Origin of the sequence: Actinacidiphila cocklensis, assembly GCF_907177275.1 — a bacterium.
Classification (GTDB): domain Bacteria; phylum Actinomycetota; class Actinomycetes; order Streptomycetales; family Streptomycetaceae; genus Actinacidiphila; species Actinacidiphila cocklensis.
Window position 1 is genome coordinate 171,311 of record NZ_CAJSLV010000114.1, and the last position, 94,086, is coordinate 265,396.

Genomic DNA, 94,086 nt, shown 5'->3' on the forward strand with positions numbered 1-94,086 from the left:
ACCTCGCCCATCCGGCGGACCGGGTGCCGTGCGGCCTGGGTGCCGCCGGGATCGTCGGGGTGCATCGGGGTCCGGATGACGCCCAGGGAGACGGCGTTGACCCGGATGCCGCGCGTGGCGTACTCGATCGCCAGCGACCTGGTCACCGCGTTCAGGCCGCCCTTGGTCAGAGCCGTGAGCCCGCTGGCGACGTTCGCGTCCGCGTTGTCGACCAGGCTGGTGGAGATGCTCACGACGTGCCCGCCACCGCCGCGGGAGAGCATCGCGGCGATCGCGCCGCGTGCGACCCCGAAGAACCCGCGCACGTTCACCCCGACCACCGCCTCGAAATCCTCGTCGGTGTACTCGGTGAAGGGCTTGGCCACGAAGATGCCCGCACTGTTGACCAGCGTGTCGATCCGGCCGAAACGGTCCATGGCCGCCTCGACCACCCGGGCTCCGGCGCCGGGCTCCGCGACGTCGGCGGAGACGGCGAGCACCTCGGGGTCGTCGGACGCCTCGATCGAGCGGGCCGTGGCCACAACCGCGTAGCCGAGCCCCCGGTAGGCCGTGACCAGGGCCGTTCCGATGCCTCCCGAGGCGCCGGTGACGACGGCGACTTTCCGAGCGCTTTCCATGAGCGGATCTTCTCCCGCCTGGGCCGCCCGGGCCGAGCACCGGGCGGTGTGTCGGCAGTCCCTGTCGAGCGGTGATCGGCTCCGGCCGGACGAAAACCTTTACCCGGTCCGGTCACGTCCTCAGCTCACATGGCGTCAGAACGTCTGTTCGGCCCGTGTGCGCAGCCCTGGGAAAGGCAGGCCGCCCGGCCGGCGCATCTCACAGCCAGCCGCGGCGCATCGCCTGGGTGCCGGCCTGGAAGCGGCTGGTCGCGCCGAGCCGCTGGGTCAGGTCGGCGATCCTGCGGCGGAACGTGCGCTGGCTCAGGTCCAGCTGGCGGGCGATCGCCTCGTCCTTCAGGCCCGCGTTCAGCAGTTGCAGCAGGGCGCGGTCCTCGTCGGAGACCTCGGGGTGGGGCGAGGACTGGACGCCGGCGGCAGCGTAGATCGGGGTCGCCTGCGCCCAGTGGGCCTCGAACAGTTCGGTCAGCGCGTCGCTCAGCCCCGACCGGCGGACGAACGCGGCGGTCGTCCGCAGGCCCTCCGCGCTCCCGGTCAGCGGCAGGATCGCCTCGCGCCGGTCGACGACGATCATCTTCATCGGCACCCGGGGCAGCACCCTGGCCTGCTCGCCCAGGGCGACCAGGCGGCGCAGCGCCTCGGCGCGCTCGGGGATGGCCAGCGCCTCGACGGCGTAGGCGGCCCGCACGCTCACCCCGCGGGCCAGCAGGTCGATCTCGGCGTCGGACGCGGTACCGGTCGAGGTGACGTAAGGGGGCGTGTCGAAGGCGAGGACCTCGTGTTCCGCGCTCGCCAGGAGTTCCTCCACCCGGCGGGTGATCTCGGCCGGCCCCTCGATCACCTCGACCAGCAGCCGCGGGTCGGCCCGCAGGCTCCGCTCGTGGTACTCGGCCGCGTAGGCGTCCAACGAGGTGGCGACGCGCTCCAGCTCGGCCTGCCGGGAGCGGATCAGCGACGCCAGGCCCGACCTCGGGTCGACGGGCGCGTACCGCGCGGGCCGCCCAGGGCGGGAGCTGGCCAGTCCCGCCGCGACCAGCACGTCGAGCGCCTGCCGGGCGCGGGACGGCTGGACGTCGAGGATCCCGGCCAGGGCTCCCGCCGTCAGCGCCTCCTGGCGCAGCAGGACCTGGTACGCCCGCTCCGTGGACTCGTCCAGGCCGATCGCCTCCAGCACCTTCGGTTCTCCTTCGTCATGGTGTGGGCGGATTTGCCGAGCGCTCGGGGTGGCCGCCTGCGGCCAGCGGCCGCAGGCGGCCACCCCTGGCACTCCCCCCTCCCTCGGTGAACTGAAACAGTACGACCTCCCCCCTTAGTGGTGACAAGGAGTAACGGTCTCTCGATGAAGCCCAGAGCCAAGGTCCTCAGGGGCAGCGCGCTCGCCGCTGTCCTGGCCACAGCGGCCGCGCTGCTCGCAGCGCCCGCCGTGCACGCCGAACCCGCCCCGCACGTCCTGCGCCTGAACGCCCGGCAGTTGGCCGAACTCAGCGCCCGCTACATTCCGCGATCGGACGGCACCCCCGGCCTCGTCGCGGCGGCCGCTGCCGCAGGCACCGACAGCACCGGCGACACCAGCGCACCGAGCACGCCTGCCGCCTCGGCGGCGTCCGGCATCGACGAGCAGACCACCTGGCAGACCGCCCGCGGCGCGGCCTCCACGCTGGCCCTGAACGGCACCGGCGACTGGGTCGCCCTGTTCAGCGGCGGCTCGGTCACCCGCTACGACGCCCACGGCGACCCGGTGTGGCAGCGCACCACCCACTCGCTGTACACGGACTGGCAGGTCACGGCCAAACTCCCGTACCAGACGGAGGAGTTCACCCCGACCCTCTACGAGGGCTACGACCCCTACCAGCCGTCCTCGATCGGCACCCACCCCTACGCGCAGGCCGACTTCAACCAGGACGGCGTCGCGGACGTGGCCGTGGCGTACTCGGTGGGCGACGCACCGGCCCGTTCCTTCACCACTCCCGGTTCCACCCTGCAGTCCGGCACCTTCGTCAGCGTCCTCGACGGCCGCACGGGCCGGATGCTGTGGCACAAGCTGGTGCCCGGAAGCGTCGGTTCGCTGCTTGCGGAGGACGGGAAGCTGATCGTCGCCGACCGCACGGGGCCGAACTGGTACGCGAACCCGGTCGCCGAACAGGGCGACAGCCGCAGCTCGCTGACCGCCTACTCCTTCGCCCCCGGCAGCGGCGCAGGCCTCACCGCCCGGGCCGCCTGGAGCTACAGCACCCACGCTCCCTGGGCAGCGTGGACCGACGTCGAGCCCCTCACCGGCGGGCGGATCACCGCCGGCTGGACCGACACCCCGATGGGCCTGGGCAGCCCGCGCCCGCCGGCCGGCCACGTGGTCGTCCTCGACGCCGCCGGCGGCCACGTCAGCGTGGACGTCAAGACGCCCGGCTACCCGCGCATCCTGCACCAGGACCCGGGGTCCGACCGCGTCCTGGTCGCCGAGCAGAACGACCCCTTCGACGCGGTCCGCTGGGACCTCACGTCCTTCGACGCCCGCACCGGCGCCCGCAAGGTGCTCGCCTCGCGCGACGGCACCATACCCGAGGCCTTCCTCGTCAACGGCCAGGCCCACGGCAAGCAGGCCCGCTACGCCGTCGCCGAACTCGGCATCGACCCTGTGACGCTGGCCGACGGCCAGAGCACCGTCTCCGGCTGGGACGAGAACGGGAAGACCGTCTGGGCGCACCGGACCGCCAGCACCGTCGGCGGCGCCAACGCCCCCGCGCTCTCGCTGGAGTTCGACCCGCACGGCCACGGCCAGGTCGTCGCCGCGGTCGCCGACGGCACCCCGCTGTCGGCCGCCAGCCCCGAGGGCATCTACCACACCCAGCTGCTCGCCTTCGACGCCCGCGACGGCGGCATCATGTGGCGGCGCGAGGGCGACGTGGTCGGCGACCAGGTGACGCCCTACCAGGGCCGGCTGCTCACCGTCGGCTACGACCTCACGGCGTGGTCGGTCGATCCCGCGCACGGTGACGCCACCGCGCTGCCGCTGCTCGGCGACACCTACGCGGCGGCCGCCGCGGACGTGAACGGCGACGGCGTCGAGGACCTGGTCGTCGGCGGTCAGAGCCACGGCGTCTTCGCCCTCGACGGCCGCGACCTGAAGAGCGCGACTCCTCGTGTCCTGTGGCACTCCGCGGTCGGCGGCGCCGTCCACCAGATCCAGCTCGCCCAGGTGGCCGACCGCAAGGGGAACACAGCCCCGCGCGTGGTCGCCGCCACCTCCCGCGGCTTCGCCGTGCTCGACCCGCACACCGGCCGGGTCGGCGCCGACGTCGGCACCGGAGCCTTCCAGCACGGCGTGACCGTGGCCGGCGGCGAGATCGTCGCCACCGGCGCAACGTCGGTCGGTGCCTACACCGCGGACGGGACGGTCCGCTGGACCTACCGGCCGGCCGGCACCGGCGGGAAGCAGGTCGTCTACTCGACGCCCGCCACCGATGGGCAGGGCCGCCTCTTCCTCGAATTCGGCGGCATGCGCTCCGCCTTCGGCACCGGTGCGAGCGACCCCGCCCCGACCGCCGTCGCACTGGACGCCACCGCGGGCACCCCGCTGTGGAGCGAGCAGCCCACCGGCGCCGGCGCCGCCTGGATCGAGCAGCAGGCCGGCGTCTTCGCGGCCGCCGCCATCCCCGCGGCCGACGGCCACGGCGTCGCCTTCGCCTGGGGCGGCGACAAGCCCGGCAGCCCCCATCTGGTCCAGATCACCGACGGCCGCACCGGCCGGGTCCTGACGCAGCGCAACTCGACCGGCGCGAGCACCTTCCAGGGCTTCGCCGCCTCCCAGCGGTACGGCCTGGTCGAGCTGCACGCGTACGACATGACGGTCTACCCGGCCGACGGCGGCGCCACATACGACATCCGCACCCTCCCCAACTCCCAGCAGGCGGTGTTCGCCACCACCACCGGCGGCACGGAGACCTTCGTCGCCGGCGTCGGCGGCCTGGAGCAGTACGACCAGCCCTTCCCGCACACCGACGAGTACCTCGACCCCAGCAGCGAGGCCTTCTCGCAGTTCGCCGGGACGGTCACCCCGGTGGTCCTGAACGGTGGGACGGGTACGGAACTGGTGGGCCTTCCGCGGGACTGGGCGGCGTACGACCTCAACCAGGAGGTCGGCGCGTACGGCGACGAGGTGGTCGCGCCCGACAGCTTCCCGCACGGCGTGACGGTCCAGCAGGTCAACGACGCTCCGAAGGCGGCCGCGAAGGCGGCCCCCAGGGCCGCCCCGCTGTCAGCCGCCGCCAGCGCGGCGGCCACCCCGGTCAAGGACCCGCAGCTGCCCGGGGGCGTCGCCACGCCGTCGCTGAAGGTCCGGTCCTCGCTGAAGGCCGGCCCTGACGGCACGACGGAGACCACCCGCGGCTACACCCCGCAGCAGATCCGCGCGCGGCTCGGCGTCACCGGCGACGGCAGCGGCCAGACCGTCGCCATCGTCGACGCCTACGACTACCCGGCCGCGGCGTCCGACCTGAACCACTTCGCCGGCCACTTCGGCCTGCCGCAGACCTGCGACAGCGTCCCGGCCGGCACCGACTGCTTCGACTTCGAGCAGGTCTACGCGGACGGCACCCGGCCGCCGGCGGACGCCAACTGGGAGGAAGAGGAGGCGCTCGACATCGAGTGGGCGCACTCGGTCGCCCCGCACGCGAAGATCGTGCTGGTCGAGGCCGCGGACGCCTCGGCGGCCGGCCTCTACCGGGCCGTCGACAAGGCGGCCGCGCTGCACCCGGCGGTTGTCAGCAACAGCTGGGGCATGTCGGAGTTCTCCGAGGAGTCGTTCTACGACGGCCACTGCAAGCTCGCCGACGCCGTGTGCACCCAGTCCACCGGCGACGCCGGCTACCCGGCCGGGTACTCCAGCACCAACCCCGACGCCCTGGCCGTCGGCGGCACCAACCTCCGGCTCGACGCCTCCGGCGCCACCCTCGGCGAGACCGCCTGGCGCGCGACCGGCGGCGGCCTGAGCTACTTCGAGAAGCGGCCGGCCTACCAGGACGGCGTCCAGGCCTCGGCCTTCCGCGCCACCCCGGACGTCAGCTTCGTCGCCGACCCGGCCACCGGCGTCGCCGTCTACACCACAGCCACCGGGTCGGCGCTGTGGCTGGAGGTCGGCGGCACCAGCCTGTCCGCTCCGGTCTGGGGCGCGCTGCTCACCGACGCCGACCAGTTGCGCGCCACCGCGGGCAAGCCGCGTCTGGCGGTGGCCGGCCCGGACGGCGACACCGCACACGGCGACGTCTACGCCCTCGGCGGCAGCCTCTACGACGTCACCTCCGGCTCCAACGGGGCCTGCGGCGCCGAGTGCACCGCGGGACCGGGCTACGACACCGTCACCGGGCTCGGCTCCCCGCTGGCCGGCGTCGACGCGGCCCTGGCCGCCATGCGGTGACCTCCCGGCGGGACCCGGTTCCTGACGGGTCCCGCCAGGGGCGGGTCGGACGACGCGTGTCGCGGCGTCCGACCCGCCCAAATGCTGGTAAATCCGGCAATTATGCTAGACATGGCTGCGCAGGCGGCCTCCTGGCCCGCCGTGCCGACACCCGCGTCCAGGAGGTTCTCCATGCCCCAGGAAGGCATGCACGGCGACGAGGGCACGGGACGCGCCGCGCCCGCGGCGGCGCAGGGCGGTCCCGGCGAGCGGCTGCGGCTGCTGGAACGGGCCGCGACGGAGGTCGGCACCACCGTCGATCTCTTCCGCACCGCGGCCGAGTTGGCCGGCCTCGCGGTGGACGGCTTCGCGGACGTGGCCGTCGTCGACCTGCTCGACGCGGTGCTGCGCGGCGACGCGCCCGCGCCGGGGCCGCCCGACGAGCAGGCCGCGGTGCGGCGTGCCGCGGTCGCCGCAGCCGGCCACGTTCCCGGCCTGCTCGGGGTCGGGGACGCCTGGGTCCTGCGGTTCGGATCGCCGCACGCGCAGGCGCTCGGCGACCTCCGGCCGCGCCTCGTACGCCGCCTCGACCCGGACGACGCCTGGCTGTCCCGCGAACCCGAGCAGGCCGGCCTGGTGCACGCCGAGGGGGCGCACTCGCTGATCGCGGTACCGCTCTCCGTCCGCGGGGTGCCGCTGGGCCTGGCGTCCTTCTACCGGCTCGGCGCGAGCCCCGGGTTCGACGACGAGGACCTGGCCGAGGCGGTGGGCGTCGCGGCCTTCGCCGCGGTGTGCGTCGACAACGCGCGCCGCCACGCCCGGGAGAAGGCGCTCGCCCGGCTCGTCCAGCGCACGCTGGTGCCCGGGCGGCTCCCCGAGCACGTCGCCGCCGAGACCGCGTGGACCTACCTGCCGGTCGCGGCGGGCGGTTCCTGGTTCGACGTGGTGCCGCTCTCCGGCGCCCGGATCGCCTGCGTCGTCGGCGAGGTCGCCGGGCACGGCATGCCGGCGGTCAGCCTCATGGGCCAGGTCAGCACGGCCGTCGCGACGCTCGCCGCGGTCGGCCTGCGGGCGGACGAGATCCTCGCCCGCGTCCACGGCCAGGTCGTCACCTCGGCGACGGGGCGTTCGACGCTCACCTCCGACGGGCCCAGGGCCGACGGGCTCACCGTCGCGTGCGTGCTGGCCTTCTACGATCCGGTGACCGGGACCTGCACCGTCGCCTGCGCCGGGCATGTCGCGCCGACCGTCGTCCATCCCGACGGGCACACCGAAGTGATCGACGCGACCGCGGGTCCCGCCCTGGGCGGCCAGGGGCATCCGGCGTACCCGCTCACCCGCGTCACCCTTTCCGCAGGAAGCGTGCTGGCCCTGCACACCGAGAGCCTGTCCGAGCCGGGACCCGCCCTGTCGCGCGCTCTCGCATCGGGAGACGACGACCTCCACAAGGTGACCCAGAACGTCCTCACCGAGGCCTTCCCCGACGGGCCGGGGGACGACACCATCCTCTTCCTGGCGCGCACCCGGGTCCTGGGTCCCGACCGCACCTACTCCTGGGACCTGCCCAACCGCTCCGAGAGCGCCGCCCATGCCCGCCGGATGGCGGCGATCAAACTCGCCGACTGGGGGCTGGAGGAATTGGTGCCCAGCACCGAGCTGCTGGTCAGCGAACTGGTCACCAACGGACTGCGGTACTCAGAAGGCGCCGTCGAGCTGCGCCTGATCATGCGCGAGAACACGCTGGCCTGCGAGGTGAGCGACTCCAGCGGCTCCGCCCCGACGCTGCGGCGGGCGCACGACGACGACGAAGGCGGCCGGGGGCTCTTCCTCGTCGCCCAGTTCACCCTGGACTGGGGCGTACGCCCGACGGCGCGCGGCAAGACGATCTGGGCCGAGCAGCTCCTGCCCGGACGCAGCCAGGCGGACCCCGACTCCTGACGCCCGGCGCCCCGCTCGGGCGGGGTCACGCCTCGCCGGGTCTCCGTCCCCAGGCGGTGAGCATGCCGGCGGACAGCGCGGCGCACTCGTCGGAGTCCAGGTAGCGGACGGCCGCGTCGACGCCCGCGCTGTCGACGAGCCCGGTGGCGAGCATCGCGGCCCTGCTGCGCTCCCAGGTGTCCGCCCAGAAGCGGCTGATCGGGCTGCCGGGAAGCAGCGCAGGCACGTGGATCTCGGCCCCGACGGACACCAGCCCCGCCTCCCGCAGCAGCCGCGGGTACGACGGCACCCAGGAGACATCGGTGCCGATGGTCGTCCGCAGCCCCTGCCACATCGCCCGCATCGCCGCGGTGTACGGCGTGCCGGGCGTACGGTCGCTCGTCAGGTCGACCGCGTCGCTGAGCACCAGCACCCCGCCGGGCGCGACATGCTCCGCCAGCGTCGCGATCAGGCGCTCGCGCTCGGGCAGGTGCATCAGCACGAAGCGCGCGTGGACGAGCCGGAAGCGGCCCGGGACGGCGCCCGGGGCGGTGATGTCGGCCTCCAGCACGTCGAGCCCCGGTGCGGGCCGCTCGGCCAGGAAGCGCACGTCGCGGTCCACGGCGAGCACGCTCGCCACCCCGGCCTCGGCCAGCAGCCGGCGGGAGACCGTGCCGGTACCGGCGCCCACGTCGAGGCAGTGCCACCCGGGGCCGGCCCCCAGCGCCCGCAGCCGCGCCATGGTGACGTCGTCGTAGGCGAGGGCGCCGTAGTCGATGCGCTCGTCCTCGCCCGCCTGGCCGGGAGGGAAGACGGCCTCGCCGTAGCGGCCGCCGCCCGGCGCGTCGCCGCGGAGGCCGTCGTCGAACGCCTTCATCGGGACCTCTTCACGCCGGGGGGCGGCGCGGAAGCGCACCGCCGCCCCACCGATCCTCCACCGGCGCCCGCCGGGACGGGCGAGGCACGCCGTGGCCGGGCGCCGATCGGCCCAAGGAGCCGAGGGGCCGGGGCCTCAGCGCACGTCGCCCATGAGGGCGGCCACCTTGCGCCGGTAGGTCCAGATCGCGTAGCCCGCGATACAGGCGAGGACGCCCTCGAACGCCACCACGTTCGTGCCGTTCAGATCGACGCCCGCCAGGGACAGCAGGCTCGTCGTGCAGTCGCCCGCGGTGACGGCCAGGAACCAGACGCCCATCATCTGGCTGCCGTACTTGGCCGGCGCCATCTTCGTGGTCACCGACAGGCCGACCGGGGACAGGGCCAGCTCGCCGACGGTCTGGATCATGTAGATCGACACCAGCCACATCGGGCTGACCTTCGTGCCGTCCGACGCCATCGCCATCGGCACGATGAAGACGAGGAACGACGCGCCGATCAGGAACAGGCCGATCGCGAACTTCGCCGTGGTGCCGGGCTCCCGGTTCCTGCGCGCCAGCCACACCCACACCCATGCGATGACCGGCGCCAGCGCCATGATCCACAGCGGGTTCACCGACTGGTACCAGGACGAGGGGAAGCCGAAGCCGAACAGGGTGTCGCGGCTCTTGCTGTCGCCGAAGATCGACATCGTCGACCCGCCCTGGTCGTAGATCATCCAGAACACGGCGGCGGCCACGAAGAACCAGATGTAGCCGCTCATCTTGGACCGCTCGGTCTTCGTCAGCTCCTTGTCGCGGCTGATGCGCGCCAGGACGGCGACCGGGATGACCAGGCCGATCAGGGTGATCGGCACCAACGCCCAGTTCAGGGTGTAGACGCCGGTGCCGGCCAGCACGCCGTAGAAGACCGCCGCTACGAGCAGCCACAGCATGCTCTTGCGCAGGGTCGCGTTGCGCTCGGCGCGGCTCAGCGGCTTGGGGACGACGCTGCTGCGCTCGCTGAGGTGCCGGGTGCCCAGCAGGAACTGGAACAGGCCCAGCGCCATGCCCACCGCGGCCAGCGCGAAGCCCAGGTGCCAGCTGTAGTTCTGGCCGACGGTGCCGATGACCAGCGGCGCGGCGAAGGCGCCGACGTTGATGCCCATGTAGAAGACGGTGAAGCCGCCGTCCCTGCGGGGGTCGTCGGGGCCGTCGTAGAGGTGCCCGACCATCGTCGAGATGTTGGCCTTGAGCAGCCCGGAGCCGATCGCCACCAGGGCCAGGCCGCCGAAGAACGGCCCCTCGCCGGGGAGCGCCAGCGTCAGGTGGCCGGCCATGATGATCGCCGAGGAGACCACGACGGTCTTGCGCGGACCCCAGACCCGGTCGCCGAACCAGCCGCCCGGCATGGCGAGCAGGTAGACCATCGCCAGGTAGATCGAGTAGATGGCGGTGGCCGTGGCGGCCGTCATGGCCAGCCCGCCGCCCTGCGAGCCCTTGTCGGCGGCCGGCCCGCCGGCGATCAGGTAGAGCGGCAGCAGCGCGCGCATGCCGTAGAAGCTGAAGCGCTCCCACATCTCGGTCATGAAGAGCGTGGCCAGGCCACGGGGGTGGCCGAAGAAGCTCTTCGCACCGCCCGGAGGAGTCGGACTGCTCTGCCGGGCGGCGTCCTTCGTCAGGCTGGACGCCATGGTCGTTCCTCGTTCGCTCGGGACGCCGCCCGTGGGGAGGCACGCCCGGGTGGGGGGATCAGATCGTGCTGGTCTGTCCAGCTCTGTACCCGAACAGGCCTTCGCCGTATCCGTCCGGAAAAGGACCAGGAATTCCAGTAGGGGTGATTGATAACTTTATGACATCGCCCGATGTGGTATATGGCGTCTTGAGACCCACCTCACAGGCGTCCACGCGATCGTGGTGAAGCCGTACGGCGGCATCAGCGTTCGTCGGGCCTGCGCACCCCGGGCCAGTCCAGCAGGAGTTGCCGGGCGCGCGGGAGCTTGGCGACGATCAGGTCGTAGGAGTCCTCGACCATCTCGACGACCAGGCCGTCGGGCAGCGACCCGTCGAGGTGCACCGTGTTCCAGTGGCGCTTGTTGAGATGCCAGCCGGCGGTGATCTCCTGATGCATCTCGCGCAGCCGCACGGCGATCTCGGGCTCGCACTTCAGGCTCACGCTCAGCGGTCCCGAGTCCAGGGCGCTGATCGCGAAGATCTTCCCGTCGACCTTGAAGACGGAGGTCTCCGCGTTGAAGGGGAAGGTCTCGACCGCCCCGTTCAGTCCCAGGCAGACGGCTTTGAGTGCGTCGGGTGTCATGCGGACCAGTGTGCCGTGCGCCGGCGGCGGCGCTCTGTCGCGTCCCGGAAATGCGGTGTGCGGAATTCCGCATGGGTGTTCGGAGTGGGGGCAGGCGGCTCGTTGGAGGTTGATAATCATGGGACCGGTGCTCGTCGTTCTTCTGCTCGCACTGCTTCTTTTCGGTGCGGGATTCGCACTCCACCTTCTGTGGTGGATCGCGGTCGTGGTGCTCGTGTTGTGGCTGCTGGGATTCGTCATGCGTGGTACCCACAGCAGCGGTGGCCGAGGCCGGTGGTATCGCTGGTAGCGGCACCAAGCAGACCTGGACCACCGGGCGTTGCCCGCCCCCTCGCGAGGGGGCGGGCAACGCCCGCTGCTGTGCCGGAAATTCGTGGCGCCCGATGCTTGCCGGAGAATGCCGGGCTGCGGCAGGAGAAGCAGACCACCTTTGCCGGGAGGGCAATTGGGCCGCAATTCGGGAGAGCGCTGTGCGGCCGCCGGATTCACCGTCCGGCGGCCGCGGCGTTCACGAACCGTTCAGAGCCTGCGCCAGCGGGCGTTGGCCCAGGAGAATGCGCCGAAGGCGATCAGCCCGGCCGCGACGAGGACCAGCAGCCACGGCCCGGCGGGCGTGTCGACGAACGAGCGCAGGGTGTCGTCCATGCCCTTGGACTTGCCAGGGGTGTGCTCGACCGCGGCGGCCACGGCGAAGCCGCCCGCGGTGGCGAGCACGACTCCGCGCGCCGTGCCGCCGAACACCCCGACGGCGTCCACCGCGCGGCGTTGCCACCGGGACATCTCCGCCGTCTTCAGGTGCTTGCGGAACTTGCGCAGCACGGCGCGGCCGGCGATCCACAGGCCCGCGCACCCCACGCCGACGCCCGCGACCGCGACGATCCACTGACCGCCGGGCCAGTCCAGGGCCTTGGCCGTCACGTCGTTGGTCTGCCGGTCGGTCGATCCGCTGCCGCTGCCCTTGTCGCCGGCCGCGTAGGCGAGCACGGAGTACGACACGAAGCCGTAGAAGACGCAGCGTGCCGCGCTGGTCGCGCGCTTGCCCGGCTTGTCGCCGTCGGGGCCGCCCTGCCCGAAGGCGGCCTGGGACAGCCGCCACAGGGCCATGCCGGCCAGCCCTGTGCCGAGCAGCCACAGCAGGACGCCGCCGAGCGGCTTGTGCGCGATCTCCGCGAGCGCGCCGCCCCGGTCGGCCTGCTGCTGCCCGCCGCTGTCGGCGGTGGCGATGCGTACCGCCAGGACACCGATGAGGACGTAGATGACCCCGCGGGCCACGAAGCCCGCACGGGCTCCGGCCGCGACGGCCTCGCCGCTGGTCAGGTGCCGCGAACGGGGCCGCACCGCTTGTCTCGCTGCTTGGGTTCTCACATGCCCTCGCGTGCCCGCCCGCGCCGTACTGACACCCCTCAGGCCGCGGTCAGAGCCAGCCGTTGCGGCGGAAGCCCCGATGGATCAGCAGGCAGGCGGTGACCATGACGGCCACGACGATCGGATAGCCGTACAGCCAGTGCAGTTCCGGCATGTGGTCGAAGTTCATGCCGTAGATGCCGCTGATCAGCGTGGGCACCGCGATGATCGCGGCCCAGGCGGTGATCTTGCGCATGTCCTCGTTCTGGGCGACGGTGACCTGGGCGATGTTCGCCTGGAGGATCGAGTTGAGCAGTTCGTCGAAGGCGTTGATCTGCTCGTTGGCCTTGGACAGGTGGTCGCCCACGTCGCGGAAGTATCGGCGGATCTCCGGGTCGACCGGCTCGTACGCCCGCTCGACGAGCAGTTGCAGGGGACGGACCAGCGGGGACACCGCCCGTTTGAGTTCCAGGAGTTCGCGCTTGAGCTGGTAGATGCGCCCGGCGTCCGTGCCGCGCGTGCCGGTCGGGGAGAAGACCTCGATCTCGACCGCGTCGACGTCGTCCTGCACCGAGTCCGTCACGTCCAGGTACTGGTCGACGACATGGTCGACGATGGCGTGCAGCACGGCCATGGGGCCCAGCGCCAGATGGTCGGGCCTGCCCTCCAGTTCCTCGCGCATCGGGCCGAGCGAGCTGTGCCCGCCGTGCCGGACGGTGATGACGAAGTCGGGGCCGGTGAACACCATGATCTCCCCGGTGCTCACGATCTCGCTCGTCGTGGTCAGGCGCTCGTGGGTGACGTAGGCGACGGTCTTCAGGACGGTGAAGAGCGTGCCGTCGTAGCGTTCGACCTTGGGCCGCTGGTGCGCGTGGACGGAGTCCTCCACGGCCAGCGGGTGGAGCCCGAACAGCTCGGTGATGCCGGCGAACTCCTCCTGGGTGGGTTCGTACAGGCCCATCCACACGAAGCCGCCGGAGCGGCGGATCTTGCGTACGGCCTCGTCCGGCGTGCAGTCACCCAGCTGGCGCACGCCGTCGCGGTAGACGACGCAGTTCACCACGGCGCTGCCCAGCGGGGAGCGGGCCGGGTGGCTGAGGTCCACCCGGCGCGGCCGCCGCTGGACACGGCGGGCTGCGGAGCGGAGGCTGCGGATCAGCGGCACGACGGACTCCTCCTCGGGGTGGCGTCGCCGCCAGTATGCCGAGCCGCGGCGTCCTTCACGCGGCCGCGCGCGGCCGCAGGGCGCGGTCCAGGTCGCGCATCAGCTCCGACGGCGGGACGGCGAGGACGTCGCAGTGCGCGTGCGCCAGGCAGTACCGGCTCACCCCGCCGTGGAAGAGCCGGGTCAGTCCGCCCTGCCGTCCGGTGCTGATCACCAGCAGGTCGTCCGGCCGGTCGGCGAGTTGCGTCAGCGCCGTACCCGCCTCGCCGCGCGCGGTGACCAGACTCAGGGGGACGCCGTTCGGGCGACCGCCGAAGGCGTCCCGGAAGGCCTGCTCCAAACGGGCCGCGGCGGCTTTCTCCCAGGCCGCGAGCGTCGGCGTGCAGGGCGTCCTGCGGGCGGTCCCCTCACCGCCCACCGGCGTCCAGGCCAGGACCGCCACGAGTCCGCCGCCGCGGTGCCGGGCCTCGTCCACCGCCCGGTGCAGGGCGCCCAGGCTCCGCAGCGATCCGCTGACGCCGACGACGACCCGCCCGCTGTGTGCCATGGCGCTTCGCCTCCTTCCGTGTCCAGGTGCCGTACGCGAACGGGGGTGCCCGGTCCGCCGGCCGGGCCGTCGCGGCCCGTGGCGCGTTCAGATGCCGATGTCGCGCAGGCGCAGGTCGGCCGGGGACTCCCGGCGTATCAGCACCCGGGCCTGGCCGTTGGCGACGGCGATCAGCGGGGGGCGGCCGACCATGTTGTAGCTGCCCGCCATCGAGAGCTGGTACGCCCCGGCGACCGGCACCGCCAGCAGGTCGCCGGGACGTACGTCCTCGGGGAGCGCCACGTCCTCGGCGAGGATGTCGCCGGCCTCGCAGTACCGGCCGACGACCGTGACCGGCGTGCGGCCCGGTGCCGCGGCGCGGCCGACGAGGGTCGGCGCGTAGCGGACCCCGTACAGCGCGGGCCTCGGGTTGTCGCTCATGCCGCCGTCCACCGCGACCAGGGTGCGGCCGCCGGTGTGCTTGACGGCCAGGACGCGGTAGAGGGCGACGGCGGCGGGGCCGACGATGGCCCTGCCCGGCTCGATGGTCAGCCGCGGGACGGGCAGGCCGTTGCGGCGGCAGCCGTCGGCGAGTTCTGCCCTGGTACGGGCGGCCAGCGCGGTGATGTCCAGGGCGGTGTCGCCCGGGCGGTAGGCCACCGCGTGGCCGCCGCCGAGGTCGAGCTGCGGCAGGACGATGCCGTGCTGGTCGCGGATGCGGGCCAGTAGGCCGATGAGCCGGCGCAGCGCCGCCAGGTACGGCTTGACCTCGGTGACCTGGGAGCCGATGTGGCAGTGCAGGCCGACCAGTTCCAGGCGCGGCTGGCCGAGGATGCGCTCCACGGTGTGCAGGGCGGAGCCGTCGGCGATGGACACCCCGAACTTCTGGTCGTCGGTGCCGGTGCGGACCGCCTTGTGCCCGCCGGCGACCACGCCGGGGACGACCCGCAGCAGCACCTTCTGCCGGTCGTGCGGTGCGACGAGGGTGGCCAGCCGGGCGATCTCGGTGGCGTTGTCGATGACGATCCGGCCGACGCCGAGCCGCACCGCGCTCCGCAGGTCCTGCGGGGACTTGGCGTTGCCGTGCAGCACGATGCGGTCGGCGGGGAAGCCGGTGGCGGCGGCCAGTTCCAGCTCGCCGGCCGAGCACACGTCCAGGCCGAGGCCCTCGCCGCGTACCCAGGTGGCGACCGCCCGGCACAGGAACGCCTTGGCCGCGTAGATCACGTCGGCCTCGGGGAAGGCGGCGGTGTAGGTGCGGCAGCGGCTCCGCAGTTCGGCCTCGTCCAGGACGTACAGCGGGGTGCCGAAGCGGTCGGCGGCCTCGGCGAGCGAGACCCCGGCGACGGTCAGGTCACCGTGCGGAGCGCGCCTGGCCGACGCCGGCCACACCGACAGCGGGTCCGGTTCCGAGGTGGGCACGGGGATCGGAGTCAGGGATACGGACACGGGTTGCCTCCTAGAACCTGTCCTGGCCGACGAGCGCGTGGTGCGGGGCCTGCGGGAGGGCTGGTCCCGGCCCCGGCGCCGGCGCGGACAGCCGGGGGTCGATGCGCACCTCGGTGATCCCGAGGGGGCCGGCCAGCGCGCGCAGGGCCGGCTCCGACAGGCGCATCCAGCGCTGGTCGGGTCCGAGCGCCCGGATCAGCGCGGGTTCGCTGGTGAAGGCGACCGCGGTACGCCCGCCGAGGGCGTTGCGGAAGAAGCGGGTGGTGCACCCCGCGGGTCCCGGCCGGACGGGAACGAACAGCGCGTGTCCGGCCGGGCCCCGTTCAAGGGGCTCTGCTTCCTCCGGGGTGGTGGGTGCCGACATGGCGTACTCCTTGTGACGTCGGTTGCCGCGGGCCTTCGAGGACCCGCGGCACTTCACGACGCTAAGCCCGGCACCGGGGTGGACCCCGTACGCCCTGACGCACGCTTGACGCCGGGAGCCCGGCCTTGACGCCCCCCTGACGCACTGGGCCGAACGGGTGGTCTCGGCGACGGCCACGGACCTGCGGGCGCGCAGGCGGCGGGGGAGGGCACCCACGCTGCCTAGGCTCGAACCGAAGGGTTCCGTTTCCGTCGGGAGAGGCGCCATCGCCATGCAGCACAGGACACTCGGCAGCCAGGGCCTGGAGGTCTCCGCCCTCGGCTACGGCGCGATGGGCATCTCGATCGCCTACGGCCCCAGCGACGAGCAGGAGGGCGTCGCCGCCATCCGCCGCGCCTACGACCTGGGGATCACCCACTTCGACACCGCCGAGGTCTACGGCTGGGGCGAGAACGAGAAGATCGTCGGCCGCGCGCTGGCCGGCTTCCGCGACCAGGTGGTCATCGCCACCAAGTTCGGCTTCACCCGCGACCTTGAGACCGACAGCCGTCCCGGGCACATCCGCGAGGTCGTCGACAGCAGCCTGGGCAACCTCGGCGTCGACCACCTCGACGTCCTCTACCAGCACCGCGTCGACCCCGACGTCCCCATCGAGGACGTCGCGGGGGCCGTCAAGGAACTGATCGACGCCGGCAAGGTGAAGTACTTCGGGCTCAGCGAGGCAGGACCGCAGACCGTCCGCCGCGCCCACGCCGTGCAGCCGGTCTCCGTCCTGCAGACCGAGTACTCGCTCTTCGAGCGCGACGTCGAGCAGCTCTTCCCCACCCTGGAGGAGCTGGGCATCGGCTTCGTCGCCTACTCCCCGCTCGGCCGGGGCTTCCTCACCGGCACCGCCAGGCCCGCCGCGCAGTACGACGCGACCGACATGCGCGGCACCGATCCCCGCTGGCAGCCCGGCAACTACGAGAAGAACCTCGACGCCGTCCGGCGCCTCGGCGAACTCGCCGCCGGCCGGGGGATCACCGTCTCCCAGCTCGCGCTGGCCTGGCTGCTCGGCCGCGGCGAGCACATCGTCCCCATCCCCGGCACCCGCAGCCCGTCCCGGGTCGAGGAGAACGCGGCCGCCGCCGAGGTCGTCCTCACCGCGACCGACCTCGCGGCCGTCGACGAGATCCTCCCCGACGGCGGCTTCGGCGCCCGCTACGCCGCCCGCCTGCCCACCTGGACCTGACCCGGCGACGACCCTGCGGCGGACCCTAGAGCGGAAGCTTGAACCCGTCGTGGCTGCGCGCGAATCCCAGCCCCGCATAGAAGCGGTGCGCGTCCTCGCGCCGCTTGTTGCTCGTCAGCTGGACGAGTGTGCAGCCGCGCGCCCGCGCCCGCTCGATCGTGCCCTCCATCAGGATCCTGCCGAGCCCGCCGCCGCGGCGGTCCGCGCGGACGCGCACCGCCTCGATCAGCGCACGCTCGGCTCCGCCCTTGCCGAGCCCGGGGATGTACGTCGCCTGCAGGCAGCCCACCACCTCCCCGCCGGCCCCCTGGTCCTCGAACGCCTCGACCAGGACCAGCAGTTCGTTGCGCGGATCGGCGTCGATGGCGGCGAAGGCGCGCTCGTAGGGCTCGGTGACGGCGACGGCCGCCGGGTCCACCACCTCCTCCTCGCCGGCCAGCAGGGCCAGTACGACGGGCAGGTCGGCGCGGGTTGCGGGACGCAGGACGAGAGGGGGCGCGGCGGCGGGTTCACGGGCGGCAGACATGCCCCCGACCCTAGAGGGCCGGTACGACTGCACCCGCCTCACCCCTGCCCCGACGCCTGCCCCGACGCCTGCCCCGACGCCTGCCTCAGGACGTCGTACCCGACGAAGGTGAACAGGCTCGTCCCGGGCACCAGCGGCTGCGGTTCGCCGGTGAAGCGGTGCGCGCCGACACCGAAGCCGGCATCCGGCTCCGACAGCCATCGCAGGTCGAACCCGCGCGCGGCGAACCGCTCGCAGACCAGCGGTACGCGGTCGGGCGCGCCGCGGTGGCGGGTCCAGACGACGGTGCCGCCGCTCCTGCACAACTGGGAGCACGAGTCGATCGTGCGCTCGATGTCCGCGTCGCTGATGTTGCCGAACACCCCGCAGACCAGCACGAGGTCGGCCGGGACCATGCCGAGGTACTGATCGGTGAGCGAGGCGTCCCCCGTCACCACCTCCACCTGCTCCAGGCCGGCCGCCCGGGCCGACTCCTCGGCGAACGCGGTGTTCCGCGGGTCCAGTTCGACCAGACGCGCGCGCACGTCGTCACGCCGGGGATGGCCGGCCAGCGCCTCCAGCAGATCGCGCCCCTGGCCGGCGCACAGGCTGACGACCCGCAGGGCGCCGGGCGGGCCGGCGTGCAGTGCGACCCGGATCTGCTCCTGCACCACCTCAAGCCGCCGGGCCGGCCAGGAGCCGGGCTGGTCGTAAGCGTCGTGCCAGGTTCGCCAGTCCATGGGTCGGAACCCTAGGGCGGCCGGCCTTCGCGGGGCGAGTCATTTGGGGTCGGGAGGGGGCTCCTGGCGGGGGCTGGTGTGCAGGACCTCGCGGGCCTGTTCCGCGGCGCGGGTGATGCTCTCGCTGATGAAGTCGAGGAAGCGGGCGATGTTCTCCAGGCGGGCGGCCGCGGGGGTGTGGGGGCCGAGGACGGCGACGCCCTGGCGGGCGGTCTCGACGAGCTGGTCGTTGGCCCGGGCGCTGGCGATCGTCGCCTGGTAGAAGAGCTCGTCGTCGACGACATAGCGGTCGCGGCGGTGCTCGTCGCGTTCCCGGCGGACCAGGCTCTGGCTCTCCAGGAAGGCGATGGCCTTGGAGACCGACGCAGGGCTGACCTGGAGGCGCTGGGCGAGCTGGGACGCGGTGAGGCTGCCGGCGTCGGTGGTGAAGAGGCAGGTCAGCACCCGGGACGCCATCTTGGTCAGCCCCGAGCCCATGAGGACGGTGGTGAACGTCTCCTCGTACTCGGCCACGGCCCCGGCGTCGCGTCCGTGCGGCTGGGGTGCCGACTCCGGCCCCGGTGCGGCGGCGGGCCTGCGCTGGTGGGCGCGGCGTTCGGTGGCGCGGTGGGCCAGGTCGGCGCGGTAGGCGGTGGGACCGCCGTTGCGCATCACCTCGCGGGTGACCGTCGAGGTCGGGCGGTCGAGGCGGCGGGCGATCTCGGCGTAGGGGAGGCTGTCGGCCAGCCCCAGCGCGATCTGGCGTCGTTCGGCCTGGGTGAGCCTGCCTCCCGGCATCGCGGTCTCCTCGGTGATCCCTCGCGGTGGTCCCTGAGTGCACCAGCATAGCGTTCACGTTCCACTCATTGCAACGGCTGGATAGCCGTCGTTGCGTTGCGTTCATGGCCGTTGCAACGGTTTGATTGCTCTGACCATGGTAAATGAAGATCCAGTGCAATGAAGGCGTTGCCTGGATCTGGAAAGCAACGTAGCGTTTCCCATGTCAGAAACCGAGAACGAGCACCGGAGAGCACCATGCAGAAGTTCGACACCCCCGCCCCGATCTCCGCCGTCCTGGACATCCCCGCCGGGCGCGTCCAGTTCATAGCCGCCGACCGCGCCGACACCACCGTCGAGGTGCTGGCGGCCGACCCCGCCAAGAGCCGCGACACCAAGGCCGCCGAGCAGGCCACCGTCAGCTACGCCGACGGCGTCCTGCGGATCGCCGCGGGAGCTTCCGGCAACCGGCTCGTCGGATCCTCCGGCGCCCTGGAGGTCACCGTCCAGCTGCCCGCCGGCTCGCGGGTCGAGGTCAAGGCCGCCGGCACCGAACTGCGCGGCGTCGGACGCCTCGGCGACGTCGTCTTCGAGGGCGCGTACCGCCGGATCAAGGTCGACGAGGCCGCGAGCCTCCGGCTCACCGCGACGGACGGCGACGTCGAGGTCGGCCGGCTCGCCGGCCCCGCGGACATCAGCACCGCAAGGGGCGACATCCGCATCGCCGAGGCCGTGCGCGGCGAGGTCGTGCTCCGCACCCGGTCCGGCAGCATCTCGGTCGCCGCCGCGGCGGGCGTCTCGGCCTCCCTGGACGCCGGCACCGACCACGGCCGCGTCAGCAACTCCCTCAAGAACGACGGCACCACGGAACTCGACATCCGCGCCACCACCTCCAACGGCGACATCACCGCCCGCAGCCTGTGAGGACGTACGGCCAGGACGGCGGGCGCCCCGTCGTGGACCGGCCCGCCGCCGGTCGACGGCGGGCCTGCCGCCGTTGCGGCGCAACGTCGGAGAACCGGCCCGATATCCCGTCCCGCTCCGCACGCCTCACGGCGGCAGGCCTACCGGGCCGGTGGGCGCGGCGGGGGGTGTGCGCCGGGGCTGCTGCCCGAAGGCCGCGGCGAACGCGCGCGCGATCAGGCCGGGCAGGCTCGTCCGCCCGTCGTCCTCGGCCCAGCGCGTCAGCGCGGTGTGCGTCACGGCCAGGCAGGCGCTGATCGCCGCCTGGGCGGGGAAGGCGGCGCCGGGATCGGACGGGGCGTCACCGAGCGCGTCGGCGATGGTCCGTTCCAGTGCGTGCTGGCTGTCCAGGTGCCGGGCTCGTAGCGCGGGTGTGGCGATCATGAGCCGGAGGCAGTCCAGCAGGAACCGCTGGTTCACGGCCGGTTCGCCCCCGTCGCCGCCGGTCAGTGCTTCCGCCGCGGCGACCAGCGCGCCGCCGACGCGTTGCACCAGGGGCTCCGTCGCGGGTGACGCGGCGACCCGCTCGGCGATGAGCAGGGCGGGCTGGTCTATGAGGACGAGGTCTTCCTTGGTCGGGAAGTGCCGGTAGACGGTTGTAGGGTCTCGCGGCCCGTGTCATACGGCATCGCCGTGACCTGCGGGTTCTCAGGCTGTCTCACGCCGTGTCCCTGCGCTCGTGTCTCACGGACGGTGGCACTTCCTCACGGGCCGACTCAGCGCCGTCTTCCCTGACGGACACTCGCTCTCTGCACCACTCCCTGCCCAAGCGTTCATCCCCAGCTTCTCCGTTGCCTCGCATGCTGAGGAAGCACACGGCCGGGCAGGCGAGCGGGCGACGGGAGTGCTGCGGTGAAGGCCACTCCGGAGAAGTCCCCCGACAGCGACCGACCGCATCAGTCCCCACAGGACGCATCGCCGGAGCAGAGTTCTCCGGCTCCTGACCGTGCGCCCGCGCCGGTTCCGCAGGCCCGGGCACTGAGCCGACAGACCGTCCAACTCCTTCAGGGCACGGCAGGGAATGCCGCGGTTGCCCGGTTAGTCGCACAGCGGTACGTGGCTCCGGTGTCGCCGCCGCCCTCCCAGGCACCGGGGATGCGGCGGGTGAATGCTGATGTGGCGGCGAAGAAGGTGGCGTTGGCGCATCACCAGCCCGCTGCTTCGGAGTCGAAGTCGGCGCAGGATGCAGCGGTGGCTCCGCCGGATGACCGGGAGGCGCAGGGGAAGGTCGCGAACTCCGCGAGGATGGATGTCGCGAAGCCGGGTGCGTTCGACAAGGCGGCGTTCATCAAGGCGGTCAACGACGCGATCGCCGCGCAGGCGCCCAAGAACCTGGACGAGGCCGACAAGTTCTCGAAGTCCGGTAAGGCCGAGGCGATCAAGGGTGCGGTGGACGGGAAGGTCACCGCGGGCAAGGACGCCTCCGCGCACGCCATTTCGAGTACGACGAACGCCCCGCCGGACACGTCGGCCGCGAAGGCCAAGCAGGTCACGCCGATGCAGGCGGACCACCCGCCGGGCAACCCTGGTGCCCCGAACGCGGCTGATGCCGCTCCGCAATCGCAGCCTGCCGCGGTCACGGACTTCTCCGGCGGTCCGAAGCAGACCGACCAGCAGATGGCCGCCGCCGACGTCACCGACCACCAGCTGGCCACCAGCAACGAACCCGAGTTCACGGGGGCGTTGAAGGACAAGAAGACCGCCGACGCGCATTCGGCGGCCGCGCCGGGCAAGGCTCGGGCAGGGGAGAAGCAGCACATCGCCGAGGCCAAGTCCGGGGCCGCTGCCTCGGGTGCCCAGGCAATGGCGCACCTGACCGCCACCCGGGCGGCCGCCGGCAAGGCGGTGGATGCGGGCAAGGGCGGGGCGAAGTCCAAGGACGAGTCCCGGCGGGCGGAGGCCACCGCCGCGTTGCAGAAGGTCTTCGACGCCACGAAGAAGGACGTCGAGGGCATCCTGTCCGGGCTGGACAAGCTGGTCGACCAGCAGTTCACCGCCGGGGAGGCGAAGGCCCGGGCTGCGTTCGAGGCCGACCAGAAGCAGCGGATGAACGCGTACAAGTCCAAGAGGTACGGCGGCTGGACCGGCAAGCTGAAGTGGGGCAAGGACAAACTGCTGGGGATGCCGAAAGAGGCGAACGACCTCTTCCAGCTCTCCCGCCAGCTCTACGTCACCCAGATGCAAGGGGTCATCTCGTCCATCGCCGACACCATCGGCCGTGAGCTGGGGAAAGCCAAGTTCCGCATCGCCACCGGGCGCAAGCAGCTCACCTCCGAGGTGAACAAGCTGCCTGCGGACCTGCGTGGCTACGGGCAGGAGGCCGCCAAGGACTTCGCGGGCAAGTTCGACGGCCTGGAGTCGGAGGTCAACGACAAGTCCAAGCAGCTGGTGCAGGACCTGGCCACCAAATACACCAAGGCCCTCAAGAGCGTCGATGACGAGATCAAGAAGCTCCAGGACGCCAACAAGGGCCTGGTCGCCAAAGCCGTCGGAGCCATCGCCGGCGTCATCAAGACCATCATCGAGCTCAAAAACATGCTCATGGGCGTCCTTGCCAAGGCCGCCACCGCCATCGGCAAAATCATCAAGGACCCCATCGGGTTCCTCAACAACCTCGTCCACGCCGTCGGCGCCGGCCTCAAACTCTTCCTCGCCAACATCGCCGACCACTTGAAGAAGGGCCTGGTCTCCTGGCTCCTTGGCACCGCCGTCAAAGCCGGCCTCACTCTCCCGGCATCCTTCGACCTCAAAGGCATCATCCAGCTCATCACCTCCCTCCTCGGCCTGACCTGGGCCAACATCCGTGCCCGCATCACCAGCAAAGGCGTCCCCGACCAGGCCGTCACCGCCGCCGAGAAAACCGTCCCCATCGCGGAGAAGCTCTCCAAGGAGGGCCCAGCCGGCGCCGAGAAGGAGATCGTCGCCGAGGTGGGCGACCTCAAAGCCACCATCCTCGGCAAGCTGACGTCCTACCTGATCCCCACCGTCATCATCGCCGGCATCACCTGGATCCTCTCCCTCCTCAACCCGGCGTCGGCGTTCGTCCGCGCGGTCAAAGCCATCATCGACATCGTCACCTTCGTCGTCACCCAGGGCGCCCAGGTCCTCGAATTCGTCAACTCCGTCCTCGACGCGGTGATCGCCATCGCGAACGGCGGTGAGGCTGGCGTCCCCAAGTTGGTCGAGGGCGCGTTAGCGGCCTCCATCCCCACCCTCCTCGGACTGCTCGCTTCCCTCCTTGGCATCGAAAGCCTCGCCAGCAAAGTCAAATCCGTCTTCCACGCCGTAGCCCGCCCCGTCAACAAAGTCATCGACAAAATCATCACCTTCATCGCAAAGAAAGGCAAGGCTCTCTGGAAAAAATTGAAGGGGAAGGACCCCGATTCGGGCAAGAAATCTTCCGCCCGCAAGCCTGCCGATGGGAAGAATGGGAAGAATTCGCCGTCGGAACTGAAAGCGAACTTTCCCATGGAAGGCCACGGGCACAGCCTTCGGCTAGGGTCCGACGGTCTGATGATGGCCAGCGCGCTGGAACGGCGAGTGGAGGATAAATGCAGGGCCAGACGAGCGCAATTGCAGCAGCAAGGCGCCGGGTCGGGGCCGGAATACCTCGCGCTGGGACGCATTATCAGCCGCAACACGCGAGCGATGAATCTGTATGAGCAGATGAATCGCGACGGGACCAACGAAAAAGTGAAGGCAGCATTCGCAGTGGTGCAGCAAGCTATCACTGAATATGCTTCACAGTTCGGAAAGATTGACATCGGCGCGGCCGCGAAATGGACTCCGGAAGTCGAAGCGGCGCTCCGCGGTCACGCTTCCAGCGCTGAATCCGACTTCAGCTCTACAGGCCTGAGCCCCGCGCAGATCGGAGACGTGGAGAGGGGTCGAGCAGAGGCCGGGGACGGTGTCGAATCGGATTCTGACAAGGCTCCATGGTACGTTCGCTTCTATCAGCATCAAGGTACTGTCATCGACGAGAATTTCAAGGTGCTCGCAAGGGCGGACACCCTCTTGGCGAAGAACGATGTCGCCATATCTCCGCGCGGGCTTCCAAAGGGCACAAAGATTCCAGATTTTTACGAGAAGAGTAAGAGCTGGTGGGGTGATGTGACGACAGAGAATGCTTGGCAGAAGCACCTCAATGACTACTCTCCCAATTTTGGTTCCGAGGCATTGGCGATCATCTACCAACCGATGACGTACAACGACTACGCGAGGAAGTTCCCAGAACAGATCGGAAAGGCTGACGATGAGTGACCGGCACCCTGGGCCCGGCGGAGTGGAAGCACTGTCGGTAGAGGTACTCGAGGCGCTGCGGCGAGGCACTGACCTGCATGGCCTGTCATCGCTCAACATTGCTGGGCGCCTCGACCTGAGAAATATTCGACTCGGGGGCGAAGAGAACGATCAAGGGGCGGGTATCGATGTGCTTCCTGGTGCGATCGTTTCGGACGTGGACTTTTCCGGAGCTGAAGCTCCGGGAGTCCGGCTAGTGGGAACCCGGGTGGTCAACTGCGTGTTCGAGAAGGCGAATCTCGATGGCCTGGAGGCTCGGGCGACCAATTTTGTCGGCTGCTCGTTCGCCGGGGCAAGCCTCCGTGGTGCACAGCTGAGCATTCCGCTGAATGATCGCTACAGCTTATATGAAGATGTCGACTTTTCGCGCGCCATGCTCTACGGTGCGAGTTGTGTCGATGCTTCGTTTAAGCGATGTGTATTTTCCGGGGTCAAAATGGGGGCAATGAGTTTCCGAGGGTCCGACTTTTTGGACTGTTCATTCTCCGGGGCTCTGCGTAGGGTTGTATTCTCGGACGATTCTCTTACCGGGAGGGTGCTACCGGGCCCCGTCATGCAGAACGTCGACTTTTCCGATGCAGTGCTGCGCGACGTCGAGTTCCGCGGTATTGATCTCAACGGTGTCTCCTTGCCCGAGGGCGATCCGCATATTGTAGTGAAGCATTATCGATGCGTCCTAGGAAGGATCTTGGACAGGCTTCCCGTATCTGGGCAGCCCTTCACTTACGGGTTGAGAGCGTACCTGGCTGCGGAGCTCGGTCACTCGCATCCTGCGAGAGGGCTAGGGATTTGGCACCGGGCTTCCCTAGGGAAGACTCCCGAGGAGCAGGAGTACGCCATTCGGCTGCTGCGCGCATGTGAGAGGGAATGCGAGGGTGATGGATAGTCGGTGCCGAGTGGTGAACGAATGGAGATTGCCGACCCAGATGGCAGATCTGATTAAAGCTCCGGTAATCATGTGGTGTTACTGGTCAGGGCGGGCCGATCAGGTCCAGTGGTGGGTGAAGGGTGTGTAGGAAACCTCTCGCGGGCTAGCAGCGATGCTGCGGTGCCCGGTGGCGGGAAGGGTGCTGATCGCGAAGTTGCGCAGCGTGGCCATGTTCTCAGGTCCGCGGCCGGTTCGGATCTTTGAAGCGTCCTCGCCGAACGTGGTGGCTCAGACGTGGTGCACGGCATCGATGCCTCAAGTGTGAGCGAGCGAGTTAGCCGATAGCCTGCGGTGATGCAGCCCGGACTGGCAGGTCGGTGATGATGTAGGCGGTCTTGAAGGTGAACTTGCTGGTCTTGAGGTTGGTGTGCGGTGCCGGAGGATCTTCGCAGCCTGTGCCACGTGCGGGAAGTCCAGGTCAGGGTCGGTGACAGTGAGGGTGCGAACCGAGCGGGTCTCGCGCCGTCCGTGCCCGACCTGTCGTTCGCAGCACCGCGCGATCGCCTCCTTCCAGGGCGAGCAACGCGGTGCATCGTGCAGCGACGACTGGTTCCGCTTGACCACGAGCACATAGTGCGCCTCCTTAACGTCCACCAGCCACCTCGCGTGGCCGCACGCTATGAGGTCCGACGTCCGCCAACACACCGCACCGGTACGGGTCTGAGGTTCCCCCGAGATGCGGGGAGAGGTGACAGCAGGTCAGATGGGACTCATGAGAGGAGCCCATACGATGCCTGCCCCGAGGAAATACCCGTTGGAGTTGCGCGAACGTGCGGTACGCATGTATCGCGCCTCCGAGCCGAAGCCCGTGATCCGCCGGATGGCTGAAGAACTCGGCGTGCATCATGAGGCCCTGCGCAACTGGATCCGCCAGGCCGAGGCCGACGCCGGCGAGCGGGACGACCTGCTCACCACCGAGGAGAAGGAGGAGCTTGCCCAGCTGCGGCGCGAGGTGCGCGAGCTGCGGCGGGCGAACGAGGTCCTCCGAACGGCCTCGGCTTTTTTCGCGGCGCAGCTCGACCCGACCCGGCCCAGGTGACGGCGCTCGTCGACGAGCATCCGCACCTGGGGGTCGAGCCCGTACTCCGGGAGCTGAACATCCCCTCGTCCACCTACTACCGATGGCGCCAGGCCGAGAAGGAGCCTTGTGAACGGCGCCGTCAGGACGCCGAGCTGACCGGGCGGATCCGGCAGGTCCACGAGGAATCCGGCGGCATCTACGGCTCGCCCCGAGTCCATGCCGTCCTCACCCGCAGTGGAGTGCACGTCGGCCGCAAACGGGTCGAACGGCTCATGCGCGAGGCCGGTCTCGTCGGTATCAACCCCCGCCGGAGCAAAAGCTTCACCCGCCGCGATCCGGCTGCCGACCTTGCCCCGCGGCCGCATCTTCGCGACCAGGGCCGAGGCCAACCTGGCGCTCTTCGAGTACATCGACGGCTTCTACAACAGCCGACGCATCCAGAAACGCCTCGGCTACCTCAGCCCCATCGAGTTCGAGGAGAAGCACTACGCTGACCAGGCAGCGGCCGAACCGGTGAACCTGAAACCACGTCAACCCGCCCTGACCAGCTAGTCAGCCACTCCCGCACAGCGGGGGAGCCTCATTGCTGGGCTTTCAGCGCAGGATGCCTGGCGGGCAACTGGAGGGTTCGGGTCTGGGTGAGGTCGAAGCCGCAGCCTCCCGTCGGCGGTCCGTCGGGGTGTGCGCGGAGGTTGCCGCAGATGCTGGGCGGGGGCACGGCTTTCCCGGAGCGGGGCCGCTCGCGCTGGACCTGGTCGCAGTTGGGGCAGTTGTCGGCGAGCAGGCGGTGGTGGAGGGTGCAGGCGAAGGCCCATCCCAGCCGCCAGGCCAGCTGCCACCTTCCTCCGCTGGTGGTGAGGCAGTCGGGGCAGAACCGTGATCCGCGGCCTCTGCCCCACAGCACACGGCGGTTGACGTGCCGGCGTTCCAGGTCGATGCTCAGGGCACGCTGGTCGTAGAAGGCCAGGGTCATCGCGGTGATCACTGCTGGGGCGACGCCGGTGGCGTGTGCGATGGCGGCGGTCTCGTGGTCGCGCAGTGCGATCGTCCAGTCCGGCGGGATGTCCCGCAGGTGGTTCCCGGACCGGCCTCTGCTCGGAAAGCCGAAGTGGGACAGGACACCGCCGAGTGGGGTGTTCATGCGCCGTGCAAGGGCCTCCAGCCAGGAGTCCAGTGCCTCGCCGGGTATGGGGGTCAGCCGGAGCGGGAGCGTTCGTGGTACGGCTGTCATGCCATCCGCTTGCGAGGCTTGCTGGTCAACCGTCGCCGTTCCAGGGCGGCTTCGAGTTCTTTGCGGGCTTGCTCGGAGGCTTCGTCGTTCTTCACGCCGTCCAGCAGGTCTCGGCTGAGGACTTCCTCGCCGCTGCGTACGGCCCGCTGGCTGCCGCGGTTGATCAGGGTCATCAGTGAGCCGATGTGGCCGGTGCTGCGGGCGAAGAGGTAGTCCGACAGGTCTTCGGCGAGCATGCCGGGGTATTTGTCGGCCAGGACCACGCGCTGTTCGAGGGCCAGCAGCATCTGCCGCCATTCCTGGCGGCCTTTTTCCTTCTCGATCGTAAAGGGACGCATGCCCAGCCGAGTCGTGCGGCGCCTGGTCTGGGCCAGGACCGCGTCGCCCTTGCTACCGCCCTCGCTGAACAGCCCCTTGCCAGCGAGTCCCACGCCGATCATCAGCAGCGTCACCGGGAACTCGTTGGCAATCCACTTCAGATGGTTGCTCACCTCGACGCCGTTCTTGTTGCGCCACCGGAGAAAGTGCAGATCATCAAGAGCAAGCAGCCGGACTTCGCAGGACAGGACACAGTCCAAGGCGCGTTGGCCGAGTTGGGCGGTGGTCCCGCGGTGGCGACCGGGGTGGCCGAAGAACTCCAGCATGGCCCGGTTCAGGTCCTTCATGCCGGTGTTGCCGGTCAACCCAACCCGGCAGACCGGTAACCGCTCGTGACCCTGATCGGTGAACTCGCCTTTCTCGGCGATCTCTCTGCGGTGGAACTCCCGAGCCAACGCCAGTACCGACGTGGTTTTGCCCAGGCCAGGGAAGGCATCGACCGCGACTGCGCCCTTGGCCTTGTCGCCGTCCTGCAGGTTGCTGTCGACGATGTCCCACAAGTCCTCATGCAACTCGGACAACTGCGGGGTCTTAAGCGGACCGAGATTGGCGTGCCACTCCCGCCGTAGCCGGTCGTGCTCAGCCCTCGCACCCCCGCCGAGGGCGGCCAGTTGGGCCCGAGTCATCGGTTCGGGCTGGATGCGGCGCGGTCCATCCGCGAACGCCTTGAAGTCCTCCTTCCGCGACAGCGCCAGATTCGCGGGCTGCGGCGGACTGGCCATGGTGGTCACACGTCCTCCAGAGCATCCGCGTAGAAGTCGTCCTCGTCCGCGAGGTCTTCCAGGTCGGCGTCGTCGTCATCACCGGTCTCCAGCGCCCCGGGCAGTTCAGGCTCCTCGGGCTCGGGGTTCGGCTGCTGTGTGCCGAGAGCCTTGCGGACCGAGGGAAGGGACACGACCACTTCTTCGTCAGTCTCGGGCAGTTCGATGGCCGCCTGCTCGCGGGAAAGCCGCAAGGCCATGCGCCGCTCGGCCAGTGTCGTGCCCAACCCGAGATTCCAGCGCTCCAGCAGGTCGGCAACCGCGAGTCGGTCGTCGGGATAGCGGTACTTCGAGGAGGCCAGCTTCCTCGCAAAGGCCAGGGCGTCCTCGCTCAGCGGCATACGGACCGATGGTGCGTGCTCCCACACCAGGGAGTGCCAGCGCCGGCTGTCAGGGTCCCGGAAGTAGATACGGGTGATGTCATCGGGGTCGGTCTGGAACGGCCAGCCGTTCTTCACCGGGGCGTCGTAGGGGCTCTTGGTGGTGCGGTAGGCGTTGAGGGCGGGCCCGTTGTATCGGCGGCGGTCGATCTCGACACCGTAGTGCTGGATCGTGCGCCACTTCGTCCGCAGGAACTCGAAGGCAAGGTCGGGGTCCCGCGGTGCTTCGATGTAGCCGGACCTGGCCACACCGTGCTCGAACATCTTCGCCGGAGACATCCGCAGACCCGGCAGACCCGGATCGACCAGACCCGCGTGCGGCCTGTGGTGATACACCACCGCCGTCCACTCCTGGATGATCGCCTCCAGCTCATCCAGGAAGAAGAAGGCGTCGTCCTCCGGCCGCTCACCCCGCGAGTGGATGTCAGGGCCCTTGTAACCGGGCAGGGCCTGCAGCAGGTCCTCGCGCAGGGTGCGGAAGAAGCGCTCGACCGGGCCCTTGTCACGGCCTGTCCGCAGCCGCGCGGGCTGGATCGGTATGCCCATCCGGCGGCAGACGCTGGTCAGATGCTCCGAGACGTAGACCTTGCCGTGATCGACCACCAGCGTCTCCGGCACCAAAGGCGGGGACGCCAGCCCCGGCCCTTCGGCCGCATCCACGTCTACCAGCACCGTCCGCGGGATGCCGTGCTCGGGCCAGACCGCGTGCCGCGGCCAGTCCCGCCCCGCCGGGCGAGGCCGGAAGGACTGGTAGAGCACCGCACTGACATCGGCCGCCTTCGTCGACACCGGCGTGACCCGGATCCCGGTAATGCAGCGGGTGTACCAGTCCATCCCGACCGAAAGCTCGGCCTGCACCCACTTGAGCGTCAGCGGATCGAACGCGAAGACATCCAGGCGGGTGGAGTCCATCACCAAGTACTCGCCCGGCCTCGTCGGCCGCAGCTTGCCGTATGGACCCTCCGGCCGACCCGCGATATCCCGGTTGCGCTTCGTACTCAGGCGGAACAGCGGATGGCGTCGCTCTAGTTCCTCCAGCAGCCGAAACGCCGTCGCCCGACTCGGCTGCGGCACCACACCCTCGCCAAACCGCGCGATCACCCGGGCCCGGGTCCGTTCGATCACCAACGTCCGCGAGGGTCTCGACTGGTCGGCGTGCTCGACCATCACCTCCACCGCAGTCTCCACCCAGCGCTCATCCACCGCGGACGCCGACTTCCCCCGAGTCTCCTTCGCGGGAACAAGCGCGGCCTCACCACCCGAACGGAACTGCGCGGCCCATCGGCTCACAGAACGGTGGCCGACGCCCAACTCCGCAGCTTTCGCCGCATAGCGTGCTTCCAGAGGCCGCGCCGGAGAGTACTCGGGGCGCGGCTCCCCCTCTTGAGCAAGCTCCGCAGTCCCGGAACGAAAACCCGTCAGGACCTCTCGAACATGAGCAGCCCGCTCCAGGAGCGTTGCCCGTTCAGCTTCCGTGAGCTGCCCCAGGACCACCGACGCAATCTCCTCGGCATCATCCCCAGCTGGACCCGCCTCACCTGGAACGATGACTGCGCGGTCCGAGAACAGCAGTTCTCTCAAGGACAGCCGCAACAGCTGCCCCCGGGCATCCTTCAGGACCACTTCGTTGCCAGCGGTGGTCGACGCCATCTCAACAACTTCGACGGTCTCCCCGTCGTAGCGGAAACGGGCACCGACTCCGACGCGTGCACCGGCCCCGCTCATGCCGCGATCCTCAGCACGCTCGACGAGCTGAGCGGACGCTTCAGATCCACAGCCAAATGGCACTTCCAGAGCAGGTGACAAACGGCTGCCCGGACTTCCGGCTCCAGACGATCCGGAATGCACGCAGAGAGCTCACCCAGTGGAACCCCGTCGAGGCCAGCGCAGCTGACCTCCTCCAGAAGCTCAGCGTCGAAGAGCCAGCCCCGGCGATAGCCCGCCAGGAAACGGATGTTCTCCAGTTCCACCGGGGGCGGCTCGCTCCAGATCTCGAACCTCCACCCCCGCGACTCCACCGCCTGCCGCACCCAGTCGAAAGTGAAAGCCACCTCAGCCTTGGTCACCCGGCGCAGCGGCTTGACATCGACCACCACCGGCCCCTGGTCCGTGACCAGCAGGAAGTCGGGGACGTGCTTGCGAACCTTCCCATCCACCGTGGCCTTCATCAAAAACGGCTGAGCCACAATATGCCGCACAGAAGAGTCGAAATCCGCGAAGAGCAACCGAGCCAGCTCAAGCCTCGACTCATAGATCACGTGGTCATGCGTCGTCGCCGACCAGTACGTGCCCGAGTAGTGCGGCTGTCCCTTGTACCAGCGGAACGTCCGCCACGGGACCGCTGTCCGCAACAGATCGGCCGACGCGTCAGTCCATGCCCGCTCATCAGCGACATCACTGTTCCGTCGACGGAAACTGACCGTCACCATTACGCACCCCAGACCCCACAGGTAACCGCTGTGGAACCAAGGTGCCAGTCACCCGCCCTGGGTGACCCGGACTACCGCCCGAGCCGCCCAAACGAGTGAAGTCCCTGAGCTGCGAGTCTCACGGCAGTGGCATTTCTGCCATCCATCTGCCAACTGCCGTGAGATTCCGCCAAGGCTTTTGAGACCCTACAAGGGTTGGCTGCCGCTCAGTCATATGGTAGACACTACCGAAGAGTTAGTCACTAACGCCAAGGAGGGTGTCCTGCCGAATTCGTGGCCCTGGCGTGCCCACCGGAGGGGGATGGGCAATGCCGAGCGCCACGGATCCCCCGATCCAGGATGACGGCTCCTTCACCCTGCGGGTGAGCGAGGCTGGTGCGTGCCCGCGGTAGGCCGCCGCCGGAACGGGGCGAGCGTGTCGCGTACGAGGTCGGCGGCGCCCCAGTCGGGGTCGAACTGGGCGATCACGGCCAGGTGCTGGCGCAGCTGCAGGATCGGCATGCGGTCGCGCCAGCCCCGGTCGAGCCCGGTCAGCTCGGCGTACCGCTCGAAGAACACGTGCGCCTCGGGTGGCGGCGCCGTCGTCCACAGGTGGGCCAGGTCGACCTCGGCCCACGTGTACGACACGGCCGGGTCGATCAGCGCGGGCCGCCCGTCGGCGGTGGCCATGACGTTCATCGCCCACAGGTCGCCGTGCGTCAGGCACGCGGGCCTGACCGGCAGCAGCTCGGGCAGCCGGTCGCACAGCCGCTCCAGCGCCGCCCGGTCCGCGGCGTCCACCGCCTGCTGGACGCGGGGCTCGTCGAGCCAGCGCAGCAGGCGGTGCTGGGCGAAGAACTCGAACCCGTCGTCGTTCCAGGTGTTGACCTGCCGGCGACGGCCCAGCCAGTTGTCCTGGTGCCAGCCGAACCGGGCGCTGCGCGTGGTGGTGTGCAGGCGGGCGAGCACCTGCGCGACCTGCTCCCAGAAGACCTCGGTGGCCGGCCGGGGTCGCAGCACGGACAGCACGAGCAGGTCGCGGTCCGCGAGGACGACCTCGGGCGTGGCGACGCCGCCCGCCTCGCGCAGCACGGTGAGCCCTTCGGCCTCCGCGGCGAAGGCACCCTCCGACGGCGGCTCGCCGAACGCCTTGACGAACACCGACGTCCCGTCACCGCGCCGTGCGAGCCCCGCGGTCGCGGCGAGACCCCCCACGGCCGGCTCGACCCCGACGACATCCCCCAGCCCGGCGGCATGCAGCTGCCCGAGCAGAAACGCTGCCCCATCCGTCACGGCCGACCTCCCCTTCGGGTCCCCTACTGTCTCGCGTCATGACAGTACTGATCATCGGCGGCAGCGGGTTCCTGGGTACCGAGCTGGCGCACCAGGCCGTGGCAGCCGGGCACACGACGGCCGCCACCTTCGCGACCAGGCCGGGAAAGACTCCGGGCGTCACGTGGCACGCCCTCGACCTGCGGGACCCGGAGCGCATCGAGGCAGTCCTGGCCGAGGCAGGGCACCCGCGCATCGTCGTCAACGCGTCCAGCGGGGACGCCGACTGGGCGGTCACCGCCGAAGGCCCTGTCCGCCTGGCGATGGCCACGGCGACGTACGGCTGCCGCCTGGTCCATGTCTCCAGCGACGCGGTGTTCTCCGGCGCCCGTGTCCACTACGACGAAACCTGCCTCCCCGACCCCGTCACCCCTTACGGCGCGGCGAAAGCAGCAGGGGAGACCGGGGTCCGCCTCGTGCGCCCGGATGCCGTCGTCGCCCGTACCTCGCTGATCATCGGTGACCGGCGGTCCGCGCACGTGCGCATGGTCCACGACCTCGCAGCCGGTACCCGGGACGGCCTCCTGTTCACCGACGACATCCGCTGTCCCGTCCACGTCGCCGACCTGGCCGCCGCCCTGCTGGAACTGGCGGCCTGCGGGGCGTACGGCGTTCACCATCTGGCCGGGGCCGACGCCGTGAGCCGTCACGAACTCGGCACCCTCATCGCGCGGCGTGACGGCCTCGACGCCTCCCTGCTGACCGCCGGCCTGCGGGCTGCGAGCGCACGTCCCGGAGCGCTCGACGTCCGCCTCGACAGCCGCACCACCCAGAGCAGGCTGCGCACCGCACTGCGCGGGGCGCGCCGGTTCCTCGCGCCGGAACCCGCGGCACATTCCCTGCCGCCGGGCAGGTGATCTCCGGCTGAATCCCGATTCCGGAGAACCCTTAGCGCAGTTGCGTCGTGTTGCTCGTGCGTACGGTCACCGCGTCGCCCAGCCGGACGGTGCCGGGCTCCAGCACGTCCAGGTAGACGCCGACGCAGGACAGCCGGCCCAGGCCCGGGACCGGAATCCGGTGCTCGCGGGCGACCGCTCGCATGATGCCCGGGTCGGCGGGCAGTTCGCCGTGCGCCAGGGTCGGGACCACGCAGCGGGGCGTGGGCACCGTGACCCGGAGAAGGGCCTCGCCGATCCGCAGCGTCGAGCCCGCCCAGGAGTCCTCGGGGAAGCCGGGTCCGCCGGGGAGGTCGACCACCAGGTTCGGCCGGAAGCGGCGCGGGTCGAAGTCCCCCGCGGGGTGGGCCTGGCGGAGGCGGTGCAGGCTCGCCGTGGTGACGAGGTGGACGGTGCCGTAGTCGAAGAAGGTGCCGGGGGCGACCCGCCCCGAGGTGATGGCGTCGCCGGTCTCGTCCACGCGGGCTTCGGCGCGCTGGGCGTCGGGGACGCCGCCGTCGTACTCGGGAACCGCCCGCTCAAGGGTCCCGGTCTCCGGCGGGCTGCCCGACACGGAGACCCGGCGGCCCAGCAGACCGGACAGCCGCGCGTCCAGCTCCGCCGACCCGGCGGCCAGGGCGGCGCCGTCGGGCAGCTCCACCAGGGCCGCGCCGGGGCCGGACAGCCGGCTCCGGCAGCGCAGCAGCGGCTCCCACTTGCGCGGGTGCTTGGCGCTGCCGACCGCCCCCGCGCCGTCGAGCACCCCGAACACCCGGTCGCCCGACAGCCCCGCCGCCGTGATCCGCACGTCCGTCAGCGCCTCGCCGAGCATGGATTTCACCGGATACCGGTGCAACGCCACCACTGTTCCCATCGGCCGATTATCCGATCGTGCGCAATTGGTGATCCACCGTATTTCCCGAAGGCGGCGGCAACGGCAGGTGCGTAACGGAACCCCGGGGACACTTCCCCGCGGCCCTGACGTGACGGCTGAGGTGAAGTTAGGCTGCCGGGACCGTCGTTGAGTGGAGGCTCCGTCATGGGACGCAACCGTCGCGGGTATGCAGGCGCGCATCCGACCAGGCACGGCGTACGGCGCAGGGCGGGGCAGGCGGTGGCGGCGCTCGCCGTCACCGCGGTCGTCGGGGCGGTCACCGCCGCCGCGCCCGCGCACCACGACCCCGGGTCGCCGCCCGCCAAGGCCCCGCTCGCCGTCGGGTACGGCGGGGCCGTCGCCAGCGTGGACGCCGACGCCACCGCGGCCGGCGTCGAGGTGCTGCGGCAGGGCGGGAACGCGGTGGACGCCGCTGTGGCCACCGCCGCGGCGCTCGGCGTCACCGAGCCGTACTCCTCGGGCATCGGCGGCGGCGGCTACTTCGTGTACTACAGCGCCCGCGCGCACCAGGTGTTCAGCATCGACGGCCGGGAGACCGCACCGCACAGCGCCACCGACCAGCTCTTCGTCGAGAACGGCCAGCCGCTGGCCTTCGCCGACGCGGTCACCAGCGGCCGCAGCGTCGGCGTACCCGGCACCGCCGCGACCTGGCAGACCGCACTGGACGCCTGGGGCTCGCGGTCGCTGGGCCAGGTGCTGCGGCCCGCCGAGAGGATCGCCCGCCAGGGCTTCACGGTCGACCCGACCTTCAACTCCCAGACCGCGGCCAACCAGGACCGCTTCAAGGACTTCCCGGCCACCGCCGCGCTGTTCCTGCCCGGCGGGCAGCCGCCGGCCGTCGGCTCCACCCTGCGCAACCCCGAACTCGCCCGCACCTACCAGGAGCTGGGCGCCAAGGGGGTCGGCGCGATCTACCACGGCGACATCGGTGCGGACATCGTCCGCACCGTGCGCAAGCCCCCGGTCGACCCCGCCGCCACCCGCGTGGTGCGCACCGGCGACCTGACCGCCGCGGACCTGGCGGCGTACACCGCGAAGAAGCAGCCGCCGACCCACACGCAATACCGCGGCCTGGACGTGTACGGACCCGCGCCGTCCTCGTCCGGCGGAACCACGGTGGCCGAGGCGCTCAACATCCTGCAGCACACCGATCTCAGCGACGCCTCGCAGGTGCAGTACCTGCACCACTACATCGAGGCGAGCCGGATCGCGTTCGCCGACCGCGGCCGCTGGGTCGGCGACCCGGCGTTCGAGCAGGTGCCGACCGCCGGGCTGACCTCGCAGCAGTTCGCCGACTCGCGGGCCTGCCTGATCAAGGACGACGCGGCGCTGACCAGCCCGCTCGCCCCGGGCGACCCCGCGCACCCGGCCGCGTGCGGCGGAACCGGAACGGCCGCGCCGACCACGTACGAGGGCGAGAACACCACGCACCTGACGGTGGCCGACAAGTGGGGGAACGTCGTCGCCTACACCCTGACCATCGAGCAGACCGGCGGCAGCGCGATCACCGTGCCGGGCCGCGGCTTCCTGCTCAACAACGAGCTGACCGACTTCTCCTTCGCCCCCGCCAACCCGGCCGTGCACGACCCGAACCTGCCGGGACCCGGCAAGCGGCCGCGCTCGTCGATCTCCCCGACCATCGTGCTCAAGGACGGCCGCCCGGACTTCGCGATCGGCTCGCCCGGCGGCGCGACCATCATCACCACGGTGCTGCAGGTCCTCACCGAGCACGTCGACCGCGGCCTGCCGCTGCTCGACGCGATCGCCGCGCCCCGCGCCAGCCAGCGCAACGCGGCGAACACCGAACTCGAACCCGCCCTGTGGAACAGCCCGCTGAAGTCCGACCTGGAGGGCATCGGGCACCACTTCGCGCAGAACCCGGAGATCGGTGCGGCCACCGGCATCCAGCGCCTCGGCGACGGCCGGTGGCTGGCCGCGGCGGAGCCGGTACGCCGGGGCGGCGGCTCGGCGATGGTGGTGGTCCCGGCGCAGTAGCGCTCCCGAGGGGCCCGCGGCCGGAAGGGGATCGGAAGCGGGCCGGTTCTGGCCGCGGAAGCGGCGCAGGCGGTGGCATCGGAGGTGACAACCTACCGAGGGAGCCCCTGTGAACGAGCCGGCACCGCCGTCCCCGATTCCGAGACCCGCCGCGCCGCCGCCCCGCACCCCGTCCGGGCCGCCGTCGCCCTATCGCGGTGTGGGGCTCGTGCCCGGCGCAGGGCCCGCCCGCCTCTGGGGCCTGGTCGTCGTCGGCGTGCCCCTGCTGGTCATCATGCTGATCGGCCTGGCCGCGGGGCCGTCCGGCAGCTCCGGGTCGGCCGCGCCGGACGGCGGCGGCTTCGGGTCGGGAACGTCGGCGGGCGGCACCTCGCTCGGCGCCGCCCTGCTCCCGTCCTGGACACCCCAGAACGGGCCGGAACCGTCGACCACGGCACCGGCCGTCACGCCCTTCCTGCCGGACACCACCGCCCCCACCGACACCTACACCGACACCTACACCGACCCGGCCACCGGCACCGCCACCCCGCAGGACCAGGCCACAGAGACCGGCACCGGGGAGCCTACCGCGTTCACCGGAGCGCAGGCGGTCGTCGCCGCCTACTTCGACGCGATCAACAACCGCGACTACCAGGCCGCCTGGAACCTCGGCGGCAGCAACTTCGCCGACGACTACGACCAGTTCGTCGCGGGCTTCGCCACCACCGACTCCGACGCCGTCACCTTCGTGTCCGTACAGCAGGACGTCGTGCGGGTGTACTTCCAGGCCTGGCAGAAGGACGGCACGGCGGACTCCTACAACGCCACCTTCACCGTCAGCGGCGGCAGGATCACCGGCGGCAAGGTAACACCGACCACCTGACCACCCAGGGCCGCGCCCGCGCGGGTGCGGCGGTACGACCGGAGCGCTGAGGCACCGTGACCATCACCCAGACACCGCAGCACCGTCCATCCGAACCACCCCAACCGCCACCGCCGCCGCCCCGCGAGCACGCGCGCACCAAGGCCACCCGGCTGCTGTCGGCGGGCACCTACCTCGACCCGGTCTACCGCAGGGCGGTCATCCGCGAGCTGGTGCGGAACCGCTTCCGGGTCGTCGCGCCCTCCTACGGCTACGACGCCGTGTCCGTCCTCGCGCACGCCCTCGCGGCCCGCAGGCTGCGCCGCCTCCAACTGTGGTGCAGCGCAGGGTCGGTGGCCCTGTTATGGATACTGGCCGGCAACGGCACGCTGAGCTACTTCGTCGCCTTGCCGCTGATGTGCTGGGCGGTGTGGGCGATGGCCTACCTGCGCCGGATCGCCACCCTGCACATCCTGATGAGCAGGCTGAAGGAGACCGGCACCGAAGGCGGCTTCGACGGCGCCTACCCCGCGAACCGCCGCCTCACCGACCTGCTGATCCACAAGATCGACAGCGAGCAGTCGGCCAGCGAGAGCCTGGTCTTCTACGGCGGCTTCGTGCCGTTCGTCGGAGCGGGCTTCGGCACCCGCGACTGGGCGAACGCCCAACTGCTCGTCGGCGCCCGCGTACTCCGCTTCACCCCCAAGGACCGCAGCGGGAGCGAGCAGCGGGCGCCCGAGGGGCGCGGGGTCGGCCTGGACACCGACGAGCGCAAGTCCGTCGTCCCGTTCACCGTGGACAAGATCACCCGCTACGTCGCCGAGCAGCTGTCCGCCGAGCTGCGCGAGCGGGCACGCCTGGACGAGCGCATCGAGGGGCTGACCGTCGAGCGGCGCCGCTTCACCACGGCGATCAGGACCAACGACCGTACCCGCGGCCCCGGCTGGTCCCGGCTGCCCGGCGTCGGCGACCTGCCGGACGTCCACTGGCGTGAGGACTACGACGCCGCCCGCGAGTACCTGTGCGTGCGGATCGGGTCGTGGAACGAGGAGTTGGTGACCTCGATCTTCGTCGGCTTCGACCTCAAGGGCAACACGCTGCACACCGAGTTCTACCCGCACGTCCTCGGACCGCTGGTGGAGGACTTCCACCTCGTCGACCGGCTGCCCGACGCCTTCGACGGCCGGCTGGCGGTGCGGGTGGCGTGGGACATGGTCAAGGCCTCGCCGCGCTGGGTGCTGGGCTTGTGGCTGCTTCCGCTTCGGGTCGTTCCCGAGCGCTTCCTGCCGTCGCTGCTGCGCCCGCTGGTACGCCCGGGAAGGCGCGGACCGAGCTCGATCCGTATCGGCGAACAGGCCGCGAAGGCGGACACCAGCGAATTCCGCCTCGGCCGCTACGTGACGAAGTCCGTCAACTGCGGTGCGCTGACCAGCGTGCGGGAAATGGCGACGAACGACTCCTACCACCATTTCTTCCAGCGGTCCGACGCCCTGAAGTACACCCAGATCGTGGAGCGGCGCCTCCTGGAGATCGTCCGCACCTTCCTGCACGACCACAACGTGGATCTCACCGACCACGACCGTGCGCAGAACAACATCCTCAACTACGAGGACAAGAGCATGAATGTGACCGGCGGAAACAACAGGAACTTCGGCTACGAGTACGCGCCGTCCGGCGGCGCTCCGGCGAACGGCCAGGGGGAGTGACCACCATGAGCGACAGCGGCGGCTACCAGGACAAGCGCATGACCGTCTCCGGCGGGCGGAACAGCGACTTCGGCTACGTCTACCGCCCGGCGCCCGCCGGGGGTCCGGCGCCGGACGAGGAGGAGGAGCGGCCGGCCGCCGTGCGGTCCGGCGCGGCCGAGCGGGACGCGCGGCCGGCGTCCTACGGGATCGACCGCGGCCGCAACGTCTTCGTGGTGCACGGCCGCGACGAGGAGGTGCGGCGGGAGATGTTCGCGCTGCTGCGCCGCCTCGACCTGCGCCCGCTGGAGTGGGAGGAACTGGTGCGGGCCACCGGCAAGACCGCGCCCTACCTCGGCGAGGTGGTCGCGAACGCGCCCTCGCAGGCGCAGGCCGCGCTGGTCCTGCTCACCCCGGACGACACCGCCAAGCTCCACCCCGACCTCCTCGGCGACGAGGAGCGGGCCGACGAGATCCGCTACACCGGCCAGCCCCGGCAGAACGTGCTGATCGAGCTGGGCATGGTGCTGATGGCCTACCCGGAGCGCACCGTCATCGTCGAGGTCGGCCGGCTGCGGCACGCAGCCGACATCGAGGGGCTCAACGTCATCCGCTTCGACGGCTCGCAGTCAGCTGTCTCCAAGATCGTCGCGCGGTTGGCGATGGCCGGCTGCCGGCTGGACGACACCCGGCCGGAGTGGCGCGAGACCGAGCACTTCAGGGACCTGGCGGCCTACCGGCGCCGCGCCTGACGACCGCGACGGGAAGGGGGCGGCCCGCGGGGCCGCCCCCTTCCCGTGCGTCCGGGCACCGCTCAGCCGCGGTCGAGACCCGACGCCAGGGTCCGCAGGAAGGCCGCCACCTCGGGCATGTTGATGCGCTCCAGGTCGCCGGGGCGCACCACCACCCGCAGCTCCCGGCAGATCGCGCCCTCGCGGGACCGGGCGATGAAGGACATCAGGATCAGCCGCAGCAGGCTCTCCTGGTCGAGGTGGTCGAGCCGGGACAGCCCCGAGCCGACCAGCGGCATCGCCACCTGCTCCATGCGGGCGTGCCGCCGCACCGTGTCCCACAGCCGGTTGAGGCTGAACCAGAGGTCCTCGACGCTGGAGGCGGCCAGGTAGTCGTTGCCGATCCGGCTGTACGCGGTGGCGAACGTCAGCTGCGGGCGGGCGCCCAGGACCGCCACGGTGCCGACCGGGTAGCGGTCGAGCTTGCCCAGCGGCTTGCCCTCCCGTTCCTCCCGCGCGACGGGCTCGACCGCGCCGAGCGCCGTGGCCAGCGCGGCATCCAGCCGCCGCACGTCACCGTCGTACCGGCGGAGCAGCAACTGCGCCTGCACGCTGGACTCGTCGATGACCACGCCGCCGGCCGAAGCGGTGTCGAAGGTGTCGCAGAACCCGACGACCAGGTGCGCGCCCTGGTCGAACAGGTCGCCCTCCTCGACCACGATCGCCATGTCGGGCCGCCGGAATTCCTGCCGCACCCGCCGTACCGTACGCGCCCGGCTCAGCCCCCACACCAGGCATGCCGCAAGAGACACCGCGGCCACCGGGCCGGAATCGGGAAAACTCTGCGGAAAGAACTGCCCCACGAACTGCAGGACCGCGGATATCCCGCCGAATGCCGCCATGGCATTGCGCAGGAGAATCTGCCGGCCGCGCCGCGTCAGCACGGGCGCACCAACTGCCGTACACCGCCGAGGGGTTCAGCGATCCGTTCGGCGGAAGCGGTCCCTTCGGCGGAATCCGTGAAACGCGGGGTTTGTCCCAGCTGTCTTGATAATCTGGGAAACGCCCCCACGGCGCCAGGGCGCGGGGGCAGGGACGGGCGGGGAAAGCGATGACGCGGATTCGGATAAGGGTACTGGGGCCGGTCCAGCTCGAAGTCGACGGCGTTCCGGTTCGGTTGACGCCGCTGACCACCAGGCTGCTGGTCCGGCTGGTGGCGGCCGACGGAGAGGCCGTGCCCGTACGCCAGTTGCGCCGCGACGTGTGGGGACTCGCGGACGAGCCGCGGCACCTGGCCCTGCGCGGCCGCAACGAGGTGCAAAAGCGCGTCCTGGAGCTGCGGCGTGCCCTCGACCCCCGCCAGGACGGCACCGCCGCCCGGGTGCTGCGCACCGAGCAGCAGGTCACCGTCGGCGGCCCGGAGACCGCCTACCGCCTGGTGCCCGACCCGGGGGAGGTGGACAGCGAGCGCTTCACCGCGGTCGTCGGCGAGGCGCTCCTCGCCCCGCCCGCCACCGCCGCCCACCGTCTCGCCGAGGCGCTCTCCATGGTGCGCGGCCGGCCGCTGGCCGAGGTCAACGGCGAGGAGTTCGCGGCCCCTTTCATCCGCCGCCTCATCACCCTGCAGGACTCCGCCCGCCGCGAGCTGGTGCGTTCCAGGACCCATCTCGGCCGCCCCGACCTGGCGCTGCCCGTCGCCGAGTCCATCGCCCGCGACCACCCCGACGATCCGGACGCGGCACGCACCCTCGACTCCCTGCGCGCCGCGCTGCGCGCACGGCACGGAGCCGAACTGCTGCGGCACGCCGTACCGCTGCCCGGCCGCCGGGTGGACGTCGTCCTGCTGCGCGGCGACCTGTTCGAGCAGACGGACGCCAATCTGGTGGTCGGCTTCACCGACACCTTCGACACGGCCACCGACCAGGACGTCGTCATCAGCCGCGGAAGCGTCCAGGGCCAACTGGTCGAGCACCTCTTCGGGGGGCGGCGCCGGCTGCTCGACGAGAAGCTGCGGGCCGGACTGCGTGCGGTGCCCGCCCTCGGCACCGAGAGCGCGCAGGCCAAGCGGCGCGGCCGGCGCGTGCGGTACCCGGTCGGCACGACGGTCGCCGTGCCCGTCGACGGGCGCCGGGTGTTCGCGACCGCCTACTCGCGGCTCGGCAACGACCTGGTGGCCCGCTCCGGACACGAGGACCTGCGGACCAGCCTGGACAACCTGTGGGCCTCCGTGGCCGTCCACGGCCTGTACAAACCGCTCGCCGTCCCCCTGATGGGCTCCGGGCTCGCCCGGGTCACCGAGCTGGACCGCGGCCAGCTGGCGGCCCTGATCGTCGACTCGTTCATCGACGCCTGCCGCCGAAATCCCGCGCTCACACCCGAGCTGCGGATCGTCATCCGCCCGGAGGATCTCGCCGGCACCGACCTGTCGCCGGTCGAGAAGCGTTTCCAGGACGTGGAGTCGGAGGCGGGCCGGGGCCGGGCGAGGTGACCGCGGCCGACGGGGTCCGCAGGCCAGGTGCTTCCGCATCTCCCCCGACCCCCCTGCGGCGCTGTCCTGCCGGCCACCCTGGCCGGCCGCGGCCGCCCGGCCCCGCAGGACCAGTGGACTCCGCCCGGCGCTTCCGCGGGTAGCGGCCGCCCGCTTCCGGTTCGCTTCCGGGAGCGGCGGTTTCCGGCCGCGCGCGGCCGCAGCGCCGCGGCTGCGTCAGGCGACCGCCTCGGCGAGCAGCTCCACCTGGTCGAGTCCGGAGGAGGTGGGTACGAGGATCAGCTCGTCGCAGCCGCTCTCCTCGAACGCGGCGACGTAGGACTTCACCATGTCAGCGGTGACCGCGGCGCCTGCCGCGATCTGGCCGGCGAGGTCGCCCGCGAAGGCGTAGTAGTGCAGGAGGTACGCGTCGGCGTGGGCGCGGGCCTCGGGGCCGAGTGCGAAGTAGGCCAGCGACAGCTTGCGCGGGGTGCCCTCGCGCCCCGCGTCCTGCCAGGCGGCGTCGACGCCCGCGGCGGCCTCGGCGAACATCTCCGGCGTGCCGCCGCCCATGATCCAGCCGTCGGCCAGCCGCGCGACCCGGCGGAAGGTCGTCGGGGTCGACCCGCCCAGGATCAGCTCGGGGCCGCCGCCGCGTACGGGCTCAGGCCCGATCGCCCCGGCCGACCCGCGCGCCTCACCGGCCCAGATGCGCTTCATGTCAGCGAGCTGCTCCTCCAGGCGGTGCCCCCTGCCCTGGGTGGACATCCCGCTGGCGGCGTAGTCGTCGTCGCGCCCGCCCAGGCCCACCCCCAGGACCAGGCGCCCTCCCGAGAGCCGGTCCAGCGACGCCGCCTGCTTGGCGAACAGCGCGCTGTTCGCGTACAGCGGCCCGATCAGCACGCCCGTCGTCAGCCGGATGCGGCTGGTGACCGTGGCGGCGGCGGTGAGGGCGATCAGCTCCTCGTACCCCGGGTACACCAGCCGGCCGATCGTACCGAGGGTGCTGAACCCCGCCTCCTCCGCCCGCCGCGCCCAGCCGGTGAGCGCGTCCGGTTCCGTTCCGGGAACCGCGTTCGGCAGGCCGATCCCGATCTCCATCACATGTGCCTCCAGCCGCCACGGGGAACACCGGTCGAAGCCAGCATGCGCGACGGCTCGCGGTCCCGCCTTCGCTCGCGGCCGGGCGGGGCTTTTTGGGACACTGGTGGTGTAGCGAGGAAGAAGACGAGGCGGATGATCTCCCAACCGGTGACAGTGCCCGTCGGCGACATCGACCTGGCGGGCGACCTGGACCTGCCGGCCGCCGCGCGAGCGGTCGTACTGTTCGCGCACGGCAGCGGCAGCTCCCGGCACAGCCCGCGCAACCGCGCGGTCGCCGCAGCACTGCGCACCGCGGGGCTCGGCACCCTGCTGATGGACCTGCTCACCGAGGACGAGGAGCGGCGCGACCGGGCGACCGGCGAGCACCGCTTCGACATCCCCCTGCTGGCCCGCCGCGTGGAGGCTGCGGTCGACTGGCTCGGGGCGACGCCGCAGACCCGGAGCCTGCCGGTCGTGCTGTTCGGCGCCAGCACCGGCGCCGGTGCGGCCCTGGTTGCCGCCGCCGGGCGGCCCGACGCGGTGCTGACCGTGGTCTCCCGCGGCGGGCGTCCCGACCTGGCGGGCGACGCGCTGCCTGCCGTACGGGTACCGGTCCTGCTGATCGTCGGCGGACGGGACCACCACGTACTGCAGCTCAACGAGGACGCCGCGCGCAGGCTGGGCGGCCCGCACACCCTGCAGGTCGTGCCGGGCGCCACCCACCTGTTCGAGGAGCGCGGCGCGCTGGAGCAGGTCGCGGAGTCCGCCCGGCAGTGGTGCGACGAACGCCTGGCGGCCGCGGACGGGTGACGACCGCCATGCGTCACAGGCACCGGGACGTACACCCGCAGGGCGGACCCGATCGGCCCGCCCCCGGGCACGAAAGGAGTGGATGCCGCGATGCAGTTCCATGATCGAAGCCAGGCCGGGCAGCAGTTGGCGGAGCAGATGCGGTACCGGCAGGAGCGGGGCGCCCTTCCCGACCCCGTGGTCCTCGCCCTCCCCAGGGGCGGCGTCCCGGTGGCCAGGGAAGTGGCCAGGGTGCTGGAGGCCCCGCTCGACGTGCTCGTCGTACGCAAGATCGGCGCACCCTTCCAGGAGGAGTTCGGCATCGGTGCGATCACCGGGGACGGCGAGCCGCTGTTCGACGAGGACGCCCTGGACCGGCTGGGCCTGAGCCACGCCGACCTCGCAGGGACGGTCGAGCGGGAGCGCGCGGAACTGCACCGCCGCGAAGAGCTCTACCGGCAGGGCCGCCCCGCCCCCGACCTGCGCGGGCACACCGTGATCGTGGTCGACGACGGGCTGGCGACCGGCGTCACGGCCCGCGCCGCGGTGCGCGCGGTACGGCGGCAGGCGCCGTCCGAGCAGATCGTGCTGGCCGTACCGGTCTGCTCGCCGCAGGCGTCGGCCCTGCTGCGAGCCGAGGCCGACGAGGTGATCTGCCTGCACTGCCCGACGTCCTTCACGGCCGTCGGCCTGTGGTACGACCGCTTCGACCAGCTCTCCGACCAGGACGTGCTCGCCGTGCTGCACACCGGCGCCGGCCGCTGACCGGCTCGCGCGCCGGGGGAGGACGGTCAGGGTTGCGCGGCGAAGCTGCCGTCGGGCTCCTGGGTGATGCGCACACCGCGGCTGACGCGGTCGAGGGTGCCCAGCAGCCATTCGCGGTCGGTCGGGGTCGCGGCTTCCAGCCGCATCCGGCGGGACCGCAGCGGGACCATGCGCAGGCCGGTGAGCAGGCCGCTGTCCGAGGCCAGGGTGACGAGGAAGGCCAGCCGCAGGTCGGCGCGGTACTCCTCGTAGCCGGTGATGCCCTCGTAGTCGTCGACGAAGTCGCCGCAGCCGTGCAGGACGAGCCGTCCCCGGTACACCTCGACGGACCGCGGGTGATGCGAGGAGTGCCCGTGGACGACGTCGACACCGCCGTCCACCAGGGCGTGCGCGAAACGGGTCTGCTCGCCGGGCAGGAGGTATCCCCAGTTGGAGCCCCAGTGCACCGACACCACCACGACGTCGCCCACACGCTTCACCTCGCCCACCCGGCGGACCACGGCGGCCGCGGCGGCAGCGGACAGGGCGGGGACGTAGGCGACACCGGAGCGGCCCTCGGCCGCCGCCCAGCCGGACGGGACACCGCTGGAGCCCGCCCCGAGGGCGAAGACGAGCACGCGGCCGCCCGAGGGGAGCGGGACCACCGCGGGCGCGTACGCCTCGCCGGCGTCCCGTCCCGCACCCGCCGTCCGCAGGCCCGCGCCGGCCAGCGAGCCGAGGGTCTCGGCCAGGCCCGCGCGGCCGAAGTCCAGTACGTGGTTGTTGGCCAGCACGCACACGTCCGGCCGGGCCGCGGCCAGCGCGGGCAGGTTGCCTGGGTGCATGCGGTAGTGCACGGCCTTGCCCGGTGCGAAGTCGCCGGCGCGCGTCACGGACGTCTCCAGGTTCACGATCCTGGCGTCCGGGGCGGCCTCGTCCAGCAGCGGCAGCGCCTCGCCCCAGGGCCACGGCGGATCGACCGGAGCCGGGATCGCGCCGCTGACCTCCTCCGCCATCCGCACGTAGGACCTGGCGTCCACGACGTAGGCCTCCCGCAGCTCCGGATCACCGGGATTCGGGAGGATCTGATCGACGCCGCGCCCGAGCATCACGTCCCCGCACAGGAACAGCGTCACCACGCCGTGGCCCATCTCTCCACTGTAGGTTCCCGCGGCGCCGGGCCGCGGCGCCCTGCGATCAGCGGCGCTGTCAGGGGCGGCCCTGTCTTCCCCCGCCGTCCGCCGCGTGCCCGCCCTCGGCCGCGGCGAGCCGGCGCAGAGCGAGTTCGGCGAGCAGGGCGGCGCCGTCCGGCAGTACCGCGTCGTCGAACACCGCGTCCGGGGCGTGGTTGCCGGGGGCGGTGGCGGGGTCGAGGCCCGGCGGGCAGGCGCCGAGGCTCGTCATCACCCCGGGGACGTCGGCGAGGACCCGCCCGATGTCGTCGGAGACCAGGGCGGGGCGGGTGCCGCGCACGAACCGCTCGGGGCCGAACAGCTCGGTGACGGCCGTACGCACCCGGTCGGCCTCGGCACCGTCGTTCACCGTGGCCGGGTAGCCGGGGGAGTACTCGATCCCGGCCTCCAGCCCGTGGGCGGCGGCGATGCCGCGCGCGGTGCTCTCCGCCGCGGCGGCCAGCCGGGCCAGCGTGGCGTCGGACAGCGCCCGCAGCGTCGCCTCCAGGCGGGCACGGTCGGGGACGATCGCGGGCCGGGTGCCAGCGTGCACGGTGCCGACGGTGAGCACCACCGGGTCGAAGGGGTCGAATCTGCGGGACGGCAGGGCGCCGAGCGCGGTGACCAGTTCCGCGAGCGCCGGGATCGGGTCGCGCGTGCGGTGCGGCCAGGCGCCGTGCCCGCCGGCCCCGTGCAGGGTGACGGTGAGGGTGCCGTTCGCGGCCAGCGCGGTGCCCGCGGTGTTGCTGAACTCCCCGGCCGGCGCACTCGCGCTGGAGTGCAGGGCGTACGCCGCCACGGGATGGCTGCCGGTGGTCTCCAGCAGTCCTTCCGCCAGCATCAGCCGCGCTCCGTCGTGGCCCTCCTCGCCCGGCTGGAACATCAGCAGGACGTCGCCGGCGAACCGGTCGCGGCGGGCCGCGAGCAGGCGGGCGGCGCCCACCAGCATCGCGGCGTGCTGGTCGTGGCCGCACGCGTGCCGCGGGCCGCCGGGGAACTCCAGGGCGTCCAGGTCGGCGCGCAGCAGCACCGTCGGCCCGGGGCGCGCACCCGGCACGACGCCGACCACGGAGGTCAGCGCCGTGCCGGTGTGCAGCTCCACACCGATGCCGTCGAGCGCGGTGAGCACCGCCTGCTGGGTGCGAGGCAGCTGCAGACCGGTCTCCGGGTGCTCGTGGAGGGCCTGCCGCAGCCGGTGCAGTCCGAGCGAACGGGCGTCCGCCAGCAGGGCGTTCACCGTGCGGTGCCGCGCAGCGCCGGCAGGACCGTCTCGGCGATCCGGTAGGACTCCTCCAGCAGCGGGTTGCCGGACAGGATGAAGGTGTCCACGCCGAGGTCCTGGAATTCCCCGAGGCGTTCGACGACCTGCGCGGTGCTGCCGACGACGGCGGTGCCAGGCCCTGGACGGAACAGGCTCATGCCCGGCCACAGGTTGGGGTGCTTCTCCAACTCCCGTGCGTGCCGCGGGACCCGGCCGCCGTGCTGGCGGAACTGTCGCGCCCAGCCCTCGCCGTCGTTGCCCTCGGGGTCGCCCAGCATCCGCGTGTACGTGGCCTGGCTGGTGACGTCGAGCAGCCGGTCCGCCGCCGCCCACGCCTCGTCCTCGGTGTCCCGGACGATGAGGTGCAGCCGCAGGCCCAGGCGCAACTCGCGGCCGTAGTGCGCGGCGCGCTCGCGCACCCGGTCCAGCTTCTCCTTCAGCAGATGGGGCGGTTCGCCCCAGGTGAGGTAGACGTCGACGTGTTCCGCGGCCATCTCGATGCCGGGCGCGGACGACCCGCCGAACCACAGCGGCGTGTGCACCCCGCCCTGGATCGGGGTGAGTTCGCGCAGCGAGGCGCCCGCCTGGGTCAGCTCGTAGAACCGGCCCTTGTGGTCGAAGACCTCGCCCGCGGTCAGCCGCTTGACGATGTCCCAGTACTCGGCGCTGAGCTGGTAGCGCTCGTCGTGCTCCAGGTGCAGCCCGGCCTGGCGCAGTGCCTCGGTGGAGCCGTTGACGACGTTGAAGCGCAGCCGGTCGGGGCCGAAGAGGTGGGCGAAGCTCAGCGCCATCTTGGCGAGCACGGTGGGGGAGACCAGCCCGGGGTGCACCGCGAGCAGCGGTTTGAAGCTCGGCCGGGTCGCCGCGGCGACGGCGCTCGCCAGCGGCCACACGTCGTACAGGTCGGTGGCGAACAGCGCCCCGTCGTAGCCGAGCCGGTCGACGGCGACGCCGAGCTGCTGGAGGTAGGCCAGGTCGACGCTGCGGCGCCCTTCGGGCTCCCAGGGGTAGGCGCCCTCGCGCGGGATGATGTACCAGAGGATCTCGGGGGCGGTCACGGTCACTTCTCCGGGGATGCGTGGGCTGCGAGGGCCTGGGCGGCGACGGCGTCGAGGCCCGGGTGGCGGGCGTCGGCGACGGTGACGGGCCGGGGCAGGAAGCCGGCCTCGGCGAGGATGTCGGCGGCCTCCTGCTGCTCCGCGACGAAGGCGTCGGAGGCCGGTTCGAGCCGCCACGGCAGGGCGGCCAGGGCCTCGCGCCAGTCCGCGGCGGTGCCGCCCTGGTCGGCGGCGGCGATGCCGGCGGCCTCGTCGAGGTGGCCGGCCGCCCAGGTGTCGGCGGCCTGCAGCGCGCGGATGATCAGTCCGACCAGGTCGGGGCGGGTGTCGGCGACGTCGCGGCGGGTGAAGAAGACGGAGCGGTCGGCGATCAGGTCGCCGGCCTCGGCCAGGGTGCGGACCCGGCCCTCGCGGCGGGCCGCGGACAGCTCCGCGCCCTGCCCCACCCAGGCGTCGATCCGGCCGTCGAGCAGCGCTGCGTAGGAGCCCGCCGCCGAGCGCTCCGCGGTGATGTCGGCGCCGTAGGACAGGCCCTGCCGAGCGAGGGCCTTCGCCACGAAATGGGTCTGCCAGGAGCCGATCGCCAGGTGGACGCTGCGGCCCTTGAGGTCGGTGACGGACGTGATGTCGCTGTCGGCGCGGACCAGCAGGGCGCCGTGTCCCGGCCGTGGCGCGGAGACGGCCGCGTACACCAGGTCGTACCCGGCGGCCTGCGCGGACAGCGGCGGGGTGGAGCCGGTGCCGCCGAAGTCGATGATGCCGTCGGCGAGGGCCGCGGCGGTGTCCAGGCCGCCGATCCGGTGCCAGGCGACGGTCTCGCCCTGCTCGGCGAGGATCTCCTCCAGCAGCCCGAGCCGCGACAGGTGGTAGAGGGAGGGGTTGGCCTGGTGGACGCCGATGTTGACGGTCATGCGGGGAGCTCCTTGGCGGGGGTGGGTGCGTGGTCGGCCGGCGCCCGGTGGACGCCGAGTTCGGTGAGCAGCCGGGTGCGCAGCGCGGCGAACCTCGGGTCGGCGCTGTCGCGCGGGTGGCCGATGGCGATCCGCTCGTCGGTGGCGAGCCGCCCGTCGCGCAGGACGGCCACCCGGTCGGCGAGCCGGATCGCCTCGTCGACGTCGTGGGTGACGAGCAGGACCGCGGGCCGGTGGCGGCGGCACAGCTCGCCGACCAGGTCGTGCATCCGCAGCCGGGTCAGGGCGTCGAGTGCGGCGAACGGCTCGTCGAGCAGCAGCAGTTCCGGCTCGCGGATCAACGCGCGTGCCAGGGCGACCCGTTGGGCCTCGCCGCCGGACAGGGTGGCGGGCCAGGCGTCGGCGTGCCGGTCGAGGCCGACCTCGGCGAGCGCCCGCCGCCCGGTCTCCCGGGTGTCCGCGCCGCGCGGCAGCGCGACGGTGACGTTGGCGAGCACCTTCTTGGACGGGACCAGGCGCGGTTCCTGGAAGACCACCGTCCGGGTCTCGGGGACGAGCACGGTGCCGGCGTCGTGCCGGTCCAGGGCGCCGAGGATGCGCAGCAGGGTGGTCTTCCCGGTGCCGCTCGCGCCCAGCAGGGCCAGGAACTCGCCCTGGGCGATGTCGAGGTCGAGCCCGTCCAGCACGTCGCGGATGCCGAAGGTCCTGCGCAGGCCGCGGATGCGGACCGCGGCCCGGCTGCCGCCCGCCGGGTCGCCGGGTGCGCTGTGCTGCTGCCGGCCGGTGCCGGCCAGTGTCCCGCTCATCGGGCGGCCCCTTGAGTGCGCCACGGCATCAGCAGCCGTTCCAGGAGCCGGGCGGCGCCGTCGGCGAACAGCCCGATGAGGGCGTAGATGAGGATGCAGACGGTGAGGATGTCGGTGCGGGAGTACTCCTGCGCGGTGGACATCAGGTAGCCGATGCCGGCGGTCGAGTTGATCTCCTCCGCGGCGATGAGGGCGATGACGCTCAGCGTCATCGACAGCCGCAGTCCCGACAGCAGCGCGGGCAGTGCACCGGGGAGCACCACTTCGCGGACCAGGGCCAGCCGGCCCATGCCGAAGCTGCGCATCGCCTCGACGAGTTTGCGGTCGGTGTTGCGTACGCCGCCGGCCGCCGAGACGTACATCGGGAAGCTGGTCGCCACCGCGATGAGCACCACCCGGGCCGTCTCGCCGATCCCGAACCAGACCATGAACAGCGGCACCAGGGACAGGAAGGGGATGGTGCGCAGCAACTGCAGCGAGGAGTCCAGCAGTTCCTCGCCGAGCCGGGAGAAGCCGGTGACCACGCCGAGCACCAGCCCGGCCGTCGCGCCGAAGGCGAGGCCGAGTCCTGCCCGGGTGAGGGAGACCGACAGCGCGTCGCCCAGCTGGCCGCTGGTCCACAGCTCCCTGAACGCGGACAGCACCTGGCGGGGCGAGGCGAGCAGGGAGGAGCTGAGGGTGCCGGACGCGGACGCCCAGATCCAGGCCAGCAGCAGGACGAGCGGGCCGAGCAGCCGCAGCCCCAGACTCAGGGCGCGCGGGCGCGGCCTGGCGATCCGGGGGCGCGGGGTGACCAGCCCAGGCGCCGACGGGTCGGCGGACGTCCCGACCGGTCCGACGGGAGCGGTCGCGCTCATTTTCCGCCTGCCGCGGGGGTGTTGACGTCGATGACGTACGGCTTGACGTCGAGGACGCCCTTGGTGATCTTCTGGTCGGCGAAGAACTGCGCCACGGTGGCGAAGTGCGCGAGCTGGGTGTCGCCGATGGGCTGCGCGGTGCCGAGCGCCTTGTCGATGGGCAGCTGCACGGCCTTCTGGGCGGGGCTGATCGCCTCGGGTCCTGAGGTCGTCTTGACGTTCAGGTACGCCTCGGGGTTCTGCTGCTGCTCGATCCCGGCGTCGTGGAGGTAGGTGTAGAGCGCCCGGACGACGTCGGGGTGCTTGTCGGCGAAGTCGTTGCGGACCGCCCAGACCGCGTAGTTCTCAGAGCCGACCTGCTGGCCGGTGGTCAGGAAGCGGGCGCCGGAGTTCGCGATGGCCGGGACGGAGTAGCTGGCCCAGGTGGACCAGGCGTCGACCTGGCCCGAGTTGAACACCGGGCCGATCTGGTTGGGCTGGAGGTAGACGCGCGTGACCCGGTCGACCGGGATGTGCTGCTGCTGGAGGGCCTTGAGCAGCAGGTACTCGCTGGTCCCGCCGTGCCACACGGCGACCCTCTTACCGACCAGGTCGCTGACGCTGTTGATGCCGGAGTCCTTCTTCACCAGGATGCCCTCGCCGAGCTGGTCGGGGTCGACGGCGACGAAGAGCTTGAAGCCGGGCTTCTGGGCGAGCGCGGCGATGGCGGAGGTGATCGAGCCCTCGGCGAAGTCCAGTGCGTTGGCGTCGAGTTCCTGTGCGGCGGGGGCGAACGCGCCGGCGGTGCCGGTCCACGCCACCTTGGCGTGCACCGTGGCCAGCGCCTTGTCGAGCGAGCCGTCCTTGCGGCCGAGCGCGAGCACACCGGAGTTGCCGCCGTCGGGGATGCGGACGGTGATGGTGGGGGCGCTGCCGCCCGCGGTGTCCGCGCGGGCCGACCCGCCGGAGGACGAGGAGCAGGCGGCCAGGCTCAGGGCGGCGAACAGGGACGTGGTGGCGAGGGCGAGTTGACGGACGTTCACGGAGGTCTCCAGGAGAGGGCCGGCCGGGGCCGGCGGGTTTCAGGGGGTGGTGGCGGGGCTGGGCGGGACGGCTGCCGCGGCCGTCCGGGTGGCTGCCTGCGCGGTTGCGCCGCCGGCCGCCTTCGCGGCGCGGGCGGCGCGCAGCTCGTGGGCAAGGCGCAGCGGCTCGTGGTCCGCCCAGCCGGCGACGTCCACGGGGGCGGGCAGGAAGCCGTGCGCGAAGAGGAACCGCTCCTGCTCGGCCAGCAGGTCCAACCGGCTCTGGCCGAGGTGGAGCTGCAGGCTGCCCGCGGTGCCGTCGCGATAGGCGCCTGCCACTCCTTCCGGTCCTGCCCCGGTCTCGGCGGACAGGATGCGGTGCAGGTCGCCGGAGTGGCCGGCAGCCCATTCGGCGGCTTCGAGCAGGACGGCGAGGAACCGCACCACCAGGTCGGGATGCTCGTCGAGCAGCCGCTGGTGGACGGTGATCGGGCGCGGGGTGCCGTTGTTGACCCGGGACCTGCGGTCGGGCACGGAGTCCAGGTCGATCGCGACCTTCGCCCCGTAGCGGCGGGCCGTCTCGACGGCGACCGCGCCCTTGACGTAGACCGCGTCGACCCGCCCGTCCCGCAGCGCGGCCAGCTCGCCCTCCCACTGGCCCTGCCGCACGCCGGGTACGTCGACGAGTTCGGCGTCCTCCAGGGTGAGGCCGGCCAGCCGCAGGGCGCCGGAGTGGCCGTGCAGGGCCATGGCCCGCCAGAAGTCGATGGCGATGTCATGGCGCGGGACGGCGAGCCGCCTGCCGCGCAGCTGCTCCGGTGCGTGCAGGTCGCTGTCCTGGCGGACCAGGATCGACTGCCGCTCCTCGATCCAGGTCAGGGCGATCACCCTGGTGGCCTCGCCGCGGGAACGCGCCCACAGCGCGGGGACGTTGCCGCCCTCGCGGAACAGCGCGGTCAGCTCGTGCGTGAAGTGGCTCTGCGGCAGCCCGTCGGAGTCCGCCCGAGCCGCGGCGTCCTGCAGCGAGCGGACGGCGATCCCGTCGGGGGCGAACTCCGCGGCGAGGCTGCCGCGGTCGGCCGCGATGCCGGTGGCGGTCGGAACGGGGCAGCGGGTGAACCAGATCTCGTCCGGAACGGACATGGGTGCTCCAAGCGGCATGCGTGGGGAGGGCGGGGCGCGGGGGTGCGCGGCGCGCGGGGCGTCGCAGGGCACCACCACGCGAGAAGGCGTACGAGTGCGGGGTACGGCGGGCGTTCAGCGACAGCTGGCGCCGCGGGACCGGCCGAGGTCCAGGTACAGCCGCGCGGACAGCAGCGAACGGAACGGGCTGAGCAGGCCGGGCGTGGTCGTCACGGGTGCTCCCCTTCCGTTGCGGTGTGCGGCATGCGGTCTGCAACGGAGGCTGGCACACACATTCGGTCGGAAGCAATCTTTCCCATGATGTGGGATGCCCTTCGCCGGGCAGAGTTCACGCCGGGAGACGTGGCGCAATGTTCCGGCAACAGTTGCCAGATCGTGGCAGCCTCCGCATGCTTGGGCCATGACGACGGATGCGCGCACCCATGCTGCCGGGGCGCCCCCGGGAGCGCAGGCGGTCACCCGCGCACTCCGGCTGCTGCACTGTTTCCGGGACAACACCGGCGAGCTGACCGCATCCCAACTCGCCCGCCGCATGGAGCTGTCGGTGTCCACCGCCCACCGGCTGGCCCGCACGCTGGTCGCGGCGGGCTTCCTGGAACAGGACGAGCACAGCGCCCGCTACCGGCTCGGCCCCTCGGTCGCCGAACTCGGCCAACTCTCCCTGCACCAGCGGGGCATGCACCGCGCGCTGCCCGAACTCGACGCGCTGGCACGGGTCACGGGCACCACGGCCGACCTGGCCATCCGCGGTGGCGCCCACGCGGTGATCCTGGTCGGCGGTTCGGTGAACGCCGCGTCCGGGCTGGGCCTGCGCCGCCCGCTGCACTCCACGGCGCTCGGCAAGGTGCTGCTGGCGTGGGCGCGGCCGGGCGAGCAGGAGCTCGACGCGCTGCCGCCCCTGCAGGCGCACACCGACCGCACCATCATCGGACTGGCCGAGCTGCGGGCCGAGTTGGACCGGGTCAGGCAGGCGGGACACGCGCTCAACGACGGCGAGTCGGCGTACGGCGTGCGGACCGCCGCGGTGCCGGTGCTCGACGCGGCCGGCCATGCGCACGCGGCCCTGGCGGTGCGCTCCACCCCGGACGTCATCACCGACGACCGGCTCGGGTGGTTCGTCGCCCGTGCCCACGCCTGCGCCCGCGCCCTGGAGGTCCTGCTGCTGCCCCCGGACCAGCGGCACTCCGCCGCCGACGCCGTCAATCCAGGTGCGCCCGCCGGTCCCGCCTCGTAGCCTCGGCGCCATGACCGACCACGCGTTCGTCCCCGACGACTTCGTGGTCCCCGTGGAGATGGTCACCCCGCGGTTCCGCCTGGAGCCGCTGGGACCCCAGCACAACGCCGCGGACCACGCCGCCTGGACCGGCAGCATCGAGCACATCCGGGCGACCCCGGGGTATCCGGACGGGCGCTGGCCGCCCCCCGACGGGATGACCCTGGAGGCGAACCTCGCCGACCTGCGGCGCCACGCGGACGACTTCGCCCGGCGCCGCGGATTCACCTACACCGCGCTCGACCCCGGCAGCGGCGACGTGATCGGCTGCGTCTACATCTACCCCTCCCGCGCCGACGAGCAGGTCACCGAGGTCCAGTCCTGGGTCCGTGCCGACCGGGCCGAGCTGGACGCCCCGCTGTATACGGCCGTCACGGCGTGGCTGACGGCGCACTGGCCGCTGGGAAGGCTCGACTACCAGCCCCGCTGACCGCGGTACGGGCCGCGTTGCGAGCCGTCGCGTGGCCCCGGGGGCGCCGTGACCGGTTCTGCCTGATTCTGCCCTTGTGGCCCGGCTCGGCCCGTTCCCATACTGGCCCCGTCGTGTCAGGGTCATGTCCTGAAGGGGTGCCACCGCGGTGCCCGGCGCGCATGAGCCACGGTGGCACGACGGCCTGACCCGTCCCCCCAGGAGGCCCCGTTGAGCATCGGACACCGCTTCACCGGCAGGGCCGCCGCCCGGCGCCTCGGCCTCGCCGTGGTCGCGCTCGCCGCCTTCGCCGCCCCGACGGCCCTCGCGGCCGGACCCGCCGCCGCGGCCCCCGGGGCCGGCACGCCGCGCCCCCAGGTCTCCGCGGGCGACACGATCTACGCCGACAGCGGCACCGCCTGCAAGACGGTGGTCAACGCGCGTAGTGGGGGTACCTACTACGTCATCATGCCCGGTCACTGCACCCAGGGGACCTCGGCCTGGTACACGGACGCCGCCCTCACCACGTACATCGGACCCACCGTCGCCACGTCCTTCCCCGGCAACGACTACGGGCTGGTCCGGTACGACAACCCCGCGGTGCCGCACCCCGGGGGCGGGTTCACCGCCGGCAACGCCTACGTCGGCGAGCGGGTCTGCCGCACCACCACTGCCGGCCCGCTGCGCTGCGGCACGGTCACGGCCCTCAACGCGACGGTCAACTACGGCGGCGGCCAGGTGGTCAGCGGCCTGATCGCCACCACCGTCTGCACCGATCCCGGCGACACGGGCGGCCTGCTGGCCGCCGGTTCCACGGCCATCGGCCTGTTCTCCGGCGGGTCGGGCAACTGCTCGGCGGGCGGCACCAGTTACTACCAGCCGCTCACCGAGGTCCTGGCCGCCTTCGGGCTGTCGCTGTACTGACCGCACCACATCTGTCCCGGTGAGCGCAGCGTCCCCCCCACACGCCCCCTTGCGCCAGGGGCCGTTGAGATCCACACTGCACCGTCGGCACTGATGCGCTGCCCGTTCGGGCCGCGCTGCGGCCGGTCGGCGACCCCTTCGGGAGGCGCCGTCCGGCGGGGAGGGAGCAGGTCGTGGCGTTCCGAGGCGCGGTCAGGGTGCGAAGTGCCGGCACAGGCCCTGTGGAGATCGCCGCCGTTTTCACCGTTGTCATGAGCCTGACACATATGGGCGGCCGCGGCAGCTGACCGCCCCGCAGGCCCGGCACACCGGCGGCCCGCGCGTACCTCGCGCCTCTCGCCGCCACCCCTGACGCGGCAGCGCCGGCCGCCACCGCCCGAACCCGGAGCGCACAGGCGGCCGTAACCCTGCCGAGGCCGACACCCCCGATCGGCCCGTAACCAAGGAGAGTCACATGCAACTGCTCAAACGCGCACGGCTGTTCGGCACCGTCGTCGCGGCCCTGGCGGCGATCCCGCTGGCCGTGCTCGGCACGGCGGCACCTTCCGGCGCTGCCGGTTCCGCCGGGGCGACGGTGCACTCCTGTGCCACCGCCAAGGCCGGCCACGCCGCCTGCAAGGCGGTCGTCCGCACCGACATCGTCTCCACGAAGTCCGTCGCGCCGAACGCCACTCCGTCCGGCTACGGCCCCTCCAGCCTGCAGTCCGCGTACAACCTGCCGTCCGGCACGGCGGGCGCGGGCCGCACGGTCGCGATCGTCGACGCGTACGACGACCCGACCGCCGAGGCCGACCTCGGCGTCTACCGCGCCCAGTTCGGGCTGCCGGCCTGCACCACGGCCAACGGCTGCTTCAAGAAGATCGACCAGAACGGCGGCACCACCTACCCGAAGAAGGACGGCGGCTGGGCGCAGGAGATCTCCCTCGACATCGACATGGTCTCGGCGATCTGCCCCAACTGCCACATCCTGCTGGTCGAGGCCAAGACCTCGTCCTTCGCCAACCTGGGCGCCGCGGTGAACCGGGCGGCGGCCACCGCCGGCGTCGTCGCGATCAGCAACAGCTACGGCGGCTCCGACGCCTCGGACGCCACCTACGGCTCCTACTACAACCACCCGGGCATCGCGGTGACCGCCAGCTCCGGCGACAGCGGCTACGGCGCGAGCTACCCCGCGTCCTCGCACTACGTCACCGCCGTCGGCGGCACCACCCTCAACACCGCGTCCAACACCCGCGGCTGGAGCGAGACCGCGTGGAGCGGCGCCGGCAGCGGCTGCTCGGCGTACAACACCGCGCTGAGCGGCGCGGCCTCCTTCGCCACCGGCTGCGCCAAGCGGGCCGAGGCCGACGTCTCCGCGGTCGCCAACCCCTCCACCGGCGTCGCGGTCTACGACAGCACCGCCTACCAGGGCTACGTCGGCTGGATGGTCTTCGGCGGCACCAGCGTGTCCTCGCCGATCATCGCCTCGGTCTACGGCCTGGCCGGCAACACCGGCTCGATCGACAACAACTACCCGTACACCCACTCCTCGTCGCTGTTCGACGTCACCTCCGGCAGCAACGGCAGCTGCCCGACCACCCAGTGGTGCAACGCCCGCACCGGCTGGGACGGCCCGACCGGCCTCGGCACCCCCAACGGCATCGGCGCCTTCTGACACCGGCGTCCCCACCGCCCCTGCGGCCCGGGCATCCCGCCCGGCCCGCGGGGGCGGCCGCGCCGCGCCCGCGCCGCAGGCCGCCCAGCCGGCGGCGCCCGACCCGCCGGGCACTGGCCCGCGAACTCAGCGGGCGCCGAGCGCCAGGGTGCGGGCGAGGGTGCGGGCGACCTCGGGGGTCAGGGGGGCGTGCCCCGACAGGAAGCGGAACCAGTAGACGCCGAAGGCCTGGTCGACCAGCAGGTCCACGTCGGTGCCGGCGGCCGTTTCGCCGCGCTCCCGGGCGCGTTCGACGATCGTGCGCAGATCGCCGCGCCTGGTCCGGGTGAAGTCGCGCAGCAGGTCGGCCACCTGGGGGTCGCGGGCCGCCTCGGCGAGCAGGGTGCCCAGCATGGCGGCGTTGTCGGGTGCCGTCCCGGCCTGGAAGAGGTCGCAGAGGAAGGCGGCCAGATCGGACTCCAGCGCGCCGGTGTCGGGCGTGCTGACCTGGTCGCGGGCGGTGCTGGTGAGGGCTTCGAGCAGCACGGCGCCCTTCGACGGCCACCAGCGGTAGATCGTCTGCTTCCCGATCCCTGCCTCCCTGGCGAGGGAGTCCACGGTCACCGGTTCGCCACCGCCGGCGGCGAGCAGCCGCCGGGCGGCGGCGAGGATCGCCTGGCGTGCGGCCTCGTTGCGGCGGCGTCCGGTGTGCGGGCGCCGCTCGGGTACGGGCGGCGTGGGAGGCATGGCCGGCATCCTACCTGTTGACGAGACCGTGAGTCTCGTCTGACAATCTGCCGAGACACCCGGTCTCGACATCATGCGGCCGAACCCGGCCCCGCACGCCGCCTCTTCACCCGCCTCGTCGCGGCCGGGACCGGACCCAAGCCGAGGAGTACCACCGCCCATGGCCCACCCCACCGACCCGCAGGCCGCACAGGCGACCGCGGGCACCGCCTCCCGCGACGCCGGCGTGCTCCACTACACCGCCTTCTCCGCCAGCCCCGCCGGAGGCAACCGCGCCGGGGTCGTCCTCGACGCCGCGGGGCTCGACGACGCCCGGATGCTCGCCGTCGCGGCCGAGGTCGGCTACTCGGAGACGGCGTTCGTCACGCCGGGACCGTCCGGCGAAGGACCGCGCAGCTTCGCCGTACGGTTCTTCAGCCCCAAGGCGGAGGTCGACTTCTGCGGCCACGCCCTGGTCGCGACGGCGGTCGCCCTCGCCGAGCGGCTGGGGGCCGGCGCGTTCGTCTTCCACAGCCAGGTGGGCGCCGTACCGGCAACGGTGGCCGTGCAGGACGGCGTCGCGAAGGCCACCTTGACCAGCGTCGACCCGCGCGTGAAGGAGGTGGCGCCCGGTGACCTCCAGGAGGCGCTGGCCGCCCTCGGCTGGAAGCCGGCCGAACTGGACGAGGCGCTGCCGCCGCGCATCGCCTTCGCCGGCAACGACCACCTGGTGCTCGCGGCGGCCACCCGCGAGCGGCTCGCCGACCTGGACTACGACGTCGACCGGCTGCTCGCCCTGATGGTGAGGCTGCGGCTGACCACGGTGCAGCTGGTGTGGCGCGAGTCGGCGACGGTCTTCCACGCCCGCGACCCCTTCCCGGTGGGCGGCGTGGTGGAGGACGCCGCGACCGGAGCGGCCGCCGCGGCCTTCGGCGGCTACGCCCGGGCGCTGGGCCTGGTCCCGCCGAGCGCCGCTCTCACGATCCACCAGGGGCACGACATGGGGCGCCCGTCCCTGCTCGAAGTGCGCCTGCACGCCGGTGACCCCCGGGTACGGGTGTCCGGCGCAGCGACCCGGATCACCCCACCGGCCTCGTGAGGCCGTCTACCGACCGCAGGTGACGGCGGCGGCCGTCGACGGGCAACTGGCCGCACATGAAGGGTGGTTGTAGACTTCTCCAACCAGTGGAGGTCGGTGCAACGACTGGGGGCTGCCGATGGGCGCGGAGAAGTCCGGTGCGCCGCACCGCCGTTGGTACGGCGTGCACAAGGCCCTCGCCGACCCGCTGCGCCTCCGGCTCCTGGAGGCGCTGTGGGACGTGCCGCAGTCCGCACGCGAGCTCGCCGACCGCGCCGACCTCCCCGCCGACCGGCTCTACTACCACCTGGGGCGGCTCGAACAGGCGGGCCTGATCGAGATCGCCGAATACCGGCCGCTGGCCGGGGGTAAGGTCGAGCGGGTCTACGCCCCCGCGGTCACCGAGCCCCCCGCCGACGCCGCGAGCCCCGAGGAGATGGCCGAGTTCCTCGGCTCGATGCTCGACGCCACCAGGGCCGACATCAACGCCGCCTACCGGTCCAGGCAGGCCGGCGGCCGCCGCGAGGTCGACCTCCACCGCGGCGCGCTGCGGCTGACCGACGAGGCGCTCGCCGAACTGCGCGAGCACATCGCACTGCTCGCCGACCGGTTCGGGGACCGGGACACCCCCGGGACCTGGACCCGGGTCGTCGTCGCGCTCGTCGACCTGCAGGACCGCCCTGCCCCCGCCGACGCCACCGCCCTGCTCGAGAGGTCGCCATGACCGGAAGCGAGGAGCACGCGCCCAGCGTGCCGTTACGCGCCTCGGACGCCGAGCGCGACGCCGTCGAGGCGCTGCTGCAGCACCACTTCGCGCTCGGCCGGCTGACTCTGGCCGAACTGGAGGAACGCGCGGCCGCCGCCTACGAGGCCCGCACCCGCGAGCAACTCGACGCCCTCGTCAGGGACCTGCCCGGTGAGGCGGAAGAAGCCAGGTCGCAGGCGGACGTCGTCGACTCCCGCCTGCTGATCATCCTGCTGTGCTGCGCGCCGCCCGCGGCACTCGTCTACTGGCTCGTCTCCCAGCGCGCGGCGCGGCGAAGAAGAGCGGACCTGCCGGTTCGGCATCCCCGTGCTTCCGGAGGGACCGAGGAGCCGGAGGCCCTCTGAGACTCGGCGCAGGGCTGTGGGCGGACCCCGGTCAGCTGCCAGTTCCGGCCCGTGCCCGAGTTCACGGCGGCCTGGCCGGCGGGGGTGCCGGCGGGGGGCCACGAGGAGGGCGTCGCCGGCCGGGGCCGGCTCGCTCGGCCGGGCGCCTCCCCGTGCGGGCCGGTCGGGCGGACCGGCCCGCACGGGCGCCGGGCTACAGCGGTGGAAGCGCCAGGTGCTCGCGCAGCGTCGTGCCCTCGTACGCGGTGCGGTACGCGCCGCGCTCCTGGAGTTCGGGGACGACCTTGTCGACGATGTCGGTCAGCGACGACGGCAGCGCTTGCGGAACGATGTTGAAGCCGTCCGCCGCCCGGGTGCGGACATAGCGCGTCCACTCGTCGGCGATCTGCGAGGCGGTGCCCACGAAGGGCGGCCGCCGGGCCGACACCTCCCGTACCAACTGCACGATCGACAGGTCGCGTTCGGCGGCCAGCTCCCGCCACTTGCGGATCTGCGCCAGCTTCCCCGTGCGGTCCTCGATGGCGATCGTGCCGCGGGACGGGTCGAGTTCACCCTCGCTCGGCTCGATGTCCGGCAGCGGGCCGTCCGGGTCCCAGGCCGACAGGTCCGTGCCCCAGTACTGTTCGAGGAAGGCGATCGCCCGCGGCGGCGAGACCTGCTCGTCCCTGAGCCAACGGGCCTTGTCCTGCGCGTCCTTCACGGTGTCGCCGACCACGACCATGGCGCCTGGCAGAATCCGCACCGCGTCCGCGGGGCGGCCGTACCGGGCCAGCCGGCTGCGCAGGTCCGCCGCGTAGGCCACGGCCTTCTCGTAGCCGGTGTTGGCGGAGAAGACCACGTCGGCGTGTGCCGCGGTGAGTTCGCGGCCGCCGTCGGAGTCCCCGGCCTGGAAGAGCACAGGGCGGCCCTGCCGGCTGGGCGGGACCGTCGCGGACGCGCGCAGCCTGACCAGGTCGGTGTCCCTGGTCACCGTCCGGTCCCTCGCGCCGTCGGCCGCGGCGGCCCACAGCGCCTTCGCGGCCTCCACGACGCCGGTGGCCCGCTCGTAGCGGTGCTCGTGCGCCAGCCAGCCGCCGTGCCGGAAGTTCGCGCCGGTCCAGGCGTTGTCGGTGGTGACGATGTTCCAGCCGGCCCGGCCGTCCGACAGCAGGTCGAGGCTGGCCAGCCGGCGGGCCAGGTCGGCCGGGTAGTTGTAGGTGGTGTTCTGGGTGGCGACCAGCCCGATACGGCTGGTGGCGCCGGCCAGCGCGGCGAGCTGCGTGATGGCGTCGGGGCGGCCGGCGACGTCGAGGTCGAAGACCCGGCCCTGGTTCTCCCTGACCCGCAGGCCCTCACCGAGGAAGAAGGCGTCGAACAGGCCGCGTTCGAGCAGCCTGGCCACGTCGAGGAAGGTCTCGATCGCGGTGTGCGACGGGGCGCCGGGCTCGGTCCAGATCAGTTGCGGGCCGACGCCGGTGAAGAAGACACCCAGGTGGACCTGGGCGCCGGGGTCGTAGTCGGGAGTGGCGGTCGCGTGCACCGCGTCCGGCATGGCGGTCACCTCAGGTGCTCGTGGTCGCCGCGAGGGCGAACCGGTTGGCCGGGCGGGGCAGGCCCAGGGTGTCGCGCAGGGTGGCGCCGGGCCGCGGCGGCCGGTGCAGGCCTTCGGCGGCCAGCGCGGGCAGCACCTGCCCGGTGAGCACCGGCAGGTCGGTGCCGAGCTGCGCGGGATGCAGCCGTACGCCGTCCACGTGGCGGGCCAGTCCCGCCAGCAGCGCGGCCAGCGCGGCCGGCGACCCGACGTGCCGCAGCCGCCCGGCCGGCTGCCAGGGCGCCGCCCCGTCCAGCCGGGCCAGCCGCTCGGCGGCCGGCAGGTCGGCGTCCAGCAGCACCTCGACCTCCGCGAACACCAGGGCGGCGCCCGCGTCCCTGGCGGCGGCCGCGGCGGCGGCCACGGCGTCGCGCTCCGGGCGCCGCACCAGCGCGACGTCCGCCCGCCCGCCCAGGCCCAGCGTGTCGGCGGCCAGCACCACGACCTGGCCCTGCGGCGGCCGGGGGGTGATCAGCGGACCCTTCACCGTGAAGCGGGCGCCCTCGGCGTCGACGTGGTGGACCTTGTGCCAGTCGAGGAAGCGGCCGGTGGCCACGTCCTTGATGACCGCGTCGTCCTCCCAGGAGTCCCACAGCGCCCGGGCCGTGTCGACGACGTCGGTGATCTCGCGGTGCAGCGCGTCCGCGTCCAGCGGGCTCGCCCCGACGGTGGCGTGGGCGTCCGCGCCGTTGGCGGCGCCGACCACCCAGGCCGCCCGGCCGTTGCTCGCGTGGTCCAGGGAAGCGAGCTGGGTGGCCAGGTGGAAGGGCTCGGTGACGGTGGCGTGCAGGGTGGGGGCCAGGCCGATCCGGTCGGTGAGCGTCGAGACGAGCGCGGCCCGCGTGCCGGCCTCCGGTCGCCACCCGCCGCCGCGCGGCGGCAGCGGTCCGTCCGCGAAGGTGACGAGCGTGAAGCCGCCTGCCTCGGCGTCGCCGACCGTGCCGCGCAGCGCGGCCGCGCCGCCGGCCGCCCGGGACCGCGCCTGCCCGGCCGCCGGGTGGGCGCCGTCGCCGTCGGTCTCCAGGGCCAGGTGCAGCCGGCGGCCGCCGGGGTCAGGTCTGGTCATGGCCGGCCGCCCCTTCGGCGGGGACGGACCTGGTCCCCTGTACGGGCGCCGTGGGGATCTTCTCGCCGGCCTCGATCGCCACCGGCAGCCGGTTCTCGGCCGGCGGCAGCGGGCAGGTGGCCAGGTCGGTGTAGGCGCAGGGCAGGTTGGAGGCCCGGTTGAAGTCGACCAGCACATTGCCCTCGGCGTCGGGCGGGTCGATGGACAGCGCCCGGTTGGCGGCGTAGGTGGTGACCCCGGAGGTGGCGTCGGTGAGCAGCACGAGAAGGCTGCCGGGGGCGTGCCCGTTGAAGGCGGTCAGCCGGTGGGTGGTGCCGTCCAGCTCGAACTCGACCTGGCCGGGGGCGTCGTAGACGTGCTGGAGGCCCTCGACGGCGGCGCCCACCGTCGTCGGCCGCGGCACGTCGAAGGGCACGTAGCGGCCGGCGCGCGCCCACCGCGGGTCGGGGGCGTAGGCGGGGGTGCCGGTGAAGGCCAGCCGCAGCGCGTTCTCCGGGTGCCGGGGGCGCAGGATGTCGTACCCGCCGCGCTTGGCCACCTCCACGACCGCGTCGCCCGCGGCGGGGAAGAGGCTCACCCGCTCCCCGATCACGCCGAAGTCGTGCCGCCCGCGCAGCACCTGCCCGTCCAGGGTCAGCTCCTCGCCGTCCGACAGCTCCACCACCACGCCGTCCGCGGTGCTCGACCAGGCTCCGGGCGCGTCGGGGAAACGGGCGGGCGTGGCGTCCAGCCAGTGCAGGCCGGTGATGGCGAGGAAGCCGTGCGGGCCGGCGAGCACCTTCTCCTTCTCCTCGTGCCACTGCTGCCACTCCTCGGCGAAGGCGGCGCGGTCGGTCTCTGCTGCCTGTGCGGTCATCACGACTCCTGGGTTCCTGTGGGGTGCGGGGTGCGCGGTGCGGGGCGGTGCCCGGCGTCGGCGGCGGGCTGTTCCAGCCGGCGGAACCGGCTGCCGTGGAAGACCAGCGGCGGCACCGCATGGTCGGCGTCCAGGGCGCGGATGCGCAGCAGGACGATGTCGTGGTCGCCGGCCCTGATGTGCTGCTCGACGCTGGTGTCGAACCAGGCGCCGGCGCCGTCGAGCAGGACCGCGCCGTCCTCGGTGGCGTGCCAGTCCAGGCCGGCGAACCGGTCGTCGCTGCGCGAGGCGAGCTGGGTGCAGGCGCGCTCCTGCGCGGCGCTCAGCACCGTCACGCCGAGCCGGGCGCGGCCGGCGAGCAGCGGCCAGGTGGTGGAGGTGTGGGCCACGCAGACCGACACCAGCGGCGGATCGAGGGACACCGCGGTGAACGAGTTGGCTGTCAGGCCGACCGGAATCCCGTCCACCAGGGCGGCGATCGCCGTCACCCCGGTGGGGAAGGCACCGAACACCTGCCGCAGCCGGGCCGGGGTCAGCACCTGCTCCTCGGGCCAGGACTGCTCGTCCGCGGGGGCCTGCTCGTCGGGCAGGATCCGGATGGTCATCGTCGCTTCCACTCCTCGGCCAGCAACTCGTACGAACGCACCCGGTCGGCGTGGTCGTGGGTGATGGTGGTGATCACCAGCTCGTCGGCGCCGGTGGCGTCGCGCAGCGTCTCCAGCTGGTCGGCGACCTGCTGCGGCGACCCGGTGAACTGGGTCTCCACCCGGTCCGCCACCAGGTCCCGCTCGTCCTGCGTCCACGCATGCGAGCGGGCCTCGTCCGGGCTGGGGAAGCGGATGGCGCCCGCCAGGCTGCGGATGCTGTGCACCCACAGCCCGTAGCCGGTCGCAAGCTCCTTCGCGGTGGCCTCGTCCTCGGCCACCACGACATCGGCGGAGACGCTGACGTAAGGCCGCTCCAGCTCCGCCGAGGGCACGAACGCCGCACGGTAACCCTCCGCGGCCTCCAGGACGGTGGCCGGGCTGACGTGGTAATTCGCCGCGAACCGCAGCCCGCCTGCGCCCGCGACCTGCGCGCTGACCCCGGCGCTGCTGCCCAGGATCCACACCTGCAGATCGGCGCCCTCGCCGGGCACGACATGCGCCTCGATGCCGTCGTGCACGTAACTGCCCTCCAGCAGCGCCAGGATGTCGGCGATCTGCTCGTCGTAGGGCTGCGGCTCCGCGCCCGGCTGGGTCAGCAGCCGCCGGTGCAGCGCGAAGCGGGGTGAGCCGAGCAGCTTCTCGTACGAGAACGGGGCCGGTATCCGCAGGCCCCCCGCTGTGCGGCCGTCCACCACCGCGGCGGCGCCGACCGGTACCGGCTGCCGCGCGGCCGGCGCCCCGCGCCCGCCGGAGCGGCCCAGGCCCAGGTCGAACCGGCCGGGGTGCAGGGCGTCGAGCAGCCCGAACTCCTCGACGGTGGACAGTGCGGTGCGGTGCCCGAGTTGTACGGCGCCGGCGCCGAGCCGGATGGTGTCGGTGGCGGCGGCGGTCAGCGCGAGGACCACGGCCGGCGAGGTGCCGGCCACGCCGGGGTTGAAGTGGTGTTCGGCGAACCAGTAGCGCGCGTAGCCGAACCGTTCCGCGTGCTGGGCCAGGTCGATGCTGTTGCGCAGGGCCTGGCCGGCGGTGGAACCGGTGGAGATCGGTACGAGGTCCAGGACCGCGAGCGGGGTGTGTGCCACGGCGGTGCTCCTTTTCAGGCGTGGGCGGGGGTCGCCGCGTCGGCGGGGTCGTCGACGCCCACCGGGCTCCAGGCCCACGGCGGGTCGGGGATGTCCTTGCGCAGCACGGGTGCGATGTCGGACTGGAAGAGTTCGAGTGCCCCGCGGTGCTGGGCCTCGGTCAGGCCGCCCGCGTCGGCGTGCAGGTGCAGAACGGTGTGCCCGAACTGCTCGTGGTAGCGGTGCACCTTGTCGATGACCTGCTGCGGGCTGCCGATCAGCGCGGAGCTGCGCTCGACGAAGTCCTCCAGGGTGGCGAAGACCGGTGTGACGCCGAGTTGCCTGTGGAAGGCCAGTTGGCCCTCGAAGACCGGCCGGTAGGCGGCCAGCGCCTCCTGCGAGGTGCGGGCCGCGTAGTAGCCGGCGGTGCCCGCGCCGACGGTGGCGAGCGCCGGGTCGTGGCCGTAGTGCTCCCAGCGCTCCCGGTAGTGGCGGACGAGTTCTGCGTACGGCTCGATGGGGTTGGTGACGTTGGCCGAGAACAGCGGGTCGCCGTAGCGGGCGGCCAGGTCGACGGACTCCCGGCTGGTGGCGCTGCCGTGCCAGACCCTGACCGGGTTCTGGTAGGGGCGCGGCCACACCTCGGCGTCCTTCAGTTCCGGCCGGAACCTCGGCTGCGCGGTGACCTTCTGCTGCCGCCAGATCCGCCGGAACAGCTCGTAGCTCTCGGCGTTGCGCTCCCACTGGTCGTCGGTGGTGACGTCGAAGAGGTCCCGCTGGGCCGAGCCGTTGCCCTTGCCGACGATCAACTCCAGCCGCCCGCCCGACAGGTGGTCGAGCGTGGCGTAGTCCTCGTAGGCGCGCACCGGGTCGAGCAGGCTCAGCGTCGTGACGGCGGTGAACAGCCGGATGCGGGAGGTCAGCGCGGCGAGGTGGCTGAGCACCACCGGCGGCGCCGAGGAGATGAACGGGCGCTCGTGGCGCTCCCCGACGCCGAAGCCGTCGAAGCCCAGCTCCTCGGCCAGCAGGGCGTTGCCGATCACCTCGCGGAAGCGCTCCTGGGTGGACTTGCGCACCCCGGTGACCGGGTGGGGGCTGTGCACGATCAGGGTGATGGTCAGGAACTTCACGACACCGCCTCCTCGCGGCTGCCGCCGGCCGGCCGGGCGAGAGCGGGCAGGCCGAGGTGGTCGCGCAGGGTCTCGCCCTCGTACTCGGTGCGGAACACCCCGCGTTCCTGGAGCAGCGGCACCACGGTGTCCGCGAACTCGTCGAGGCCGCCGGGGGTCAGGTGCGGGGCGAGGATGAAGCCGTCGCTCGCGTCGGCCTGCACGAAGTCGTCCAGCGCCCGGGCGACCTGCTGCGGGGTGCCTACGAAGGTCTGGCGCCCCGTCACCTCGATGACCAGTTCGCGCAGCGAGAGCTTCTTCTCCTCGGCAACGGACCGCCAGTGCGCGGCGGTTGCCAGCCGGTCGGCACCGCGGACGTCGGCCCGGCCGCGGACGATCGGGTCGGCGTCGATCAGCGGGTCCTCCGCGGGCAGCGGCCCGTCCGGGTCGCGGTCGCTCAGGTCGCGGTTCCAGATCCGCTCCACGAAGGTGATCGCGGTCGGCCCGCTGACCTGCTGGCGCCTGACCTCGTACGCCCGCTCCTCGGCGTCGGCCGGGGTGTCGCCGAGTACGAAGGTGACACCGGGCAGGATCAGCAGCTCCTCCGGCGACCTGCCGTACCGGGCCAGCCGGCCCTTGACGTCGGCGTAGAACGCCTTGCCGGCCTCCAGGGTGCCGTGCCGGGTGAAGATCGCGTCGGCCGCGGAGGCGGCGAACTCCCTGCCCTGCTCGGAGTCGCCGGCCTGGAAGATCACCGGCCGGCCCTGCGGGCTGCGCGGCACGTTGAAGCTGCCCGCGATGTCGAACTGGCCGACGCGGTGCGCGAACCGGCCGGCGTCCGGGTCGCGCAGGAAGGTGCCCGACTCCTTGTCCGCGGCGATCTCGTCACCGCGCCAGGAGTCCAGCAGCACCTTGACCGCGGTCAGGAACTGGTCGGCCCGCTCGTAGCGGTCCTCGCGCGCCAGGTAGCCGCCGCGGCGGAAGTTCTCGCCGGTGAACTCGTCCCATGAGGTCACGACGTTCCAGGCGGCCCGGCCCGCCGAGAGGTGGTCGAGCGTGGCGAACTGCCGTGCCACCTCGTACGGTTCGTTGAAGGTGGAGTTGATGGTGCCGGCGAGTCCCAGCCGGTCGGTGACCGCCGCCAGCGCCGCCAGCACCGTGAAGGTGTCGGGGCGGCCGACCACGTCCAGGTCGTGGATCTTCCCGCGCTGCTCGCGCAGCCGCAGTCCCTCGGCCAGGAACAGGAAGTCGAACTTGGCACGTTCCGCGGTCCGTGCGAGGTGGACGAAGGAGCTGAAGTCGATCTGGCTGCCGGCCGCCGGGTCGCTCCACACGGTGGTGTTGTTGACGCCGGGGAAGTGCGCGGCGAGATGGATCTGCTTGGGCGTGCTGCTCATGCGGGATGACCTTCCTGGGGTGTCGCGCCGGGCGCTCAGGCGGCGGTGTAGCGGTTGGCGGGGCGCGGCAGGCCGAGCAGCCCGCGCAGGGTGCCGGCCTGGTACGCCTGCCGGAAGGCCCCGCGCCGCTGGAGTTCGGGCACCAGCCCGCCGGTGATCCGTTCCAGGTCGTACGGCAGGGTGGCCGGCCGCAGCCGGAAGCCGGTCAGCCCGGTCCGCGCGAACTCCTGCAGCAGATCGGCGAGTTCGGCAGGAGTACCGGCGAAGACCAGTGCGTCGCCGGCGTAGGGCGCGTCGAGGGAGGCGTCCAGGCGTGCCCTGCGCTCGGCCGCGCGACCGGGTTCGTCGTCCAGCAGGACCACCAGGTCGGCGAGGATGTGCACGGTCTGCCCACCCCGGCCGGCCCGGTCCTGCCCGGTGCGGATCTCCTCGACGATCGCCGTCGCCTGCGCGGTGTCGTGCGGGGTGACGAAGCCGATGTCGGCGGACGTGGCGACCAGCCGGAAGGGCTCCGCGCGGTGGGCGAGGGCGGCCACCAGCGGCTGGCCCTGCGGCGGCCGGGGGGTGATGGAGGGACCCTTGACGCTGAAGTGCCGCCCTGCGAAGTCGATGTAGTGCAGCTTGGCGCGGTCGATGAAGCGGCCGGTCGCCACGTCGCGGATCTCCGCGTCGTCCTCCCAGCTGTCCCACAGCCGCCGCACCACCTCCACGTAGTCGGCGGCCTCGCCGAACAGCTCCTCCAGCAGCGCCCGTCCGGCGGGCGAGTCCAGCGCCGCGACCGGCAGCCGGGGCACCTCGCGGCGGCCGAAGTGCGCGGCCTCGTCGGCCCGGCCCGACACCCGGACCTGCACGCCGGCCCGGCCGCCGCTGACGTGGTCCAGGGTGGCGACCGACTTGGACAGGTGGAAGGGCTCGGTGTGGGTGACCACCGCGGCCGGGATCAGGCCGAGATGCGTGGTCAGCGGTGCGATCCTGGCCGCGGTCAGGACCGCGTCCAGCCGGCCGCGCACCTGGTCGGTGCGCCCGTCGGGTCCGGTGAAGCTGCTGGACTGCTGGCCGAGGGAGTCCTCGATGGTGACGAAGTCCAGCAGGCCGCGCTCGGCCTCGGCGGCCAGGTCCGCCCAGTAGCCGGCGGTGAACAGGTCGTTGGGCCGGGCGCCGGGCTCCCGCCAGGCGGCGGGGTGCCAGCCGGCGCCGTCCAGGGCGACGGCCAGGTGGAGGAGGGGGGTGGATCGGGACATGGGCGTACCGCTTCCTGGTCGGGCGGGCTCGGGCGGACAGCCGTCGCACCGGCATGCCGACAGCCGGTGCGTCGGCGGGGAGCCATGGCGCAGGCATGCCGAACGTGGCCCCGCAGCGGGCACGCAGCGGCCCGGGGGGGGCAGCGAAGGGTGAGGTGGGGGTGGAACCGAGGGGTGGTGCGGCGCTAGCCGGCGGTGCGCGGCAGCGCGGCGGGCCGGTGGTCCGGCCCCGGCACGGCCGTCGTCGAGCCCGGACACAGGGCGCCGGCGACACGCTGGAGGTCGATGTGGCGGCGCGAGAACGTGGCGAGGGAGGGCAGCGAGCGCCCAGTGGTCTCCCGCATCCCGTCACCTCCCGGTCCCGAACGGCTCACGCCTGTCCGGGTTCGCACTTGCCGAGCCGTCGTCGGCCCCGCCGGGTCGTCACCTGGAGCACCCCGCCGCGACGGAGGGTTGCCGGTCAGCAGGCCAGGGCCTTGGTTGCTGACGCTCATGACCTGCAAGCACGGTAACTCCGCCGCGCCGTGGAACACAATCCCATTCGGCCAGGAGTGACGCCGGTCGCTTCCAGCACCGTTCGGGCCGGCGGGGGATTGTCTGACCGGAGCGCTGCGGTTAACGTGCTGTAGGGACAGCGCCCTTGCACAGGGCGGATGAGTGCGATCCGACGAGAGCGAGGGGACGGACATGGACGCGGCACAGCGCGACCGCCGGTTGCACCCCGATGGCTCATTCCGTACCCGGGTGACCCGGCGGCACGTCGATCTGCTCCGGGTCAGCAGCGCCCTGTGTCCGGGAACGACCGCGGCCCACTGACCGTCCGCGGGGCCGCCCGCCGATCCGCAGGCCCCGAACTCCCGCCCGTGCACGGCAGGTTCGACGCGCGCCCGAACACCGGCGTGCGGCCATGCCGTACGCGGCACCGCTTCCTTCCCCCTTCATCCCGGTAGTCCCGAGTGGCTGTCCGGCGCCCCCGTGCGGGCTGCCGGGCCGCCCCGCGCTGCCGTGCCCTCCCCAGACGGGACACCCCGATGACCCAGCACGACCTCTCCGGGCCGGCCACCGCCGTGCCCGGCCACCCCCCGCCCGACCTCACGAAGCCCGCACCCGGCAGAGGGCCGCTGCATCCCCTCGACAGCCGGCCGGGGGACGGCGAACTGCTGGCCGCACGGCTGGTCCCGCTGCGCCGCCCCGGGCAGTGGATCTCCGCCGGGGTCCTGCTGGTGCTGTTCGCCATGCTGGTGCACACCCTGGTGGCCAACGACCGCTTCCAGTGGGACGTCGTCGGCCGGTACTTCCTGCGCGGCTCGATCCTGCACGGCCTGCTGCTGACCCTCTGGCTCACCGCCGCCGTGATGTCCAGCGGCTACCTGCTCGGCATCGGGATCGCCGCGATGCGGCTGTCGCGCAACCCGGTGCTGCGGGGCCTGAGTTTCGGCTACGTCTGGCTGATCCGCTCCGTCCCGCCACTGGTGCAGCTGCTCTTCTGGTACGAACTGGCCTCCCTCTACCCGCGGTTGTCGGTGGGCGTGCCCTTCGGGCCGGAGTTCGCCGGCTTCGGGACCGCGCACCTGTTCAGCGGCATCCTCGCCGCCTACGTCGGACTCACCCTGGACGTCGCCGCGTTCTCCGGGGAGATCGTCCGCGGCGGCATCCTGTCCGTCGACCCCGGCCAGAGCGAGGCCGCCAGGGCGCTGGGCCTGCGCGAGGGGCGGATCTTCCGCCGGATCGTGCTGCCGCAGGCGATGCCGGCCATCGTCCCGGCCTCCGGCAACCTGCTGATCGGGATGCTCAAGGCGACCTCGATCGTCAGCGTCATCGCCGTGCAGGACCTGCTGTACTCCACCCAGCTGATCTACAACCAGAACTTCCTGATCATGCCGCTGCTCCTGGTCGCCACCCTCTGGTACATCGTCCTGACCACGCTGCTGTCGATCGGGCAGTACTACGTCGAGCGCCACTACGCGCGCGGCAGCAACCGGGCAGGACGGCCGCCGGCCCGCGGGCTGTGGCAGGTGGCGCGGTCCAACATCCCGCTGTTCGGCCGGGCCAGGACCGACCTGGTGGGGCTGTCGTGACCGCGGACGAGCGGCCGCTGGTGCGGGTCCGCGGGCTGCGCAAGAGCTTCGGCGCGAACGTCGTCCTCGACGGCATCGACCTGGACGTGCGCGAGGGCGAGGTGACCGTCCTGCTCGGCCCGTCCGGCTCCGGCAAGTCCACGCTGCTGCGCTGCGTGAACCACCTGGAGAGGCCGGACGCCGGCTTCGTCGAGATCGGCGGCGACATCGTCGGCTACCGCCGGGACGGCACCCGGCTGCACGAACTGCGGTCCCGCTCGGTCACCCGGCAGCGCGCCGATGTGGGCATGGTCTTCCAGCAGTTCAACCTCTTCCCGCACATGACCGTGCTGGAGAACATCACCGAGGCGCCGGTCGCGGTACGCGGCCTGTCCCGCAAGCAGGCCGCCGCCCGTGCCCGCGAACTGGTCGCACGCGTCGGCCTCGCCGGCCGGGAGGACTCCTACCCCCGGCAGATGTCCGGCGGCCAGCAGCAGCGGGTGGCCATCGCCCGCGCGCTGGCCATGGAACCGCGGCTGCTGCTGTTCGACGAGCCGACGAGCGCGCTGGACCCGGAACTCGTCGGCGAGGTCCTCGCCGTCATGCAGGATCTGGCACTCAGCGGCATGACCATGATCGTCGTCACCCACGAGATCGGCTTCGCCCGGAAGGTGGCCGACACCGTCGTCTTCCTCGACGGCGGCCGCATCATCGAGTCCGGTGCGCCCGAGGACGTCCTGACCGACCCCCGGCACGAGCGGGCCAGGTCCTTCCTGGCCGCGGTGCTGTGACGGCGCCCCTCCTCCCGGACCGCCACCCCCTTCACACCTTCCTGCGCAGCCGTCGCCGCCGCCGGCCCGCAGTCCCTCCGCACGTCCCGCAGGCTCTCCCTGGTGAAAGGCACAACCGTGACCACCGAACGCCGCTTCAGCCGCCGTATCCCGTATCTCGCCGCCGCCACCGCAGGGTTGGTGCTCCTCGCCGCCTGCGGCAGCTCCTCCGACGACTCGGCGCCGGGCACCCCCAAGAGCAGCAAGGACGCCGCGGCGAGCGGCGCGCAGGCCGCCGACTCGGCCGCGATCCCGACGCAGGACGTGGTCTCCGCCATTGCCGCCGACCCGGCGCTGAGGGCGGAACTGCCCGCAAAGGCGCGCGACAGCGGCAAGCTGATCCTGGGCACCACCCGTACACCCGGCACCGTGGGCCTGCCGCACGGCGGCGAGCAGAACGGCACCCAGATCGGCCTGGACGTCGACCTGCGCAACGCCGTCGCCAAGGTGCTCGGCATCGAGTGGGACGTGCAGTACGGCACCTTCCCCACGGTGATCCCCGGCGTCCAGAACGGGCGTTACGACGTCGGCCAGGACAACTTCGGCGCCACCAAGGAGCGGGAGAAGGTGGTGGACTTCGCCACCTACCTCAACGACGGCCAGGCCTTCCTCGGCTCCAAGGACACCCCCGTCGACACCGTCAAGCAGCTCACCGACCTGTGCGGCCTGACCATCGCGACCGCCCCCGGGTCGACCTTCCAGCAGATCCTGACCGACGGCGCGGGAAAGTGCGCCGCGATCGGCAAGAAGCCCTACAAGGTGCAGTACTTCGCCGACAACGCGACGATCCTGCTCGGCCTGCAGAGCGGCAAGGTCGACGTCAGCTTCGGCCCGACGCTGGGCGTGAAGTACGAGGCGGCGCACCTGCCGGGCACCAAGTACCTGGGCGAGGTCAGCACCACGCCGGTCGGCTTCGTCACCGCGAAGGACTCGCCCGTCGCCAAGGCGCTCAGCGACGCGGTCAACAAGCTGATCGCCACCGGCGACTACGCGAAGATCTTCGCCAAGTGGAACCTCCCCGGCAGCGGTCTGACCGCCTCCCAGCTGAACCCGGCACCGTCCTTCTAGCCCTGCCGGTGCCTGCCCCCGAACCGGGGCGGGCACCGCCATTGCCGGCCGTCTGCCACGCGGCCGGACAACCGCCGGATGGGAAGGGCCTCGTGGCCGACCGCCGGGCGGGAGCCGGCCCGTATGCTCCCGCCATGAAGTTCTTCCGGTCGCGGGGCCGTCACGAGGCCGGAGGGGCGAGTTCGCCCCTGACTCAGGCCATCACCCTTTACGTGGACGGGCGTTACGCCGCAGCGGAGGCCGAGGCGCGCGCTGTCGCCGAGTCCCGGTCCTGGCGGCGCGACGATCCGCACGGGCCGCTGGCGTGGAGCGTGGCCGGGCTCGCGATGGGCGCGCAGGGCCGTCACGCCGAGGCCGTCGACGTCTACGACGCCGTGCTGCCCGACTTCGGCAGGATCTTCGGCGCGGAGGACCCGCAGACCCTGAAACTGCGCTCGGACCGCGCCCAAGGGCTGGCCCGGCTCGGCCGGCACGCGGAATGCGAGGCGGAGTGCGCTGCCGTCGCCCGGACAGCAGACCGCGGCGGTGCGCCGGAGATGGCGCTCGTGGCGGCGGCCGCCCGCAACGGGATGATCTTCGCCATCAACGCGCAGGGCCGCCACCAGGAGGCCGAGGCGGCCGCCCGTGAGGCGCTCGCCGCCGGACCCGCGGCGGAGCGGGACCGGTTCACCCTGGTCCTGCGGCTCGGCCTGGCCCGCAGCCTCAACGGGCAGGGCCGCCACGAGGAGGCTCTCGCCGAGGCGGAAGGCGCCGGTGAACTGGCTCGCGACCTGCCGGAGCGCGAGCGCCGCCCGGAGACCGGCGCCGTCGGCCTGATGGTGGCCACCGCGCTGCTCGGCCTGGGCCGCGCGGACGAGGCCCGGCTGTCGGCCGCAGCTGCCCACGACGCCTGCCTGGCCGCCTTCGGCCCCGGCCACCACCGCACCGCCGAGGCGCGGGCGCTGCTCGACGGCATCGAAACCGCCTGACCGGGCGCCGCGTCGACGGCCGCCCGCGCCGTCAGGTCAGTACGCCGTGACCATGCGCTGGAGCACCTGGGTGAGCGTCTCCAGGTGCTCGCCCTCGACGTGGTCCAGCAGGTGCCGCCGGACGCTGGCCAGATGCGCGGGCCAGGCCTCCCGGAGGTGCTGCAGGCCCGCCTCGGTGAGGACGGCGTTGGCGCCGCGGCCGTCGGCCTCGCAGCGGACCCGCTGGACCAGTCCCCGCTGCTCAAGCCGGGCCACGATGCGGGTCATCCCGCTGAGCGACAGGTCGCAGGCGGCAGCCAGCTCGCTCATCCGCATCAGCCGGTCCTGCGCCTCCGACAGGTGCACCAGCGCCATGTACTCCGACAGCGGGAGCTGACCCGCGCGCGTCATGTCCTGGTCGACGGCGCGCGGCAGCACCTGGAGCACTCTGCTCAGTGCCCTGACGAATGCCTCCTCGGCCGCGCTCATCGGCTGGACGCCTTCCTGCGTGGTCATGCCCACATCCTACTCGCTTGACGAAGCAAGTACTCGGGTGTTTGCTTGCTGCGTCAAGCAAATATTACCCGGCTCCAGCCGGAGTGACAGTGAAGGACCCCTTGTGACCAAGATCGGCATCATCATCGGCAGCACCCGTCCCGGCCGCAACGGCGAGGCCGTCGCCCGCTGGGTGTACGACATCGCCGCGCAGCGCAGCGACGCGGAGTTCGAGCTCGTCGACCTGCTGGACTACAAGCTGCCGCACCTCGACGAGGTCATGCCGCCGATGATGGGGCAGTACGCGCAGCCGCACACCGTGCAGTGGGCGGAGAAGATCGCCTCCTTCGACGGCTTCGTCATGGTGACCCCCGAGTACAACCACTCCACCTCGGGCGCCCTGAAGAACGCCATCGACTTCCTGTTCGCCGAGTGGAACAACAAGGCTGTCGGCTTCGTCAGCTACGGCTCGGTGGGCGGCGCCCGCGCCGTCGAGCACCTGCGCCTGATCGTGGGCGAGCTGCAGATGGCGGACGTACGCAACCAGGTCGCGCTGTCGATGTTCACCGACTTCGAGAACTTCAGCGTCCTCAAGCCGGGTGCCCACCAGGCCGACGCCGTCACCGCCACGCTCGACCAGGTGGTGGCCTGGAGCGATGCGCTGGCCCCGCTCCGCGCCAAGAACTGAAGGCGCGGCACACCGACCGGCGCCGCCCGGCTGAACGCGTGGAGGAGCGTTCGGCCGGGCGGCGCCGGTCGCTCGCGGGCCGCACGGGGTCAGGGGCGCGGCAGGAGGCCGACGGGTCGCGGACACCTCCGCAGCTCACGCGAGCCATATTCGATGGGGGAAGATTAATTTGATTACACTGACATTCACCTGAATCTGCTCAGCGCCGAGAGACGAGGCCGCCCGCATGTCCGCCACGCCCGCACCGCACCACGAAGGCCCCCGCCTCTACCAGGAGCTGCTCGCCGTGCACGGGATCATGCGGCGGGGGGCCGCCCTGGTCGCCGACTCCTTCGCCCGCCTCGCCGCCGGCGACCCGGTGGACCACAAGGCCCTCGTGGCGGCATCGCGCTGGCTGGTCGAGTTCGTGCACCACCACCACCGCAGCGAGGACGAGCTGCTCTGGCCCGTCCTGCGCGAGCAGTTCCCCGCGGCCGTGGCCGACCTGGACCGGCTCACGACCGAGCACGAGGCGCTGGACGCCGAGCTCGACGCCCTCACCGAGGCCACCGGCGCCATAGCCGCCGTGCTGAACGGCAAGGGCGGCGCCAACGTCGTGGCCGTCGTCGGCCTCGCCGCCACGGCGGCCAACCCGGCGGCGCAGAACGTCCGGGACATCCTGGCGAACCACCTCGGCGCCGAGGAGCCGGTGCTGCGGACCCTCTTCCCGCAGGTCCCCGACGCGCAGATCACCCGGCTGCGGCAGGCCGTCGTGGACGGCGCACCGCGCAGCGGGCCGCACCTCGTCCTCGGCCTGATGGCGCTGCCCGAGCCCGTCCCCGGCTACGCCGAGATGCGCGCCAACCTGCCCGCGCCGCTGCGCTGGTCCACCCCGCTGCTGGTCAACCGCTACCGTGCGCTCGCCAGGTCACTGGGCGCCGCGGGCGACCCGGCCACCGCACGACAGGCGGGGTGACGGGCGCCGCAGGCCCGGCGGGGACGCCGTCGATGTGTGGGGTGCGGGGGCCGGACGCACAATGGGGAGGGTACGCGGACGGGAAATCGGCGTAACGAGGAAATATGCGGGTCCCCTGGTCGTCGCCTCGCGAGGACACCGGCTGGTCCTGGCAGTCGAACCGGGGACTGGTCGCGATCCCGATCGTCCTGGTCGCGATGATCACCGTCGCCGACGTGCTGTCGCCGCCGGAGGTCCATCTCGGGCCGCTGCTGGTGGTGGCACCCGCCCTCACCGCATCGTTCGGCAGCGCGCGGCTGACCGCGCTCATCGGGCTCCTCGCCACCGCCGCGCTGTTCACCATCGCCGCGGTGCGCAACAGCATCCTCACGTCCAACCACGAGAGCCAGCTCGTCGCGCTGATCGTGATCTCCGCGTTCACGGCGTTCTTCTGCCGGCTGCGGGAGCGGCACAGCGCCGAGCTGAGACAGGTGCGCTCGGTTGCGGAGGCCGCGCAGCGCGTGGTCCTGCAACCGCTGCCCGACCGCATCGGCCCGCTGTCGGTCGCCTTCCGCTACGAGGCCGCGGCCGACCAGGCCCGTATCGGCGGCGACCTCTACGCGGCGGTACGCACCCGTCACGGGACCCGGCTGCTCATCGGCGACGTCCGCGGCAAGGGGCTGATGGCGGTCGACGACGCGGACCTGCTGCTGGGCGCCTTCCGCAGCGCCGCCCACCGCGAGCTGCCGCTGGGGGCGCTGCAGGCCGAGCTGGAGGCCGTCGTCGGCTGGGGGCTCGCCCAGCCCGACCGGCTCGGCCCGGAGGCCGAGGAATCCTTCATCACCGCCGCGCTGGTCGACATCCCCGACCACGAACCGCGCCTGAGCATCCTCAACAGCGGTCACCCCGCGCCGCTGCGCCTGCACGACGGCCGCGTCACCACGCTCGCGCCGCACCAGAGCGCGCCCCCGATCGGCGTCCTGCTGCCGCGGGCGTCCGGCGCCGCGCCGGACGTCTTCCCCTTCGAGCCCGGCGACACGCTGCTGCTCTACACCGACGGCGTCACCGAGGCCCGCGACGCCGCCGGCCGCTTCTACCCGCTGGCCGACCGGCTTCCCCACGTCGTCGCCGGCGACGTCCGCCCCGTCGACCTGCTGTCCGTCCTGCGCGAGGACCTGCTCGTCCACAGCTCAGGCGCCCTCGGCGACGACGCCGCCATGGTCGCGGTCCGCCGCGACTCCCCGGCCGACGGCAGCCCTCGGCGGCGGGCTCGGTCGAAGAAGTCCCTGATGTAGCAGCCCGCGCTCCTGCCGATGCCGGTCAGGCCGGTGGACCCGGCAGCCGGTCGAGGTCGTCCAGGTGCCGCCGGACGCGCTCGGCGTCGGCCAGGCGGTGCTGGGCCGTGTAGAGGTCGCGGGCCTGGCGCCAGGCGGCGCGGGACTTGCGCGGGCCGGTGCCGGCCGAGGTGGGTCTCGGCGATGTGGTGCAGGACGTCGGCCTCCAGGTGGCTGTGGCCCTGGGCGCGCCAGATGGCCAGGGCCTGGCGGGTCACCTACAGCTGACCCGGGGCCGCTGCCGCCGGCTCGGGCCGCTCCTGGACGGGGGCGCCCGCGGGCCGGCGCAGCGGGCCGCGGCGCAGCAGCGTGCCGCAGGCGACGGCGCCGAACGCGTAGATCCCCGCGCACCACCAGAAGACGGTGGTGTAGCTGTGGATCGCCGCGGCCTGGAGCAGCTGCGGGGTCGGCCGCCCGTGCACGTGGCCGGAGACGTAGCGGGTGGAGGCACTGGCCGCGACGGTGTTGAGCAGCGCGGTGCCGATCGAACCGCCCAGCTGCTGGCCGGTGTTGATGCTCGCCGAGGCCACCCCCGCGTCCTGTGGCGCCACGCCGAAGGTACCGGTGGCGGCCACCATGCCGAAGATGAGGCCGTTGCCGGCACCGCTCACCATGAGCGGACCGAGCAGCGCCGACGCGTAGCCGGAGTCCGCGCCGATCCTGGTCAGCCACACCATGGCCGCCGCGTTGAGCAGCATCCCGGCGGCGACCATCGGCTTGGGGCCGAAGCGCGGCAGCAGCCTGGTGTTGCCCACGGTGGCCAGGAGCCCGCTGAGCACCACTGCCGGCACCATGGCGACGCCGGAGCGGACCGCCGAGTACCCCAGCGTCACCTGCATGTAGTAGATGAGGAAGAGGAAGAGCCCGAAGGTCGCGGCCCCGAAGACCAGGACGGTCAGGTAGGCGCCGCCGCGGTTGCGGTCCAGGACGACCCGGGGCGGCAGCAGCGGGTGCGCGGTGCGGGACTGCCAGGCGGCGAACACCACCAGCAGCGTGACACCGGCGCCGAGGAAGGCCCAGGTCGAGGGCGTGCGCCAGCTGTGCGACGCGGCGTTGGAGAAGCCGAAGACCAGGCAGAACATCCCGCCCGACACCGCCAGCACGCCCGGGACGTCCAGCCGGCCGCCCGGCGACTTCTGCTGCCGGCCCACCAGCAGCACGCCGCCGGCGATCGCGACCGCAGCGAAGCCCGTGTTGATGTACATGCACCAGCGCCAGGACAGGTACGTGGTCAGCGCGCCGCCCAGCAGCAGGCCGAGGCCGCCCCCTGCGGCCGCGACCGCACCGTAGACGCCGAAGGCCTTGGCCCGCTCCTTGGGGTCCTTGAAGGTCGTGGCCAGCAGCGACAGGGCTGACGGCGCCAGCAGCGCGCCGAAGACGCCCTGGCAGGCGCGCGCCGAGACCAGCATCGGGAAGTCGACCGCGGCACCGCCGACGGCGGAGGCGACCGCGAAGCCGGCGAGCCCGGTCAGGAAGGTGACCTTGCGGCCGACCAGGTCGCCCAGCCGCCCGCAGAACAGCAGCAGGCCGCCGAACGACAGCGCGTACGCGGTCACCACCCACTGCCGGTCGGCGGTCGAGAAGCCCAGCGCGCGCTGCGCCGACGGCAGCGCGAGGTTCATCACGGTCAGGTCGAGGACGACCATGAGCTGGGCGGCGGCGATGACGGCGAGGATCAGCCACCGCCTCGGGTCCTGGTCCGCCGTCAATGCCGCTCCCGGGCCTGTCCCGGCCGCGGGGGCCGTACTGTGCGCTGCCACGATCATCTCCCTGCCACACGAACACCGAACGCTTCGGGCCGCCGGGGCGGGCCGCCACCTGCGGACGGCGCGCTTCCCGACGAACACGGGACGCCGCCGTCCCAGGCCCTGTGACAGCGCGGGAATGTGACCTGGGCCACCGGCCGCGGGTGTCACAAAGCGGCGGGGACCGGCGTCTTGTGCGTGTGGGATGCGCGCAGCGAACGGCAGGGAGCCAGGCATGAGCGAGAGCAGCATACGAAGCACCGACACCGCGGAACCGCTCGGCGGCACCGGCCGGCCGGACACGGTGGACGCGGCCACCGCGGAGTTCGTCGCCCACCGCAACCTGCTGTTCACCGTCGCCTACGAGATGCTCGGCTCCGCCACCGACGCCGAGGACGTCCTGCAGGAGACCTGGCTGCGGTGGGTGGGCGTCGACCCCGACACCGTGCGGGCGAAGCGCGCCTACCTGGTGCGGATCGTCACCCGGCAGGCGCTGAGCCGGCTGCGCGCCCTCGACCGGCGCAAGGAGTCCTACGTCGGGCCGTGGCTGCCCGAGCCCCTGCTGACCGCGCCCGACGTGGCCGAGGACGTCGAGTTCGCCGAGAGCGTGTCGATGGCGATGATGGTGGTGCTCGAAACGCTCGCGCCGACCGAGCGGGCGGTGTTCGTGCTGCGCGAGGTGTTCGACCTGGAGTACGGCGAGATCGCCGCGGCCGTCGACAAGACCCCGGCCGCCGTACGCCAGATCGCCCACCGTGCCCGCGCCCACGTCGCCGCCCGCCGGCCGCGCGGCACCGTCTCCCCGGCCGAGGGCAGCGCCGCACTCGAGGCCTTCCTGCGGGCGATCAGGACCGGCGACATGCAGCGCCTGCTCGACATCCTCGCGCCGGACGTCGTCGCCCTCAGCGACGGCGGCGGCGTCAAGCAGGCCATGCTGCGGCCCGTCGTCGGCGCCGACAAGGTCGCCCGCCTGCTGGCCGGGCTCTGGGGGAAGCGCGGCGTCGAGGTCACGATCGAAACGATGCAGGTCAACGCCGGACCGGGCCTGCTCGTCCGCGTCGACGGGGAGCTGGACAGCGTGCTCGCGGTCCGCTTCGACAACGGCTGCGTCACCGGCCTGTACAACGTGCGCAACCCCGAGAAGCTCTCACGCGTGCAGCAGGAGACCGCCGTGAGCCGGTGAGGCAGGCCGCCGCGGGCGCGGCGTCAGGCGGACGCCCGCGTCAGCAGCTCCACTTCGTCCTCCGCCAGGCGCAGGTCCGCGACACCCAGCAGGGCCGGGAGCTGGTCCACCGTGCGGGCCGAGGCCAGCGGCGCCGCCACCGTCGGCTGCGCGGCCAGCCAGGCGAGGGCGACCGTCGCGACGGGGACCTGGTGGGCGGCGGCGATCCCGTCCAGCGCCGCGAGTACCCGGCCGCCGCGCTCGGTCCCCGCGTGCTTGGCGGCAGAGCCGGCGCGGGCGCTGTCGACCGTGGTACCCGGGCGGTACTTGCCCGTGAGGAAGCCGGAGGCGAGGGCGAAGTACGGGACGGCCGCGAGCCCTTCGCGGGCGGCGAGGTCCTGCAGCGGGCCCTCGTAGGTGTCGCGGGAGACCAGGTTGTAGTGCGGCTGGAGCGCCACGTAGCGGGCCAGGCCCTCGCGGTCGGAGAACTCCAGGGAGGCCCGCAGCCGCTCGGGGGTGATGTTGGAGGCGGCGATGTGCCGGACCTTGCCGGCCTTCACCAGCTCGTCCAGGGCGCCGACGATCTCCTCGACCGGCACTTCGGGCTTGTCGAAGTGGGTGTAGTACAGGTCGATGTAGTCGGTGTCCAGCCGGCGCAGGGACGCGTCGGCCGCGGCCTTGATGGTGGCCGCGGACAGGCCCTGGAAGTCGGGGTGCTGGCTGACCTTGGTGGCGATGACGATGTCGGAGCGGTTGCCGCGGGCCTTGGCCCACCGGCCGATGATGGTCTCCGACTCACCGCCCTGGTTGCCCTCGATCCACGCGGTGTACGCGTCCGCGGTGTCGACGAAGTTCCCGCCCGCGGCCGCGTAGGCGTCCAGGACGGCGAAGGAGGCCTTTTCGTCGGCGGTCCAGCCGAAGACGTTGCCGCCCAGAGCGAGCGGGGAAACCTCGAGGCCGGACGTGCCGAGCTTGCTGAGAGAAGTCACGCAGTGTGCCAGCGCCCGCGGCGGACCGGGTATTCCGTCCGCGGTGCGCGGCGACGGCGTAGGGGACCGGCAGCCGGCCGCGGGGGCATCATCGCTCCCATGAACGACGACGACATCGGGCGTTCGCACGGCATGCACGTGGTCCACGACGGCCCCCGGCAGGCACCGGCGCTGCTGCTGGTCCACGGCTCCGGGATGTCCAGCGGCTTCTGGAACCCGGTGGTGCCCGCCCTCGCCGCGGGCCACCACGTCATCCGGGTCGACCTCCCGGGCTGCGGCCAGTCGCCGCCGACCGGGTCGTACGGCGTGGCCGTGCAGGCGGGCCGGGTCGCGGCGCTGCTCGACGGCCTCGGCGTGCGCAGCGTCGCCGCGGCCGGGCACTCCAGCGGCGGCTACGTCGCCACCGCGCTCGCGGAGCGCCGCCCCGGCCTGGTGCGGTCGCTCGCGCTGGTCAGCTGCGGCCCGCGTCCCGACGCGCTCCTTCCGCAGCCGCTGGCCCTGCGAGCGCTGACGGCCCCGCCCTTCGGCCGGCTGCTGTGGGCGGCGCGTTCCGACGCGGCGATCCGCAGGTGGATCGGCGCGATGTGCGTACGCCCCGCAGGACTCCCCGACGGCGCGCTCGCCGAGTTGCGGGGCACCACGTACCGGGCGCTGAGGGCGGTGCTGCGGGGCAACACCGAGTACATCACCGAGCGGAGCATGCCCGAGCGCCTCGCGGCCCTCGGGGTCCCGGGGCTGGTGGTCTTCGGCGCGGCCGACCCGCGGTGGGAGCCGTCGTCGGCTCATCAGTACGGCGCGGTGCCGGGCACCCGGGTCGAACTGCTGCCGGGCGTCGGGCACGTCCCCATGGTCGAGGCGCCCGAGGAGACCGGTGACCTGCTGCGGCGGTTCGCTGCGGTGGGCGCGGCGGAAGGGGGGCCGTCGTAGGGACGGCCCCCCGTGATGCGGGCGGTGCGGCTAGCCGGCGTAGGTCTCGAACTCGGCGACCTTCGGCGTTCCGGCCGAGCCGGTGATGTCGAAGGTGATCTTCTTCAGCGAGGTCTGCGGGAAGGTGATGCTGCTGCCCGCTCCGCTGCCCGAGGCCAGGACGGCCCCGGTGTCGGCGTTGAGCACCCGCCAGGAGCCGATGCTGCCCGCGGAGCCTGACGCCTCCTTGACGGCGATCCTGGAGACGCTGGTGGCGGAGTCCCACTTGATCGAGATGGAACCGGTCGAGCCGGCCGGCGACCAGTAGGTGCCCAGGTCACCGTCCCGCACGTTGCCGTAGCTGGTGCCGCTCGCCTTGCTGGAGCCGTCGGAGCCGGCACCGAGGCTGAGGTTGGTCCCGCCGGGCTGGGACGTCGGGGACTGCGTGGGCGACTGCGTGGGCGACTGGGTCGGGGACTGGGTGGGTGACTGGGTGGGGGACTGCGTCGCGCAGCTGCCGTTCGACGTCTGCAGGCCCTTGCCGGCCCCTGCGGTCTGCGTCACGACGCTCGGCACGCAGCTCGCCGGGTCCAGGCTGTAGGAGTACGGGATGCTGACGGTGGTGTTGGACTGCGGGTTCGGGCCCGCCGGGTGGTTCTCGGTGCCGGCCGCGGTCCAGGTCACGTTGTCGAAGGTGTTGCCGCTGACCTGCCAGTAGCCGGCCAGGTCGGTGTAGAAGGTGCCCAGGACGTCCTGGGAGTCCTTGAAGTAGTTGTTCTCCACCTTGACGTGGGCGCCGGCCCGGGAGTTGATGCCCGACTTGGTGAGGCCCACGAAGTAGTTGTCGTAGGTGTGGGCCGTACCGCCGCGCAGCAGCGGCGTACGCGAGTCGATGTTCTCGTACAGGTTGTGGTGGTACGTCACGAAGCTGCTGTCGAGATCGCTGTCGCTGGACCCGACCAGGCCGCCGCGGCCGGAGTTGCGCAGGGTGCTGTAGGACAGCGTCACGTACTGGGTGTTGTTCTTCAGGTCCATGAGGCTGTCGTAGCCCTGGTCCTCGCCGCCCGACGCCAGCAGGCTGACGTGGTCGACCCAGACGTTGTGGACGTTGCTCTCCATGCCGATCGCGTCACCGCCGTTGGAGGTGGGCGAGCCGGACTTCTTGACGTTCTGGACGGTCACGTTCTGGATGATGATGTTGCTGGACTCGCGGACGTGGATGCCGATCTGGTCGAAGACGGCGCCGCTGCCGACCCCGATGATCGTGACGTTGCTGATCTGCTTCAGCTCGATCACGCCGTCGGCGGTGTCACAGCTGCTGCCCGACACCTTGCCGGTGTTGCCGACGGTGATGGTCCCCTCGACCTGGATGGTGATCGGGGTGCTGCTGCTGGCCCGGCTGCACAGGGCGGTGTGGATCGCGGTACCCGTGGTGGCCCGCACCGTCTGGCCGCCCGCGCCGCCGGTGGTCCCGCCGTTCTGGCTCGCGTAGCCGGTGGCGCCGGCGGTGGCCGCGGACGCGCCGGGCATCAGCAGAACCACCGCCGTGGCGGCTGACAGGGCCGTCGTGGCCAATGCCGCGGAGAGTCGCAGCGCGACTGGTCGCCTCATCCTGGTCTCCTCAGAGCTTTCGTCGTGGGGGGTTGGGTCGTGCTCGCGGTGCGCTGGTGACGTGGGCGGCCGCCGGGGTTGCCGACCTGGTCCCGGTGCGTGCCGTGCGTGCGGTGCGTCGCCGGTTGCCGGGCAGCCCGCAGTGCGGCCCGGTTCCGGGGTGCTCCGCTCGGTGCGCCGGGCGGTGTTGACGGCGACGTCGCCCGGGAGGCGGGGACCGCCGGCCCCGGCGGTGCGGCCGCCGGCCGCCGCAGGAAGCCCGTGACCGCCGCGCCGCGAGGGACGGCGCGACGGGGCTCCGCCGTGCCGGACCCGTCTTGGAGGGGCGTCGACATGCCGGGAGGAACTCCCCGCAAGGGGAGCGGCAGCGGCTCCTGCGCAAGGCCACCGGAGGTGTCCGCGGTCACCTCCAGCGCAACGATTCTTGTGATCAAGAAAGCGCTTTCTGTCCGCGAGCATAAGGTAGCCCTCGCGAGATTGGCAAGGGTTCGACCAACCGCAGAAAGCGCTTCGCCAGGGCGACCTGAGGTGCCGTCAGGTCCGGTCGCAGCGGCGGGGCTCGGGGGGCCAGAGCGCTGGGCCGTTCGGCGGAGGCGGCCCAGCCGGCCGCCGGCGCCCGCGAGTCGTCCGGCGGCGCCCGGAACCGGGCGTGATTGAGTCACCGGACCGGGGAGGTATCCGACGCTCAGGCAGCCACCGGAGGCGCGACCGTGACCGAGAACCAGGTGCTGGCCGGCCTGGGACTGATCGTCGTCCTGGCGGTCGGCTCGCAACTGCTGGCGTCCCTGCTGCGCGTCCCGGCGCTCCTGGTGCTGCTGCCGGCCGGGTTCGCCGCGGGTGCGCTCACCGACGACGTCGACCCGAACCGGCTGCTGGGCGACGCCTTCTCGCCGATGGTGTCGCTCGCGGTCGCGGTGATCCTCTACGACTCCGGCCTGAGTCTGGACCTGCGGCGGCTGCGCGGCCACACCCGCCGCGTCGTGGTCCGGCTGCTGTGGATCGGCACCCTGGTCACCTGGGCGGCGGCGGCACTGCTCGCCTACCCGCTGCTCGGCCTGTCGAGGCAGGCGGCGGTGATGCTCGGCGCGATCCTGGTCGTCTCCGGGCCGACGGTCGTCGGCCCGCTGCTGAACTTCGTCCGCCCCAGGGAGCGGCTGCAGCGCGTCCTCATCTGGGAGGGCTCGCTGATCGACCCGCTCGGCGGAATCCTGGGCGCGCTGGTCTTCCACGGGGTCGTCGCCGCCCAGCACAAGGGACCCGCCTCGCAGGTGGGGCAGTTCGCGATCAGCGTCGCGATCGGCCTGGCCGGCGGCGCGATCGGCGCGGCCCTGCTGTGGCTGCTGCTGCGGTACGTGCCGCTGGGCGAGGTGCTCGGCACGACGGTGCAACTGGGCGCGGTCGTCGGGCTGGCGGCCGCCTGCGACGTGGTCAGGGACGACACCGGGCTGATCGCGGCGGTGACCATGGGGATGGCGCTGGCCAACCTGCCGGGTCTCGACCTCCCCGCCCGCCGGTCGTTCTTCGAGACCCTGGTCTCGACCGTCATCGGGCTGCTCTTCGTCTCCATCTCGGCGACGGTCACCCCGCACTCGCTGCGGCACGTCGTGCTGCCCACGCTCGGGCTCGTCGCGGTGCTCGTCCTGGCGGTCCGCCCGCTGGTGGCCGCGATCGCGACCTACGGCACCGATCTCCCGCGCGGGGAGCGGGCGTTCGTGGGGTGGATGGACCCGCGGGGCATCGTCGCCGCCTCCACCGCGTCGACGTTCTCCGCCACGCTCGTCGCCAAGGGCATCGGCGGGGCGGACAAGATCCTCCCCGCGACCTTCGTGGTGATCGTCGCCACGGTCAGCGTGTACGGGCTGACGGCCCGTCCGGTGGCCCGGCGGCTGCGCGTGCTGAGCCCCGCCCGCTCGCGCCCGCTGCTGGTGGGGGGCGCCGCATGGGTTATCGACCTGGGCCGGGCGCTGTGCTCCGCGGGGCTCGACGTGCTGATGTGGGCGGCCCTGCCCGGCCAGCGCGAGCAGATCGCGGCGGCCGGCCTGCAACTGGCCCCGGGCGAGCTGCTCGCGGACGCCAGCGGGACGGGCGCGGAGCTGGCGGGGGTCACCGTGGTGCTGCTGCTGACCGACGAGGACGACTTCAACGCCCTCGCGTCGATGACGCTGCGGCAGAGCGCCGAGGGCGGCGTCCACCGGCTCGCGGCGGCGAGCGGTGCGCACGGCGTGGTCGCGCCGTACACCGGGGGTCCCGCGCTCTTCGGCAGCGGCCTCACCCGGCCCGAGCTGAACCGGCGGTACGAGGCCGGGGCGCGGATCGCGACCGCCGCCGAGGGCGCCGGCGTCCCCGCGGGCCACGAACTGCTGTTCCTGGTCAGGGCCGACGGAACCCTCGCCCCGGTCACGCAGGCCGGCCGCCCCGAGCCCAGGGCGGGGGACGTCGCCGTCGTCCTCCTCCCGCGGACGGCGGCGAGCCCGGTGCCGTCCGCGAACGGCGGGTAGCCGTCCGCCTCAGGTGGCGGAGAGCAGGTCGCGCGCCGCGGCCCGTACCGCGGTGTACGCCTGCTCCAGCACCTCGGGGGAGGTGGTCACCCGGGGCGTGTCGTCGGGGGTGTGGAACTGGCGGAAGTTGCCCGCCAGGGACAGCAGCGGGACCGCGTTCCCCAGTGCCGCGTTCCACACCGCGCCCTCACCGGGGAACTTGGCCGCCTTGGTGAACCGCGCGGTGGCCAGATCGGCCGCGAGCCCGGGCACCGCGTCGAACCCCGGGTTGCTCGCCGCGCCCCTGGGCGCCAGCTCGAAGTGCCCGTCGGGGCCTGCGGCGGCCGCCGCGAGCGCGGAGCCCAGGTGGAAGACGGCGCGCGGCGCGAGGTCGAACTCGTCGGCCAGGTACGCCCGGGCGCCGTAGTTGTTCAGCTCGTGGCCGGTGTTGCCGAGGAAGAACACCGGGTGTTCGCGGGAGAGTTCCGCGGCCAGCGCCAACGCCAGCGCGATGCCCGTACCGCGCTCGGCGGCGCAGGTGAACCAGCCGGTCAGCGGGGTGGTGACGACGATCGGGTCGGACACCGGCTTCCGGGTGCCGAACCACCCCGTCAGGCAGTACGTCCGGGCGCGGACGGTCCGCGCGGAGAAGTCGACGTCGGCGCCGTACTGCTGGATATGGCCCGCGAGGTGTCCGGGGACGAGCAGCGTCGGGACGCCGGTCTTCGCGGCGTCGGGGTCGCTGTTGTAGCCCACCAGCCCGTCGTAGGGCAGGTACGTCGCGGTGGTGCTGGTCGTCGGGAGCACCGCCACGGAGGCACCGGCGGCCGCGGCCTCCGCCACCGCGGCGAGCACCGCGGGGTCGCTGCCGTCCTTGCTGGTCGTCACCGGCCGCACGAAGTCCGCGCGGCCCTCCACCTTGCCGGTGCCTTCGTAGTACAGCGGAACGGTGGGCACCGGCACCCTCCCGACCCGCACCTCGGCCGACCACCGGTAGTGCGGGTAGTCGTAGTGCCACCGGCCGGTGACCGCACCCCGCTCCCGCAGCCGGTGCCCGAGCCAGTCGAGCGCGGCCGACTCGTCCTGGGTCCCGGTGCGGTGGGTCCACCGGCTGTAGCCCTCGACGACCGAGTAGAGCGCCGCGCCGCTGGCCGTCCCGTGCGGCGCGGTGCCGTGCGCCCGGTGGCCGCTGTCGGCGCGGGCCGGGGCGGCGCCGAGGGCGGTGGCACCGGCGGCCGCGGCTGCGGTGGCGAGCACGGCCCGGCGGGTCGGACGCCCGGGCGGTTTCGGTATGTTCGAGGTCATTCTCTGCTCCGTCAGGTTCGCTCGATCGGGCACGCGTCATGGCCCGCGCGGCCGTACGCGGGGCGCACGGCCGGCAGGAGGCGCAGCTCAGGGGGGCTTTCCGATCTTCACCGCCGGCTGCCCCGACGGCAACGGGACGGTCGGAGATTTCACGTGCCGGCAATGGTGGCGGCCGCCGAGGGCGCGGGACCCGGGCGGCCGCGCGGTTCAGGCGCTCAGGTCTGGCACTGCTTCGTGGCCGCGGGCGACCAGCCGCTCCAGACGCCCCCGTCGGCCTTCGCGTGGACCCGGATCTCGACCTTCACCGGCCCGCACACCCGGGTCGTGCTTCCCACTTCGACGGGGCCGATCTCCTCGCCCGCCCGGACGTAGGAGCGTCCGCTGCCCACCTTCTCCCAGTGGCCGCCGTCGACGACCCGGAAGAACGCCTCGTAGGAGACGTTCAGCGCCTTCGTCCCGGTGTTGCGCGCCTTGATGTACGCCGTGATGTCCCGGGTGGGGAATCTGCCGAGGGACCCCCGCTGGGCGCTGACGCAGCCGTTGACCGCGACCCGGCCCGTCGACACGCCTCCGCCGCAGGACACCGCGGCGGCCCCCGCGTCGGCCGGGACGGCCAGCACGGTGAGCGCGGCCGCGCCCAGGATCGTTCCGGCTTTGCGCACGTTCAACGTCGCGTTCCTTTCGGTGAGCCCCCTGCTCCCGAAGAGACCACGGCCTGGCCCGTGCCGTGCCGCGACGAGCGGCCGGACCGGGTTTTTCACCCGAAGAGAGCCCCTGCCCGTCGGTTACCGAGCCGCCTACAGCGGCAGGACGGTGAGGACGGTGGCGTAGTCGAGGCTCGTGACGACGGCCTCGGTGGCGCAGTCGGTAAGGCCAGGTCGGCCGCGGTGAAGGTCTCCACCACCTTCTTGCCGAGGAATTCGCCGGAGGCGACCGTGCCGGTCTCGGTGAGGATCGCGTTGCAGCTCACGTCCAGCAGCGCGGTCACGTCCCGCGTGCCGGCCGTGGCGGCGGAGCCGATCATGGCGGGACCTTTTCCGGCGGAACGGAAATTCTGCGGGCTCACCGCAGCGTTCGGCCGCCGCCGGACGTCCGCGAATGCTCGGCGTCGGCCGAAAGCCGCCCATGGGCCACGAGGCCGCCGCTTGGCGCTGCCCGGCCTGCGGGGCGACGCTGGATGGAAGGAGGCCCGCCATGAACTCCCACGCCGAACCCGTGCAGCAGCCGGAGACCGACGACCTCGCGCGGCGCATCGGCCAGCGCCGGGTACAGCTGGGCATGAGCGAGAACGCCCTGGCCGTGCAGTCCGGCATGGCCCCCCGCTACCTGCAGCAGCTGTTCTCCCAGGGGCCCGGGTTCGATCCCGGCGGCTTCATGCGGATCGCCTCCGTCCTGGGGCTGAGCTACCAGGAGATGCTGGAGGGACGCGCCGACCCGCCGCCCGGGCAGGGCGCGGCGGCCAGTCATCCGGTGCTGATGCACCTGACCGCGAACGAGTGCTGGGACAAGCTGGGCACCCACGGGGTGGGGCACATCGCCCTGCCCGGCGATCCGGCGCCCGTGGTGCTGCCGGTCAACTACGTGGTCGACGGCCACGCGGTCCTCTACCGGACGGAGACCCACGGGCCGGCCGCCCCCGCCGGCGGCACGGAGGTCTCCTTCCAGGCGGACCGGATCGACGACCGGCGCAGCGAAGGCTGGAGCGTCCTGCTGTCGGGCGTCGCGGAACGCATCGAGGACCCCGAGGCGGCGCGGCGGCTCACCGAGCAGCACCCGGCGGAGCCGTGGGCCGGCGGCGCCCGGCGGCTGTGGGTCCGCGTCGAGGCGGCCGAGGTCACCGGCCGCCGCATCACCGGCATGTGACCCGACAGGCGGCGGGGTCCGCTCGCCGAACGGGTGTCCCGCGGCGTACCCCCGTAAAGTGGAAGCACGGGGTCCGATGCGCAATCACGGCCGCGCCCATCGCCCCGGCGGGTTCCCACCGCGCGGAGCGGGGGTCGACGGGCAAGCGGAGGAGCAGGTCATGCGCGCACACACCGGAGACTGGATCGTGGTGGAGTCGCTGCACCTCGGCGGGGAGCGCCGCCGGGGCCAGATCGTCCGCCTCGAACACCCTGACGGCTCGCCGCCCTACGTCGTGCACTGGACGGACCACGACCGGGAGACGGTGTTCTTCCCCGGCCCCGAAGCGCACCTGGAGTTCGCGGGGAAGTCCGCCGCGGGCGGCCACCAGACCTGAGCACCGGCCGGCCCCCCGGGGCCGGGCGGAGTGAGGAGAAGGCCCATGAAGGCGCTCGTTTTCCACGGTCCCGGGCAGTCCTCCTGGCAGGACGTGCCGGACCCCGAGATCCGGGACGCCACGGACGTGATCGTCAGAGTCGAGGCGGTCACCATCTGCGGTACCGATCTGCACATCCTCAACGGCGACGTGCCCGACGTGCGGCCCGGCACGGTGCTGGGCCACGAGGCGGTGGGCCGGGTCGTCGAGGCCGGCAGCGCGGTACGCGGCGTACGGCCCGGGGACCGGGTGCTGGTGTCGTGCATCTCCGCCTGCGGGCGGTGCCGCTTCTGCCGGGAGGCTGCGTACGGGCAGTGCAGCGGCGGCGGTGGCTGGATCCTCGGCCACCTGATCGACGGGACGCAGGCCGAGTACGTCCGCGTGCCCTTCGCGGACCTGTCGGTGTACCCGCTGCCGGAGTCGCTGGACCCCGGGGAGGCGGTGCTGCTGGCGGACATCTTCCCGACCGCGTACGAGGTCGGGGTGCTCAACGGGCGGGTCCGGCCGGGGGACACCGTGGCCGTCGTCGGGTGCGGCCCCGTCGGGCTGGCCGCGATCACGACCGCCCAGCTGTTCTCGCCGTCCCGGATCGTCGCCGTCGACCTGGCCGCGATCCGGCTGGACGCCGCCAAGCGGCTGGGCGCCGACGCCATCGCCACCGCGAGCGAGGCGGAGCAGCTCGTCGCGGACCTGACCGGCGGGCTGGGCGCGGACGTGGTCATCGAGGCGGTCGGGACACCGGAGGCCTTCGAGCTGTGCGCCCGCATGGTGCGCCCCGGCGGGCACCTCGCCAACGTCGGCGTCCACGGCAGGCCCGCGGCGCTGCACCTGGAAGACCTGTGGAGCAGGAACGTCACCATCCGCACCGGGCTGGTGGACACCTCCTCCACGCCGACCCTGCTGCGGATGCTCATCGACCGCAGGCTGCCGGCGTCCTCCCTGGTCACCCACACCTTCGAGCTGGGGCAGATGGCGGAGGCGTACGACATCTTCGGCCGCGCGGCCGACACCGGCGCGCTCAAGGTGGTGCTCGGCGAACCGCCGCACGACACCGTGAGCGTGCGGACCGGCGGACGGGCCTGAGCGCCCGGCGTGACGGCGTCACCCCGCCGGGAGGTCGAGGGTGACCGAGCTGCCCGGCGGCACCGTCTCCAGCCGGTCGCCCAGGGCGATCCGCAGCGGTGCCTGCGCCGACTCCGGGGCGCTGACGTGCAGCTGCCCGTGCCGGACGGTGAGCCCGACACCCCAGTGGCCGCGGTAGCGCAGCGACAGGTGGAAACGCGAGAGGCCGGGCAGCGGCACCGGGTCCAGCCGCAGCGCGTCAGGCCCGGGGTCCAGGCCGGTCAGACCGCGCTGGACCAGGTCGAGCGTGCCGCCCATGGCGCCCAGGTGGATGCCCTCGCCCGTCGTGCCGCCCTGGACGTCGGCCGCGTCGCCGAGCAGCGCCTCCTGGACGTAACTCCACGCCTCCGACCGGCGTGACCTGGCCAGCACCCAGCCGTGCACCAGCCCGCTCAGCGTCGAGCCGTGGCTGGTGCGCCGCAGGTAGTGGTCGACGGTCCCGGTCCACAGGTCGTCGTCCAGCCGGTGGCCCAGCCGTCCGAACAGCGCGGACAGCTCCGCGGGCGGGAAGAGGTAGCCGAGCATCAGCACGTCCGCCTGCTTGGAGGCCTGGTAGCGGTTCACGCTGTCGTCCTCGGCCTCCAGGATGCGGTCGAGCCGCCTGATGTCGCCGTACCGCCTCCGGTAGCCCTCCCAGTCCAGCTCGGCCAGCTCGCCGTACCCGTCGAACTGGCTGATGACGCCGCTGTGGAAGGGCACGCGCAGCCGGCGTGAGACGTCCTGCCACCGCTCGGTCTCCGACGGTTCCAGGCCCATGCGCTCGTACAGCTCGGCCCTGCGCGGGGCCGGCAGGGCGTCCGCCAGCTCCAGCGCCCGGGTGAGCACCCACGCGGCCGTCACGTTGGTGTACGCGTTGTCGTCCAGCCCCGGGTGTGCCGCTCCCGGATAGGCGTCGTGGTACTCGTCCGGACCGACCACCCCGAGGATCCGGTAGCGCTCGTGCGCCGGGTCCCAGACCGCGGACCGCGCCCAGAACCGGGCGATCTGCAGCAGCATCTCGGCGCCCTCCCCGTACAGGAAGTCCGTGTCGCCACTGGCCGCGCAGTAGTGCCACACGTTGTACGCCACGGCGGAGCCGACATGGTGCTGGAGGTGGGAGTGGTCGGGGAGCCAGCGGCCGGACCGCGGGTTCAGGTGCAGGCGCTGGGTCTCCTCCCGGCCGTCGCTGCCGCTCTGCCAGGGGTACATCGCACCCGCGAGGCCCGCGTCGGTCGCGGCCTGGCAGGCCGCGCCGAGCCTGCGGTGGCGGTACGCCAGCATGGCCCGCGAGACCTCCGGCAGGTGCAGGTTCAGGAACGGGAGCACGAACAGCTCGTCCCAGAAGACGTGCCCGCGGTAGGCCTCGCCGTGCAGGCCCCTGGCGGGCACGCCCACGTCCAGGCCCGCCGTGTGCGGGGAGAGCGTCTGCAGGAGGTGGAACAGGTGCAGCCGCAGCAGGTGCCCCGCCTCGTCCCGCACGTCCACCTCCGCCCGCTGCCACAGGCTCTCCCAGGCCGTGGTGTGCGACGCCAGCAATTCGGCGAAGGCCGGGGCGCGGCCGGCCCGCTGGACCGCGGCGCTCACCGGGTCGCTGATCGCGGGGTCGCGCGAGGTGTGCACCGCGACGGTCTTCTCGACGGTGACAGGCCGCACCGGTGACGCCGGCCGCCGCAGCCGGTGGACGGCGGTGCTGCCGCCGGGGGCCGCGGGCGGGGAGAGCGGCGGCGAGCCGTCCACCACCCGGGTACGGGCCGCCATCGCGACCTGGATGTCGGAGGTGGAGGTGCGGCAGCTCAGCCAGACCGTGTCCGCGCCCGTGGCGCCGCACTCCACGCCGGTGAGGTGCCGGCCGTCGAGGCCGCGGTAGCGCTCGACGCCGTCGTTGCACACGTTCCCGTCGAGGGCGGACTCCACCTCCAGCTCCCCTTCCCAGCCCTCCGCGGTGACCGTGAGCCGCTGCCCGGCCAGGTGCGGGTCGCCCATGTGCACCACCCGGGTCTCCTCGACGAGCACACCGCGCCCGGCGCCGTCCCGCAGCCGCATGCGCCGGGTGTACACGCCCCGCCGCAGGTCCAGCGCCTGCTCGTAGGCCAGGACGGAGCAGTGGTCGGGGCTGAACCAGTCGCCGTCGACGGCCCGCACCCGCAGCCGGAGCCAGTTCGGCAGGTTGACCATGTCCTCGTTCTCGACCGCGCGGCCCGCGACCTGCGACGTCAGCCGGTTGTAGCAGCCGGCGGCGTAGGTGCCGGGATAGTGCACGGCGTCGGCGGTCGACTCGGCCGCGGCACCGCGGGTCGCGAAGTACCCGTTGCCGAGCGTGCACAGCGCCTCGCGCAGCCGCTCCTGTGCGGGGTCGTACCCTTCGTACCGCCAGGTCCAGTCCGGCACGCCGGCATCCCTTCCGCGTGGGCACCCCCTCCCATCGCACCACGTCCCGCACGGGCCTGCCGTGCCGCCGGCTTCCGCCGCGTGACCGGGCGGACCGGAGAGGGCGCGGCGCGCTGCTGGAGGAGCGCGACCGGATCGCTCGGGACCTGCACGACCTGGCCATCGAGCGGCTGTTCGCCACCGGGATGACGCTGCAGAGCGCGGTGCGCTTCGTGGACCACCCGCAGGCCGGCGAGCGCCTGCGGTGGCAGGTGCCGCTGGTACCGGACGGCGCCTGAGCCCGGACAGGCCGTTGACCGGGCGCTGCCCGGGCTCAGCGGCCCCGCTCGGGGCTGCCGTGGCCGGCGATGACCGCGGCCTGGATCCGGCGCTCGACTCCCAGCTTGCTGAGCAGCCGGGAGACGTTGTTCTTCACCGTCTTCTCCGACAGGTAGAGCCGCTCGCCGATCTGGCGGTTGGTCAGGCCCTCGCCGATCAGCGCG

The 94,086-nt window shown here is 72.6% G+C and carries 87 protein-coding genes, 2 pseudogenes and 1 riboswitch (1 of these 90 running past the window's edge); of the genes and pseudogenes, 40 read left to right on the forward strand and 49 right to left on the reverse strand.

Translation table 11 applies throughout. The features are described 5' to 3' along the window. Positions 1-617, reverse strand: the 5' portion of a protein-coding gene (locus tag NFU81_RS38320; RefSeq protein ID WP_251501168.1) for an SDR family NAD(P)-dependent oxidoreductase. The gene continues 97 nt to the left of window position 1, outside the view; 617 of the gene's 714 nt are visible here — the first part of the coding sequence; the start codon lies at positions 615-617; its stop codon lies beyond the left edge, outside the window. Positions 618-816: 199 nt separating this feature from the next. Beyond that, positions 817-1,791, reverse strand: a complete 975-nt coding sequence (locus tag NFU81_RS38325) for a helix-turn-helix domain-containing protein (RefSeq protein ID WP_251501170.1) — start codon at positions 1,789-1,791, stop codon at positions 817-819. Between the two features lie 165 nt (positions 1,792-1,956). Between NFU81_RS38325 and NFU81_RS38330 the strand changes: the two genes are divergently transcribed. After that, positions 1,957-6,027, forward strand: a complete 4,071-nt coding sequence (locus tag NFU81_RS38330) for a S53 family peptidase (RefSeq protein WP_251501173.1) — start codon at positions 1,957-1,959, stop codon at positions 6,025-6,027. A 171-nt stretch (positions 6,028-6,198) separates the two neighbouring features. Then, on the forward strand, positions 6,199-7,944 hold the full coding sequence (locus NFU81_RS38335; protein ID WP_251501176.1) for a SpoIIE family protein phosphatase: 1,746 nt from the start codon (positions 6,199-6,201) through the stop codon (positions 7,942-7,944). Between the two features lie 25 nt (positions 7,945-7,969). Here the strand turns inward: NFU81_RS38335 and NFU81_RS38340 are convergent, their stop codons facing one another. From NFU81_RS38340 to NFU81_RS38350, 3 genes are all read right to left on the reverse strand, one after another. Further along, complete coding sequence (locus tag NFU81_RS38340; protein ID WP_251501179.1) at positions 7,970-8,800, reverse strand: class I SAM-dependent methyltransferase; 831 nt, start codon at positions 8,798-8,800, stop codon at positions 7,970-7,972. A 135-nt stretch (positions 8,801-8,935) separates the two neighbouring features. Then, positions 8,936-10,471 carry a peptide MFS transporter gene (locus tag NFU81_RS38345; RefSeq protein ID WP_251501181.1) on the reverse strand — a complete coding sequence of 512 codons (1,536 nt, stop codon included), beginning with the start codon at positions 10,469-10,471 and terminating at the stop codon, positions 8,936-8,938. Between the two features lie 242 nt (positions 10,472-10,713). Next, on the reverse strand, positions 10,714-11,094 hold the full coding sequence (locus NFU81_RS38350; protein WP_251501184.1) for an MmcQ/YjbR family DNA-binding protein: 381 nt from the start codon (positions 11,092-11,094) through the stop codon (positions 10,714-10,716). 118 nt (positions 11,095-11,212) lie between these two features. On the opposite strand from NFU81_RS38350, the gene NFU81_RS38355 reads away from it, so the two are divergent. Beyond that, complete coding sequence (locus tag NFU81_RS38355; RefSeq protein WP_251501187.1) at positions 11,213-11,383, forward strand: DUF5670 family protein; 171 nt, start codon at positions 11,213-11,215, stop codon at positions 11,381-11,383. Positions 11,384-11,613: 230 nt separating this feature from the next. Here NFU81_RS38355 and NFU81_RS38360 read toward each other — a convergent pair whose 3' ends face one another. From NFU81_RS38360 to NFU81_RS38380, 5 genes are all read right to left on the reverse strand, one after another. After that, positions 11,614-12,432 carry a DUF1206 domain-containing protein gene (locus NFU81_RS38360; RefSeq protein ID WP_251501190.1) on the reverse strand — a complete coding sequence of 273 codons (819 nt, stop codon included), beginning with the start codon at positions 12,430-12,432 and terminating at the stop codon, positions 11,614-11,616. Positions 12,433-12,508: 76 nt separating this feature from the next. Next, positions 12,509-13,597 carry a magnesium/cobalt transporter CorA gene (gene corA, locus NFU81_RS38365; protein ID WP_251501404.1) on the reverse strand — a complete coding sequence of 363 codons (1,089 nt, stop codon included), beginning with the start codon at positions 13,595-13,597 and terminating at the stop codon, positions 12,509-12,511. Between the two features lie 61 nt (positions 13,598-13,658). Beyond that, positions 13,659-14,150: a universal stress protein gene (locus tag NFU81_RS38370; protein ID WP_251501193.1), complete on the reverse strand. Its 492-nt coding sequence runs from the start codon at positions 14,148-14,150 to the stop codon at positions 13,659-13,661. 87 nt (positions 14,151-14,237) lie between these two features. Then, positions 14,238-15,578, reverse strand: a complete 1,341-nt coding sequence (gene lysA, locus NFU81_RS38375; protein WP_251501196.1) for a diaminopimelate decarboxylase — start codon at positions 15,576-15,578, stop codon at positions 14,238-14,240. 10 nt (positions 15,579-15,588) lie between these two features. Beyond that, positions 15,589-15,942, reverse strand: coding sequence for an SAV_915 family protein (locus NFU81_RS38380; RefSeq protein ID WP_251501198.1), 354 nt, complete (start codon positions 15,940-15,942; stop codon positions 15,589-15,591). Positions 15,943-16,213: 271 nt separating this feature from the next. Between NFU81_RS38380 and NFU81_RS38385 the strand changes: the two genes are divergently transcribed. Continuing rightward, positions 16,214-17,173, forward strand: coding sequence for an aldo/keto reductase (locus NFU81_RS38385; RefSeq protein WP_251501201.1), 960 nt, complete (start codon positions 16,214-16,216; stop codon positions 17,171-17,173). 25 nt (positions 17,174-17,198) lie between these two features. Here the strand turns inward: NFU81_RS38385 and NFU81_RS38390 are convergent, their stop codons facing one another. Genes NFU81_RS38390 through NFU81_RS38400 form a run of 3 tightly spaced genes read right to left on the reverse strand, consistent with a single transcriptional unit; the run spans position 17,199 to position 19,195 of the window. Next, on the reverse strand, positions 17,199-17,699 hold the full coding sequence (locus tag NFU81_RS38390) for a GNAT family N-acetyltransferase (protein ID WP_251501204.1): 501 nt from the start codon (positions 17,697-17,699) through the stop codon (positions 17,199-17,201). Positions 17,700-17,737: 38 nt separating this feature from the next. Then, positions 17,738-18,418 carry a class I SAM-dependent methyltransferase gene (locus NFU81_RS38395; protein WP_251501207.1) on the reverse strand — a complete coding sequence of 227 codons (681 nt, stop codon included), beginning with the start codon at positions 18,416-18,418 and terminating at the stop codon, positions 17,738-17,740. A gap of 39 nt (positions 18,419-18,457) precedes the next feature. After that, positions 18,458-19,195, reverse strand: coding sequence for a helix-turn-helix domain-containing protein (locus NFU81_RS38400; RefSeq protein ID WP_251501210.1), 738 nt, complete (start codon positions 19,193-19,195; stop codon positions 18,458-18,460). 237 nt (positions 19,196-19,432) lie between these two features. On the opposite strand from NFU81_RS38400, the gene NFU81_RS38405 reads away from it, so the two are divergent. Further along, entirely contained in the window at positions 19,433-20,098 is a 666-nt protein-coding gene (locus NFU81_RS38405; protein WP_251501213.1) for a DUF4097 family beta strand repeat-containing protein, read from the forward strand. A gap of 126 nt (positions 20,099-20,224) precedes the next feature. Here NFU81_RS38405 and NFU81_RS38410 read toward each other — a convergent pair whose 3' ends face one another. After that, positions 20,225-20,629 (reverse strand): acyl-CoA-like ligand-binding transcription factor, encoded by a 405-nt coding sequence (locus NFU81_RS38410; RefSeq protein WP_251501215.1) that lies wholly within the window; start codon positions 20,627-20,629, stop codon positions 20,225-20,227. 360 nt (positions 20,630-20,989) lie between these two features. Between NFU81_RS38410 and NFU81_RS38415 the strand changes: the two genes are divergently transcribed. The 5 genes and pseudogenes from NFU81_RS38415 to NFU81_RS38430 all read left to right on the forward strand — a co-directional run bounded on the left by NFU81_RS38415 (position 20,990) and on the right by NFU81_RS38430 (position 26,937). Further along, the gene (locus NFU81_RS38415) at positions 20,990-24,397 is read left to right on the forward strand and encodes a hypothetical protein (RefSeq protein WP_251501218.1); all 3,408 of its coding nucleotides are present in this window, start codon (positions 20,990-20,992) and stop codon (positions 24,395-24,397) included. Positions 24,398-24,419: 22 nt separating this feature from the next. Further along, on the forward strand, positions 24,420-25,322 hold the full coding sequence (locus tag NFU81_RS38420) for a pentapeptide repeat-containing protein (RefSeq protein ID WP_251501221.1): 903 nt from the start codon (positions 24,420-24,422) through the stop codon (positions 25,320-25,322). Positions 25,323-26,094: 772 nt separating this feature from the next. Beyond that, entirely contained in the window at positions 26,095-26,403 is a 309-nt protein-coding gene (locus NFU81_RS38425; protein ID WP_274038149.1) for a transposase, read from the forward strand. Further along, a pseudogene (locus NFU81_RS41535) lies at positions 26,400-26,684 on the forward strand (IS3 family transposase); the annotation flags it as partial. The gene NFU81_RS38425 and the pseudogene NFU81_RS41535, both read left to right, overlap by 4 nt. Positions 26,685-26,733: 49 nt before the next feature. Continuing rightward, positions 26,734-26,937: an IS3 family transposase gene (locus tag NFU81_RS38430; protein WP_251501225.1), complete on the forward strand. Its 204-nt coding sequence runs from the start codon at positions 26,734-26,736 to the stop codon at positions 26,935-26,937. Between the two features lie 28 nt (positions 26,938-26,965). Here the strand turns inward: NFU81_RS38430 and NFU81_RS38435 are convergent, their stop codons facing one another. The 5 genes from NFU81_RS38435 to NFU81_RS38455 form a co-directional block, all read right to left on the reverse strand. Continuing rightward, a complete protein-coding gene (locus NFU81_RS38435; RefSeq protein WP_251501228.1) occupies positions 26,966-27,616 on the reverse strand; it encodes a TniQ family protein in 651 nt (216 codons plus the stop codon). Then, positions 27,613-28,716 carry an ATP-binding protein gene (locus NFU81_RS38440; RefSeq protein ID WP_251501407.1) on the reverse strand — a complete coding sequence of 368 codons (1,104 nt, stop codon included), beginning with the start codon at positions 28,714-28,716 and terminating at the stop codon, positions 27,613-27,615. Before NFU81_RS38440 ends, NFU81_RS38435 begins: the two co-directional genes overlap by 4 nt. Before the next feature lie 5 nt (positions 28,717-28,721). Further along, positions 28,722-30,860 (reverse strand): Mu transposase C-terminal domain-containing protein, encoded by a 2,139-nt coding sequence (locus NFU81_RS38445; RefSeq protein ID WP_251501230.1) that lies wholly within the window; start codon positions 30,858-30,860, stop codon positions 28,722-28,724. Further along, on the reverse strand, positions 30,857-31,564 hold the full coding sequence (locus NFU81_RS38450) for a TnsA-like heteromeric transposase endonuclease subunit (protein WP_251501233.1): 708 nt from the start codon (positions 31,562-31,564) through the stop codon (positions 30,857-30,859). Before NFU81_RS38450 ends, NFU81_RS38445 begins: the two co-directional genes overlap by 4 nt. A 351-nt stretch (positions 31,565-31,915) precedes the next feature. After that, entirely contained in the window at positions 31,916-32,836 is a 921-nt protein-coding gene (locus tag NFU81_RS38455; protein WP_251501236.1) for a fructosamine kinase family protein, read from the reverse strand. Between the two features lie 38 nt (positions 32,837-32,874). On the opposite strand from NFU81_RS38455, the gene NFU81_RS38460 reads away from it, so the two are divergent. Then, positions 32,875-33,732: an SDR family oxidoreductase gene (locus NFU81_RS38460; RefSeq protein WP_251501238.1), complete on the forward strand. Its 858-nt coding sequence runs from the start codon at positions 32,875-32,877 to the stop codon at positions 33,730-33,732. Between the two features lie 31 nt (positions 33,733-33,763). Here the strand turns inward: NFU81_RS38460 and NFU81_RS38465 are convergent, their stop codons facing one another. After that, positions 33,764-34,624 carry an MOSC domain-containing protein gene (locus tag NFU81_RS38465; protein ID WP_251501241.1) on the reverse strand — a complete coding sequence of 287 codons (861 nt, stop codon included), beginning with the start codon at positions 34,622-34,624 and terminating at the stop codon, positions 33,764-33,766. A 165-nt stretch (positions 34,625-34,789) separates the two neighbouring features. Here NFU81_RS38465 and ggt point away from each other — a divergent pair, with 165 nt between their 5' ends. The 4 genes from ggt to NFU81_RS38485 all read left to right on the forward strand — a co-directional run bounded on the left by ggt (position 34,790) and on the right by NFU81_RS38485 (position 39,918). Beyond that, entirely contained in the window at positions 34,790-36,640 is a 1,851-nt protein-coding gene (gene ggt / locus NFU81_RS38470) for a gamma-glutamyltransferase (RefSeq protein WP_251501244.1), read from the forward strand. 208 nt (positions 36,641-36,848) lie between these two features. After that, complete coding sequence (locus NFU81_RS38475; protein WP_251501247.1) at positions 36,849-37,502, forward strand: hypothetical protein; 654 nt, start codon at positions 36,849-36,851, stop codon at positions 37,500-37,502. Positions 37,503-37,558: 56 nt separating this feature from the next. After that, positions 37,559-39,187 (forward strand): hypothetical protein, encoded by a 1,629-nt coding sequence (locus tag NFU81_RS38480; protein WP_251501250.1) that lies wholly within the window; start codon positions 37,559-37,561, stop codon positions 39,185-39,187. A gap of 5 nt (positions 39,188-39,192) precedes the next feature. After that, positions 39,193-39,918: a TIR domain-containing protein gene (locus NFU81_RS38485; protein WP_251501253.1), complete on the forward strand. Its 726-nt coding sequence runs from the start codon at positions 39,193-39,195 to the stop codon at positions 39,916-39,918. 62 nt (positions 39,919-39,980) lie between these two features. Here the strand turns inward: NFU81_RS38485 and NFU81_RS38490 are convergent, their stop codons facing one another. After that, positions 39,981-40,841, reverse strand: a complete 861-nt coding sequence (locus NFU81_RS38490; RefSeq protein WP_251501256.1) for a macro domain-containing protein — start codon at positions 40,839-40,841, stop codon at positions 39,981-39,983. Between the two features lie 167 nt (positions 40,842-41,008). On the opposite strand from NFU81_RS38490, the gene NFU81_RS38495 reads away from it, so the two are divergent. Continuing rightward, positions 41,009-42,385: an AfsR/SARP family transcriptional regulator gene (locus NFU81_RS38495; RefSeq protein ID WP_251501259.1), complete on the forward strand. Its 1,377-nt coding sequence runs from the start codon at positions 41,009-41,011 to the stop codon at positions 42,383-42,385. Between the two features lie 216 nt (positions 42,386-42,601). On the opposite strand, the gene NFU81_RS38500 is transcribed toward NFU81_RS38495, so the two are convergent. After that, positions 42,602-43,465, reverse strand: a complete 864-nt coding sequence (locus NFU81_RS38500) for an LLM class flavin-dependent oxidoreductase (RefSeq protein WP_251501262.1) — start codon at positions 43,463-43,465, stop codon at positions 42,602-42,604. A 135-nt stretch (positions 43,466-43,600) separates the two neighbouring features. Between NFU81_RS38500 and NFU81_RS38505 the strand changes: the two genes are divergently transcribed. Next, on the forward strand, positions 43,601-44,257 hold the full coding sequence (locus NFU81_RS38505; RefSeq protein ID WP_251501264.1) for a dienelactone hydrolase family protein: 657 nt from the start codon (positions 43,601-43,603) through the stop codon (positions 44,255-44,257). Positions 44,258-44,347: 90 nt separating this feature from the next. Further along, positions 44,348-45,001: a phosphoribosyltransferase gene (locus tag NFU81_RS38510; RefSeq protein ID WP_251501266.1), complete on the forward strand. Its 654-nt coding sequence runs from the start codon at positions 44,348-44,350 to the stop codon at positions 44,999-45,001. A gap of 26 nt (positions 45,002-45,027) precedes the next feature. On the opposite strand, the gene NFU81_RS38515 is transcribed toward NFU81_RS38510, so the two are convergent. From NFU81_RS38515 to NFU81_RS38550, 8 genes are read right to left on the reverse strand one after another with little or no spacing between them, the layout of a single operon-like run. Then, the gene (locus tag NFU81_RS38515) at positions 45,028-46,131 is read right to left on the reverse strand and encodes a CapA family protein (RefSeq protein WP_251501269.1); all 1,104 of its coding nucleotides are present in this window, start codon (positions 46,129-46,131) and stop codon (positions 45,028-45,030) included. Between the two features lie 58 nt (positions 46,132-46,189). After that, on the reverse strand, positions 46,190-47,389 hold the full coding sequence (locus tag NFU81_RS38520) for a M20 metallopeptidase family protein (RefSeq protein WP_251501272.1): 1,200 nt from the start codon (positions 47,387-47,389) through the stop codon (positions 46,190-46,192). Next, on the reverse strand, positions 47,386-48,477 hold the full coding sequence (locus tag NFU81_RS38525; protein ID WP_251501274.1) for an LLM class flavin-dependent oxidoreductase: 1,092 nt from the start codon (positions 48,475-48,477) through the stop codon (positions 47,386-47,388). Before NFU81_RS38525 ends, NFU81_RS38520 begins: the two co-directional genes overlap by 4 nt. Then, positions 48,474-49,382 carry an ABC transporter substrate-binding protein gene (locus NFU81_RS38530; protein WP_251501277.1) on the reverse strand — a complete coding sequence of 303 codons (909 nt, stop codon included), beginning with the start codon at positions 49,380-49,382 and terminating at the stop codon, positions 48,474-48,476. The genes NFU81_RS38525 and NFU81_RS38530 overlap by 4 nt, the downstream gene beginning before the upstream one ends. Next, positions 49,379-50,188, reverse strand: coding sequence for an ABC transporter ATP-binding protein (locus tag NFU81_RS38535; protein ID WP_251501279.1), 810 nt, complete (start codon positions 50,186-50,188; stop codon positions 49,379-49,381). Before NFU81_RS38535 ends, NFU81_RS38530 begins: the two co-directional genes overlap by 4 nt. Further along, positions 50,185-51,045, reverse strand: coding sequence for an ABC transporter permease (locus NFU81_RS38540; RefSeq protein ID WP_251501282.1), 861 nt, complete (start codon positions 51,043-51,045; stop codon positions 50,185-50,187). Before NFU81_RS38540 ends, NFU81_RS38535 begins: the two co-directional genes overlap by 4 nt. Then, the gene (locus NFU81_RS38545) at positions 51,042-52,067 is read right to left on the reverse strand and encodes an NrtA/SsuA/CpmA family ABC transporter substrate-binding protein (protein WP_251501284.1); all 1,026 of its coding nucleotides are present in this window, start codon (positions 52,065-52,067) and stop codon (positions 51,042-51,044) included. Before NFU81_RS38545 ends, NFU81_RS38540 begins: the two co-directional genes overlap by 4 nt. 39 nt (positions 52,068-52,106) lie before the next feature. Next, positions 52,107-53,189 (reverse strand): ABC transporter substrate-binding protein, encoded by a 1,083-nt coding sequence (locus tag NFU81_RS38550; RefSeq protein ID WP_251501287.1) that lies wholly within the window; start codon positions 53,187-53,189, stop codon positions 52,107-52,109. Between the two features lie 400 nt (positions 53,190-53,589). Between NFU81_RS38550 and NFU81_RS38555 the strand changes: the two genes are divergently transcribed. The 4 genes from NFU81_RS38555 (at position 53,590) to NFU81_RS38570 (ending at position 57,449) form a co-directional block, all read left to right on the forward strand. Beyond that, a complete protein-coding gene (locus NFU81_RS38555) occupies positions 53,590-54,423 on the forward strand; it encodes an IclR family transcriptional regulator (protein ID WP_251501289.1) in 834 nt (277 codons plus the stop codon). Positions 54,424-54,433: 10 nt separating this feature from the next. Next, positions 54,434-54,892, forward strand: coding sequence for a GNAT family N-acetyltransferase (locus NFU81_RS38560; protein ID WP_251501292.1), 459 nt, complete (start codon positions 54,434-54,436; stop codon positions 54,890-54,892). A 210-nt stretch (positions 54,893-55,102) separates the two neighbouring features. Beyond that, positions 55,103-55,795 carry a S1 family peptidase gene (locus tag NFU81_RS38565; protein ID WP_251501295.1) on the forward strand — a complete coding sequence of 231 codons (693 nt, stop codon included), beginning with the start codon at positions 55,103-55,105 and terminating at the stop codon, positions 55,793-55,795. Between the two features lie 454 nt (positions 55,796-56,249). Further along, on the forward strand, positions 56,250-57,449 hold the full coding sequence (locus NFU81_RS38570) for a S53 family peptidase (protein WP_251501297.1): 1,200 nt from the start codon (positions 56,250-56,252) through the stop codon (positions 57,447-57,449). 126 nt (positions 57,450-57,575) lie between these two features. On the opposite strand, the gene NFU81_RS38575 is transcribed toward NFU81_RS38570, so the two are convergent. After that, the gene (locus NFU81_RS38575; protein ID WP_251501300.1) at positions 57,576-58,175 is read right to left on the reverse strand and encodes a TetR/AcrR family transcriptional regulator; all 600 of its coding nucleotides are present in this window, start codon (positions 58,173-58,175) and stop codon (positions 57,576-57,578) included. A 160-nt stretch (positions 58,176-58,335) separates the two neighbouring features. Between NFU81_RS38575 and NFU81_RS38580 the strand changes: the two genes are divergently transcribed. The 3 genes from NFU81_RS38580 to NFU81_RS38590 all read left to right on the forward strand — a co-directional run bounded on the left by NFU81_RS38580 (position 58,336) and on the right by NFU81_RS38590 (position 60,342). Beyond that, positions 58,336-59,253, forward strand: coding sequence for a PhzF family phenazine biosynthesis protein (locus NFU81_RS38580; protein WP_251501303.1), 918 nt, complete (start codon positions 58,336-58,338; stop codon positions 59,251-59,253). A gap of 118 nt (positions 59,254-59,371) precedes the next feature. Next, positions 59,372-59,956: a winged helix-turn-helix domain-containing protein gene (locus NFU81_RS38585; protein ID WP_251501305.1), complete on the forward strand. Its 585-nt coding sequence runs from the start codon at positions 59,372-59,374 to the stop codon at positions 59,954-59,956. After that, on the forward strand, positions 59,953-60,342 hold the full coding sequence (locus tag NFU81_RS38590) for a DUF1707 SHOCT-like domain-containing protein (RefSeq protein WP_251501307.1): 390 nt from the start codon (positions 59,953-59,955) through the stop codon (positions 60,340-60,342). The genes NFU81_RS38585 and NFU81_RS38590 overlap by 4 nt, the downstream gene beginning before the upstream one ends. Positions 60,343-60,535: 193 nt before the next feature. On the opposite strand, the gene NFU81_RS38595 is transcribed toward NFU81_RS38590, so the two are convergent. The 9 genes from NFU81_RS38595 to NFU81_RS38635 form a co-directional block, all read right to left on the reverse strand. After that, on the reverse strand, positions 60,536-61,873 hold the full coding sequence (locus tag NFU81_RS38595) for an NtaA/DmoA family FMN-dependent monooxygenase (RefSeq protein ID WP_251501309.1): 1,338 nt from the start codon (positions 61,871-61,873) through the stop codon (positions 60,536-60,538). A gap of 10 nt (positions 61,874-61,883) precedes the next feature. Next, the gene (locus tag NFU81_RS38600; protein ID WP_251501311.1) at positions 61,884-62,978 is read right to left on the reverse strand and encodes an LLM class flavin-dependent oxidoreductase; all 1,095 of its coding nucleotides are present in this window, start codon (positions 62,976-62,978) and stop codon (positions 61,884-61,886) included. Beyond that, positions 62,965-63,834 (reverse strand): DUF1684 domain-containing protein, encoded by an 870-nt coding sequence (locus NFU81_RS38605; protein ID WP_251501313.1) that lies wholly within the window; start codon positions 63,832-63,834, stop codon positions 62,965-62,967. The genes NFU81_RS38600 and NFU81_RS38605 overlap by 14 nt, the downstream gene beginning before the upstream one ends. Beyond that, on the reverse strand, positions 63,834-64,439 hold the full coding sequence (locus NFU81_RS38610; RefSeq protein WP_251501315.1) for a flavin reductase family protein: 606 nt from the start codon (positions 64,437-64,439) through the stop codon (positions 63,834-63,836). The genes NFU81_RS38605 and NFU81_RS38610 overlap by 1 nt, the downstream gene beginning before the upstream one ends. Further along, positions 64,436-65,563, reverse strand: a complete 1,128-nt coding sequence (locus NFU81_RS38615; RefSeq protein ID WP_251501317.1) for an LLM class flavin-dependent oxidoreductase — start codon at positions 65,561-65,563, stop codon at positions 64,436-64,438. The genes NFU81_RS38610 and NFU81_RS38615 overlap by 4 nt, the downstream gene beginning before the upstream one ends. 14 nt (positions 65,564-65,577) lie before the next feature. Further along, entirely contained in the window at positions 65,578-66,672 is a 1,095-nt protein-coding gene (locus NFU81_RS38620; protein ID WP_251501319.1) for an LLM class flavin-dependent oxidoreductase, read from the reverse strand. After that, positions 66,669-68,048: an NtaA/DmoA family FMN-dependent monooxygenase gene (locus NFU81_RS38625; protein WP_251501321.1), complete on the reverse strand. Its 1,380-nt coding sequence runs from the start codon at positions 68,046-68,048 to the stop codon at positions 66,669-66,671. The genes NFU81_RS38620 and NFU81_RS38625 overlap by 4 nt, the downstream gene beginning before the upstream one ends. Before the next feature lie 35 nt (positions 68,049-68,083). Further along, positions 68,084-69,289, reverse strand: coding sequence for an LLM class flavin-dependent oxidoreductase (locus NFU81_RS38630; protein ID WP_251501323.1), 1,206 nt, complete (start codon positions 69,287-69,289; stop codon positions 68,084-68,086). A 185-nt stretch (positions 69,290-69,474) separates the two neighbouring features. Next, on the reverse strand, positions 69,475-69,633 hold the full coding sequence (locus NFU81_RS38635; RefSeq protein WP_251501325.1) for a putative leader peptide: 159 nt from the start codon (positions 69,631-69,633) through the stop codon (positions 69,475-69,477). A gap of 39 nt (positions 69,634-69,672) precedes the next feature. After that, positions 69,673-69,787: riboswitch (SAM riboswitch) on the reverse strand. A gap of 189 nt (positions 69,788-69,976) precedes the next feature. On the opposite strand from NFU81_RS38635, the gene NFU81_RS41540 reads away from it, so the two are divergent. The 5 genes from NFU81_RS41540 to NFU81_RS38655 all read left to right on the forward strand — a co-directional run bounded on the left by NFU81_RS41540 (position 69,977) and on the right by NFU81_RS38655 (position 74,212). Continuing rightward, positions 69,977-70,105 (forward strand): putative leader peptide, encoded by a 129-nt coding sequence (locus NFU81_RS41540; protein ID WP_422665393.1) that lies wholly within the window; start codon positions 69,977-69,979, stop codon positions 70,103-70,105. A 215-nt stretch (positions 70,106-70,320) separates the two neighbouring features. Continuing rightward, positions 70,321-71,367, forward strand: a complete 1,047-nt coding sequence (locus tag NFU81_RS38640; protein WP_251501327.1) for an amino acid ABC transporter permease — start codon at positions 70,321-70,323, stop codon at positions 71,365-71,367. Then, positions 71,364-72,137: an amino acid ABC transporter ATP-binding protein gene (locus NFU81_RS38645; protein WP_422665394.1), complete on the forward strand. Its 774-nt coding sequence runs from the start codon at positions 71,364-71,366 to the stop codon at positions 72,135-72,137. Before NFU81_RS38640 ends, NFU81_RS38645 begins: the two co-directional genes overlap by 4 nt. A gap of 102 nt (positions 72,138-72,239) precedes the next feature. After that, positions 72,240-73,244, forward strand: coding sequence for a transporter substrate-binding domain-containing protein (locus NFU81_RS38650; RefSeq protein WP_251501330.1), 1,005 nt, complete (start codon positions 72,240-72,242; stop codon positions 73,242-73,244). Between the two features lie 134 nt (positions 73,245-73,378). After that, a complete protein-coding gene (locus NFU81_RS38655) occupies positions 73,379-74,212 on the forward strand; it encodes a tetratricopeptide repeat protein (protein WP_251501333.1) in 834 nt (277 codons plus the stop codon). 36 nt (positions 74,213-74,248) lie between these two features. Here the strand turns inward: NFU81_RS38655 and NFU81_RS38660 are convergent, their stop codons facing one another. Further along, complete coding sequence (locus NFU81_RS38660) at positions 74,249-74,707, reverse strand: MarR family winged helix-turn-helix transcriptional regulator (protein WP_251501336.1); 459 nt, start codon at positions 74,705-74,707, stop codon at positions 74,249-74,251. 103 nt (positions 74,708-74,810) lie between these two features. Here NFU81_RS38660 and NFU81_RS38665 point away from each other — a divergent pair, with 103 nt between their 5' ends. The 3 genes from NFU81_RS38665 (at position 74,811) to NFU81_RS38675 (ending at position 77,603) form a co-directional block, all read left to right on the forward strand. Further along, complete coding sequence (locus tag NFU81_RS38665) at positions 74,811-75,374, forward strand: NADPH-dependent FMN reductase (RefSeq protein ID WP_251501339.1); 564 nt, start codon at positions 74,811-74,813, stop codon at positions 75,372-75,374. A gap of 226 nt (positions 75,375-75,600) precedes the next feature. After that, positions 75,601-76,329 carry a hemerythrin domain-containing protein gene (locus NFU81_RS38670; RefSeq protein ID WP_251501341.1) on the forward strand — a complete coding sequence of 243 codons (729 nt, stop codon included), beginning with the start codon at positions 75,601-75,603 and terminating at the stop codon, positions 76,327-76,329. Between the two features lie 104 nt (positions 76,330-76,433). Next, positions 76,434-77,603: a PP2C family protein-serine/threonine phosphatase gene (locus tag NFU81_RS38675; RefSeq protein ID WP_251501344.1), complete on the forward strand. Its 1,170-nt coding sequence runs from the start codon at positions 76,434-76,436 to the stop codon at positions 77,601-77,603. Positions 77,604-77,860: 257 nt separating this feature from the next. Here NFU81_RS38675 and NFU81_RS38680 read toward each other — a convergent pair whose 3' ends face one another. After that, positions 77,861-79,408, reverse strand: a complete 1,548-nt coding sequence (locus tag NFU81_RS38680) for an MFS transporter (protein ID WP_422665395.1) — start codon at positions 79,406-79,408, stop codon at positions 77,861-77,863. Positions 79,409-79,622: 214 nt separating this feature from the next. Here NFU81_RS38680 and NFU81_RS38685 point away from each other — a divergent pair, with 214 nt between their 5' ends. Then, positions 79,623-80,570 (forward strand): RNA polymerase sigma-70 factor, encoded by a 948-nt coding sequence (locus NFU81_RS38685; RefSeq protein WP_251501350.1) that lies wholly within the window; start codon positions 79,623-79,625, stop codon positions 80,568-80,570. A gap of 23 nt (positions 80,571-80,593) precedes the next feature. Here NFU81_RS38685 and NFU81_RS38690 read toward each other — a convergent pair whose 3' ends face one another. After that, positions 80,594-81,538 (reverse strand): aldo/keto reductase, encoded by a 945-nt coding sequence (locus tag NFU81_RS38690; protein WP_251501352.1) that lies wholly within the window; start codon positions 81,536-81,538, stop codon positions 80,594-80,596. A 99-nt stretch (positions 81,539-81,637) separates the two neighbouring features. On the opposite strand from NFU81_RS38690, the gene NFU81_RS38695 reads away from it, so the two are divergent. Further along, positions 81,638-82,465 carry an alpha/beta fold hydrolase gene (locus tag NFU81_RS38695; RefSeq protein WP_251501354.1) on the forward strand — a complete coding sequence of 276 codons (828 nt, stop codon included), beginning with the start codon at positions 81,638-81,640 and terminating at the stop codon, positions 82,463-82,465. A gap of 30 nt (positions 82,466-82,495) precedes the next feature. On the opposite strand, the gene NFU81_RS38700 is transcribed toward NFU81_RS38695, so the two are convergent. Next, a complete protein-coding gene (locus tag NFU81_RS38700; RefSeq protein WP_251501356.1) occupies positions 82,496-84,055 on the reverse strand; it encodes a pectate lyase family protein in 1,560 nt (519 codons plus the stop codon). 710 nt (positions 84,056-84,765) lie between these two features. On the opposite strand from NFU81_RS38700, the gene NFU81_RS38705 reads away from it, so the two are divergent. After that, a complete protein-coding gene (locus NFU81_RS38705; RefSeq protein ID WP_251501358.1) occupies positions 84,766-86,553 on the forward strand; it encodes a cation:proton antiporter in 1,788 nt (595 codons plus the stop codon). Positions 86,554-86,562: 9 nt separating this feature from the next. On the opposite strand, the gene NFU81_RS38710 is transcribed toward NFU81_RS38705, so the two are convergent. The 3 genes from NFU81_RS38710 to NFU81_RS38720 form a co-directional block, all read right to left on the reverse strand. Beyond that, on the reverse strand, positions 86,563-87,837 hold the full coding sequence (locus NFU81_RS38710) for a hypothetical protein (protein ID WP_251501360.1): 1,275 nt from the start codon (positions 87,835-87,837) through the stop codon (positions 86,563-86,565). 215 nt (positions 87,838-88,052) lie between these two features. Beyond that, on the reverse strand, positions 88,053-88,499 hold the full coding sequence (locus NFU81_RS38715; RefSeq protein ID WP_251501413.1) for a hypothetical protein: 447 nt from the start codon (positions 88,497-88,499) through the stop codon (positions 88,053-88,055). A 95-nt stretch (positions 88,500-88,594) separates the two neighbouring features. Next, entirely contained in the window at positions 88,595-88,861 is a 267-nt protein-coding gene (locus NFU81_RS38720) for a phosphofurin acidic cluster sorting protein (RefSeq protein ID WP_251501362.1), read from the reverse strand. A gap of 170 nt (positions 88,862-89,031) precedes the next feature. On the opposite strand from NFU81_RS38720, the gene NFU81_RS38725 reads away from it, so the two are divergent. The 3 genes from NFU81_RS38725 to NFU81_RS38735 all read left to right on the forward strand — a co-directional run bounded on the left by NFU81_RS38725 (position 89,032) and on the right by NFU81_RS38735 (position 91,198). After that, the gene (locus NFU81_RS38725) at positions 89,032-89,700 is read left to right on the forward strand and encodes a helix-turn-helix domain-containing protein (RefSeq protein WP_251501364.1); all 669 of its coding nucleotides are present in this window, start codon (positions 89,032-89,034) and stop codon (positions 89,698-89,700) included. 160 nt (positions 89,701-89,860) lie between these two features. Next, on the forward strand, positions 89,861-90,076 hold the full coding sequence (locus NFU81_RS38730; RefSeq protein ID WP_251501366.1) for a DUF1918 domain-containing protein: 216 nt from the start codon (positions 89,861-89,863) through the stop codon (positions 90,074-90,076). 45 nt (positions 90,077-90,121) lie between these two features. Continuing rightward, positions 90,122-91,198, forward strand: coding sequence for a zinc-dependent alcohol dehydrogenase family protein (locus NFU81_RS38735; protein ID WP_251501369.1), 1,077 nt, complete (start codon positions 90,122-90,124; stop codon positions 91,196-91,198). Positions 91,199-91,216: 18 nt separating this feature from the next. Here NFU81_RS38735 and NFU81_RS38740 read toward each other — a convergent pair whose 3' ends face one another. Next, on the reverse strand, positions 91,217-93,604 hold the full coding sequence (locus NFU81_RS38740; RefSeq protein ID WP_251501371.1) for a glycoside hydrolase family 65 protein: 2,388 nt from the start codon (positions 93,602-93,604) through the stop codon (positions 91,217-91,219). A 110-nt stretch (positions 93,605-93,714) separates the two neighbouring features. Between NFU81_RS38740 and NFU81_RS38745 the strand changes: the two are divergent. Next, positions 93,715-93,846 (forward strand): annotated as a pseudogene (locus NFU81_RS38745) (histidine kinase); the annotation flags it as partial. 71 nt (positions 93,847-93,917) lie between these two features. Here the strand turns inward: NFU81_RS38745 and NFU81_RS38750 are convergent. Then, positions 93,918-94,086 (reverse strand): response regulator transcription factor (locus NFU81_RS38750; protein WP_251501416.1); only part of this gene is annotated, 169 nt, incomplete at its 5' end.

Excerpts from the sequence above, each read along its gene's own strand:
- NFU81_RS38330 (WP_251501173.1), top strand. The coding sequence starts at position 1,957 with ATGAAGCCCAGAGCCAAGGTCCTCAGGGGCAGCGCGCTCGCCGCTGTC.
- NFU81_RS38335 (WP_251501176.1), top strand. The coding sequence starts at position 6,199 with ATGCCCCAGGAAGGCATGCACGGCGACGAGGGCACGGGACGCGCCGCG.
- NFU81_RS38340 (WP_251501179.1), bottom strand. The coding sequence starts at position 8,800 with ATGAAGGCGTTCGACGACGGCCTCCGCGGCGACGCGCCGGGCGGCGGC.
- NFU81_RS38345 (WP_251501181.1), bottom strand. The coding sequence starts at position 10,471 with ATGGCGTCCAGCCTGACGAAGGACGCCGCCCGGCAGAGCAGTCCGACT.
- NFU81_RS38350 (WP_251501184.1), bottom strand. The coding sequence starts at position 11,094 with ATGACACCCGACGCACTCAAAGCCGTCTGCCTGGGACTGAACGGGGCG.
- NFU81_RS38355 (WP_251501187.1), top strand. The coding sequence starts at position 11,213 with ATGGGACCGGTGCTCGTCGTTCTTCTGCTCGCACTGCTTCTTTTCGGT.
- NFU81_RS38370 (WP_251501193.1), bottom strand. The coding sequence starts at position 14,150 with ATGGCACACAGCGGGCGGGTCGTCGTCGGCGTCAGCGGATCGCTGCGG.
- NFU81_RS38380 (WP_251501198.1), bottom strand. The coding sequence starts at position 15,942 with ATGTCGGCACCCACCACCCCGGAGGAAGCAGAGCCCCTTGAACGGGGC.
- NFU81_RS38385 (WP_251501201.1), top strand. The coding sequence starts at position 16,214 with ATGCAGCACAGGACACTCGGCAGCCAGGGCCTGGAGGTCTCCGCCCTC.
- NFU81_RS38390 (WP_251501204.1), bottom strand. The coding sequence starts at position 17,699 with ATGTCTGCCGCCCGTGAACCCGCCGCCGCGCCCCCTCTCGTCCTGCGT.
- NFU81_RS38395 (WP_251501207.1), bottom strand. The coding sequence starts at position 18,418 with ATGGACTGGCGAACCTGGCACGACGCTTACGACCAGCCCGGCTCCTGG.
- NFU81_RS38400 (WP_251501210.1), bottom strand. The coding sequence starts at position 19,195 with ATGCCGGGAGGCAGGCTCACCCAGGCCGAACGACGCCAGATCGCGCTG.
- NFU81_RS38405 (WP_251501213.1), top strand. The coding sequence starts at position 19,433 with ATGCAGAAGTTCGACACCCCCGCCCCGATCTCCGCCGTCCTGGACATC.
- NFU81_RS38425 (WP_274038149.1), top strand. The coding sequence starts at position 26,095 with ATGCCTGCCCCGAGGAAATACCCGTTGGAGTTGCGCGAACGTGCGGTA.
- NFU81_RS38435 (WP_251501228.1), bottom strand. The coding sequence starts at position 27,616 with ATGACAGCCGTACCACGAACGCTCCCGCTCCGGCTGACCCCCATACCC.
- NFU81_RS38440 (WP_251501407.1), bottom strand. The coding sequence starts at position 28,716 with ATGGCCAGTCCGCCGCAGCCCGCGAATCTGGCGCTGTCGCGGAAGGAG.
- NFU81_RS38445 (WP_251501230.1), bottom strand. The coding sequence starts at position 30,860 with ATGAGCGGGGCCGGTGCACGCGTCGGAGTCGGTGCCCGTTTCCGCTAC.
- NFU81_RS38450 (WP_251501233.1), bottom strand. The coding sequence starts at position 31,564 with ATGGTGACGGTCAGTTTCCGTCGACGGAACAGTGATGTCGCTGATGAG.
- NFU81_RS38460 (WP_251501238.1), top strand. The coding sequence starts at position 32,875 with ATGACAGTACTGATCATCGGCGGCAGCGGGTTCCTGGGTACCGAGCTG.
- NFU81_RS38465 (WP_251501241.1), bottom strand. The coding sequence starts at position 34,624 with ATGGGAACAGTGGTGGCGTTGCACCGGTATCCGGTGAAATCCATGCTC.
- ggt (WP_251501244.1), top strand. The coding sequence starts at position 34,790 with ATGGGACGCAACCGTCGCGGGTATGCAGGCGCGCATCCGACCAGGCAC.
- NFU81_RS38485 (WP_251501253.1), top strand. The coding sequence starts at position 39,193 with ATGAGCGACAGCGGCGGCTACCAGGACAAGCGCATGACCGTCTCCGGC.
- NFU81_RS38495 (WP_251501259.1), top strand. The coding sequence starts at position 41,009 with ATGACGCGGATTCGGATAAGGGTACTGGGGCCGGTCCAGCTCGAAGTC.
- NFU81_RS38500 (WP_251501262.1), bottom strand. The coding sequence starts at position 43,465 with ATGGAGATCGGGATCGGCCTGCCGAACGCGGTTCCCGGAACGGAACCG.
- NFU81_RS38505 (WP_251501264.1), top strand. The coding sequence starts at position 43,601 with ATGATCTCCCAACCGGTGACAGTGCCCGTCGGCGACATCGACCTGGCG.
- NFU81_RS38510 (WP_251501266.1), top strand. The coding sequence starts at position 44,348 with ATGCAGTTCCATGATCGAAGCCAGGCCGGGCAGCAGTTGGCGGAGCAG.
- NFU81_RS38515 (WP_251501269.1), bottom strand. The coding sequence starts at position 46,131 with ATGGGCCACGGCGTGGTGACGCTGTTCCTGTGCGGGGACGTGATGCTC.
- NFU81_RS38530 (WP_251501277.1), bottom strand. The coding sequence starts at position 49,382 with ATGACCGTCAACATCGGCGTCCACCAGGCCAACCCCTCCCTCTACCAC.
- NFU81_RS38535 (WP_251501279.1), bottom strand. The coding sequence starts at position 50,188 with ATGAGCGGGACACTGGCCGGCACCGGCCGGCAGCAGCACAGCGCACCC.
- NFU81_RS38540 (WP_251501282.1), bottom strand. The coding sequence starts at position 51,045 with ATGAGCGCGACCGCTCCCGTCGGACCGGTCGGGACGTCCGCCGACCCG.
- NFU81_RS38550 (WP_251501287.1), bottom strand. The coding sequence starts at position 53,189 with ATGTCCGTTCCGGACGAGATCTGGTTCACCCGCTGCCCCGTTCCGACC.
- NFU81_RS38555 (WP_251501289.1), top strand. The coding sequence starts at position 53,590 with ATGACGACGGATGCGCGCACCCATGCTGCCGGGGCGCCCCCGGGAGCG.
- NFU81_RS38560 (WP_251501292.1), top strand. The coding sequence starts at position 54,434 with ATGACCGACCACGCGTTCGTCCCCGACGACTTCGTGGTCCCCGTGGAG.
- NFU81_RS38570 (WP_251501297.1), top strand. The coding sequence starts at position 56,250 with ATGCAACTGCTCAAACGCGCACGGCTGTTCGGCACCGTCGTCGCGGCC.
- NFU81_RS38575 (WP_251501300.1), bottom strand. The coding sequence starts at position 58,175 with ATGCCTCCCACGCCGCCCGTACCCGAGCGGCGCCCGCACACCGGACGC.
- NFU81_RS38580 (WP_251501303.1), top strand. The coding sequence starts at position 58,336 with ATGGCCCACCCCACCGACCCGCAGGCCGCACAGGCGACCGCGGGCACC.
- NFU81_RS38585 (WP_251501305.1), top strand. The coding sequence starts at position 59,372 with ATGGGCGCGGAGAAGTCCGGTGCGCCGCACCGCCGTTGGTACGGCGTG.
- NFU81_RS38590 (WP_251501307.1), top strand. The coding sequence starts at position 59,953 with ATGACCGGAAGCGAGGAGCACGCGCCCAGCGTGCCGTTACGCGCCTCG.
- NFU81_RS38595 (WP_251501309.1), bottom strand. The coding sequence starts at position 61,873 with ATGCCGGACGCGGTGCACGCGACCGCCACTCCCGACTACGACCCCGGC.
- NFU81_RS38600 (WP_251501311.1), bottom strand. The coding sequence starts at position 62,978 with ATGACCAGACCTGACCCCGGCGGCCGCCGGCTGCACCTGGCCCTGGAG.
- NFU81_RS38605 (WP_251501313.1), bottom strand. The coding sequence starts at position 63,834 with ATGACCGCACAGGCAGCAGAGACCGACCGCGCCGCCTTCGCCGAGGAG.
- NFU81_RS38610 (WP_251501315.1), bottom strand. The coding sequence starts at position 64,439 with ATGACCATCCGGATCCTGCCCGACGAGCAGGCCCCCGCGGACGAGCAG.
- NFU81_RS38625 (WP_251501321.1), bottom strand. The coding sequence starts at position 68,048 with ATGAGCAGCACGCCCAAGCAGATCCATCTCGCCGCGCACTTCCCCGGC.
- NFU81_RS38630 (WP_251501323.1), bottom strand. The coding sequence starts at position 69,289 with ATGTCCCGATCCACCCCCCTCCTCCACCTGGCCGTCGCCCTGGACGGC.
- NFU81_RS38635 (WP_251501325.1), bottom strand. The coding sequence starts at position 69,633 with ATGCGGGAGACCACTGGGCGCTCGCTGCCCTCCCTCGCCACGTTCTCG.
- NFU81_RS41540 (WP_422665393.1), top strand. The coding sequence starts at position 69,977 with ATGGACGCGGCACAGCGCGACCGCCGGTTGCACCCCGATGGCTCATTC.
- NFU81_RS38640 (WP_251501327.1), top strand. The coding sequence starts at position 70,321 with ATGACCCAGCACGACCTCTCCGGGCCGGCCACCGCCGTGCCCGGCCAC.
- NFU81_RS38655 (WP_251501333.1), top strand. The coding sequence starts at position 73,379 with ATGAAGTTCTTCCGGTCGCGGGGCCGTCACGAGGCCGGAGGGGCGAGT.
- NFU81_RS38660 (WP_251501336.1), bottom strand. The coding sequence starts at position 74,707 with ATGACCACGCAGGAAGGCGTCCAGCCGATGAGCGCGGCCGAGGAGGCA.
- NFU81_RS38670 (WP_251501341.1), top strand. The coding sequence starts at position 75,601 with ATGTCCGCCACGCCCGCACCGCACCACGAAGGCCCCCGCCTCTACCAG.
- NFU81_RS38675 (WP_251501344.1), top strand. The coding sequence starts at position 76,434 with ATGCGGGTCCCCTGGTCGTCGCCTCGCGAGGACACCGGCTGGTCCTGG.
- NFU81_RS38680 (WP_422665395.1), bottom strand. The coding sequence starts at position 79,408 with ATGATCGTGGCAGCGCACAGTACGGCCCCCGCGGCCGGGACAGGCCCG.
- NFU81_RS38685 (WP_251501350.1), top strand. The coding sequence starts at position 79,623 with ATGAGCGAGAGCAGCATACGAAGCACCGACACCGCGGAACCGCTCGGC.
- NFU81_RS38695 (WP_251501354.1), top strand. The coding sequence starts at position 81,638 with ATGAACGACGACGACATCGGGCGTTCGCACGGCATGCACGTGGTCCAC.
- NFU81_RS38700 (WP_251501356.1), bottom strand. The coding sequence starts at position 84,055 with ATGAGGCGACCAGTCGCGCTGCGACTCTCCGCGGCATTGGCCACGACG.
- NFU81_RS38710 (WP_251501360.1), bottom strand. The coding sequence starts at position 87,837 with ATGACCTCGAACATACCGAAACCGCCCGGGCGTCCGACCCGCCGGGCC.
- NFU81_RS38720 (WP_251501362.1), bottom strand. The coding sequence starts at position 88,861 with ATGATCGGCTCCGCCGCCACGGCCGGCACGCGGGACGTGACCGCGCTG.
- NFU81_RS38725 (WP_251501364.1), top strand. The coding sequence starts at position 89,032 with ATGAACTCCCACGCCGAACCCGTGCAGCAGCCGGAGACCGACGACCTC.
- NFU81_RS38730 (WP_251501366.1), top strand. The coding sequence starts at position 89,861 with ATGCGCGCACACACCGGAGACTGGATCGTGGTGGAGTCGCTGCACCTC.
- NFU81_RS38735 (WP_251501369.1), top strand. The coding sequence starts at position 90,122 with ATGAAGGCGCTCGTTTTCCACGGTCCCGGGCAGTCCTCCTGGCAGGAC.